General features: G+C 61.1%; 113 protein-coding genes, 2 tRNA genes and 5 pseudogenes (1 of these 120 cut by a window edge). 58 read left to right on the forward strand and 62 right to left on the reverse strand.

The features are described 5' to 3' along the window. The first annotated feature begins 445 nt into the window (after positions 1-445). A complete protein-coding gene (locus tag AC066Y_RS28575) occupies positions 446-1,444 on the forward strand; it encodes a helix-turn-helix transcriptional regulator (protein ID WP_478276776.1) in 999 nt (332 codons plus the stop codon). Between the two features lie 33 nt (positions 1,445-1,477). Here the strand turns inward: AC066Y_RS28575 and AC066Y_RS28580 are convergent, their stop codons facing one another. The 8 genes from AC066Y_RS28580 to deoC all read right to left on the reverse strand — a co-directional run bounded on the left by AC066Y_RS28580 (position 1,478) and on the right by deoC (position 10,839). Continuing rightward, positions 1,478-2,569, reverse strand: a complete 1,092-nt coding sequence (locus AC066Y_RS28580) for an ABC transporter ATP-binding protein (RefSeq protein ID WP_478276777.1) — start codon at positions 2,567-2,569, stop codon at positions 1,478-1,480. An 83-nt stretch (positions 2,570-2,652) separates the two neighbouring features. Continuing rightward, entirely contained in the window at positions 2,653-4,092 is a 1,440-nt protein-coding gene (locus AC066Y_RS28585; RefSeq protein WP_312000884.1) for an extracellular solute-binding protein, read from the reverse strand. 49 nt (positions 4,093-4,141) lie between these two features. Continuing rightward, the gene (locus AC066Y_RS28590) at positions 4,142-5,179 is read right to left on the reverse strand and encodes a carbohydrate ABC transporter permease (protein WP_478276778.1); all 1,038 of its coding nucleotides are present in this window, start codon (positions 5,177-5,179) and stop codon (positions 4,142-4,144) included. Continuing rightward, positions 5,176-6,051 carry a carbohydrate ABC transporter permease gene (locus AC066Y_RS28595; RefSeq protein WP_478276779.1) on the reverse strand — a complete coding sequence of 292 codons (876 nt, stop codon included), beginning with the start codon at positions 6,049-6,051 and terminating at the stop codon, positions 5,176-5,178. The genes AC066Y_RS28590 and AC066Y_RS28595 overlap by 4 nt, the downstream gene beginning before the upstream one ends. Positions 6,052-6,058: 7 nt before the next feature. Beyond that, on the reverse strand, positions 6,059-6,982 hold the full coding sequence (locus AC066Y_RS28600; RefSeq protein WP_478276780.1) for a ribokinase: 924 nt from the start codon (positions 6,980-6,982) through the stop codon (positions 6,059-6,061). Positions 6,983-6,986: 4 nt separating this feature from the next. Further along, positions 6,987-7,442, reverse strand: coding sequence for an RbsD/FucU family protein (locus tag AC066Y_RS28605; protein ID WP_478276781.1), 456 nt, complete (start codon positions 7,440-7,442; stop codon positions 6,987-6,989). A gap of 81 nt (positions 7,443-7,523) precedes the next feature. Continuing rightward, the gene (locus tag AC066Y_RS28610; RefSeq protein ID WP_478276782.1) at positions 7,524-9,911 is read right to left on the reverse strand and encodes an aldehyde dehydrogenase family protein; all 2,388 of its coding nucleotides are present in this window, start codon (positions 9,909-9,911) and stop codon (positions 7,524-7,526) included. A gap of 10 nt (positions 9,912-9,921) precedes the next feature. Further along, on the reverse strand, positions 9,922-10,839 hold the full coding sequence (gene deoC / locus AC066Y_RS28615) for a deoxyribose-phosphate aldolase (protein ID WP_478276895.1): 918 nt from the start codon (positions 10,837-10,839) through the stop codon (positions 9,922-9,924). A 349-nt stretch (positions 10,840-11,188) separates the two neighbouring features. Here deoC and AC066Y_RS28620 point away from each other — a divergent pair, with 349 nt between their 5' ends. Next, the gene (locus AC066Y_RS28620) at positions 11,189-11,983 is read left to right on the forward strand and encodes a DeoR/GlpR family DNA-binding transcription regulator (RefSeq protein WP_478276783.1); all 795 of its coding nucleotides are present in this window, start codon (positions 11,189-11,191) and stop codon (positions 11,981-11,983) included. Positions 11,984-12,063: 80 nt separating this feature from the next. On the opposite strand, the gene AC066Y_RS28625 is transcribed toward AC066Y_RS28620, so the two are convergent. The 3 genes from AC066Y_RS28625 to AC066Y_RS28635 form a co-directional block, all read right to left on the reverse strand. Beyond that, a complete protein-coding gene (locus AC066Y_RS28625; protein ID WP_478276784.1) occupies positions 12,064-13,215 on the reverse strand; it encodes a substrate-binding domain-containing protein in 1,152 nt (383 codons plus the stop codon). 74 nt (positions 13,216-13,289) lie between these two features. Beyond that, positions 13,290-14,282, reverse strand: a complete 993-nt coding sequence (locus tag AC066Y_RS28630; protein WP_478276785.1) for an ABC transporter permease — start codon at positions 14,280-14,282, stop codon at positions 13,290-13,292. After that, the gene (locus tag AC066Y_RS28635) at positions 14,279-15,853 is read right to left on the reverse strand and encodes a sugar ABC transporter ATP-binding protein (protein ID WP_478276786.1); all 1,575 of its coding nucleotides are present in this window, start codon (positions 15,851-15,853) and stop codon (positions 14,279-14,281) included. The genes AC066Y_RS28630 and AC066Y_RS28635 overlap by 4 nt, the downstream gene beginning before the upstream one ends. Before the next feature lie 269 nt (positions 15,854-16,122). On the opposite strand from AC066Y_RS28635, the gene AC066Y_RS28640 reads away from it, so the two are divergent. Continuing rightward, on the forward strand, positions 16,123-17,955 hold the full coding sequence (locus AC066Y_RS28640; RefSeq protein ID WP_478276787.1) for an outer membrane protein assembly factor BamB family protein: 1,833 nt from the start codon (positions 16,123-16,125) through the stop codon (positions 17,953-17,955). A 110-nt stretch (positions 17,956-18,065) separates the two neighbouring features. Beyond that, the gene (locus tag AC066Y_RS28645) at positions 18,066-18,299 is read left to right on the forward strand and encodes a hypothetical protein (protein WP_478276788.1); all 234 of its coding nucleotides are present in this window, start codon (positions 18,066-18,068) and stop codon (positions 18,297-18,299) included. Positions 18,300-18,364: 65 nt separating this feature from the next. Here the strand turns inward: AC066Y_RS28645 and AC066Y_RS28650 are convergent, their stop codons facing one another. Next, on the reverse strand, positions 18,365-19,075 hold the full coding sequence (locus AC066Y_RS28650; RefSeq protein ID WP_478276896.1) for a tyrosine-type recombinase/integrase: 711 nt from the start codon (positions 19,073-19,075) through the stop codon (positions 18,365-18,367). A 217-nt stretch (positions 19,076-19,292) separates the two neighbouring features. Here AC066Y_RS28650 and AC066Y_RS28655 point away from each other — a divergent pair, with 217 nt between their 5' ends. The 3 genes and pseudogenes from AC066Y_RS28655 (at position 19,293) to AC066Y_RS28665 (ending at position 20,622) form a co-directional block, all read left to right on the forward strand. Next, positions 19,293-19,493, forward strand: coding sequence for a hypothetical protein (locus AC066Y_RS28655; RefSeq protein WP_478276789.1), 201 nt, complete (start codon positions 19,293-19,295; stop codon positions 19,491-19,493). Next, positions 19,483-19,584, forward strand: a pseudogene (locus tag AC066Y_RS28660) (SOS response-associated peptidase); the annotation flags it as partial. The gene AC066Y_RS28655 and the pseudogene AC066Y_RS28660, both read left to right, overlap by 11 nt. 783 nt (positions 19,585-20,367) lie before the next feature. Continuing rightward, positions 20,368-20,622, forward strand: a complete 255-nt coding sequence (locus AC066Y_RS28665) for a hypothetical protein (protein ID WP_478276790.1) — start codon at positions 20,368-20,370, stop codon at positions 20,620-20,622. 107 nt (positions 20,623-20,729) lie between these two features. On the opposite strand, the gene AC066Y_RS28670 is transcribed toward AC066Y_RS28665, so the two are convergent. Continuing rightward, positions 20,730-21,074 carry a hypothetical protein gene (locus tag AC066Y_RS28670; protein ID WP_478276791.1) on the reverse strand — a complete coding sequence of 115 codons (345 nt, stop codon included), beginning with the start codon at positions 21,072-21,074 and terminating at the stop codon, positions 20,730-20,732. A 473-nt stretch (positions 21,075-21,547) separates the two neighbouring features. Here AC066Y_RS28670 and AC066Y_RS28675 point away from each other — a divergent pair, with 473 nt between their 5' ends. Then, positions 21,548-21,772 carry a hypothetical protein gene (locus AC066Y_RS28675; protein WP_478276792.1) on the forward strand — a complete coding sequence of 75 codons (225 nt, stop codon included), beginning with the start codon at positions 21,548-21,550 and terminating at the stop codon, positions 21,770-21,772. A 703-nt stretch (positions 21,773-22,475) separates the two neighbouring features. Here the strand turns inward: AC066Y_RS28675 and AC066Y_RS28680 are convergent. Further along, entirely contained in the window at positions 22,476-23,153 is a 678-nt protein-coding gene (locus AC066Y_RS28680) for a TenA family protein (RefSeq protein ID WP_478276793.1), read from the reverse strand. A gap of 309 nt (positions 23,154-23,462) precedes the next feature. Beyond that, positions 23,463-24,431: a c-type cytochrome gene (locus AC066Y_RS28685; RefSeq protein WP_478276794.1), complete on the reverse strand. Its 969-nt coding sequence runs from the start codon at positions 24,429-24,431 to the stop codon at positions 23,463-23,465. A gap of 703 nt (positions 24,432-25,134) precedes the next feature. Between AC066Y_RS28685 and AC066Y_RS28690 the strand changes: the two genes are divergently transcribed. After that, positions 25,135-25,641 carry a universal stress protein gene (locus tag AC066Y_RS28690; RefSeq protein WP_478276795.1) on the forward strand — a complete coding sequence of 169 codons (507 nt, stop codon included), beginning with the start codon at positions 25,135-25,137 and terminating at the stop codon, positions 25,639-25,641. A gap of 239 nt (positions 25,642-25,880) precedes the next feature. Here AC066Y_RS28690 and AC066Y_RS28695 read toward each other — a convergent pair whose 3' ends face one another. After that, entirely contained in the window at positions 25,881-26,210 is a 330-nt protein-coding gene (locus tag AC066Y_RS28695) for a hypothetical protein (protein ID WP_478276796.1), read from the reverse strand. Positions 26,211-26,318: 108 nt separating this feature from the next. On the opposite strand from AC066Y_RS28695, the gene AC066Y_RS28700 reads away from it, so the two are divergent. From AC066Y_RS28700 to AC066Y_RS28710, 3 genes are all read left to right on the forward strand, one after another. After that, positions 26,319-26,735: a hypothetical protein gene (locus tag AC066Y_RS28700; protein ID WP_478276797.1), complete on the forward strand. Its 417-nt coding sequence runs from the start codon at positions 26,319-26,321 to the stop codon at positions 26,733-26,735. Positions 26,736-27,013: 278 nt separating this feature from the next. After that, positions 27,014-27,319, forward strand: coding sequence for a hypothetical protein (locus AC066Y_RS28705; RefSeq protein WP_478276798.1), 306 nt, complete (start codon positions 27,014-27,016; stop codon positions 27,317-27,319). Between the two features lie 167 nt (positions 27,320-27,486). Further along, positions 27,487-27,684, forward strand: a complete 198-nt coding sequence (locus AC066Y_RS28710; protein WP_478276799.1) for a hypothetical protein — start codon at positions 27,487-27,489, stop codon at positions 27,682-27,684. A gap of 70 nt (positions 27,685-27,754) precedes the next feature. Here the strand turns inward: AC066Y_RS28710 and AC066Y_RS28715 are convergent, their stop codons facing one another. Beyond that, positions 27,755-27,973: a hypothetical protein gene (locus AC066Y_RS28715; protein WP_478276800.1), complete on the reverse strand. Its 219-nt coding sequence runs from the start codon at positions 27,971-27,973 to the stop codon at positions 27,755-27,757. Positions 27,974-28,048: 75 nt separating this feature from the next. Here AC066Y_RS28715 and AC066Y_RS28720 point away from each other — a divergent pair, with 75 nt between their 5' ends. From AC066Y_RS28720 to AC066Y_RS28730, 3 genes and pseudogenes are all read left to right on the forward strand, one after another. Continuing rightward, positions 28,049-28,198, forward strand: a complete 150-nt coding sequence (locus AC066Y_RS28720; RefSeq protein WP_478276801.1) for a hypothetical protein — start codon at positions 28,049-28,051, stop codon at positions 28,196-28,198. 3 nt (positions 28,199-28,201) lie between these two features. Continuing rightward, entirely contained in the window at positions 28,202-28,405 is a 204-nt protein-coding gene (locus AC066Y_RS28725; RefSeq protein WP_478276802.1) for a hypothetical protein, read from the forward strand. Positions 28,406-29,008: 603 nt separating this feature from the next. Continuing rightward, positions 29,009-29,153: pseudogene (locus AC066Y_RS28730) on the forward strand (SOS response-associated peptidase); the annotation flags it as partial. 545 nt (positions 29,154-29,698) lie between these two features. Here the strand turns inward: AC066Y_RS28730 and AC066Y_RS28735 are convergent. Then, entirely contained in the window at positions 29,699-29,893 is a 195-nt protein-coding gene (locus AC066Y_RS28735; RefSeq protein WP_478276803.1) for a hypothetical protein, read from the reverse strand. Positions 29,894-30,286: 393 nt separating this feature from the next. Here AC066Y_RS28735 and AC066Y_RS28740 point away from each other — a divergent pair, with 393 nt between their 5' ends. The 5 genes from AC066Y_RS28740 (at position 30,287) to AC066Y_RS28760 (ending at position 32,976) form a co-directional block, all read left to right on the forward strand. Next, on the forward strand, positions 30,287-30,502 hold the full coding sequence (locus AC066Y_RS28740) for a dodecin family protein (protein ID WP_092126770.1): 216 nt from the start codon (positions 30,287-30,289) through the stop codon (positions 30,500-30,502). 275 nt (positions 30,503-30,777) lie between these two features. Further along, a complete protein-coding gene (locus AC066Y_RS28745) occupies positions 30,778-31,368 on the forward strand; it encodes a hypothetical protein (RefSeq protein ID WP_478276804.1) in 591 nt (196 codons plus the stop codon). Positions 31,369-31,402: 34 nt separating this feature from the next. After that, a complete protein-coding gene (locus AC066Y_RS28750) occupies positions 31,403-31,615 on the forward strand; it encodes a hypothetical protein (protein ID WP_478276805.1) in 213 nt (70 codons plus the stop codon). A 386-nt stretch (positions 31,616-32,001) separates the two neighbouring features. Beyond that, positions 32,002-32,460 carry a DUF4760 domain-containing protein gene (locus tag AC066Y_RS28755; protein ID WP_478276806.1) on the forward strand — a complete coding sequence of 153 codons (459 nt, stop codon included), beginning with the start codon at positions 32,002-32,004 and terminating at the stop codon, positions 32,458-32,460. 96 nt (positions 32,461-32,556) lie between these two features. Beyond that, positions 32,557-32,976 (forward strand): TSUP family transporter, encoded by a 420-nt coding sequence (locus AC066Y_RS28760; RefSeq protein WP_478276897.1) that lies wholly within the window; start codon positions 32,557-32,559, stop codon positions 32,974-32,976. A gap of 118 nt (positions 32,977-33,094) precedes the next feature. Here the strand turns inward: AC066Y_RS28760 and AC066Y_RS28765 are convergent, their stop codons facing one another. After that, on the reverse strand, positions 33,095-33,355 hold the full coding sequence (locus AC066Y_RS28765) for a YjiS-like domain-containing protein (RefSeq protein ID WP_478276807.1): 261 nt from the start codon (positions 33,353-33,355) through the stop codon (positions 33,095-33,097). A gap of 320 nt (positions 33,356-33,675) precedes the next feature. Then, positions 33,676-34,353, reverse strand: a complete 678-nt coding sequence (locus AC066Y_RS28770) for a molybdate ABC transporter substrate-binding protein (protein ID WP_478276808.1) — start codon at positions 34,351-34,353, stop codon at positions 33,676-33,678. A gap of 461 nt (positions 34,354-34,814) precedes the next feature. On the opposite strand from AC066Y_RS28770, the gene AC066Y_RS28775 reads away from it, so the two are divergent. Continuing rightward, positions 34,815-35,321 carry a YybH family protein gene (locus AC066Y_RS28775; RefSeq protein ID WP_478276809.1) on the forward strand — a complete coding sequence of 169 codons (507 nt, stop codon included), beginning with the start codon at positions 34,815-34,817 and terminating at the stop codon, positions 35,319-35,321. A gap of 260 nt (positions 35,322-35,581) precedes the next feature. Here AC066Y_RS28775 and AC066Y_RS28780 read toward each other — a convergent pair whose 3' ends face one another. Next, positions 35,582-35,770: a hypothetical protein gene (locus tag AC066Y_RS28780; protein WP_478276810.1), complete on the reverse strand. Its 189-nt coding sequence runs from the start codon at positions 35,768-35,770 to the stop codon at positions 35,582-35,584. A gap of 411 nt (positions 35,771-36,181) precedes the next feature. Here AC066Y_RS28780 and AC066Y_RS28785 point away from each other — a divergent pair, with 411 nt between their 5' ends. From AC066Y_RS28785 to AC066Y_RS28810, 6 genes are all read left to right on the forward strand, one after another. Next, a complete protein-coding gene (locus AC066Y_RS28785) occupies positions 36,182-36,394 on the forward strand; it encodes an SUMF1/EgtB/PvdO family nonheme iron enzyme (RefSeq protein ID WP_478276898.1) in 213 nt (70 codons plus the stop codon). Then, positions 36,327-36,872, forward strand: coding sequence for a formylglycine-generating enzyme family protein (locus tag AC066Y_RS28790; RefSeq protein ID WP_478276899.1), 546 nt, complete (start codon positions 36,327-36,329; stop codon positions 36,870-36,872). The genes AC066Y_RS28785 and AC066Y_RS28790 overlap by 68 nt, the downstream gene beginning before the upstream one ends. A 416-nt stretch (positions 36,873-37,288) precedes the next feature. After that, positions 37,289-37,735, forward strand: a complete 447-nt coding sequence (locus AC066Y_RS28795) for a MaoC family dehydratase (RefSeq protein ID WP_478276811.1) — start codon at positions 37,289-37,291, stop codon at positions 37,733-37,735. A 1,099-nt stretch (positions 37,736-38,834) separates the two neighbouring features. Then, positions 38,835-40,931 carry a hypothetical protein gene (locus tag AC066Y_RS28800; protein ID WP_478276812.1) on the forward strand — a complete coding sequence of 699 codons (2,097 nt, stop codon included), beginning with the start codon at positions 38,835-38,837 and terminating at the stop codon, positions 40,929-40,931. Positions 40,932-40,940: 9 nt separating this feature from the next. After that, complete coding sequence (locus AC066Y_RS28805) at positions 40,941-43,895, forward strand: hypothetical protein (RefSeq protein WP_478276813.1); 2,955 nt, start codon at positions 40,941-40,943, stop codon at positions 43,893-43,895. 13 nt (positions 43,896-43,908) lie between these two features. Then, a complete protein-coding gene (locus tag AC066Y_RS28810) occupies positions 43,909-45,288 on the forward strand; it encodes a caspase family protein (protein WP_478276814.1) in 1,380 nt (459 codons plus the stop codon). A gap of 795 nt (positions 45,289-46,083) precedes the next feature. On the opposite strand, the gene AC066Y_RS28815 is transcribed toward AC066Y_RS28810, so the two are convergent. From AC066Y_RS28815 to AC066Y_RS28840, 6 genes are all read right to left on the reverse strand, one after another. Beyond that, positions 46,084-47,967: a toll/interleukin-1 receptor domain-containing protein gene (locus tag AC066Y_RS28815; protein WP_478276815.1), complete on the reverse strand. Its 1,884-nt coding sequence runs from the start codon at positions 47,965-47,967 to the stop codon at positions 46,084-46,086. Positions 47,968-48,306: 339 nt separating this feature from the next. Next, on the reverse strand, positions 48,307-48,669 hold the full coding sequence (locus AC066Y_RS28820) for a hypothetical protein (protein ID WP_478276816.1): 363 nt from the start codon (positions 48,667-48,669) through the stop codon (positions 48,307-48,309). Between the two features lie 52 nt (positions 48,670-48,721). After that, positions 48,722-49,276, reverse strand: coding sequence for a winged helix-turn-helix transcriptional regulator (locus AC066Y_RS28825; protein ID WP_478276817.1), 555 nt, complete (start codon positions 49,274-49,276; stop codon positions 48,722-48,724). An 83-nt stretch (positions 49,277-49,359) separates the two neighbouring features. Further along, positions 49,360-50,625 (reverse strand): CaiB/BaiF CoA transferase family protein, encoded by a 1,266-nt coding sequence (locus AC066Y_RS28830; RefSeq protein WP_478276818.1) that lies wholly within the window; start codon positions 50,623-50,625, stop codon positions 49,360-49,362. 2 nt (positions 50,626-50,627) lie between these two features. Then, positions 50,628-51,425: an enoyl-CoA hydratase/isomerase family protein gene (locus tag AC066Y_RS28835; RefSeq protein ID WP_478276819.1), complete on the reverse strand. Its 798-nt coding sequence runs from the start codon at positions 51,423-51,425 to the stop codon at positions 50,628-50,630. A 166-nt stretch (positions 51,426-51,591) separates the two neighbouring features. After that, positions 51,592-52,083, reverse strand: coding sequence for a winged helix-turn-helix transcriptional regulator (locus AC066Y_RS28840; RefSeq protein WP_478276820.1), 492 nt, complete (start codon positions 52,081-52,083; stop codon positions 51,592-51,594). Between the two features lie 114 nt (positions 52,084-52,197). Between AC066Y_RS28840 and AC066Y_RS28845 the strand changes: the two genes are divergently transcribed. The 4 genes from AC066Y_RS28845 to AC066Y_RS28860 are packed head-to-tail and all read left to right on the forward strand — an operon-like array spanning position 52,198 to position 56,657. Then, positions 52,198-52,923, forward strand: coding sequence for a hypothetical protein (locus tag AC066Y_RS28845; protein ID WP_478276821.1), 726 nt, complete (start codon positions 52,198-52,200; stop codon positions 52,921-52,923). A 20-nt stretch (positions 52,924-52,943) separates the two neighbouring features. Next, positions 52,944-53,441 carry a (2Fe-2S)-binding protein gene (locus tag AC066Y_RS28850; RefSeq protein ID WP_478276822.1) on the forward strand — a complete coding sequence of 166 codons (498 nt, stop codon included), beginning with the start codon at positions 52,944-52,946 and terminating at the stop codon, positions 53,439-53,441. Further along, positions 53,434-55,806: a xanthine dehydrogenase family protein molybdopterin-binding subunit gene (locus tag AC066Y_RS28855; RefSeq protein ID WP_478276823.1), complete on the forward strand. Its 2,373-nt coding sequence runs from the start codon at positions 53,434-53,436 to the stop codon at positions 55,804-55,806. The genes AC066Y_RS28850 and AC066Y_RS28855 overlap by 8 nt, the downstream gene beginning before the upstream one ends. Beyond that, a complete protein-coding gene (locus AC066Y_RS28860; RefSeq protein ID WP_478276824.1) occupies positions 55,803-56,657 on the forward strand; it encodes an FAD binding domain-containing protein in 855 nt (284 codons plus the stop codon). The genes AC066Y_RS28855 and AC066Y_RS28860 overlap by 4 nt, the downstream gene beginning before the upstream one ends. 126 nt (positions 56,658-56,783) lie before the next feature. On the opposite strand, the gene AC066Y_RS28865 is transcribed toward AC066Y_RS28860, so the two are convergent. Then, positions 56,784-56,879 carry a hypothetical protein gene (locus AC066Y_RS28865; protein ID WP_478276900.1) on the reverse strand — a complete coding sequence of 32 codons (96 nt, stop codon included), beginning with the start codon at positions 56,877-56,879 and terminating at the stop codon, positions 56,784-56,786. Positions 56,880-57,313: 434 nt separating this feature from the next. On the opposite strand from AC066Y_RS28865, the gene AC066Y_RS28870 reads away from it, so the two are divergent. Together AC066Y_RS28870 and AC066Y_RS28875 are read left to right on the forward strand one after the other, a co-directional pair. After that, positions 57,314-57,451, forward strand: a complete 138-nt coding sequence (locus AC066Y_RS28870; RefSeq protein ID WP_478276825.1) for a hypothetical protein — start codon at positions 57,314-57,316, stop codon at positions 57,449-57,451. Continuing rightward, positions 57,435-57,842, forward strand: coding sequence for a hypothetical protein (locus AC066Y_RS28875; protein ID WP_478276826.1), 408 nt, complete (start codon positions 57,435-57,437; stop codon positions 57,840-57,842). Before AC066Y_RS28870 ends, AC066Y_RS28875 begins: the two co-directional genes overlap by 17 nt. A gap of 48 nt (positions 57,843-57,890) precedes the next feature. Here AC066Y_RS28875 and AC066Y_RS28880 read toward each other — a convergent pair. Next, positions 57,891-58,214 (reverse strand): annotated as a pseudogene (locus tag AC066Y_RS28880) (thiaminase II/PqqC family protein); the annotation flags it as partial. A 1,213-nt stretch (positions 58,215-59,427) separates the two neighbouring features. On the opposite strand from AC066Y_RS28880, the gene AC066Y_RS28885 reads away from it, so the two are divergent. The 4 genes from AC066Y_RS28885 to AC066Y_RS28900 all read left to right on the forward strand — a co-directional run bounded on the left by AC066Y_RS28885 (position 59,428) and on the right by AC066Y_RS28900 (position 61,066). After that, positions 59,428-59,595 carry a hypothetical protein gene (locus AC066Y_RS28885; RefSeq protein WP_478276827.1) on the forward strand — a complete coding sequence of 56 codons (168 nt, stop codon included), beginning with the start codon at positions 59,428-59,430 and terminating at the stop codon, positions 59,593-59,595. 399 nt (positions 59,596-59,994) lie between these two features. Next, on the forward strand, positions 59,995-60,342 hold the full coding sequence (locus AC066Y_RS28890) for a hypothetical protein (RefSeq protein WP_478276828.1): 348 nt from the start codon (positions 59,995-59,997) through the stop codon (positions 60,340-60,342). Positions 60,343-60,616: 274 nt separating this feature from the next. Continuing rightward, entirely contained in the window at positions 60,617-60,820 is a 204-nt protein-coding gene (locus AC066Y_RS28895) for a hypothetical protein (protein WP_478276829.1), read from the forward strand. A 48-nt stretch (positions 60,821-60,868) separates the two neighbouring features. Further along, positions 60,869-61,066, forward strand: a complete 198-nt coding sequence (locus tag AC066Y_RS28900; protein ID WP_478276830.1) for a hypothetical protein — start codon at positions 60,869-60,871, stop codon at positions 61,064-61,066. Positions 61,067-61,746: 680 nt separating this feature from the next. On the opposite strand, the gene AC066Y_RS28905 is transcribed toward AC066Y_RS28900, so the two are convergent. After that, positions 61,747-61,875 (reverse strand): hypothetical protein, encoded by a 129-nt coding sequence (locus AC066Y_RS28905; RefSeq protein ID WP_478276904.1) that lies wholly within the window; start codon positions 61,873-61,875, stop codon positions 61,747-61,749. 19 nt (positions 61,876-61,894) lie between these two features. After that, positions 61,895-61,960 (reverse strand) — tRNA-Met (locus AC066Y_RS28910). A gap of 4 nt (positions 61,961-61,964) precedes the next feature. Between AC066Y_RS28910 and AC066Y_RS28915 the strand changes: the two genes are divergently transcribed. Further along, positions 61,965-62,041 (forward strand) — tRNA-Arg (locus AC066Y_RS28915). An 850-nt stretch (positions 62,042-62,891) separates the two neighbouring features. Here AC066Y_RS28915 and AC066Y_RS28920 read toward each other — a convergent pair. After that, the gene (locus tag AC066Y_RS28920) at positions 62,892-63,461 is read right to left on the reverse strand and encodes a peptidase S14 (protein WP_478276831.1); all 570 of its coding nucleotides are present in this window, start codon (positions 63,459-63,461) and stop codon (positions 62,892-62,894) included. Between the two features lie 950 nt (positions 63,462-64,411). Here AC066Y_RS28920 and AC066Y_RS28925 point away from each other — a divergent pair. Then, the gene (locus AC066Y_RS28925; protein WP_478276832.1) at positions 64,412-64,771 is read left to right on the forward strand and encodes a PRC-barrel domain-containing protein; all 360 of its coding nucleotides are present in this window, start codon (positions 64,412-64,414) and stop codon (positions 64,769-64,771) included. Between the two features lie 764 nt (positions 64,772-65,535). On the opposite strand, the gene AC066Y_RS28930 is transcribed toward AC066Y_RS28925, so the two are convergent. Both AC066Y_RS28930 and AC066Y_RS28935 read right to left on the reverse strand, forming a co-directional pair. Next, positions 65,536-65,727 (reverse strand): hypothetical protein, encoded by a 192-nt coding sequence (locus AC066Y_RS28930; protein WP_478276833.1) that lies wholly within the window; start codon positions 65,725-65,727, stop codon positions 65,536-65,538. 17 nt (positions 65,728-65,744) lie between these two features. Beyond that, positions 65,745-66,251, reverse strand: coding sequence for a hypothetical protein (locus AC066Y_RS28935; protein WP_478276834.1), 507 nt, complete (start codon positions 66,249-66,251; stop codon positions 65,745-65,747). 866 nt (positions 66,252-67,117) lie between these two features. Between AC066Y_RS28935 and AC066Y_RS28940 the strand changes: the two genes are divergently transcribed. The 3 genes and pseudogenes from AC066Y_RS28940 (at position 67,118) to AC066Y_RS28950 (ending at position 69,342) form a co-directional block, all read left to right on the forward strand. Next, a complete protein-coding gene (locus tag AC066Y_RS28940; RefSeq protein ID WP_456657168.1) occupies positions 67,118-67,366 on the forward strand; it encodes a DUF6894 family protein in 249 nt (82 codons plus the stop codon). A gap of 171 nt (positions 67,367-67,537) precedes the next feature. Further along, positions 67,538-68,005: pseudogene (gene ku, locus AC066Y_RS28945) on the forward strand (non-homologous end joining protein Ku); the annotation flags it as partial. A 311-nt stretch (positions 68,006-68,316) separates the two neighbouring features. Next, positions 68,317-69,342 (forward strand): ATP-dependent DNA ligase, encoded by a 1,026-nt coding sequence (locus AC066Y_RS28950; protein ID WP_478276901.1) that lies wholly within the window; start codon positions 68,317-68,319, stop codon positions 69,340-69,342. Between the two features lie 469 nt (positions 69,343-69,811). Here AC066Y_RS28950 and AC066Y_RS28955 read toward each other — a convergent pair whose 3' ends face one another. Together AC066Y_RS28955 and AC066Y_RS28960 are read right to left on the reverse strand one after the other, a co-directional pair. After that, complete coding sequence (locus AC066Y_RS28955; RefSeq protein WP_478276835.1) at positions 69,812-71,164, reverse strand: NAD(P)/FAD-dependent oxidoreductase; 1,353 nt, start codon at positions 71,162-71,164, stop codon at positions 69,812-69,814. After that, positions 71,083-72,588 carry an FAD-dependent oxidoreductase gene (locus AC066Y_RS28960; RefSeq protein WP_478276836.1) on the reverse strand — a complete coding sequence of 502 codons (1,506 nt, stop codon included), beginning with the start codon at positions 72,586-72,588 and terminating at the stop codon, positions 71,083-71,085. Before AC066Y_RS28960 ends, AC066Y_RS28955 begins: the two co-directional genes overlap by 82 nt. A gap of 192 nt (positions 72,589-72,780) precedes the next feature. Between AC066Y_RS28960 and AC066Y_RS28965 the strand changes: the two genes are divergently transcribed. Both AC066Y_RS28965 and AC066Y_RS28970 read left to right on the forward strand, forming a co-directional pair. Continuing rightward, positions 72,781-73,296, forward strand: a complete 516-nt coding sequence (locus AC066Y_RS28965) for a YciE/YciF ferroxidase family protein (RefSeq protein WP_478276902.1) — start codon at positions 72,781-72,783, stop codon at positions 73,294-73,296. A 77-nt stretch (positions 73,297-73,373) separates the two neighbouring features. Beyond that, the gene (locus tag AC066Y_RS28970) at positions 73,374-73,889 is read left to right on the forward strand and encodes an inorganic diphosphatase (RefSeq protein WP_478276837.1); all 516 of its coding nucleotides are present in this window, start codon (positions 73,374-73,376) and stop codon (positions 73,887-73,889) included. A 276-nt stretch (positions 73,890-74,165) separates the two neighbouring features. Here the strand turns inward: AC066Y_RS28970 and AC066Y_RS28975 are convergent, their stop codons facing one another. The 3 genes from AC066Y_RS28975 to uvrA all read right to left on the reverse strand — a co-directional run bounded on the left by AC066Y_RS28975 (position 74,166) and on the right by uvrA (position 78,415). Further along, positions 74,166-74,774, reverse strand: a complete 609-nt coding sequence (locus tag AC066Y_RS28975) for a cysteine hydrolase family protein (RefSeq protein ID WP_478276838.1) — start codon at positions 74,772-74,774, stop codon at positions 74,166-74,168. 2 nt (positions 74,775-74,776) lie between these two features. Continuing rightward, positions 74,777-75,289, reverse strand: a complete 513-nt coding sequence (locus AC066Y_RS28980) for a hypothetical protein (protein ID WP_478276839.1) — start codon at positions 75,287-75,289, stop codon at positions 74,777-74,779. A gap of 582 nt (positions 75,290-75,871) precedes the next feature. Continuing rightward, positions 75,872-78,415, reverse strand: a complete 2,544-nt coding sequence (gene uvrA / locus AC066Y_RS28985) for an excinuclease ABC subunit UvrA (RefSeq protein WP_478276840.1) — start codon at positions 78,413-78,415, stop codon at positions 75,872-75,874. A gap of 173 nt (positions 78,416-78,588) precedes the next feature. Between uvrA and AC066Y_RS28990 the strand changes: the two genes are divergently transcribed. Further along, positions 78,589-79,377: a thioredoxin domain-containing protein gene (locus tag AC066Y_RS28990; RefSeq protein WP_478276841.1), complete on the forward strand. Its 789-nt coding sequence runs from the start codon at positions 78,589-78,591 to the stop codon at positions 79,375-79,377. Here AC066Y_RS28990 and AC066Y_RS28995 read toward each other — a convergent pair. Genes AC066Y_RS28995 through AC066Y_RS29020 form a run of 6 tightly spaced genes read right to left on the reverse strand, consistent with a single transcriptional unit; the run spans position 79,319 to position 86,386 of the window. Beyond that, the gene (locus tag AC066Y_RS28995; RefSeq protein ID WP_478276842.1) at positions 79,319-80,398 is read right to left on the reverse strand and encodes a hypothetical protein; all 1,080 of its coding nucleotides are present in this window, start codon (positions 80,396-80,398) and stop codon (positions 79,319-79,321) included. The two genes, AC066Y_RS28990 and AC066Y_RS28995, sit on opposite strands and share 59 nt — an antisense overlap. Before the next feature lie 26 nt (positions 80,399-80,424). Continuing rightward, the gene (locus AC066Y_RS29000) at positions 80,425-80,955 is read right to left on the reverse strand and encodes a c-type cytochrome (RefSeq protein ID WP_478276843.1); all 531 of its coding nucleotides are present in this window, start codon (positions 80,953-80,955) and stop codon (positions 80,425-80,427) included. Further along, entirely contained in the window at positions 80,952-81,482 is a 531-nt protein-coding gene (locus AC066Y_RS29005) for a DUF3341 domain-containing protein (protein ID WP_478276844.1), read from the reverse strand. Before AC066Y_RS29005 ends, AC066Y_RS29000 begins: the two co-directional genes overlap by 4 nt. Continuing rightward, positions 81,475-82,830, reverse strand: a complete 1,356-nt coding sequence (nrfD, locus tag AC066Y_RS29010) for an NrfD/PsrC family molybdoenzyme membrane anchor subunit (RefSeq protein WP_478276845.1) — start codon at positions 82,828-82,830, stop codon at positions 81,475-81,477. Before nrfD ends, AC066Y_RS29005 begins: the two co-directional genes overlap by 8 nt. After that, complete coding sequence (locus AC066Y_RS29015) at positions 82,827-85,733, reverse strand: TAT-variant-translocated molybdopterin oxidoreductase (RefSeq protein ID WP_478276846.1); 2,907 nt, start codon at positions 85,731-85,733, stop codon at positions 82,827-82,829. Before AC066Y_RS29015 ends, nrfD begins: the two co-directional genes overlap by 4 nt. Beyond that, positions 85,730-86,386, reverse strand: coding sequence for a cytochrome c3 family protein (locus AC066Y_RS29020; protein ID WP_478276847.1), 657 nt, complete (start codon positions 86,384-86,386; stop codon positions 85,730-85,732). Before AC066Y_RS29020 ends, AC066Y_RS29015 begins: the two co-directional genes overlap by 4 nt. A gap of 120 nt (positions 86,387-86,506) precedes the next feature. Here AC066Y_RS29020 and AC066Y_RS29025 point away from each other — a divergent pair, with 120 nt between their 5' ends. Genes AC066Y_RS29025 through AC066Y_RS29045 form a run of 5 tightly spaced genes read left to right on the forward strand, consistent with a single transcriptional unit; the run spans position 86,507 to position 90,358 of the window. After that, positions 86,507-86,860 carry a hypothetical protein gene (locus AC066Y_RS29025; RefSeq protein ID WP_478276848.1) on the forward strand — a complete coding sequence of 118 codons (354 nt, stop codon included), beginning with the start codon at positions 86,507-86,509 and terminating at the stop codon, positions 86,858-86,860. 1 nt (position 86,861) lies between these two features. Continuing rightward, a complete protein-coding gene (gene coxB, locus AC066Y_RS29030; protein ID WP_478276849.1) occupies positions 86,862-87,836 on the forward strand; it encodes a cytochrome c oxidase subunit II in 975 nt (324 codons plus the stop codon). Between the two features lie 2 nt (positions 87,837-87,838). Continuing rightward, positions 87,839-89,446: a cytochrome c oxidase subunit I gene (gene ctaD / locus AC066Y_RS29035; RefSeq protein WP_478276850.1), complete on the forward strand. Its 1,608-nt coding sequence runs from the start codon at positions 87,839-87,841 to the stop codon at positions 89,444-89,446. Continuing rightward, positions 89,439-90,083, forward strand: a complete 645-nt coding sequence (locus AC066Y_RS29040; protein ID WP_478276851.1) for a cytochrome c oxidase subunit 3 — start codon at positions 89,439-89,441, stop codon at positions 90,081-90,083. The genes ctaD and AC066Y_RS29040 overlap by 8 nt, the downstream gene beginning before the upstream one ends. After that, positions 90,080-90,358, forward strand: coding sequence for a cytochrome C oxidase subunit IV family protein (locus AC066Y_RS29045; RefSeq protein ID WP_478276852.1), 279 nt, complete (start codon positions 90,080-90,082; stop codon positions 90,356-90,358). Before AC066Y_RS29040 ends, AC066Y_RS29045 begins: the two co-directional genes overlap by 4 nt. 89 nt (positions 90,359-90,447) lie before the next feature. Here AC066Y_RS29045 and AC066Y_RS29050 read toward each other — a convergent pair. Then, positions 90,448-91,182, reverse strand: a pseudogene (locus tag AC066Y_RS29050) (c-type cytochrome); the annotation flags it as partial. A gap of 106 nt (positions 91,183-91,288) precedes the next feature. Next, complete coding sequence (locus AC066Y_RS29055; protein WP_478276853.1) at positions 91,289-91,492, reverse strand: CsbD family protein; 204 nt, start codon at positions 91,490-91,492, stop codon at positions 91,289-91,291. A 176-nt stretch (positions 91,493-91,668) separates the two neighbouring features. Between AC066Y_RS29055 and AC066Y_RS29060 the strand changes: the two genes are divergently transcribed. The 5 genes from AC066Y_RS29060 to AC066Y_RS29080 all read left to right on the forward strand — a co-directional run bounded on the left by AC066Y_RS29060 (position 91,669) and on the right by AC066Y_RS29080 (position 96,764). Next, complete coding sequence (locus tag AC066Y_RS29060; RefSeq protein WP_478276854.1) at positions 91,669-92,157, forward strand: YciE/YciF ferroxidase family protein; 489 nt, start codon at positions 91,669-91,671, stop codon at positions 92,155-92,157. Between the two features lie 11 nt (positions 92,158-92,168). Next, positions 92,169-92,705 carry a DUF4142 domain-containing protein gene (locus AC066Y_RS29065; RefSeq protein ID WP_478276855.1) on the forward strand — a complete coding sequence of 179 codons (537 nt, stop codon included), beginning with the start codon at positions 92,169-92,171 and terminating at the stop codon, positions 92,703-92,705. Between the two features lie 105 nt (positions 92,706-92,810). Continuing rightward, positions 92,811-94,016 (forward strand): MFS transporter, encoded by a 1,206-nt coding sequence (locus tag AC066Y_RS29070; RefSeq protein ID WP_478276856.1) that lies wholly within the window; start codon positions 92,811-92,813, stop codon positions 94,014-94,016. Positions 94,017-94,091: 75 nt separating this feature from the next. Further along, positions 94,092-95,879, forward strand: coding sequence for a thiamine pyrophosphate-requiring protein (locus AC066Y_RS29075; protein ID WP_478276857.1), 1,788 nt, complete (start codon positions 94,092-94,094; stop codon positions 95,877-95,879). Positions 95,880-96,014: 135 nt separating this feature from the next. Beyond that, entirely contained in the window at positions 96,015-96,764 is a 750-nt protein-coding gene (locus AC066Y_RS29080) for a DUF72 domain-containing protein (RefSeq protein WP_478276858.1), read from the forward strand. A 267-nt stretch (positions 96,765-97,031) separates the two neighbouring features. Here AC066Y_RS29080 and AC066Y_RS29085 read toward each other — a convergent pair whose 3' ends face one another. The 13 genes from AC066Y_RS29085 to AC066Y_RS29145 all read right to left on the reverse strand — a co-directional run bounded on the left by AC066Y_RS29085 (position 97,032) and on the right by AC066Y_RS29145 (position 105,388). Then, positions 97,032-97,244: a hypothetical protein gene (locus AC066Y_RS29085; RefSeq protein ID WP_478276859.1), complete on the reverse strand. Its 213-nt coding sequence runs from the start codon at positions 97,242-97,244 to the stop codon at positions 97,032-97,034. 37 nt (positions 97,245-97,281) lie between these two features. Beyond that, positions 97,282-97,425, reverse strand: coding sequence for a hypothetical protein (locus AC066Y_RS29090; protein WP_478276860.1), 144 nt, complete (start codon positions 97,423-97,425; stop codon positions 97,282-97,284). A 91-nt stretch (positions 97,426-97,516) separates the two neighbouring features. Beyond that, positions 97,517-97,675: a hypothetical protein gene (locus AC066Y_RS29095; RefSeq protein ID WP_478276861.1), complete on the reverse strand. Its 159-nt coding sequence runs from the start codon at positions 97,673-97,675 to the stop codon at positions 97,517-97,519. 261 nt (positions 97,676-97,936) lie between these two features. Beyond that, positions 97,937-99,280 (reverse strand): PQQ-dependent sugar dehydrogenase, encoded by a 1,344-nt coding sequence (locus AC066Y_RS29100; RefSeq protein ID WP_478276862.1) that lies wholly within the window; start codon positions 99,278-99,280, stop codon positions 97,937-97,939. Then, positions 99,280-99,753 (reverse strand): DUF2231 domain-containing protein, encoded by a 474-nt coding sequence (locus AC066Y_RS29105; protein ID WP_478276863.1) that lies wholly within the window; start codon positions 99,751-99,753, stop codon positions 99,280-99,282. The genes AC066Y_RS29100 and AC066Y_RS29105 overlap by 1 nt, the downstream gene beginning before the upstream one ends. A gap of 331 nt (positions 99,754-100,084) precedes the next feature. Further along, positions 100,085-100,645, reverse strand: coding sequence for a type 1 glutamine amidotransferase domain-containing protein (locus AC066Y_RS29110; RefSeq protein WP_478276864.1), 561 nt, complete (start codon positions 100,643-100,645; stop codon positions 100,085-100,087). Positions 100,646-100,699: 54 nt separating this feature from the next. Further along, entirely contained in the window at positions 100,700-100,930 is a 231-nt protein-coding gene (locus AC066Y_RS29115) for a hypothetical protein (RefSeq protein WP_478276865.1), read from the reverse strand. A gap of 343 nt (positions 100,931-101,273) precedes the next feature. Then, positions 101,274-102,359, reverse strand: a complete 1,086-nt coding sequence (locus AC066Y_RS29120) for a YihY/virulence factor BrkB family protein (protein ID WP_478276866.1) — start codon at positions 102,357-102,359, stop codon at positions 101,274-101,276. Positions 102,360-102,367: 8 nt separating this feature from the next. Continuing rightward, entirely contained in the window at positions 102,368-102,865 is a 498-nt protein-coding gene (locus tag AC066Y_RS29125) for a hypothetical protein (protein WP_478276867.1), read from the reverse strand. A gap of 650 nt (positions 102,866-103,515) precedes the next feature. Beyond that, on the reverse strand, positions 103,516-103,737 hold the full coding sequence (locus AC066Y_RS29130) for a hypothetical protein (RefSeq protein WP_456657176.1): 222 nt from the start codon (positions 103,735-103,737) through the stop codon (positions 103,516-103,518). A gap of 33 nt (positions 103,738-103,770) precedes the next feature. Beyond that, positions 103,771-104,619 (reverse strand): hypothetical protein, encoded by an 849-nt coding sequence (locus AC066Y_RS29135; RefSeq protein WP_478276868.1) that lies wholly within the window; start codon positions 104,617-104,619, stop codon positions 103,771-103,773. A 479-nt stretch (positions 104,620-105,098) separates the two neighbouring features. Continuing rightward, positions 105,099-105,206 (reverse strand): DUF2934 domain-containing protein, encoded by a 108-nt coding sequence (locus AC066Y_RS29140; RefSeq protein WP_478276869.1) that lies wholly within the window; start codon positions 105,204-105,206, stop codon positions 105,099-105,101. 2 nt (positions 105,207-105,208) lie between these two features. Next, on the reverse strand, positions 105,209-105,388 hold the full coding sequence (locus AC066Y_RS29145; protein ID WP_092117711.1) for a DUF3606 domain-containing protein: 180 nt from the start codon (positions 105,386-105,388) through the stop codon (positions 105,209-105,211). 573 nt (positions 105,389-105,961) lie between these two features. Here AC066Y_RS29145 and katE point away from each other — a divergent pair. Next, positions 105,962-108,085 carry a catalase gene (gene katE / locus AC066Y_RS29150; RefSeq protein ID WP_478276870.1) on the forward strand — a complete coding sequence of 708 codons (2,124 nt, stop codon included), beginning with the start codon at positions 105,962-105,964 and terminating at the stop codon, positions 108,083-108,085. Between the two features lie 199 nt (positions 108,086-108,284). Here the strand turns inward: katE and AC066Y_RS29155 are convergent, their stop codons facing one another. Continuing rightward, the gene (locus AC066Y_RS29155; RefSeq protein ID WP_478276871.1) at positions 108,285-108,959 is read right to left on the reverse strand and encodes an HAD family hydrolase; all 675 of its coding nucleotides are present in this window, start codon (positions 108,957-108,959) and stop codon (positions 108,285-108,287) included. A gap of 254 nt (positions 108,960-109,213) precedes the next feature. Continuing rightward, positions 109,214-110,725 (reverse strand): CYTH and CHAD domain-containing protein, encoded by a 1,512-nt coding sequence (locus tag AC066Y_RS29160; RefSeq protein ID WP_478276872.1) that lies wholly within the window; start codon positions 110,723-110,725, stop codon positions 109,214-109,216. Positions 110,726-110,903: 178 nt separating this feature from the next. Here AC066Y_RS29160 and AC066Y_RS29165 point away from each other — a divergent pair, with 178 nt between their 5' ends. Both AC066Y_RS29165 and AC066Y_RS29170 read left to right on the forward strand, forming a co-directional pair. Continuing rightward, a complete protein-coding gene (locus AC066Y_RS29165; protein ID WP_478276873.1) occupies positions 110,904-111,206 on the forward strand; it encodes a plasmid stabilization protein in 303 nt (100 codons plus the stop codon). Between the two features lie 71 nt (positions 111,207-111,277). Further along, positions 111,278-111,610, forward strand: partial view of an SDR family oxidoreductase gene (locus AC066Y_RS29170; RefSeq protein ID WP_478276874.1) — the 5' portion only. 225 nt of this gene lie beyond the right edge of the window; 333 of the gene's 558 nt are visible here — the first part of the coding sequence; it begins with the start codon at positions 111,278-111,280; the stop codon falls past the right edge of the window.

The following is a 111,610-nucleotide window of genomic DNA, read 5'->3' on the forward strand; positions in this document are numbered from 1 at the left end:
CATGGCGAGTGTGGCGGCCCGGATGCGCGGAGGGTGGGTGTCAGCAACCGAATCCTACGCCACCTCAGCGGCTTACGCCACGCTCGCCAGCCTCTCAACAAGCCGCTGATGAATAAGACGGGCTAGCACGATCGGTCGCGAACGTTGCGCATTCGCGCGTGCTCTCAAACGTCAGCGTGGCGCAACCAAATCGGAACTTTCGCGCGATCCAGGCGTGCGAATGAGATCAAATGTTACCTTCCGCACCTCTGCTGCGTAATCTGGATAGTTCGTTCGAAAATCGGATATTGAAGGGATCAAGAAGGAGAGCGGGCCGAACCCAGCAAAGCTGTGCTAGTGTGGTGATGCGGCCTATGCGTGTGGCGGACGCCCTGAACGATCGATACCCGATCCCGATGGATCGGGGCATCTCGCGGACGGCAAACATCCGATGGTTAGGAATTTGATGGTCGAAGACATACTCGTTGCACCTCCGACGCGATCGGGATCATCGTTTGAAGAGCTGCTGGAAATGCTCCAGCCGCACGGGATCAATGCGCGCTCCTCGCCCCAGCCTGACGAATCGTTTCGCTGGCATGCGGATATTGCAATTGGGGCGGAAATCGACGTCGTGCGGGCGGAACTGTCTGCGGGTTGGGATTGGCACTATTCGTACGAGAGTACGTCGGGTGAGCTCGCGATAAGCCTGCTGAATGCCGGCAAGGCCGAGATGCGCATTGCAGGAAAGAGCGTGCAACGAACCCCCGCCGAGATTGCGATCGTTCCGCTTCCGACGATGCAGGCGCAGCGGGTCGAAGCGGTCGATGGACGATACGCGAGCGTCACGCTCACCTTGCATACGGGCATGGTGACAAAGGTGCTGTCCGCGACGTTCGGGAGCACAGCGCTGGAAGACCTCAATCTGACACCGATCGTCGATCTGTCGACCGGCGCCGGGCAGACCCTTCTTCAGCTTGTTCGTGCCAGCGCGACCGGCTTGTATGACGGCATCTTGGCACGCTCACCGAAAGCCAGCGCGCTGCTCTCCGAAGCTGCGATCCAGCTCATCCTAGAGAACGTCCCGCATCGGCTGAGCGACCGGTTGAACCGCTATCCGCCGGATGCGCCGCCGCGTTACATTCGGCGGGCTGTCGAGTATATGCGGGCCAATCCTCATCTGCCGCTGACGATATCGGATCTTGCTGCAACGGTTGGTGTCAGCAGCCGGCTGCTGCAATTGGGCTTCCGCAAAATTCACGGCACGACGCCTGTCGCCTATCTGCGGAAGATTCGACTTGAAGCGATCCACGATGAGCTGTCGCGACCGGAGAACATGCTCCCGATCAGCGAAGTTGCACTGAAGTGGGGCTTTACGCATCTGGGCCGTTTCGCAGCGGTGTACCGCTCCACATTTGGCCTGTATCCGTCCGATACGGTGCGACGAGCCCGAGGGTTCTGCAGCTAAGAGAGCTTAGGTTGCACTCAACGCCGCGGCAAATCAGGAAATGGCCATCCCTGACACCTTGTCGAACAAATGCGTTCGCTCGAGATCGAGCGCGACGTCGATGACATGATCCGGCTCCGCGGCAACGCCGACCGGCATTTGCGCCGTAAACGCAAAGCCGGCGACGGTCCCGATCACCAGCGTGTGCGGCCCCAGCGGCTCCACGTCTTTCACGAGCAGCCGGACGGAAGATCCGTCCGGCGCGCCTTGCCGCAACACATGATCTGGCCGCACGCCGAGCACCACCGGCTTGCCGACGCTGCCCGCATAGGCCGCCTCACGCGACTTCGGCACGCGCAACGCCGTGCCCGATGGCGCGGTGAAGGTGAGCGCGCCGTCGCGGGCGATGATCTCGCCATCGATGAAGTTCATGCTGGGCGCGCCCATGAAGCCTGCGACGAACCGATTGCTGGGCTTCTCGTAGATCGTGATCGGATCGGCCGCCTGCTCGATCCGGCCTCTGTTCATCACCACGACACGATCGGCCATCGTCATGGCTTCGACCTGGTCGTGGGTGACATAGACGATGGTCTTGGCGAGACGGCGATGCAGCGCCTTGATCTCGGTCCGCATCTCGATGCGGAGCTTGGCGTCGAGATTGGACAGCGGCTCGTCGAACAGAAACACGTCCGGGCTGCGCACGATGGCACGGCCGATCGCCACGCGCTGGCGCTGCCCGCCGGACAGCTGCTTGGGCCGCCGCTGCAAATATTGCTCCAGATCGAGGACGCGCGCCACGTCATTGACGGCCTTCTCGATGCTGGCGCGCGATTCACCGCGCACCTTCATGCCGTAGCCGATGTTCTCGCCGACCGTCATGTGCGGATAGAGCGCGTAATTCTGGAACACCATCGCGCAGTTGCGCAAACCGGGGCGCAACTGCGTCACGTCGCGGTTGCCGATGCGGATGGCTCCGCTGGTGACGGCCTCCAGTCCCGCAATCATTCGCAATGTCGTGGTCTTGCCGCAGCCGGACGGGCCGACCAGCACGACAAACTCCTCGTCGGCCACGTTGAGGTCGAGCCCTTCGATGATCTTGTAGGGCCCGTATGCCTTGCTGACGTTCTCGATCTCGACGTGCGCCATGGAATCCTTTTCCGTCCTTTCGTCGACGGCTGGTCAAGCCCCGGATGACGCTCGCGCATCATCCGGGAGGTCTCACTGGAAGGCTAGTTCTTGGGCGGGAGGCCCATCGCGGCGCGATAGGCGGCAAGCTGCTTGGCCCGGCCGAATTCGTCGGTCAGGCGATTCCACTCCTTCGCCATCGCGTCGAGCGCCGCCTGCGGCGTGGTCTGGCCGGCCAGCGCCTTGCCGAGCTCGATCTCCACCACCTCGGTATAGGAGAAATAGCCGGGCAGACGCATGTCGAGCGCGACGTTCTTGGCGTTGATGGAGTCCGATTGCGCGCCGAGATATTCCTTGGCCTCTTCCGGCGAGAAGATCTTGCTCCACAGTTGCAGATTGGCGGTGTGCGATTTGCGATAGGGATTGACGCCGCTGCCGCCGGTGATCGCCGCCTGGCCCGACACTTCGGGGCTCGTCAGCGTCTTGACGAAATCCCACGCCGCCTGCTGGTTCTTGCCGGCCTTCGGCACCGCGATCTGCCAGCCGCCGAATGCCATGAACGGGCCCGGAAGCACGCTCGGGAACTTGTCCCACTTCTTGGTCTTGGCGTTCCAGATCTCGTCCGAACCGGGCAGCATCGCCGAGCCGACCTTGCCCGAGATCTTCGACTGCTTCGGATCGGCCGCGATGACACCGGTGTCGCCCCAGCCGATCGATTCCGCCACCTGGCCGCCGGCCACGGCAGCGTTCACCTCGCCGAACGAGAAGTTCAGCGCGTTGGGGGGCCCGAGCTTCGATGCGCGGATGTATTCCTCGAGCCCCTTCACCCAGCCCGGGTTGTTGATCTGCGCGTCCATCGTCTCGGGGTCGAAGAACATCGCACCCGGATAGTTCGGATTGTTGGCGTAGGCCGCCGCATGGCTGAAGAAGAACCAGAACTGCTGACCGCCGCGACGGAACGCTTCCGCGGTTCCCCACAGGCCCTTGTCCGGCCGCTGGAAGAACTCCGCAATGTCGAGATACTGCTTCCAGGTCTTCGGCGGCGCGAGGTCGTAGCCGTACTTGGCCTTGAAGGCGTCCTTCTCCTTGGGATCGCTGAACAGGTCGGTGCGGTAGGTGTAGGTGTGGACGTCGCCGTCCATCGATTGCGAGTAGATCTTGCCTTCCCATACCATCAGGCGTTCGCGATAGGCCGGCTCGATGTCGTCCCAGTCCTTGCCGGACTGCATCTCCTTCGGCATCTCGCTGAGATAGGGGACGAAATCCGGCAGCCAGGCCGGCGCGAAGCTGACCAGGTCGAACGTCGCGTCGGACGCCGTGAGCGATGTCGCGATCTTCGGATAGAGCTCGGACCAGGGAAACTCGACGACATTGACCTTGCCGCAGGTCTTCTTGGCCCATTCGTCTGCGCCGAGCTTGAGCGCGGATGCGATATAAGGTCCGGTCTGCGACGCCACCGTCAGGGTGACGCCGGTGTAATCCGGACTGCAGGCAGCATTCGCCTGGCTTGCGGCACAGGCCATCGCCAGCGAGGTGGTCAACATCAGGAACGTCCGTCGCAACATCGTCTAGTCCTCCCTACAAGGTTTTTTGCTATTTGATGGCCCCGAGCAGCAGGCCCGACCGCATCATCCGGCTGAGCAGGCCCGCCATGATCATCATGGGAACGATTGCGACGAGCGCCGCAGCTGATATCGCCCACCATTCGTCGCCGCGCTGGCTGTTCTGTCCTGCCACCAGGATGGGCAGCGTCTGCCATCTGGAATTGGTCAGGAACAGCGCGAACAGAAACTCATTCCAGACGAAGGCCAGCGTGATCATGAATGTCGCCAGCAGCCCGTTCATCGACATCGGCACGACGATGCCGAAGAAGATGCGCCAGCTCGGCACGTTGTCGACCATCGCGGCCTCTTCGACCTCGATCGGCACCGCCTCGAAGAAGTCGCGCATCAGCCAGACGACAATCGGCAGCGAGAAGGCGACGTAGCACAGCGTCAGGCCGACGAAGCTGTCGATGAGCTGGAAACCCAGCCGGCCGATCTCGCTGTAGAGCAGATACAGCGCAAAGGCCGTCACGATCGGCGGAAACATGCGCTGGCTGACGAACCAGAACAGGATGTCCTCATTGCCGAGGATCGGTCCGGGCAACGGCAGGCGGTTGGCGACGACGGCAGCGATCAGCGCGATCGGAAAGGCGAGTAGCAGCGCCTGCGGCCGGGTAAATCCGAACGTCGCGTTGAAGAGCAGATAGCCGCCGAGCGCGAGCAGGAAGAACACGAGGCCCGCACCAAGGCGTACCCTGAATTCGAACCGCACCAGCGCATAGGCCGCCATCGCGCCGATCGCGGTAGCGATGGCCGCGGCCGACAGGCCGACGATGGTCGAATTCAGGAAGGTGTGGAAGAACTCGCCGCGGATCCCCTGATAGAGATCGATGAAGGGCTGCAAGGTCGGTGTGAAATCGATGAACGGCAGATAGGTCGGCCCGCCGACCACGCCCGGCGGCGTCTTGAACGCGGTCACCACCACCCAGTAGAGCGGAAACACCGTGATCAGGCACCAGACGAGGACGCCAACCGCGACCAGGCGGCGGCTCCATGGCGACAATCCCGTCAAGCCCTGTCCGCTCATCGGCGCTTCTCCAGATGCGGCCGCAGCAGCGCCAGATAGGTGACGCCGATGATCGTGATCGCGATCAGGAACAGGAAGCTGAGCGCCGACGTATAGCCAAGATTGAACTTCTTGAAGCCTTCCTGATAGGCGAACAGCGTCAGCGTCTCGGTGTCGACGCCCGGCCCGCCGCCTGTCATCACGAACACCGTGTCCATGATCTTGTAGCTCTCGATGAGGCGGATGAAGACGATCGCGGCCGAGATCGGCAGCAGCATCGGAAAGGTGATGCCCCAGAACTGCTGCCAGGCGCTGGCATTCTCGAGCTCGGCGGCCTCATAGACATCTTCGGGAAGCGTTTGCAGGCCGGCCAGCATCATCAGAATGACGAACGGGGTCCACTGCCAGACCTCGACCGCGATGATGCAGGCGAGCGCCCAATGTCCATTGGTGAGGAACGGCAGGTTGACCAGGCCGAACTTCGACAGGAACTGGTTGAGCGGCCCCATCGTCGGGTTGAACATCATGCGCGCGACCAGCGCGACCGCGACCGGCGCGAGCAGCATGGGCAGCAGCAAGGCGACGCGAAACAGCCGCTCGCCCGGCACCCGCGCGTTCAGCGCCAGCGCAACGCCGAAACCGATCGCGTATTGCAGGGCGACGGCGATGAAGGCAATCAGCGTCGTCGTGAAGATCGCATTCCAGAACCGCGGCTCCTGCAACAGCGTGGCATAATTGCCGAGCCAGACCACCCGCGGCGGGATCGGCGGAATCAGGCGATAGCTCAGGAAGCTCGTGGTGAGCGAATAGATCAGCGGAAAGATCGAGATCGCCAGCACGACGAGCACCGCCGGCCAGATGAAGACATGCTTGATCGGATCATTCCGCAACATCGCGCGATCATCCCTTCAGCAGCGCGTCGATCTCCGCGCGCCGCGGCATCGCGGGCGCGGTGCCCGGTCGCGTCACCGCGATTCCGGCCGTGGCCGAACCGAAGCGCGCAGCCTCCAGCGGATCGGCGCCGTCGGCGAGCGCCGCCGCAAAGCCGCCGACGAAGGCGTCGCCTGCGCCGGTGGTTTCGACCACCTTGCCTGCGGCGAAGGGCGGCACGTGCACCGAGCGATCCCGCGCATGAAACAAGGCGCCGCGCTCGCCGAGCGTGATCAGCGCCGTTCCTGCGCCTTTCGCCAGCAAGGCATCGCCGGCGCGGCGGGCACCGGCGAGATCGCCGACCGCGATCCCGGTCAGCGCTTCGGCCTCGGTCTCGTTGGGGACGACATAATCGCAGAGCGCAAACAGGCCAGAGTCGAACTTGATCGCCGGCGCCGGATTGAACACGGTGATGCTGCCGGCGGCACGCGCGATCTCGAGCCCGCGCCGCGCCGCATCGACCGGCTGCTCGAGCTGCGTCACGAACACGCGGCTGTCGCGGATGGCGTCGGCCACCGCGTCGACATCGGCCGGACCGATCCCGCCTGCTGCGCCCGGCACCACGATGATCGCGTTATCGCCGCGCGTCTCGTGGACGTAGATGAACGCAGCTCCAGTCGGCGCGTCCGCCGTCCTGGCCACGCGCGGCCGGATTCCCTCGGCCTCCCAGGTCTTGATCGCGAGCTCGCCGAAGGCATCGCTGCCGATCCGGGAGATGAAGCTCACGCTGGCGCCGGCCCGCGCGGCCGCGACAGCCTGGTTGGACCCCTTGCCGCCGGGTCCCATGGCGAATCCCGATCCGGCAATCGTCTCGCCGATCGCCGGCATGTTGCCGGCGCGGAACGCGAGGTCGACGACGAACACGCCGAGGACGGCGACGCCCTGCTTGCTCATGTCGTCACTCCCCGTCCGGCGCAATGACGCCCTTGCTGAACAGGAAGCAGCCGTAGAAACGCCGCTCGCCGGTCGCGATCACGCAATAGGCCGTCTTGGCCTTCTCGTAGAACGCATGGCGCTCGACGCCGACCAGCGGCCAGGATCGTCCCTCGGCGCGATCGATCGCGGCCTGCACCTCGCGCTGCACGGGAGGCACTTCCTGGGCCTGGCCGACGATCTCCATGCGGATCGCGGCATCGTCGACGAAGGTATCGAGCGGCATCACCGAGAGAACGGCTTCGACCGCCTGGGCGGCACTCACATTGTCGATACGCAGCAGCCGGCCAAGCACGCTCTGGCGCGCGATCGAGTCGGCCGGAAAATTGGTGTCGCACACCACCAGGCGATCGCCGTGCCCCATCGCCCGCAGGGCATAGAGCACGTCGGCATTGAGCAGTGGATTGATGCCCTTGAGCATGTTGCGTTCCCTCCTTTGTCGTCCAAATCGCCGAACTCTCGTGGTTCGGGCCCCAATCGATATCACCGCAAAGTGACGTCCCTAGTCGCCATACGGAATCCAGATGTTCTTCACCTGCACGGCATGGCGGAGCAGGATCGGGCCCTCGCTCGCGGCCCTGTCGTACCAGTCGATCGCGAGGCCTTGATCGACCAGCGTGCGCTTGAGATTACCGATCGAGTACCGTTCGGCCGCCGTCGAGGCGTTCTGCGACCCGAACGCCCAGAGCGCGTCGACATCGTCATGCTCGGCAAGGACCTTGACCAGATCGTCGCGATCGCCGGTGACGATGTTGACCACGCCGCCCGGGACGTCCGAGGTCTCGAGCACCTGGTAGAAGTCGGTCGCGGCGAGCGGATGCCGCTCGCTCGGCACCGCGACGACCCGGTTGCCCATTGCGATCAATGGCGCCACGAGACTGATGAAGGCAAGCAGCGGCGCCTCGTCCGGACAGGCGACACCGACCACGCCGATCGGCTCGTGCATCGCGAGCGCCACGCCGCGCAGCGGCGGCGCGTGGATGGATCCCTCGAATTTATCCGCCCAGGCGCCGTAGCTGAACAGCCGCTCGATGCTGGCATCGACCTCGGTGCGCGCCTTTGCTGCCGACACGCCGGTCATGTCGGCGATGCGCCGGGCGAACTCGTCGCCGCGCGCGGACAGATTCTCGGCCAGGTAATAAAGGATCTGAGCGCGATTATGCGCCGACGCCCGCGCCCATCCCTCGGCGGAGCGCGCCGCGGCGACCGCATTGCGGATATCCTTGCGATTGCCCTCGCCTGCCTCGCCGAGGCGCCGGCCCTTCGGCGAGAGCACCGCGCGCGAATAATTGCCGTCCGGACGGACCTGCTTGCCGCCGACGAACAGCTTGGCCGTTCGATCGATCGGCGGCACGTCGAAGCCGGCGCTGGCGCCGGACGCCGTCGGCAGCGGCGATGGCTTGGCCCGCGCCTTGCGTCCGCTCCAGGCCTTCGGCTTGAGATACTCATACATGCCTTCACGGCCGCCCTCGCGGCCGAAGCCGGATTCGCGATAGCCGCCGAAGCCGACGCTGGCGTCGAACAGATTGGTCGCATTGACCCAGACCACGCCGGCCAGGAGTTTCGGCGCGATGTCGAGCGCCAGCCCGATCGTCTCGCTCCACACGCTGGCGGCAAGGCCGTAGCGCGTGTTGTTGGCGAGCATCACCGCCTCGTCGGGCGTACGGAACGTCATCGCCACCAGGACCGGACCGAAGATCTCTTCAGTCGCAACCGTCGAGGACGGATGCACGTTCCAGAGCAGGGTCGGCGGATAGAAGCAGCCTTCCGTCGGCGTCGCGCCGGACGCCTGATATTTCTCGGCGCCTTCCTTCACCCCGATCTCGACCAGCGACTTGATCCGCTCGAGTTGCACCGGCGCGACGACAGCGCCCATATCGATCGCCTTGTCGAGCGGCATGCCGACGCGAAGCGTCTCCATGCGGCGGATCAGGCGCCTGCGGAAGGTCTCCGCAATTCCCTCCTGCAAAAGCAGCCGTGAGCCGGCGCAGCAGACCTGGCCCTGGTTGAACCAGATGGCATCGACCACGCCTTCCACCGCGCCATCGAGATCGGCATCGTCGAACACGATGAACGGCGATTTGCCGCCGAGCTCCAGCGTCAGCGATTTTCCGGTCCCTGCAGTCGACTGGCGGATCAGCCGCCCGACCTCGGTCGAACCCGTGAAGGCGATCTTGTCGACACCGGGACTTTCGACGAGCAACGCGCCGGTGGCACCGTCACCGGTGACGACATTCAATACGCCCGGCGGCAGGCCGGCCTCGGCCGAAAGTTCGGCGAACAACAGCGCGGTGAGCGAGGTGAACTCCGCCGGCTTCAGCACCACCGTGTTGCCCGCGGCCAATGCCGGCGCGATCTTCCAGGCCAGCATCAGCAGCGGGAAATTCCATGGGATGATCTGCCCGATCACGCCAATCGGCACCTGATCGGCGAACTCCCGGTCCTGCAACTGCGCCCAGCCGGCGTGATAGAGGAAATGGCGCGCCGCAAGCGGCACGTCGAGATCGCGGGTTTCCCGGATCGGCTTGCCATTGTCGATCGCCTCCAGCACGGCGAACAGCCGGGCGTGACGCTGCAGCATGCGCGCCAACGCGTAGAGATGACGCGCGCGGCCATGGCCGCCGAGCTTTGCCCACGCGACTTGCGCGGTGCGCGCGGCGTTGACCGCCGCCTCGACATCGGCAGCGTCGCCCAGCGCGATGCGCGCCAGCGCCTTGCCGGTGGCAGGCTCGCTTGTCGTGAGGTGCTTGCCCCCATGCGGCGCTGTGAACTTCCCGGCGATGAAATGCCCGAACGTGGCGCCATGCCGCGCCAGCCAGGCGCGCGCCTCGCCGTCCGCCTCGGGCGCGGGGCCATACTCCATGCTCTCGAAATAGTTGGCGACGCTCATCGCTGGAGTCTCATCCCACGGGGTGGCGGTTGAAAGCCGAGTAGTGGCCGGTCACGTGATGCTCGAGCTGCCGCTCGATGTCGGCGAGCAGGCTGGAGGCGCCGATGCGGAACAGATCCGGCTCGAGCCAGTCGCGTCCGAGTTCCTCCTTCATCAGGAACTGGTAGTTGAGCACGTCTTTTGCCGTCGAGATGCCACCAGCCGGCTTGAAGCCGATCTTGTAGCCGGTGCGCTCCTGATAGAGGCGGATCATCCGCAGCATCGCCAGCGTCACCGGCAGCGTCGCGTTCACGCCTTCCTTGCCGGTGGAGGTCTTGATGAAATCGGCACCGGCCATCATGCAGACCATCGAGGCCTTCGCGACATTGCGCAGCGTCTTGAGGTCGCCGGTGGCCAGGATCGTCTTCAGATGCGCGTTGTCGCAGACCGCGCGGAAATCCCGGACCTCGGCGTAAAGCGCCCGCCAATCGCCGGTCAGCACGTGCTCACGCGTGATGACGATGTCGATTTCCTGCGCGCCATTCCGGACCGACGCCTCGATCTCCTTCAGCTTCAGCTCATGCGGCACGAGGCCTGCGGGAAAGCCGGTCGAGACCGCGGCGACAGGGATGCCGGATCCATCGAGCGCTTCGACGGCGGTGCCGACGAACCGATCGTAGACACAGACCGCTCCGGTATGCAGCGCGCGCCCGGCAAAGCCAAGCTGCTCGAGAAGGTCGCCGCGCACGGGCGCCTTGGCCTTGGCGCAGAGCCGCTTGACCCGTTCGGCCGTGTCGTCGCCGTTCAGCGTCGTCAGGTCGATGCAGGTGATCGCCTTGAGCAGCCACCCCGCCTGTGCGTCCTTCTTGACCGTGCGCCGGCCCGGCAGGCTCGCGACCCGCCGTTCGGCGGCCGACAGATTGATCCTGATGTCGTCGACCCAATCCATCTCGAGCGCGCGGCCGCTGTTGCGCGGCAGCGGATGCAAATGCTCGCCGCCCGGGGAAGGCGACTGCACGGCCAACGGGGACGGATTCTGGATGAAGACGCTCTGCGTCATGGAAACGCCTTGCGGTCCTAGCGAATCGACGAGGTGGCCAGATAGATTGAATGTGTCGATCGCAACATGTGATCCTCCCCTGACCTCGCCGCCGGGTTTGCCGCCTGCCGAGGACGATATCGTCTCGACACCGGATTAGCCCGCCGGACCGGATGTTATTATTGTAACAAATCTACGTTGATAAACTCACAACATTGTAAGATCATTGTCAATCGGATAAGCAAGCTCGGCGATCAAAATGGCTGAAACCTCCAACGCACGACCAAGCGAGACACGCGTCCAGCGCCTGCAGAGGCTGCGCCGCGCCGTCGAATCGAGTGGTGCGCTGCATCTGAAGGACGCCGCCGAGCTCCTCAAGGTTTCCGAAATGACGGTGCGGCGCGACCTCGCTGGTCCGGAGGCTGCCCTCGCTTTGCTCGGCGGCTACGTCGTCAATGCGGCGTCGCCGACCGGCATCAAGTACACGCTCGAGCAGGAAATCGACCAGCACACCCAGGACAAGCGCCTCGCCTGCCGGGCTGCTGCCGCCTCCATCAGGGAAGGCGACACGATCTTCATCGACTGCGGCACCACGATGCAGTCGCTGGCGGACTGCCTGCCCGAGGATCTGCCGCTCTCGGTGATCTGCTATTCGATGAACGTGGCGTCGATCGTGACCCGGCGGCCCGGCACGCAGGTGATGCTGATGGGCGGGCTCTATCATCCCTCGTCGCAGTCCTTTGCGTCGGACGACGGCCTGTCCTATCTGCGGCGGCTCGGGATCAACAAGGCCTTCATCTCCGCCGGCGGGGTGCACTGGACCCGCGGCGCGAGCTGCTCCAACTTTCACGAAGTCGCCGTCAAGCAGGCCGTCATCGAGACCGCGATGGAGAGCACCCTGGTGATCGACGCGAGCAAGCTCGGCAGTCTCAAGTCGGCATTCTTCTCCGATATCGCCGCGTTCACGCGGATCATCGTCGGCGGCACGGCGTCATCGGAGATGCGCAAGCACTTCCGCAGCCTTCCTGTCGAGTACGTGACCAGCGCAACCTGATCCGAGCGGGGGCTGGCACGCCCGGATCAGGCTGCTCACGATGCGCGGGCTCGCGGGACCGCGCATCGAACTCGTGCGGCTCAGTTGCAGGCGGGCTTCGCCTTGTTGCAGGCGTCGGTCAGTTCCGGCGGCGGCTCCTTCTTGAACACCGTCTTGTAGGATTCCAGCACGTTGGACTGCGTCACCGGCAGCGACTGCACGCCGACCCAGCCGGGCGTTTCCTTGCCGAGCAACGCGTTCATCATCGCCATCGCTTCCGCGACGCCCTGATCATACGGGCGCTGCGAGCCGGTCGCCTTCAACGGACCGCCCTTGGCGATCTCGATCGCCGATTGCAGACCGAGGTCGACGGTCGTGACCGGAATGTCGATGCCCTGCGCGCGCATCGAGCTCAGCGTATCGAGCGCCGGCTGATCCCAGACCGCGAACAAGCCCTTGATGTCAGGATTGCCGGTGAGGAAGTCACCGGCGATCTGCGACACCTTCGGCGGATCGGTGAAGTCGACCTGCTTCATCTTGATGTCGGGACGGTTCTTCTGCATCCACTCGCGGACACCCTTGGTGCGCTCGTTGGTGCTGAAATAGTCGACGCCGAAATTGACGAGGCCGATGGTGCCGCCCTGCGGCATACAGGAGGCCAGGATCTGGGCCGCGATCTGGCCATTGCCCTGGCTGTCCGCCGAGATCATCGAGGCATATTCCTCCGGATGCTTGAGGCCGGTCGGAATGCTGTCCATCAACACGAGCTTGATGCCGGCCTTCGCGATCTTCTTGTAGGTCGGCGCGGTCGCCGTGAAATCCACCGGGATCGAGATGATGCCGTCCGGATGCTGCTGGATGGTGTTCTCGATGTCGGCGATCTGCTTGTCGACCTGATATTCGGCGGATGCGACACCGGTCACCGTCACGCCGTACTTCTTGAGCGTGTCGGTGATGCCCTGGATCTGCAGTTGTGCCCAGTCGAGGTTGACGGTCTGCATGGAGATGCCGACCTTGAAGTGCTTCTCCTTGATCTTGGCGGCGTCGGCGTCCGACAGCGCGAGCACCTCCGGCGACGCGGCCTTCTCGCCGTGCGGCCCCTGACCGACGATCGATTTCGGTCCAAGCGTCCCGAGATCGACGCCTTTGACGCAGCTTGCCGGCACTTCGGCGCGGGCCGAGGGGGCGATCGAAATGGCCGTCGCCGCGATCAGCGCGGTCAGCGGCAGGGTTTGTCGCAAGATTGGCTTCATTGTTTCCTCCCTTTTTTGGTCGCCGATTGACCGGAGGCCGGCGACCTTGCCCCTACACTTTTCCGGATCGTGCTCTAGCGTTTCGTAAAGGCGACCGCGGCCACGATGATCGCCCCCTTGATGACGAGCTGCATCGGCGAGCTGACGCCGAGCAGCACGAGGCCGTTGTTGAGCGTGCCAATGATGAGGCTGCCGAACAGCGTTCCCAGGATGTAGCCGCGCCCGCCGAACAGGCTGCAGCCACCGAGGATCACGGCGGCAATGACGTCGAGCTCCATCCCCTGCACGACGTCGGGCCGCGCGGCATGTGAGCGCGCGGACAGCACCAGCGCCGCAAGCCCGGCCAGCGCGCCGGTCAGTACAAAGGCCGCCGTCGTCACCCATTTGGTGTTGATCCCGGAATAGAGCGCCGCGGTCGGATTGCCGCCGACCGCATAGATGCGACGGCCGAACACGTTGTAGTGCAGCAGCAGGATGCCGACGATCATCGCCACCAGCGTCCAGGCAATGGGAACGGGTATGCCCAGGAACGTGCCTTCGCCGAAGATCGCAAAATAGGTCTCGTTGGTGATGATGACCGGCTTGGTATTGGTCACCATCATCGCCAGCCCCCGCGCCATGCTCAGCGATCCCAGCGTCACCAGGAAGGACGGGATCGAGAGCTGCGTGGTCAGGATGCCGTTGAGCAGCGCGACCAGCGCGCCAGTCCCGAGGCCAGCAACGGCCCCGACGATCCAGCTGTTGCTGATCTGGCTCATGGCGAGCGCAGCCGCCATGCCCGACAGCGCCAATGTTGATGCGACCGACAGATCGATCTGACGTGCGATGATCACGAAGGTCATGCCGACCGCGATGATCGACACCAGGGTCGTCTGGCGTCCGATATTCAGGAAATTGTCGAGCGACAGGAACCAGGGCGAGGACAGGCTGAACACGACCAACAGCACAACGAAGGCGATGTACAGCATGTAGGGCCGCTCACCGCGCAGCAGGTTCTGCAGCAGCTTGCGGCGACGATCGGTTCGGGTCGACGAGGCGACGACATTGGGCGCGGTCAGTTCGGTCATGCGGGCAGCTCTTGCAATAGGCCTTGTCCGGAAGCCTGGTACATTTGCAGCAGATGATGGAGCTCTTCGGCATCATCGATCTCGCCGCGCGCCAGCGTTCGCGCCACGCGTCCGTCGACGATCACGGAGATGCGGTCGCAGAGCTCGATCAGCTCGACGAGATCCGAGGAGACGATCAGGACGCCGCTGCCGTCGCGGGCGGCATTGCGGATCACGCCATAGATTTCCTCGCGTGCGCCGACGTCGACGCCGACCGTCGGTTCGTCCAGCAGCAGCACGCGCGGCCGCGGATCATTCCATTTTCCGAACACGACCTTCTGCTGGTTGCCGCCGGACAGTGTCCTGACCAGGCTGGAAGCGCCCTGCGCCTTCACCGAAAGCCGCGCGACCGCAGCGTCCGCACGCCGGGCGGCGGCGCGTTGCTGCATAAAACCCCAGCGCGAGAAATGCGGAATCCGCGGCAGAGTGATGTTGCGTTCGATCGAATGGTCGAGCACCAGGCCTTGCACGTGCCGATCCTCCGGCACCAGGGCGACACCCTGATCGATTGCATCCGCCGCGCTCTTCGGCAGCCATGGCCGGCCCTCGATCTCGAGGGTGCCGCTTTCGGCCGGCCGAAGTCCGAAGATGGTCTCCAGAATCTCGGTGCGCCCGCTGCCGATCAATCCGGCAAGGCCGTGGATCTCCCCCTTCATCACCGTCAAGTCGACGGCCGACAGCCGGTCATTCGACACACCCGACAGCGACAGAACCGGCGATGAATCGAACGAACGCGTTGCCGCGGGCGCGGCGCGCGATGCTGCCGGCGCCAATCGATCGGTGCCGATGATGGCGTTCACCAGCCGCTTCATGTCGGTATCGGCGGTGACGAACGTGCCCGCATTGGCGCCATCGCGCAGCACGGTGACACGCTGCGAGATCTCGAACACCTCGTTGAGCCGATGGGTCACGTAGATCACGCCGACGCCGCGGCGCGTCGCCTTGCCGATCGCATCGAACAGGATGCGGACCTCATCCGACGTCAACGAGGATGTCGGCTCGTCGAGAATCAGGAGCCGCACCTCGCCCATCAGCGCCTTGGCGATCTCCGTCATCTGTCGGTAGGCGAACGGCAGCGAGCCGACCGTCGCGCGTGTATCAAGGGGAATGCCGAGCTCCCCCAGGAATGCTTCGGCTTTGGCCATCAGCTCGCGCTTCCGGACAAAGCCGAGCCGCGCGCGCGGCTCGCGGCCGAGCAACAGATTGTCGGCGACGCTCAGCGATTCGACGAGGCTGAGGTCCTGATAGACGACGGCGATCCCCGCTTCGCGCGATCTTGCCGGGCTGTCGAACATCACTGGCCTGCCGGCGATCTCGATCGTGCCGCTGTCGGCGGCATGAACGCCGCTGAGGATCTTGATCAGTGTGGATTTTCCGGCGCCGTTCTCGCCCAGCAGCGCATGTACCTCGCCAGAGACGACCTCGAGGTTGACGTCGCGCAGCGCGCGCACGCCGCCAAACCGCTTGTTGATGCCACCGACCGTCAAAAGCGACGCCGACGGCCGAGGCTCTGCCGCGATCGAACCGGACAATTCCATTTTCCTCCCATCGCCGCGCGGAACGCTGATGCGATGATGACATCTTGTTATTTTTGCAACTTATTGTGTTATAATTCTATCACATCAGGCGGCCTGTCAATGGGAGATCACGCCGTCCGGGGCTCGAATTGGGGGCGGCCGGTCGCGATCGGGTCGGGCACCGCCCGGCGCACGGGGCCGGCCTCCCCACGCACAATGGAAGCCGGCAGGTTGTGCTACGCTTCAGTCGCTCATCTCATCAAAGCCAACGCCGGTGAACCGCGATGAAACTGAGTGCTGCGATCGCCATCGTCCTGATCTGGTCGTGCCTTCCTGCGACTGCGCAGCAAGGCGGAGCCGCCCTCTACGCGCAACGCTGTGCGCAGTGTCACGACAGCAGCAACACCGATATTCGCGCGCCGAGCCGCACCGCGCTGCAATCAAGGTCGTTCGATGAAGTTCTGGGTGCGATCACCACCGGCCCGATGGCTTCGTTCGCACAGGGGCTGAGCAATGACGAGCGGGCGGCGATCGCCTCACTCGTCACCGGCAAGGCCGCCTCGCATGCGTCGGCCGACAGTGCAGGCCAATGCGCGCAGAGCGAGACCGGCTTCCCGCAACCGATCGATGGGCCACGGTGGAACGGCTGGGGCGCTGATCTCCACAACAGCCGGTTTCAGCCGGCGGCCATGGCCGGCCTCGCGCCAGACCAGGTCCCGCGGCTGCGCTTGAAGTGGGCCTACGGGTTTCCTGGCATGTCCACCGCTAACGCCCAGCCGACTGTCATCGGCGGCTTGCTGTTCGTCGGCGGCGGCGACCGCAATATCCACGCCCTCGACGCCAAGTCCGGATGCACCCGCTGGGTGTTTCCGACCGATGCGCCGGTCAGGGCGGCCATCAGTCTTGTCCCGATGGAAAATGGCCAGTCCGCCATCGTCTTTGGCGATGTGCTCGCCAACGTCTACGCCGTGAATGCGACGACCGGCGCGCTGATCTGGAAAAGCAGGGTTGAGGATCATCTGGCCGCGCGGATTACCGGCGCGCCAACCTTCCATTCCGGCGTTGTCTATGTCGGGGTGTCATCGATCGAGGAAGCCACGGGATCCCGGCCCACCTACCAATGCTGCACGTTTCGCGGCAGCGTCGTTGCGCTGAAGGCCGAAACCGGCGCGCAGATCTGGAAGAGCTACACCATCCCTGAAGCGCCGCATCCCACCCGGACCAACGCCATCGGGACTCAGCTGTTCGGGCCGGCCGGCGCATCGGTCTGGTCCGCACCGACGATCGATGTTCAGCGCCAGGCGCTCTATGTCGCGACATCGAACAGCTATGCCGACCCGGCAACCGACACCAGCGATGCCATCCTCGCGTTCGATCTCGCGACCGGGCGAATGCTTTGGCATCAGCAGGCGACGCCGAAGGACAGCTTCGTCGTCGCATGCTTCGGCACCGACCAGAGCAACTGTCCGCAGGACCGCGGCCCCGACCACGACTTCGGACAATCGCCCATCCTGGTGACCTTGCATAACGGACAACGTGAGCTGGTGATCGGCCAGAAATCCGGCGTGGTGCATGCGCTCGATCCCGACCATGAGGGCAAGATCCTCTGGCAGACGCGGATCGGCCAGGGTGGCCCGTTGGGAGGAACCGAATGGGGCTCCGCCGCGGACCTGGAGCGAATCTATGTCGCCAATTCCGACGTGCGGTTTCTGAGGGACGGCACGATGCGCCTCAACTCAAGCGAGGGCGGCGGCCTGTTCGGACTTGATCTTGCGACCGGGAAAATCGCGATGCAGGTGGCGCCGGTTGCCTGTGGCGATCGTCCCCAATGCAGTCCCGCCCTCTCCGCAGCGGTCACCCTCATTCCGGGCGTCGTCTTCTCGGGTGGCGTGAGCGGTTTCTTGCGCGCCTACGCCACCGATGACGCGCGGCTGCTTTGGGAGATCGACACCGCGCGCGACTACACCACGGTGAATGGTGTTCCGGCCCGTGGCGGCGCCATGGACGGCCCCGGCGCGGTCGTCGTCGACGGCATGCTGTATGTCAATTCCGGCTACGCGCAATGGGGCGGCCTGCCCGGCAACGTCCTGCTGGCCTTCGAGGTCGGCAACCCCTGACAAACGCGATGTCAGCATTTGCGACGGCACGTTGAGCACTACTCGCCACGGGCTATTCGTGCTTTGATGTCGGCCAGGATCGGCTGACAGGTCCGACGGGAGGCCTTCTGGTGCTTGGTGACGTGCTACGCAACATCACGTCAGGCGGCTTTTCCCTCGCGCCCAACAATCGTCGCGCGTCAGGTTCCGAGCGGCGTCGAATCGAATCGACCGACATGGCTGCCGCGCCCGAAATCGATGCGCATGTCGTTGCGCACAAAAAACACAGAAACTATAAGTGCTTGAAAGAATGGTCGGAGTGGCAGGATTCGAACCTGCGACCCCTGCGTCCCGAACGTAAGTAGCAATCGAAAATAACAACGAAAACAATGAAGTTCGGTTGCGATTAACCACCTTTATCGCCCCTTGTTCACGGTGTTTCGGTGGTCAATCGGTGGTTGGCCTGATTCCTGACCTGAGTAGCGGCGGCATTCTTTCGGTCTGCGCTGCGGGTGTAACGTTCAGCCTCGCTATCTGTCCTCCACCCGAACCACGCCTTGAGTTCTGTTGTGGTGGTGCCGCGATCTGCGAGTCGCGTTGCAGCGGCCTTACGGAGACCATGGATGGCATCGCAAACTTCCCGAAACCAATTCCCGAAACCTGCCGCGCTGAAAGGCTTGCCTTGGGCAGTCATCAAGAAATTGAGGTGATCATTTGCAAGCATTGCGTCAATTGCCTGCTGCTGCTCCGGCATCACCGGCACGTCGGACGGCACGCCGGTCTTTTGACGTTTGAGGGACAGCGTTCCGTTCCGAACATGCTGCTTGCCTATCCTTACGACGTCGCAACGTGACTGCCCAACCTGCAACAGGAGTTCATATGCTAACCGTTCGCGCGTGCCGATCGGATGGTGGCTCTCGAACTTGCCGCACTCCTCCTGCTCCCACGGATGATGCCCGTCGGATCTAATCGGGACCAATTTCACGCCTGCAAGCGGATCCACCGCAAGCATATCGAGCGAGAGGCAATGGTCGATCAAGCCGCGAAGGGCCTTCCGCCAGTTTGAGGCCGCCGCCGGGATTTCTTGCTCAAAATCGCCTGAAGTGCCTTTCTGGGCATAAATGCGATTCGCTTTTCCCATGCGCTTCACGGAAACGCTTCAAGATTGCTAGGCGCATCTGTTGTGAGCTTTTGGCGAGACCGTCGCGGAAGGCACTGGACTGGTAGTAGGCGACAATTGCAGCGTTTACGGTCCCGGGGCGCGTGCGGCTTGGCACAGGCGCTCTTCGCGCGCGCGGCCCTCCCACCGACGGTCGAGCGGCTGCCGGCCCGATAGGTTTCGGCTCCGGTAGTGGCCGTTGGAAGCCGACCAAGAAGTTCGCAGCGGCCAGGCGCCGCAATCCGATCCGAAAGAACAATCCGTGAGCAACAACTGGAAGTACGATCGCGCGAAAGAGGCCATCGACAAGCGCATCGAGGAGGTCGAGACCGTCGAGATCGCCGACTACAAGCGCGACATGTCCCTGGAGTCGATTCCGACCACTAAGGCCTTGGGATGAGGCAAAGGCGGTGCAGCGGCCATTGCCTGACGACGCTCTCAAGATCGTCGCCCGCGGCGCGACGAAGGAAGACGTCTCGGTATCGTTATGAGGGCAACCGGAAGATGTTCAGCCAAGCGCAGCTTTAAGATCGAGCGATCCTACGACAGCAAGTTGACCGCCCTTGGCTTCGGCGGTGCGAGCTTTGCGACGGCAACGGGCGAAAGGTCTGATCGGTACTGATCCGACGAGGGTGTAACGCCCGCATGAGCCCTGATACGGCGCCGTGCTAAACGATACAACCGATGCAACACCGCCGGAATTGCAGAATTGATCGTCGTATAAGACTTTATTAGGGCATCAGAAATACCGTTAGGTCGTCTGGACCCCTATTGCGCGGCCCTGACTTTGTTGTGACGTGACCCCGCCACGTTCTCAGCGCGGCGGGTCACGGAGCCGCAGAGCTGCCTTGCGGTCACGGCCAACGACGCCCAAAGCGAACGGCGCACCATTTTTCAAGTACCAACGCATTATCGAAACAACTGACGACCAACATGCCGCTCGCTGTTTGTCTTATCTGTCAGGTAGAACGGAAGTTGATCGGGCTTTCGCCTATTGCGGAACGCTATCAGCTTAGGTCGTTCGAGTGTCCGATCTGCAAGAACGTGCTTGACCTCGTTGAGCACGAAAATAAGCGCGTCCCGGTATACGGCGTTCCGCGAGCGCTGCAGCCAACCTCATGATCCGAACACTTCTCATTGCGGCAATTTTGGCCACGGGCTTGCACGTTGCAGATCAGCATTTCGCAGGAGCCAAATACACCGACGCGATCGGCCGGATGACGGCTCAGATGCGTCATTCTTTTAGGATTTAATCAGACACAGGCGCTAAATCGATGGATGACAAAGTCAAAATTCGTTGCCCAGCCTGCACGCGCGTCTTCAGAGAGAAGGCCAATCGAATTCGCGACGGCCTGCAAGTCAACTGTCACAATTGCAATAAGCTGATAACTTTGACGAAGGAGACTGAAGACCCGTTTCTACGTCGGGCACTGAAGACCGCTCGTGAAATCAGAGCGGCGCAGGACGCGGCCGCCTTCGCGAAGACCTACAGCACTGCGGCGACTGCTCCGAAGCGTGAACCGTCCTAGTCTTTGCTCTTCGAACGATGCGGTCGCGCCGGGGTGACTTCGAATAGTTCATAGTCAATGGCGGCGCCCGTTCCTTGGGCGGCGGCCGAAGCCGCCGCCGGTGAGGGTTACGCCGTTGCACACGCGACGCGGAGCACCGCATCGGCAAGCTCTCGGCTGAGGAGCAGACCCCGCCCCTGTTCGCCGCCGTCATAGTTGCCCCGGTGTGCCTCTTCGAAGAGCGTCACCGCGCGCGCAAGGATCAGAACGCCGGTCATCGTTTGCGGTGGATGCTTCCGAATTTTTGATAACAGCGAGTGGATTTCGCGCGCCCGCTCTTGCGCTGCATCCTTTGCGGCGGCGATGCCTGATGCATCGATCGCGTTCACGCAGTCGACCTCGTATCCCTGCGCCGGGGCGATGCGCCCGGTCAGGTCCGCTTCCAGCCGTTGCCGAGCCTTCTTCCCCCCCAATCCTCGGGGTCTTTACGGACCGCGGCAAGGAGCGGTCGGAGGCAATCGGACCTGAGCACGTTGAACGTGGGTTGCCCAAAGCCGTCCGCCTGCTCGAAGCAGCCATAGGGCGCGCCGATCGGCCGCGGACGTGATCACGATCGACGCCGGTGGCTTGGGCCAGAGTTCGGCAGCGACCGCCCTAGCCTCCTCCGGACGCGCCAGAGCGGCCCGGTAGGCAGCCTGCTTCGCGTCCAGTTCGACGCCCAGGGTCAGCAACTCCGGGCGCTCGGCGGCGGCCGCGGACGCTGTGGTGGCCGATGGCAGTGCGGTCGCGCCTGCCGCGGCCACCGGCTCGACCAACGCCGCCCCCGCGGCCGGTGCGAGGCCCGCCAGCATTGTCGGAGCGGCCCGAAGAGCGCTGGCCGCCGTGACTGCCGTTGCCGCCCTACTCCCGACATGACAGGTTGTCCTCATTGGTGATTGGGGGGCAGATGAAGCGGCTTCAGAAATTCGTTGAGCGCGGCGCCTACGGCGAAGGACCCGGCCGAACTGCCTATGCGCTAGATCCTGCAAAGCTGCCCGACCCGACCGCCGGCTTTAAATGGCGGGTCGTTGACGACTTCAAGCCGGGTGAAGCGATCCTAGCCAATCAAGGCTTGAAATCCGTCTTCCAGCGAGCGCTTGAATATGGCGTTGCACTGGTCTCAAGCGACTGAATGCCCGTCGTTCTGCCCCGGGCGTTGATTTCGATCGCGTCGCCTGACGGGGCGACGCAACGGACGTCCTCGCATTAATCTCAGAAATCGCTGTCTCGCAATCAAGCGCTTCAGGCAAACGCTTACACCGCTCGCCAGTGATCAGGCTTCTTCTTGTCGTTCAAGTGCCGCACCCTCGCGACATGAGGCGAATGGCCATCTTTCTTTGCCCAGTCGATCGCCTCACGCTGCGTGCGGAAGGCTGCCAACACGTGATCGGCGTGGTCTTCGTCGACATAATATTCAATAGCACTTCCTTCTGGCCCTGCCCTTGGGACGAGCCTCAATGAATACAACAGCCATTTTTTCTCCTAACGCCGGGGTTGTTTATGCCGGCGAGCGCTACCCAGCGGCCTCTGGATCATTCGATCATTCCAACGCAACGCCGGGTCATAGTTAGCGACCTCTTCGATTGACTTCGGAGGACTATTGCATCGGACCGCCTGGAGATCAGGACCCAAATCACTGTTAACAGCAAGGCCGGGATACCGAAGAAGAAGAAGAAGAAGAAGTACCAGGGCGCAGTGTACAGTGTACATAATGAGTGGTCCGGATCAGCGCGACGAATAAGATGGCCATTTGATTTCGCAGGCTTATTCGGATCGGTTACGCAGGGGTTTTTGGTATGCGCACAAAGGGATCAAAGTGGACGCCCCGCTCTGCGCTAATGAACGGACGTCGCACCAGTGCGCCATGCCATTTCCCAGAAATCGGCTTCGAGCCGGGTGGCCTCCTTGAAGATCACGATCAGCTCTGCCTCGCGGGCCGGCGTGGCGTAGAGATGGGCAAGGCCTTCGAGGTGCGCCCGCGCTTTTGCCGCGACCTCCTGGTATGGTGCACCGGCATACTCGGCGATCCAAACGCGATAGGGGTTCGTTGCAGCGTGCGCATCGGGTCGCGAGGCGAGCCGCGTCGCGATCTCTGCGTAGCCGATCACGCAGGGGGCAAGCGCGACCTTGAGTGCCAGCAGATCACCGCGCATTCCCGCGTCGAGCACGTAGCGGGTATAGGCCAGCGTCTCGATCGCCGGAGGGGTTTGTTCAAGATCGCTGGGTGACAGGCCCCAGCCAGCGCAGAGCTTCACATGCAGGTTCATCTCGATGTCGAGAATAGCCGAGAGGCCGGCAGCCGCCTCGCGCATGTCAACCAGCTTTGGCGACTTATAGACGGAGAGCGCGTAGGCGCGAGCAAACTCGATGAGGAACAGATAGTCCTGAACGAGGTAGTTGCGAAACCCCGCTTCGGCGAGCGAACCGTCTGCCAACCCTTCCGTGAAGGGATGCTCGGTGTAGGCCCGCCACTCGGCTGATGCTGCTTCCTTGAGTCGCTCGAAGAAGGTCATGATCTTTCGCAGGGTTTGCTTCTCAATAAGGGTCTTTGGCTCGCTACCCCGTCATAAGCAGACCTCTCAGGTCAAGACAATGTCCGCTCTTCACCTCAACATGGGACATTCTTCTAGGCAGCGGTTACGTCAGGTTTGTGCCGAACCGGACCTCATACGTCCTTCTATGAAGAGAGCGATGCGACACGAGCCTCAGGCTCGCCTACGGCCGGCGCCTCCTATGCCTGCTCAAAGCACATTCAGGGAGTTGGGCCCGACGCTCCTGAGCATGACCTTGTCCCGGATGGCGTGGCGCGGTTTCGTGCCCGCTCACGGATCGCGAGATGCGAGGTACGCGACAATCGCGAGAAGGTCCTGCTCGTCGAGATTGGCCACAACCTGAGCCATCAACGGGCTCCATTCTCCCGTTCGAGCGCCATGCTGGAAGTCATAGAGCTGCCTGAACATGTAGCTCGGTGAACGACCAGCAATGCTTGGCAACGGTCCAAGCCCTTTTAGGTCCGCGCCATGGCACAACACGCATTGGATCGTTTTGCCCGCCCCACCTTTCATGACTAGCGCCTCGCCTTTGGCGAGGCTTCCGATTGGTGCATACGCTGTGAAGGTCGATCGAGGGTCGCGGCTTTCGAAGCGGAGCAGATCGTCGGGAACCTCCACGATCCGCGCTCCGATCGGCTCGCGTTCGCCGGTTTCCACCGCAGCCCAAAGCAGACCCGCCACATAGGTCTTTGGCGCGGTGTCGCTCTCGACCACCTTGATGCGTTTGCGCGGCTGTAAGGCCGAAAAGTAGGCTGCCGCGGCTTCGATTTCGGCGTCAGTGATCGGCTTAGAAAGCTCGATCATTAGCTTTGGCGGAATTCGCCCGGGGAGGGTTGTACCACGCGCCCCGCTCTTGTAGTCGGCCATCTGCTGGATGATGTAGCTCTTCGGCAGCCCTGCAAGGTCCGCGTTTTCCGGACCACCAGGCCCGGTGGCACGGTGACAATATCCGCATGCGAACACACCGGGTTTGCGGCCATTCGCGACGATGTCTGGCAGCGCGCCATGGTCGTCGGGGTGCCAAACCGGCGCAATGAAACGATCACGCAACTGGCTCCAGGTATAGCCGGCCGTGCTGTCTGGCACGCGAACTGGCTTTCCGTCATCGACGGGAGGCTTGTAGTCGGGATTGTTCGGCGTATAGGCCCAACCGGGAGGAACGTCTGCGGCGGTTGCCATCCGTATCGCGAGCAAGCCATAAACGATCACAGACGAGAGCAGCGCGGGAACAATCCTCATTTTCAGTTCCCCGAGTGTCCGAGCCGGCAGCTATGGGGAGCTTGCCTCACCCATGAACTCCGGGCAAGTGCCCACGACTGTCAACGAACTCAAAATAGCTGAAGCCGCCCAAGCAAACCCTGGCCGCCGCGTGTGCCCCGCCGAAGCCATTCAGCCGCGACGTTTGATCTCGGCGTTGCTGTGACGGCCCCCGGTTCGACGCGACCAGGGTCATTCATGTCGCGAAAGTGGGTACCGTCTACTACCCCCTATTTGTCGCGCGCCGCGCGGGCTGACCGGAGCGCATGGATCCACGGACCCGTGCGTCTGCGGCTTGAGCGCGCGCGACAATCGCTTCGGTGGCCTGGAGCGCATCAGCACGCAGGTCCTGTTGGATATCCTGGAGGTACCGTAGCGGGAGTGTACCGCCGGCGCATACCGGCACCTTGCCAAAGTGATGGCTGAACTCGGCTGGACCGCAGTGCGCGTTCGCGACTTCAGCGGGGCGGCTACAAGAGCAGGTTCGGGGCTATGTCCGGGACGGTCGCGCCGTTTCATAAGTTGGCCAAGCACGGCGACCAAGGTGTACCCTACTGGGGTCACCCTCCACGCGCTTCTTACCTCGGACTGTCGCCACGCAGCCCGGTCAATATTGTGATCAGTCTTAGTCGATTAATGCTAGTCTTCACCGGCTGATCTTCGCGGCAAACGATGGGAGCGCCTCATGTATAGGAAGGTTCTTCTCGCTTATGACGGTTCAATCGAAGGACGGCGGGCGTTGCGAGAGGGAGCCAAGCTCGCGCAGCTCTGCCGAGCCGAGGTTTTTCTGCTTGCTGTTGTAGAGCTACCTTCCATCGTGACTCCTGACGCTGGGCTTACCATTCCGATAGACGAACAAACGGCAAATTACAGAGCCATCCTTGCGGAGGGCGTGGAGCGTCTCAAAGCGTTGGGTTTTTCACCTACCGCAAGATTGGAAACGGGAGATCCCGGGCATACAATTGCAGATGTCGCTGAGGAAATGGGAGCGCAACTCGTCGTCGTTGGACATCGCCCGCAAGGGCCACTGGCCCGATGGTGGTTCGGGTCTGTGGGCAGTTACCTGGTCAAGCGTCTCCGCTGCAGTGTCCTGGTCGGTCAAACGGACATCAGCGACGATGAATTTGAGCGGCTGAAGCACCCGGGTGAAAAGCGCACCTCAGATACCGCGTCGATACTACCAAGCGAGTAAGGTGTTCCACACTGCGCCGAAACCAAAGCCGTCAAGCGCGATCGCGGCACGAATTGTAGCAAGGTGGAACGGTTTCGTCGCGCGACAACTTCCTGTTCATTCGGTCCGCCTTTCAGAAGGAGGCCCACTGTTTTCTCTAACCTCTGGCAGAACGACGGGGATAGCTCTTCATCATAGAGAAAGTCCACTTGGATGTGCTGGACGCCAAGCGCGGATGAGTTTCCGATAGCATGCTCGCCTTACAAGGCCCGGTACAGCCGATCGCCTGCGCTTAGCGACGCGTCAGGCCCGCGGCCCGCGAAACCGTTTTCACCACCTGGCGAAACCGCCCGGAAACACTCGTTGATAACACCCCCAAAATGATAAGGGGAAGTTTCATGATGGAAATCGCGATCATCAGTCTGCTGTTTGTAAGCACCGTCATCTTTGGCGCTCACGCTTACGACGCGATCCACACCCATTGAAGGCTCGTGAGAGCCCCGGCGACGACGTTGCCGGACGACATCACCAAGGCTCATCACGCGGATCGCCCTAGATGGCTCGCTCAGCTTGCGGGCGGTTTCGGCCAAACTTAGCCGCCTCGATCCACAGCCGCGATGCGTAGTAGGGCCGCCCCGTTCCGCACCTCAACCAATTGACAATTTGCTGCGCAGTTTAGAGTCCTGCTTTCTGATCGCATGGGCTCGAAATCTCGGGAGTACACGTTCAGCGTCACCGTCCGGCATCTGGCCGAGCGGGCCAAGGAAGCGCGTCTGGATGCCGACGCCGTAACCTGCCAGGCGTGGAACGCCCGCATGCTTGCGTTCCAAGGGCCAGCCCATCCCTCACCTGCACTCGGGCACGCCTTAAACGCCGGCTATCGCTGCCCCGAGGTGAAGTGCCTCGGCTGCGAGACCCATCAGACGGTCGCACTGGATATCGTGCGGCGTCCAAAGTGGACGCCGATCCACGAGCCCGAGCGCTACATGCGATGCCAGGAATGCTCGTGCCGGCAAGGCCATCCGTTCAAGTGCAGTCCCCACCTGGTGGCATTGCGAACCAACAGGATTTCGGCCATCCACCTGCCGTCGACTTGGTCGCCGGGAGAGCGATGACGGCTCTAACGCTCGTCCCGCATATATGGACTTCGCTGGGAGACGAATCTCAAGTCTCGATCCGCCGCCATCGTCTGGAGCCCGTGCATATGCGGCACGTTCACCGGATTGCCCCAAAAGGTCCAAGCGATAGCGCCGGTCACGAGTATTCCGCCGCAGATAGCCAAAAGGTCCCGCCTCATTGCGCTTCCTCCATGTCGGCTATCTCGAAGCATAAATCAGGCCAAGACCGGCGAGCACGGTAGTGCCCGACCTCCGGCCTGAACGCTCAGTGCCGGATGGAAGAGGTGCCGAATGCGCGCGAAACCCGCGACGATTATCAACAGGTCGAATGCGAAGGCTGCGGCCTAAGCCACTTTGTCAACTGCAAGACCGGTAAAGTGCTGGGTCAGAAGCAAGGCCCGCCTCAGTTGTCCTCTGTGATCCTGCCCTTGCCATCACAGGTCTTGCATTCGAGCTGGATAGATTTTGTGGCCCGGCTTTGCCTGCTGCGTAACCGGTTGGGAGCCCGTTCCATTGCAGTCCGGGCAGATACGCTGCTGGCAGCCTCTTTCAAAAGAATAGTGCTGCTACAATTAATTTAGTTGCGGAGCCTCTATCGGCTGCATTACTGTTTTCGTGAAAATCCCCGATGTACACATACTCCGAATTTGACGGTCGCCGCGAGGTGACAGTCATCGTGGTGTCGATTCTTACATGTAAGTGATCACGGTACCGGCGCGAAAGCGCCTCCAAGACACAGGGGGCGTATATGGAAGACCGAAAGATTGCAATGTTGCGCGTGCACGAGCAAAACATTGAGCGTTACCAAGGCTTGCTGCGCACCAAACTTAGCGACGTCGAGACACACTTCATCGAACGGCGCTTATCAGAAGAGCGTTTCGCGATCGGGATGTTGAAATTTATGAGTCGTGGGGAAGAACCCGTGACAGATCATCTGTTCGCATAAGCTGCCTCCGCATACTCCGACGGTAGTAATCCGTTTGAGACATGAACGATGGCACGCTTCGTGCTGACTCCTACATGTCGGGATTTTGTCCCGGGGCGAGACCAGCGCCGCCAGCGAGTATTTTAAGCTTGGCGGCGTTGTTGTGCGTTAGCTTTGGGCCATGCGCATCACGCGAAAGCCGATCGATATTCCACCAGGAGTCGCGCGCCAGTTTGCCGCGGACCTGCGCGCGTGTCACGCCGAGCAGGATGGCAGCCGGCGCGACTGGATCGCCGTCGGCACCAGGCATAGGCTGCCTCGAGCATATGCCGGCGGGCATCAAGTTACGGTTAAGCGAGGTCAAAGAACTCTTCGAGCTGATGCGATGAACACTGTTTGGATCCACACAGACACCGCTAAGAAGGTCGGCGACGAGGACCACATCAAGGTCTTCGCGACAATCGAGGCCGCTGAAAAATGGTTCGAAGAAAACGACCCCGAGGGCGTGGCATTCGAGTACGACGTCCTGGAGTGAAAGATGGCAAAGGACTTGTTGCTGTCATTGCAATTGCCGCATTGGCTGCTGATCGCCGGGGCACTGCTAGTGATCGTCGGCTGCACAGGACTTTTGATCCGACGCAAAGCATCTGCGGAAGTTTCGACAATCCGGACAAAAAGCCGCGACCTCACTTCATCCCAACAGAAGAGCGCCCAGGCCGACGGCGAAGGCAATTATCGCTGAACTTATGGGGCTGTACTCGACGCTGTCCATCTTACTTGAAAATGCGGCTGTAAGTGACATAGCAAGCCCTAGCTCAGGGGGAGCTGGGGCTCCCGGGGCTTTGGAGGCTGTACCGGCGGCAAGCCTCCATCCTCAACGTTACGACCTTTCCGAAGTTCGTCTACTGAGATACTCAATTGCTGCCGGCACGCTACTACCTTTGCCCATGCGGCGCCGCTTGCGGCTCCCATACTATTTCGATTCTGTAGAAAGTAATTGCAGGGAACACGAAGCATGGTGCGCTCAATGCTTGGTATCAGTGTGAGTTTAGTTGCCTTCACTGTCGCGGCTACCGCTCGTGCTCAGGGGATATGCGGCGAGTACGATCGATGGAGCCGCCACTCGACAGCATGCATTCGGCGTTGAGTCTCGGGGCTTTATTTTGTCGAAGGAACAGTTCGCCCGAGACGCCGCAGAAATATTCCGACTGCTGGGAGCATATCGCTCGATCAAAGAAAGAGAGGCGCGTCGACGAGTCGTCGAGGCCGTGCAAGCATTGGCCGAAGGCCGCACAGCCGACAAAGTACTCGACGACAAAGCGGAAAGCCGCATGTTTGAGCGAAGATGTGCAATCTATACAGGGTCACGACGAACCAAGCCGCGATCCTGAACCTGTTTCGGGTCGTCAACCGGTACGTCGGCAATCTGGCGCCCATGCCGGGCGCCTTTCCCTGATTACTCTGCGCTCGTTGTTCGCAATGCCGGTGACGAGTGGAGGATCGAGCGCGTCCGACTTAGATCAATCGTGTCATGGCAACTCGTGGAGCACCCTTGAGATGTTACATATGGCCGTTCTGATCGGAGCACTTTTGGAGGCGTTGTCGACGCAGGTTCGAACGGCGTACCTACAACGCTACTCTGCTGGCGCAGGCCTATGACTGGCTTCGATTGGCGGTCGGTCGCCGGGCTTTAGCGCGGCTGACAACGTGGTGAATGATCCCAAGACTGCTTTTCAAATCGCGATCAAGCGAGGATTCGCGATCGCGTCACGTGATTGAGCACCCGTACGCTTCACGACGCCGTCCGTCGATTTGATCGGCCCTTGCCGCGGCGGCGCCGCGTTTGTTGACGACGTTTTCGACAAGGATCAGGCAATCTCGTCGCAGCCGACGAAACAGAAACGTAAATGAGCCTACCCCAGCTTCGCGCTGCAACGCAGCCATTCGTTTGCGTCTGACCCATTTGAGTCAGGGTCGCATCTGTTCGTCCGCGGCCGAGAAGGTAATGGTCTCCAGAATTCCGGGAGCCAGCGTCTCAGCCCTCTTTACCCGGCCAATATTTCGCCTTGGTGGCGATCCAACGCTCCGCATCGGCTTCCGTATCGAAGTCTCCGATGCGAGAATCCGGTCCATTGCCAGTACCGCCACAAACCAGCGACCATTCCTTGTCTTTTCGGGCTGAAAGTGAGGCGTCTTGATCGTCATGCCGCTGAATATGCGATGTTGACACTCAACATTCCAGAGCGCGGCGACAGCACGAAAGCATAGCCCATTCGGAGCATGCTCTTGTGGCACATGTGACGAACTATCGGGATCGCAAGGCTGTCGTTATTCGACTTGCAATAGGCTGCGCAAGCCCTGCGATATCGAGGCACTCAGAGACTTCATCATATTGCGCCTCCGAGAGAGACGAAAACATCCGGTGTGCCTCTGGCGTCAAGCACGATCGACGCCTCGTACGGACGTTGATCGGACGTTCTCGACAGGCCGGTGTCCGCCCCTTCTCGGCTCCGGACGACGTCCCTGAAGTCATGTGGGTCGTATCGTCGCCGATATCTTGATGCTAGGCTCGACAACGGCAGGGTGCACCTGCTCCCTGCTTCACACTGAACGGGAGGACGACATGCCTGAGAGCGTCTACAAGGTCATAGAGCTGATCGGTACCAGCAACGACTCCTGGGAAAAGGCCGCCACGAATGCGGTCGAGCAAGCTGCAAAATCTCTGCGAGATCTCCGCGTTGCCGAGGTCGTCAAACTCGATATGCAACTGGATGAAAAGGGAAAAGTAGAAGCCTATCGCGCCAAGCTCAACGTATCGTTCAAGTTCGAGGGCACCTGAGCCTCACCACCTCGCCCCGCTTGCGGGGCGAGGTTTGGCTCATTGGAGAAAGATGTCAGGCGCGGTCGCCGGATTTTCATACCTTTATTCAGACCAGATGGCTTGGAGACGCGCACTACCACGGCAGGGAGACAGAATGCCCAGCCGCCTCGCGCGCTAGGCCTTTCCCTGGAGAGCGGCGGCGTAAGTGCTCCACGCGTTCGTCTCCTTCGTGCGACGCAAACCCGGATCCGCGCAGACAATGGCGCGCCGCCCAGGAGAGCATATTGCGATCGATGGATCCTGATTGCCTCGTTGTCTTAGATTTCCCGGTGTTAGTCTTTCGAAAAACGCCAAGGGAGGGAGCCATGGCAGATCGATCGACACAACCACCGACTTGGAACCCCCTCGTCATCGCAGGCCAATTGCACGCGATAGCGAAGCAGAGCCAATCGCTCATGCAGCGCTTTGCCGTGAGCCAGACCGACGCCGCCAGGATCGGCAGGGGAGACACCTCGACGCTCGGATTCGACTTCATCGACCTCATGACGAGCATGATGTCCGACCCTACCCCGGCCGCGAAGGCCCAGATCGACCGCTTCAACGAGAGCGTCGCGCTTTGGCAGAAAACCGCGGAGCGCATATGGACAACTCGTCCTTCCGAACCCGAAAAGCCGTCGGACAAGCGATTCAAACACCCGGATTGGACCGAGAACGCGGTCTTCAACTACGTCAAGGAGAGCTATCTCGTTGCCGCCAAGTCGATCCTTTCGACTGTCAGGGACATCAAGGGCATGGATGAAGGCACGGCTCGCAAGGTCGATTTCTACACGCGTCAGTTCGTCGATGCCATCTCTCCCTCGAACTTCGTCGCAACGGCGCTTTGATCTAACCACCATACTTCAGGCATTGGGGAACTATATGGTCGAAGTGTATTTGAACGTCAGGCGTGATCTGCTCGTTGTGAAAAGGGGATTTCCGATGCCGGTCATTGGTGCCCAAGGCAAATGGCGCAAGAGCAAGAAGAGGGTCATCAGGGTCAGCGATGAGATCAGGCAGGCGGTTCAGAGCCAACGCTATTACATTCGCAAACTGAGCGATCCCAAGAGGGATGGCAGACTTGCTGGCCTCTAAGACCGGCGCGCTTTCTCCTCTGCCGCTTGTGCAAGTTTTCTCCACTCCTCGGCTGCCTGCAACCAGGCTTCTTTCGCGCTCGGAGTCGTGGCCTTGGCCGCCTCGCTGTCACATTCAGCGGCTTTCTGACAGTAATGTTCAGCGTCCTGCTTAGGCACGCGCTTTGGAGACCACCTTGGCGGAAGGAGGTGACGAGGTTAGCGCCACAGCATGCCGTCGCGCAGCCGTATGACTACGGTGCTGTCGCTCCGTTCATCATCGTTGCCGAAACCCGGTAGGCGTGCGGGCCAGATACGCCACACCTTGTGCGATCCCTTCGTCTGCGCAATGAAGGGGTCGGACTGGAGTGCACAGTTTGAGGTGCTGCCAGAAATATTGGAGGTATGATGGCTCTAGACTACGGAAGCGTTCCGCAGTGGGTGACCGCGTTCATTGCGGCGGCCGCCGGACTATTAGCGTTTCACTCAATTCAATCCCAGCGAAGCATCGCACGTCGTCGCGCGGCGTTCGATCTGTTTCTCAAAACGGAAACAGACGAAAAGATGCTGACAGCGTATGACTACTTCCACAATGGCATCGCGGCGCTGAAGGCGGCGTCTAATGCAGAAACCTTCTGCACCAGCTCAGACGAGCAGACGCGCAAGCACTATCTCTCAATACGAAAGTATCTGAACGTTCACGAACTGGTCGCCGTCGGCATTCGTGAAGAAGTCTTGGACCCGGAGGTCTGCTATTCATATTGGGGTGATACGCTCACCAATAATTACAGTGACGCAAAGCCGGTGCTCGAATTCCTCGCAAAGCGGACAGGAACAAGTATACGTATTCCGACTTGCATGAGCTGAACGCAAAATGGGTGAAGAGCAAACGGGAGGCGTCTGACTAGGGCGTGTATCGCCAATTCCGCTTCATTGCGCCGTTAGGATTCCGAGTGGGGCATAATCGGCGCCTTCCTCGTCGCATACAGTCTTTACGCGTGGTTTCGCCCCACGATCGCCCCTGTGAAGGGCGCCGCTGCAGCCGACGCCGGCGCTGGTTTTCTCAACGGCGTGCTGGGCGGCATAACAGGATTGGCGGGAATCCTAGTCACCATCTGGTGCGGCCTGCGTGGTTGGTCGAAGGACGCGCAACGCACGGTCTTCCAGCCGGTCGCGGTGACGGTTTTCCTGATGACCACTCTGTGGATCGGCGCGAAAGGGGCTGTCGCGCGGGACACTTTCAAACTGTTTTTGATCGGGCTGCCTGCGCTGTTTGCAGGAACGTGGCTCGGCCCCAAGCTCTACGGTCGGATCAACGAGGCCACGTTCCGCAAAATCGTGCTGGCGTTACTGCTGGTTTCGGGTGCTGTCCTGATCTTTTAGCCGCTCTGGGGAAGATTTCGACTTCTACCGTGACGTGGCTGAGACCGCGCAGGCCGCCCTCAGTGGATGGGCCGCGCGCCGGTTTCTTCCGCGGCCAACCAATGAGGATGATGGACACTCATCGGCTATCGCGCCAAGCGTCTAAATACCAGGACGACCTTCGTGCTTCTTCAGCGTCCGTCCTTGATACGCCAATGTCTTTGAGCAGCCGATCGTCTAATTCGAGAAGCTCGCTGTATTGGTGGCGTCGCTCTAACCACAGTGCTATTCGGGCCAACTGCGCGAGCGGAAATTGCCAGAACCATCTAATATCCGGAAAAGCGGGTAAAGCTGCGTGGGACGTATCGGATGAAGCTCGCGCTATGTTGCTGCAAGACATGTTTCACCTCCGTAGTGGAGCGAAACAACGCTTGGCTCGAGAGCTTGTCGGGCGGTTGTCGAAGGCCCGAGCTGCGAGGGTTATCATATTCCCCTTCTGCTCACAAGCTGAGGCTGAGGATCGCTTGTGGCCCTCTTGAGACGTGCCGACCGGCGCGGAAGATGTCGGCTCACCAGGGTTGACCGGAAGTCATCGCGGCGGGGCTGAACCGACGCGGGATGACCCCATTCCGGACCTGCGGCAGTCGTCGTAGTCTCGGACTGTCGGGTTACCGTGAAGCGGTTCTGTTCTCGTTGACCCCAAGCGAAGCGAGAACGGGTCTAGGCCGGATCCATGCCCTTGGACTTGAGCACCGCAGCGCTGGTCGGACTGGTGAGGCGCTCGATCAGCGATTTGGCCGCTGCCGGATCCTTGCTCTCGGCTCCGATGCCGACCGCGAAGACTATCGCACTGTTCAAATCACCGGGCAGAGGGCCGACCACCTGAGCCCCCGGCACCGCGGCAATTTCCGAGGCCTGTGCGATCCCCATTTCGACCTCGCCCTTCGCGACGAGTTCGCCCGCTTGAGCACCCGGCACCAGGACGGTCTTCGATTTCACCTGATCGGCGATGCCGAGACGATCGATGACCTTGGCGAAATAGACGCCACTAGCACCGCCCTTCGCTGGATCAGCGTAGGAGATCGATTGGGCGGCAAGAAGCGCACTCTTCAGTTTCTCCGCCGTGCTGATATCCGGCTTGGGCGCACCCGTACGTACCCCGATGGCGACATAAGAGCTCCCCACGTTGACGATGCTACCCGGGGCAACCTTGCCCTGACTCTGCAGACCCTCGAGGACAGGGCGCGACAGGATCATCACATCTGCGGTTTCGCCCGCCTCGATCCGCTTCTTCAGATCCGCAATCGTGCTGTAGACGACCATTAGCTTGTTGCTGCTGCTGCTCCCGTACCTCGGCGTGAGCTCGTCGAGTGTAGGGGTGAGCGCGACCGTGCTCATAACCTTGACTTCGGCGGCATGGGCGGGGGGTGCTGCAGCTCCAAGAACTAACAGGAACGAACACTCTATTACCGCCGCAAGCGTGGCCCGTCGCGAGAGAAACCGTCGCATCATGGCTTTCTTACCTCCCGGTTGGCTTGATCCCGAGCATAACCGAAACGCGGTCGGCCTAGTAGGGGTCGGTAGAAAGTGGCGTGCGGACGACTGATCTTGGCCCATCGCGTCGGTTGGCGCAGTGGAGCGGTATGTCTGAAGTTGGGGACAGATCGGACGTGGCTTGCCATTGGAAAGAATGTCGAGATTGCCCCAACTGAGACATCGCGGGCCAATTCTTCTCAACTTCCCCAGCCAGCTTCCCTCGCTGGCAGGATTGGAAGCACGGCCGAACCACCCTGTGAGTGGCTTCAAGTCAATGATACTATTTCTATCCAGATCATCGGCAAGTCTATGGGAGGATCCTCGTGACAAACCGTTATGTGATAGCAGTATCAATGCTCGCGGGCGCTGTATTTAGTGCCGCTCCACTTGGTGGAATAAATGCGCAAGAAGTCGATAGTGCGATCCAACAAAGCCACGCGGCTTTAGGAGCAATTTTGAAGGGCGACCCCAGCTTGTACAAAGCTCTGTTCTCTAATCAGGATGACGTAACTCTGGGCAATCCTTTTGGACCGTTCGTTCGCGGCCGAAGCAAGGTTGAGGAAACAGTAACAGCCGCCGCTTCGAATTACCGTGATGGAGAGGTCACAGGTCTTGAACTCGTAGCGAAGTACGTGTCTGGTGATCTTGCGTGCGTGGTCGAAGTGGAGCGGGGGCGCGCCAAAGTCGGCGGCGCGAGTGAAACCGTCCCTCTTGCACTCCGTGTGACCAGTCTGTTTCGCTTGGAGAGCGGCGCCTGGAAGCTTGTCCATCGGCACGCTGATCCGATTACATCAGCGCGTCCCGCAGCGTCAGTGATCAACAAACAATGAGGTGTTAAAATCTAGTCCGGATATATATCCGCAGACCACAAAATAAAGACCCTGTTGCCAGGGCGAGCAGAGCCAGCGCGGTCCAGGCGCTTAAGATCCTTAGGCCGAGGCCCCCTCAGTCGGTGGGCCTCTTTCATTTCTCTCACCCGCCGATGTCGCTTATTGGCCCAAACAGACATTTACTCAGGCATATTTGATGTCTGCGTTTGAGGGCAATGCGGACCTCCCAGAGCTTGCCTAGGCAAATCGACAAACCCCGATCAGCGGCGCCCGTTTTCAGAAACACGTTGCTTGCCTATGAACACAGGCGTCACAGGCTTGGCCGCAGCCGGCCCCTCATAGCGAGCAACAAGCGCCAGCAGCCGCTGCTTGATGAAGGGATCATCCGCGCGATCAGCGAGGTCGCGGACCAAAATTGCCCGCTGTTTATTAAATTCATCGTCCAGCATAAGACCACCTAAATAAGGCTGACTATACGGACCTTAATTTGCTTTAGCTATTTTCGAGTTGCGTATGGTTAAGCGTGCGAACTCCCCAGAAATGCCGGGCTTCATCAAGCCACAGCTCGCCGCGCTCCGGAGCAAAGCTCCCAAAGCCGGCTATCAAGTACGATCATGTTCGGAGCTGAACTTTCCTCGCAAGCTGTCCATAGCCTGGCTTCGAGAACGAGCATCCAGAAGGCGTCTTCTTGCGTCCTGTCCGTTCTCCTCTGCTTTGAGACCTACAGCTCGGTCGAGACGGAGGCTTCGGCGGAAGCAGGAAGGGGGCGACCGTTGGCTTCGTTGCTCACCGTGGCGAAGGAGCGCGCAGCCGACCCCCGCGGTTCTGAGTTCAGAGAGTGCCAAGTTACTTGTCCCCTTATGGTGGCAGTCCCCACGGGCCAATTCACGATGGGCTCGTCGGAGACTGACGTAGATCGGACTGCTGGCGAAGGTACTCAGCACGAAGTCTCGATCGCCGAGCGGTTTGCAGTTTCCAAGTATGAGATAACCTTTGATCAATGGGATGCTTGCGTGCAGCTGCAGCGTGCTCACGAGCCCAGGACGCGTGGGGCCGAGGAAGCATGCCCGTGATCAACGTGAGTTGGAACGATGCCAAGCTGTACGTGGCTTGGCTCTCGAGTGTCACAAGAAAGAGTATCGCCTTTTAACAGAAGCCGAATGGGAGTACGCGGCGCGCGCCGGTTCAAATACGCGCTGCGCATGGGGAGATCAGCCCGGAACTGGGAACGCCAACTGCAACGGATGCGGCGGCGGTTGGTCACTGCAAGCCGCCGTAGTTGGATCATTTCGACCGAACGCCTTTGGCATCCACGACATGGAAGGCAATGTCTGGGAATGGGTGGAAGATATTTGGCACGACAGTTACGGCGGCGCGCCGGCGGATGGCTCAGCATGGCTCGAAGGCGGTGACGCGACCTACCGCGTCATTCGAGGAGGGTCTTGGCACAACGAGATCGAACTCATCCGCGCACCTATCCGGTTCAAACGTCGCAGGAAGGTTCAGTTCGATACACTTGGGTTCAGAGTGGCGAGGACAATGCGGCCATAGCAACAACAGGCGCGGTCCTGTTCCGATCGATTTCCTCCGTAAGCGATCCGATCGGCAACTATGAGTTGGCAAGTGCCTTCGACGAGGTCCCGTCTGGGCAGCGATCAGTTTTGAGAGAGGAATTAGGGTACGATCGTCCGCTAATTTCCTTCACCGGAATGAAGGCGCTGGGAATATATTCGAGAGATAGACGATTTGCTTTCGAAGAGATTTGGACGCGCGGTTCGGAAGAATAGCAGACATTCCAGTGCGTCTCGGAGGTACCTCGAAAGGCGCCGTCTGGGCAGCACATCAGGTAAGTCGTGCATTGGATGTGCAAGCGGATGAATCGAAACTGCCGCGTTACGCTCGTGCAACGTTCGCCCGACATGCGCGGGAGCGGCCAAGGTCGGCAATTGGAAGGAGGAGGCTCAACCATGATCGAATGGTTTGACGATCTCGCTGTCGGGATGCAATTCAAGACTGGCGAGGCCCAGATCACCGCGCCAGACATCAAGCGCTTTGCAGCAGAATTCGATCCACAACCGATGCATCTGGATGAAGAAGCCGCCGCCAAGACCTTCTTCAAGGGCCTTGCGGCATCCGGATGGCACACCGCCGCAATTGCGATGCGGTTGTTGGTCGAAAGTCGCCCGTTCGGCGATCATCCAATCATCGGGATCGGAGGTGGGGTACGTTGGCTGGCCCCGGTGCGTCCCGGCGATGTCCTGCATCTGGAAGGTGAGGTCGAAAGCCTCGCGCCGTCGAAGAGCAAGCCGCAGGGCACAGTGAATATGAAATGGACGATGTACAACCAGGATGGCCATGCGGTTTACGCGTTCACGCCGACAACGATCGTTCAACGTCGCCCAGGCGCGTGCTGACACTGGTCGGTCCAGCCGGCGGTTGGCATCCGCATACTCCGCAGCACTTTCGCAACGATCGATCTTAGTGGGTACGCCTATCAACTTGATAACCACGGCTCTGCAGGCGCTCCGTGTACGCCCCGACTCATCTGCCGCCTTGGGATCTGCTGCCCAATATCGAGCTTCTCGTGAGACTGATAAGGTATGTGCAATTCTCTTATCAGTCTCCGAACCGATTTCGTTTTCTTCCTTCCCTTGTCAGGAACGAACGGGCTCAATTCGACCTGACAACGAATGTTTGCAGCCCAACAGCAGAGTTCAGGTTCGTCTCCAGAAAATGTCTGAGCTGGATCAGAAGTCGCCATTGATCGAAACCGTCGTGATGATCCAGCGGCCGGCCAACTTGCGTTTCTCGCTCAGCAGATTTAGCTCAAGAGAAAATTCAAATGTAAGTACCATGCTTGGCGAAGTGAAACGAATAGAAGCAGGAACTGTTTACCAGTTCCTCAGATCGTCGCCAAATCGGTGAATGATATCACAACTGAACGACCACAGCGGGTCTAGCATGCTGGGGCAAGGATCAAGAACTTGTAAAAAGTCTCATCCATTCCGAAAGCCAGTATTGGCTTGAGGGAGATATGCAAGACTAACAACTCAATCAATACTTCTATTGTTTCCGTTGCTTGTTGATGATGGCGCCAAGCTGCGCATCGCAATTGTCGACCCTAAGAACTTCTTGAACGTTCTCGTGGTGCTTACTGCAATTTCGACCGGACTGTCGCGTCTTCGCAGCGCTGAGAGACCAAGCGTAAACCACATCTCATAAGTACTGCCCTTCTGGGAAGCACCAGGCACATTCCATACGGCGAGGCGGTTTAGACACCTCTCTCTGGTAGCCGTCGCTCGCCGCAACCAAGCGGAGCATATTATGGTAACGCCAGTTGGACCACTTTTCGCAGTCGGCAATCAGGTCGTGACGAAATCTGGGTGGCGTATCAGCTATTGGGTTGATGCGCACAACCAGCAGCTGCAGGCAGCCGGACAAGCGCCTGTGTATTACTGGCTACCCGAGCAGGTCAATCTCGCGCGAAAGCCCAACGGAGACTACAAGTTCAGCATGATCCACTTCGCCGGCGTGCGATCGAGCGGCACAACTGTGGGCGAAACCAGCTCCGACAACGAGGTGGCAGGCGGGCTGATCAATTTTGCGACGACCGCTGCACCGCCGGACAACGTGTTGGCCGATGCCCATGCGGCGCTGATCGATCAGGTTCGCGGTCACGACAATCCGTTGTGGCGATACACCTCGAATCAAAAGCCTTGGTTCACTTTCATTCCCATCGTCAGCAATCAGTGCGTGCTCTCCAATACCTTGCCGGGCGACAGCCGCGGCATTCCGGCCGTGATGTCGAGCAAGAGCCCAATCGCAGGAGCGCCACCGACGATCGGGCTCAGCCGCTCCTATCTACCAGCGGGAGCTATGCCCCGCACGGTGCCGCAGAGCTATCGTGGCACCAACATTGACCCGATGTTCGTGAAGCTGTCAGGGCAAGGCCCCGGCACCATCGATCCGGGCGCAGAGAAGGCTTACAGCGCCCTGCTCGGCAGTATTCCGGCGGCAGTCGCTTATAGCGGCTTTCATAATCTCGGCACCGGCGTGATGAACGTGACGCAGAACATGATGGTCCGGGTGGTCAGTCCGTTGATGACGATCGATATCACCGGTCATTGGTCAAGAATTCAGGATCACTTCTCGGGCGCCGCGCACGCCGGCGGTCTGTTCTGGAGTGCTGACATTCAAGCCCAATACGACAGCCTCCGCGAATCCGGCGACATCGAGGTCCATACATTCGTCGACCAGTCACTGCCTGGAGCGGATAAGCTGCAGGAATACATGGACAAGCGAAGCGACCTTATCTTCCAGAAGTTTATGGATCTGGCGAAGCAGGTGATCTTTGACCCGGCGCCGTTCAACGAACAGCCGGCACAAGCCAGCGGCGGCTTTCTCGGCTTCGGCGGCGGCGCCGCGTTCAAATTGCGCGAGCAGCGCACCAACCTCGACTTAGAGTATCACGAGACCAAGGAGATCGCCTACCTGCAGAATTATCAAGTCGGCGGCACGCTCGACGGCGTGGCGGACGAAATCCGGGCCAATCCCGCCAAGGACAAAGTATATTTCCTTACGGTCGATATCGGCGACTGGGACCGCAAGGTCGCGCGCGTCTTCAAGCCGGTGGTGAACTGGCCGGACCCGACGCAGAAATGGGTGGGCGAGCCCATCGCATTCCTGTCCTGTCAAGTTGGTTACCCCAACGCTGACGGCGCCCTGCAATGGGATGGACACGTCTTCAGTCCGTCCGACGGGCCGGACGCTCATTTCGATACCGCGACATTCATGAAGCAGAAGAGCGACGTTGCCCATCCGCCGGCGGGCTGGGAGCCGGACAAGATGTTCCTGAAGCGGCAGATTCACTTTACCGAGCCGCCGAGCGAATTCGAGAATCCCTACGCACGCGTGCAGGTCGAGAAAGACATCGTCGACCTCGATCCAAACCCCCTCGGAACGCCCGACAACACAATCGCCGTCGAAATCCGCGTCGAAGAGGCTGGCACACTCTCGGTCGGGCCGATCCTGCTTGGCGCCAATCTGACCGACGACACCCAATACGTCGAAGTGACGATGCAGGCGCTCGGCAAGCGCGACGACGGCAATGACCGCGACCCGGTCAAGTTCACCTTCAAGTTCGCGGATCAGAATGTGCCGCGCTATTGGCTGGTTTACACCGGGCAGAAGAACTTCGTGCCGAAGTTCCAGTATTCGGTTCGGGTCGTGGTCAAGGGTACGCTGTTCACCCACGGACAGGAATGGTCGACGACCACTCCCATCTCCACCGGCGGCAGCGGCGGCCTGATGGTGACAGTACCGACACCTGACGATCCCAACGTCACAAAGAAGGATGTCCCATTGTCTGCGATCGCCTCAACGACAAATGGGCAGGGTGCGCCCGCAACGCCGCCGCCCTCGACCGATCATGTCGTACCTCCGCCCAGTACGTTGAAACCGACGGCACCGCCGGCCGGCAAGGGAGCGCCCGCTTCCGGCGGCTATGGCGAAGTGGGCGGCTGGGCAGGGGCACCCGGAGATGGCGGCGCATCGAAGGGCACGCCGGCTCCAAAGGACGAGGTTGTGTTTTCGAGCTTCGAACCGGCGTAGGCGGGCACCATGTCTGCCCTTGGATCACGCGTCGCGCCGAGCACGACATCCGGCTGGAGCAGGCTTGATCTGCCTGGTCCAGCATCGGTCCTGGTCCGGCGCACGAGAGATGGTTACGACCATCTCTCGGGCAATCCGCGAGTCGCGCGCGACACCGCCGGCCGCCCGCGGGTCGCGTTGACGCTGGTGCTGTCGCGGATGCCGACGGTCGACGACGCTTCCATCGCACCGCTGGTGACATGCGGTTCACTGTCGCTGGTAATTGCGTTCGATACCCCCGAACAGGATATCGCCGCCCTCGCCTCGCGGCTCGACGCACCCTGCCGGAAGCTGTTCGTGCGTGCCGGCCGGTGCTCCCTGCGCGACAGTCGCGCACGCTATGCCGGAACCGATCTGTTCGGGACGCGGGTCGAGGGCATCATCGCCACGTCCCTGCCGCCGGAGGCTGCGCTGGACGTGCTCTATGCGTTCGACCGACGGCCGTCGCGGCTTCGACTTGCGACCGAGATCGTCGACGGCCCGCCGATTGACGACTTGTCGCTCGACCTGGTGCTTGGCGGGATTCTCGATGGCCTGGATCGCAGCCTTTATTTGTCCCTGGTGGTCGTGAATGCCGACGGCACCGCGGACCGGGTGCCGGAGTTGCGCAAGAACCTGCCGGGCGGCGAAACGGCATTGCGGGCGGCGCCGGCGGCGGTGCCACTTGTTGCAATGAACAACCGGCTTACCTCCCTGCCGTTCGCGATGACCCCAAGCCACGTCGCGCAGCCCTCGGCAGCCGCACTGATCGCGGGCGGCGCCACGAGCCAAGGCATCGTTCTCAATGCGCACGCGCATACGTTCATCGGCAACGATATGCACGTGCTGCCGCTACATCTCGATGATACCCAGACGCCCACCCAGAACTACCCGCTGGTGTCCGATGTCGCCGCGTATTGGTGGCCCGATGCGCTCGACCCGAAGGCCGGCTGGTATGCGCCGACCTTTACGTTGGTGAAGCCCGCGGCCAGCGACAATGCCGCGAGCGCGGCGTTTTCCTTTGTGCTGGCTAAAACCGGCTCGGTGCTTGGCTCGGACGGCACCGCAAGAACCGGACTGACAGCCACCGTGCGGCTCACCGTCAAGGCTGCGATGACGCCAGAGACGGTCGCCGCCGCCGCGGCCAATCCGGATCGCAGGCTGCAACCGGTTCCGTTGCAGAATCTGTCATGTGCACTGCAGATCCCGTATCGCCGGGCGGGTAGCAACGAGAGTCAATCCCAGCGATTTCCCGGGACGGTGTCCCAGGCCGGCGACCAGATCACGATCACCGTCGCGTTGCTCGACGATTGGGTGCGGCTGACCTATGCGTCGCTGGCATTTCCGGGGACCGGCGAGCCGCCGCGCGTCGTCGTCTCCTACGCTTTCACCTCCTACCAGTACATCTTTGACAGCTTCCAGGCATTGCACGTGATCGGAGGCGGCCTCGTCCACCAGATTGCCAGGGTGGCCACCGTCAACGATCTTCCGGCGCAGGTGCGCGGGCCAACGCTGGTCAGGCAGGACCTGAAGATCGTGAGTCCGTCGGGTTCAGTGCAGTTCGACCGCGAGAGCCCTTCGATTGGTGGACGAGCGCCAGCGACGCCGGCCGTTCCACACCTTGGCGTCACGCTAATACCGCCTGCGGACATTCAGCCGCATCTCATCCCGGCAACAACCAGCCCGCACCGAACGCTGGTGACCCGTTCGGTGGTCCGCGAGGAGACCACCGACGCTTCGCTGCCGTGCAGCAGCTACGGGAACTTCTATCTCCAGCGCAATGACGCCGGGGTTGTCACGGCGATCGGCTGCCAGGATTCCCTGAAGCTTGGCGAAACCGCGCTGAAAGCGTTCGACGAAGTCACCACGTTGCGTGATCCGGCGTTTCGCGTGTTTCGCTCGCTGCAACAGCCAGGGCGGTTCATGGTCGCGCCGACAGCGTACCGGGTCGGGCGTTTCGGCGACGGAAGCGGCAGCAAAGCCTTCCGGCCGATGATCATGCTGTATGGCCTGCTCGATGTCGATCCGGCGAACAATCGGTACGCCTTGACCACGACACTGATTCCCGACGTCACTCCCGGGGCGTTGGTGCGGCTCGGCGCGAAACTTGTCGCCTTGACGCCGTCCGGCAGCACTCCAACGATCGTCTATCCAACGGACCCGTTCGTTGCGGCCACGGCCGGCTATTCGTGGGCGTTGCCAGCCGAATTGGGCACGCCGCAAGCACTCACCGTACTCGACGCCATCACCATTACCCTCAGCCTGCCGTTGGCGAATGCCGCGCTTCTTACCGCCGTGCTCGATCGCAGCGGCATTCAGGGCGGCGTTACCTTCACGCTGCCGGACGGCAGCAGCGTCAACGCTGCGTTGATCGTCGACAGCAATGTGGTCGGCCCTCCCGAATCCGGTCCGGTGACGGTGACGCTGCAAGGTGACACCGCGACACTCACGAATCGCACACAGCAGGCCATGAACGTCACCGACCTGGTGATGTCGACACCAAGCGGAACAAACAGTGTGGTCGCCGTCAACACCACGCTCGCGCCAGGGACAACCGTTACCGCGAAGGTCGATCCGGCGACCACACGGGCGTTTGCCGACGCCACCGCGGTCGCCGCGACCTCGATCGAGGAGCTTGACGTGTTCGTCGAAGACGTCACCAGCACCGTGACGTTCATCAATCAGCTCAACTTTTCCAACCATCAATTGACTGCGCTTGCCGTCCGGGCACGCCTCGAGGGAAGCAGCCACATCGAGACTGTCAGTCTGGCCGAAGCCAGCACTGCCGACGCTTCATTCACGCTGCCGATCAACGAGTATCTGGCGCATCAGACGCTGCAGTTTGCGCTGGTCGAGACCCGCGCAAGCGGCACGGTCACGACCGGCTGGCGCAGTTGGGACCTCAACAAGGGCAGCGTTATCGGGATTACCGCTGATCTTCTGTAGGAAGGAGAATGTTATGAGTCAGGGCTTTTCTCTACATATTGGTTTGAACGGCGTCGATGCATCGAAGTACAACGGCTGGGCTGGTACACTGGCTGGCTGCATCAACGATGCCAATGCGATGGAGACGATTTGCCAGTCGCAGGGTTTCACGACGCAAAAGCTTCTTGATGGTGAGGCCACCGCCGACGCCATTCTCGGAGCCATCGGACAGGCTGCGTACAATTTGCAGTCCGGAGATACCTGCGTCATTTCCTATTCCGGTCACGGCGGCCAGGTCCCGGACACGACCGGAGACTCGCCCAACGGTCTTGACGACACCTGGGTGGCTTACGACCGCATGGTACTCGGACACGAACTCTACAATCTGTGGGGCCAGTTTGCGGCTAACGTGCGCATCGAGGTCTATTCGGATAGTTGCCACAGCGGCACTGTCATTCGTGAGCTGTTCATCCCGACCGGCATCCGATGGCCGCAGTCGAAACGTAAGGCAATTCCAATTTTCCCACAGGGCCGGGGATTACAGAATCTCAAGTCCGTCTACGGGCGCGCGGCCAACACGCGTGCGCGCGGCCCCGCACCCGACGTTGCAGCGATACGAAAGCGGTCAATTCCTCCGGCCATCGCGCTCGATGTCTTCGAGCGCGACATGCCGATGTACGAAGCTGCGCAATGGACCCGCAAGCGTGGCGAGATCAGCGCTTCGGTGATCTTGATCTCCGGCTGTCAAGACAATCAGGAATCGCAAGACGGCCAGAGCAACGGGCTCTTTACCGAGAAGCTTCTGTCAATCTGGGACGGCGGCAATTTCACGGGGTCGCTGCCGCAGTTCCATCAAGCGATCCTGGCGTTGATGCCGCCAGAACAGACACCGAATTATTTTACGGTCGGAGCCGACGATGACGTCTTCACCAACTCGAAGCCACTGACGATCGTGGTCGATGAACGAACCTCGGCGACGGGCCAACCGGCGAAGCCGCCGACCGCCCAGCAAGGACCCGCGGTAACCGGCCCCAACACCTATGATCGTTCGAGAAACAACGGTCCCGCGTTCAACGTGAAGCCCGGCACCAACGCGTATTATGCATTCGAGATTACGAGCGATCCGAACTGTTTTGGCTATCCGGCACAACGAACCGCCAGCAATTTCTACGCCTCCTGGAACGATTCGAAAGTCAAGTCGCGCTTCACCGGCGCTACGTATAACCTGCCATCCTATGCTTGGGAGGCATTGCGCAATAACAGCGCACTCTATTTCCGAATTCTCACTGCGAGCACGTTTGATCTGACCCGATGGGACAATTACGCAACCTCCACGGCTGATTCAGATGCGACATCCGCGCCCGTGATCTCCGTGAGTGGCGCAATGGCGTCACCGCCACTTGTACCAGTGTAGCAGCGGGCGCGGCTGTTCGCGGTTGAACGGACTGCCGCCGATGTTTCTGGCAGCACAGATCGATTGATAAGGTATTGTTAGAAACCTTATCAGTCGTTCAACTGACTCCATTTGCGACCAAACCTTATCAGTCAATCGACTTGCCCCATTTCAGCAATTCGGTCATCGGGGTTGGCCGCCACTGAGAAACCAGTAGCGTGCTGCTTTGACTGCTGCATTGCACGAGGCAGCTATTGCACCTACGAGCCACGCGCTCATAACGGTCTGGTTGCAGGTTCGCGTCCTGCCGGGCCCACCAAGAAGATCAACATCTTACTGGATCCTGCTTGCCCCCAGCGCAACGACCGCACCAGATATGTGCTCTTTTCGTTCGTGCGCAAGTTCGCGCACCTCAACCCGCTCGATGGCGCTAGGCCGTCTTGGGTGACGGTGAATATTATCGTCGCCCACTCATCGGATGCACCGACAAAGCCGCTGATTAAGAATCAGCTCCTTTGTGGGTTATTGCAGATACTTAGCTGTAAAAACCCCTCTCGGCGCGGCCAAATAGATCAATGGGTTACAGCCCGATTGTAAAATCGCAGGTCCGCCTAGTCCGATTGGGTGATGAACCTCTCGGCCGTCTGTGCTGACTCCTAGTTTGCCAGGGATTTTGCATTTCCTCCTTGGGGCTAGAGCCAGCGCCGACCACATGAATTATAAGCGGGCGGCGTTGCGCTGTTGGGACGCGTTGGGTCCCACAAAGTATCCTAAGTTAGCCTTGTAGCGTTTGCGCTATGATGCCGTAGAAAAGCGCTACTGTCCCCAGGCCGCGAATGCCTCGGTGAAGGCCCGTTCGCCGGTGTCGCCTTTTTCGATCGCGATGATGGCGCGGCGCTGGTTGGTGTAGACCAGCGGCACGTCAAACCAGGAGCGCTCCTTCAGGAGTTGCAGGTTACGCGAACGGTCGTCGTCGACGTTGGAGAGGCCGACCAGGAAGAAGCCTTCGGTTACCTTAACCGCAAGTCCAGCCAACGGTGTGCCGCGGGCCTGCTCTTGGGACTTCATAAGGATGCCTGGTACGTTGCTGATACCGCCACCGGCGAAGTCCTGCGGTAGGATGAAAGTCAATTCCGCGGTATGACTCGCTGGCAGCGATGAATCGGTGTTGCGGCGGAACGCCATCGTCATCTTGAACTTGCGATCAGGGATATCGATGTCGGCGCGCACGGCGATGTCGGGCTTCTGGTTGCCCGAGGCCTTCACCGGTTCGGTACGCCATATCACCGAGCCGACATATCGCTTGCCGGCTGGATCCGACGGGTCTTCGTCATAGAGCACCACGCGCTGGGCGACGGGCGAGATTTGGTCTGACGGTTGACCGAGGCGATCTGGAATTTTTGGCCGCCCCCCGGGTGAAGTGGCGGGCACCGTCTGCTCGCTCGACGATGGCTTGCTTTCGTCAACTTTAGGCCGTTCTGCTTCCTGGGCTGTCGCTTTCGCTGTTCTTTCCAGCTTCGCCTTTAATTCGGCTTCGTGCAGTAAGCCCTGCGTATACTGCATCAAAACGTAGCTGAGCCCGCCAATCAATAGCAGCACTAATACGATTGCCACACCGATTGCTGGCAGACGCCAACGCGGGCCAGGCTGGAATGCCAGCCCTCTAGTTTTTGCTCGTTTCTCCGATTCACCTGCGAGTGGTTTGGCTTTTGCTCGCCATGCCTCGCCTTCCACCCGCCGCTGCTTATCGTCCGCGGGCCGCTTTGTTTCCGCCGTCTGGCGTCTTTGCTCTTCTTGAGAGCGTTCCCAGGCTATGGCCTGCGCTAGCTCGTCGGTAACTCGCTTGGCTTTCTCTTTGCGCTTGCGCTCTTCCTCGGTGCGCTCCCGATCTTTGACTTCTTCGAGTTGGCGTTGACGCTCCGCCTCCTGCTGCCTTGCCTCCTCATCAGCTTGCTGCCGAGCTTTGGCTTCTTCGAGTTGGCGTTGGCGTTCCGCCTCCGCCTCCGCCTCTTGCCGCCTTGCCTCTTCCTCAGCCTGCCGCCGAGCTTCGGCTTCTTCGAGTTGGCGTTGGTGCTCCGCCTCCGCCTCCTGCCGCCTTGCCTCCTCCTCAGCCTGCCGCCGAGCTTCAGCCTCTTCCATTCGTCGGCGCTCTTCAGGCGACACCCAAGGCTCATTCAGCGCTTCGACGATTTTTTGACAGAGGTGCTCGATCTGCTCTCGAACAAAAGTCGTGTGAGGATCGAGATGGCGCAATGATCGCCAATCTACATACTGACGATTGCCGATGGTTGAGAGGACAACGTCGTTCCGCCACTTGGTTTCGTTCTCGAGCGCGGGAACTGAAATGTAAAGAATTGGAAAAACCAGGTCGTTCCGACCGATAGCCTTCTCGCGCGCGAGAAACGATTGGAATTCAAATTGACAGTGTTTGCTGTTGACCGACCTGGGGGAAATAATGGGAATGAAGAAGAACGAGCCATCGATGGCGGCCTTGAGTTCTGCTTCCCAGTGCTTGCCTGGGGCAATCGCCGCAACATCCTGCCACAGCCGGAGCGTCGTCTTGCTGCGGCCCAGTTGGGCGCTCAGTTCGCGCTGTATCCCCTCTCGCAGGCCAGACAGTCCACCTCTAAACGCTTCGTCATCTTCGCGCGAATAGCTGAAGAAACCGACTAGTTCCGGCAGTTCCGCTAACGAGGGCATAACGCTATCCAGCTTTCGCCGATCCCCAGAAGAGCTCAAATTCAAAACAACATGTCGCCATTGCGTTCCGCGCCGACCAGGACGCAAGTTGCACGTCAGTGTAGCACTCAACCCGTAAAAGTTGGACCTGAGATCAATCACTTGCCAACAAGAGGCGCAGCAGGGGCTAACTTCCATTTCAAGACGTCAATACACCAGCATACGACCTGCTATATCCTCGCGCGTTGAACGTTCGGTAAGATCTACGTCGCACTTTATGATAAACCTTTGATTGCAAAACAAAATCCCTAGGTACAATGCTACGTTGGTGCGCAATGCGCGCCACTTGCTCATGGTCAATCAAGAAGGCCCGCTTGTAGCCAATGGATAACCACTAGAATCATTTTTTTGGTCAGCACCGCTTGGATCAATGGCAGCGTGCGGACCATCGTGAGCGAGGTTTCCGGCCGCGATCGGCACGCCGTTCGGCGCATATGGTACGACGCCGCCAACGCCCCAGGTCGCGCCCACCGCCGGGGCACTAAGCACAATCTGATCCTGCGCGGATCCGGCACCGCCCGTCAGCACCGTCTCGGTGCCGGCAACGTCCGTGAAGATCACCTCGATAAAAGCGGCATTCACGCCGACGAAGGAGAAATTGAACTTGGTCGTGACACCGTCGCCGAGCGCAATTGTGCTATTCACCGGTGTATTGGAAGTCACGTGAATGACGCTGTTCCGGAGAAAGCTGCTCGCTGCCAGTTCGCTGGTTACGCTATTTGTCTTTATCGGTTGCGGCTTTGCGCAGAACTTGGCTGATACGTCGTGGTTTGACCTTTCCATGCGGTAGTGGCCCACCAAATCGCTTTTGATTGAAAGGCACGGCGCCAGAACCCGCAACGATCTCGACGTCTTCAAGCTGCAACGGCTCGCCGCGCGCTGACAGCAAGGCGGGATATTCGATCTTCTGCCCGCTCGTGCGATCCCTGAAAACCACCTGCGGTCCGGCCGGCTCCGCCAGCCAGTCGTCGCCCCATTTCTTGAGCGCGAGATAAGTCGGGAAAAAATCGCGGCCCTTCTCGGTCAACACATATTCGTATCGTCCGCCATGCTCCGGCAGCGGCCCGCGCGTCATCATGCCGAGATCGACGAATTTTTTCAGCCGCGCGCTAAGAATGTTCGGCGCGACGCCGAGATAATGTTGAAACTCGTCGAACCGCTTGGTGCCATAATAGGCTTCCCGCAGCAATAGGATCGACCAGCGGTCGCCGACCACCTCCATGGCGCGGGCGATCGAGCATTCCTTGTTGGTGGAACGAGAGCGCTTCACGATGTATCTCGCAGTCTTGCTCCAGTGATTCCCGATCACTTATAGCAGGAGGGAAGTGCGGTCCGCCTCCCCTTCTTCGATCGTCAGGCCGCCTGCCCAGCCGGCTGCGTGGGTTTGGCCGCAACTTCCGGCTCGAGGGCGCGACGGTGCGTCACGAGTACCCCGGTCTCAGAGAGCCTTTGCAGTTCCGCCTCGCTCACGCCGAGTTCGCGGAATACCTCCTTGTTGTGTTCGCCCTGGAAAGCCGGCGTGCCGATCGGCGTCAGTTCGTCCCCAGAGAAGCGCCAGGGCCGGCCGGGCAATCTGTATTCGCCGCCGCTGCGATCCGGAACGAGCTGGACTGCTCCCCAGTAGTCGCTCCAGTCCGATTTCGTCAGCTCCTTGATCGAGCGGATTTCACCCATCGCGATCTTCGCCTCGTCGAACTGTGCGTCGAGCGTCGCCATATCCGGGAATGTCAGCATCCAGGACTGGATGATCTGATGCAACGCGCCGAAATTCAGCCGCCGGGCCGCGGCGCTCGAAAACCGTGGGTCGTCCATCAGATCGGCGCGCCGCATCGCACGCAGCCAGGACGGAAACGTACGGCTGCCGATAATGCTGGTGGCGACGGTGAAATGCTCACCCCGCGGCCCCGTGAAGAAGGAGCAATCAGTGGCACCGAGCACCGCAGGCTCTGCACCGATGTCCTCATCCGACAGGTCGACATGCGCACGTTCATTGACCGCAAGCAAGGTCGCAGCCATCGCCACGTCAATATACTGGCCCTGCCCGGTTGTCTGCCGACTGTGGAGTGCCGCGAGGATGGCGATCACCGCCTCCAATCCAGCATAGACGTCAGCATGCGACAGACTGTCCGTGCGCGGCTCTGTCAAGGCCTCGCCATAGTGCCGAACGCTATTCTCGGTAAAGCCGGCCTCGGCCTGCACGGTCGGAGCATAAGCCATCCGGCTGCGCCAGGGGCCACCCTGGCCGTAACCAGTGATCGACGCGTAGATCAACCGCGGATTTCGCTTCGACAGGGTCGCGTAGTCAAGGCCGAAGAAGCCGAGCGTTCCCGCACGAAAATTCTCCACCACGATATCGGCGCTATCGCAGAGCTTCAGCGCCAGATCATAGGCGCCGGGTACGTTCAGATTGATGCTGACGTTGCGCTTGCCGGCGTTCTGCTGCGCATAATAGCCCGACATGCCGTCGGTGGATGGAAACGCAAAGCGCGACACGTCCGGGCTTGGTGGCTCCACCTTGACGACCTCGGCGCCGAGGTCCTGCAAGGTCCGCGCGCACAGCGGACCTGCGAGCACGCGGGAAAAGTCGACGACGCGAATTCCGCTGAGAGGACCACCCATGATCAGCGCCCCGCGAATTTGGCGAGGCCGGGACCGTTCTTACGGAACGAGGCAAGGCCGGCTTTCAGATCTTCCGACGCCCAGATCGGCGCCTGCACTCTTGCCATAGCTTCGTCGGCCGCGGCCACCCCGTCATTGACAGCGATGTAGGCCAGCTCCTTGGTCGCCGCGTGGGCCAGCGTCGGCCCTTGCGCGAATTCCTCGGCCACCGCCATGGTCGCCTTCTCCAGCGATTCTTCCGGAACGGTAAGATTGATCAGACCCCACTTTTCCAGGGTCGGCGCATCATAGCGACGCGCCAGCATCGACATCTCCTTGGCGCGCAGTGCACCGATCCGCTGCACCTGGCGCTGGATGCCGCCCAGCAATGGATGCAGTCCAAGCGTAGCCTCCACCGAACCGATCTTCGCCGACGACGCCGCGATGATGTAGTCGCAAGACAGCGCCAGCTCGAGGCCACCGCCGAGACAGACGCCATGGATGCTCGCGATCAACGGGATCGGCAGCAATTCCATGAAGCGGAGAAACTCGACGCCGTTCAGGCGGCGATTCTCGCTGCTTGATTCGCCACTGCCCTGCTCCACGCGCTTGTCGAAAATATCGAGATCGGCGCCGGCGGAAAAATGTCGAAGCCCGCTCCGAAGGACGATCGCCCGGCTACCGGCTTTTTGCGCCTCCTCGACCTGCTCGACGACGGCATTGATGAGCTTCGGTCCAAGCAAATTGTAGGGCCGATAGACCATGGTCAATACGGCAATATTGCCGCGCTGCTCGCGCGCAATCAGTGCATCCTCGGACACCACACACCTCCCTGGTTGAACGCTGCGATGCGCGTTGCTCTTTCGTTGCAGCGAGCTTACATCATGACTTGCAATTTGCAAGTCATGATGGCGAATTAAATGATACCAATCATTTCACCACGACTGTGCCGCGCGGTTTGCAGACCAGAGGCAGGCGCGCCGGCTCTTATTTCCGGAAATGGGTAAGGCGCCACCGCACCAGTTCATCGGCGCCAGGGCCTGCTTGCGGCTGCACGTCCTGAAGCCTGACGCCTTGCCCGGTCTCGCTGTCGACCCTCGCGAGCTTCACCGGGTGCCCGGTTTTTCGATCGATGAATTTGAGTGGCGGCCCCGCGTCTCCGGAAACCGCCCATTTGTCTCCCACCTGCAAGAGCGCCTGCAGCACAAGGATGGTGTCCCGGCCCTTCGCGGTCAAACGGTACTCGTATCGCTCGGGATTCGTCTGGTATTGGCGCCGCTCGACCAATTCGTGTCCCTCAAGGTGCTTTAGCCGATCGGACAAGGTCGCGTTGGTTACGCCGGTCGAGCGGCGCAGGTCCTCGTACCGCCTGAGCCCGAGCGACAGGTCGCGCAGGATCAAGACGGCCCAGCGATCCCCGATCGCGTCCATGACGCCGGCGATCGAGCACGCCATCCCATCAAAGCTCTTTGACTTCATAAAGCGCTTGCCTCTTAGTCACTCTTATCATTAGAGTGAATACTTGTCGACGGCTATCTTCGCTTCCGCAGGCCCCCCGTCTATGGGGGCCACCAATTTCGACGGAATGGGACCATGATCATGCGCGAGCTTCGCGACCTTGTCATCGATGCCCACGGCGGCATCGAACGCTGGAATAATGTGAAAGCCATCGAAGGCGACATGTCCATCAGCGGCGGCCTTTGGACACGAAAGGGGTGGCCGGCGGCGCTGAAGAACGTCCGTGTCACGGCCGCCGCCGGCAAACAATGGATCAGCTACCACCCCTTCCTCGGCGAAGGCATGCGCAGTTCATGCACCCCCGACCATACCGTCATCGAAACGCTCGACGGCAAATCAGTCAAGGATCGCAAAAATCCCCGCGCCGCGTTTGACGGCCATACCGTCGAGACCCGGTGGGACGAATTGCATCTTGCTTATTTCAGCGGCTACGCGATGTGGAATTACCTCAATACGCCCTTCATCTTCGCGCTGCCCGGATTTCGCGCTGAAGAAATCGAGCCCTGGGATGAGAGCGGCGAAACACGCAGGCGGCTCAAGGTCACCTTTCCGGATCATATCGCGACGCATTGCGCCGAGCAGGTTTTCCACGTTAATGGTGAAGGGTTGATCTGCCGGATGGACTACAGCGCGGCCGTCGCCGGTGGCGTACCCACGGCGCATTACCTCGACGACCATCGTGATTTTTCCGGAATCAAGGTGGCGACGAAGCGGCGAGCGGTCCGCCGGAATGCAGACGGCACCGCGATTCCCGATCCGGTGTTCGTGGCGATCGATATCGCCGACGTCAGATTCTCATGATTGGACCGTCGGAGAAAACAATGACTGACCTCGGCGAAAAGCTTCACGTTGTGACAGTCGACGTGAATGGCATACGCCGGACCGCTTCGGTTGAAGCCCGCAAGCTTCTGGTTTACTTGCTCCGCGACGATCTCGGCCTCACGGGAACCCATGTCGGTTGCGACACGTCGCAATGCGGTGCATGCACGGTCGTTATCGACGGACAGGCCGTCAAATCCTGCACGGTTCTGGCTGTGATGGCCAACGGCTCGTCGATCACGACAATCGAAGGGCTCGCGCCCGGCGGCGGGGCGTTGCATCCGGTGCAGGCAGCTTTCCATGAGCACCACGCCCTGCAATGCGGTTTTTGCACGCCGGGGATGATCATGAGCGTCCGCCAGATGCTTAGGCAAAATCCGAATCCGACGGAAAGCGAAATCCGTCATGGCCTCGCCGGCAACATCTGCCGCTGTACCGGCTACAACAACATCGTTCGCGCGGTTCAGTCCCTTGCCTCGGAGGCGCCTCGCCATGACTGACACAACCGCGATCAGATATGTCGGCCAGCCCTTGCGACGGCGCGAAGACTTCAAGTTTGTTACCGGCAAGGGACGTTACAGCGACGACATCAAGGCGCCGGGCATGCTGCATATTGCCGTGCTGCGATCGCCGCATGCGCATGCAATCATCAAGCAGGTCGATCTAGTGGCGGCAAAAGCGGCGCCGGGCGTCCGCCTCGCTTTGTCGGGCGCCGACCTCGCCGGCAAGATCGGCTCGATCGTTCCCAACTGGATCATACCGGGCACGAAGGTGCCGGACCGGCCCGTCGTCGCCATCGACCGGGTTCGTTTCGTCGGCGAATGCGTCGCACTCGTCGTCGCCGAAACCCAGGCGATGGCGCACGATGCCATCGGGCTGATCGATGTCGACTACGAAACGCTTCCCTGCGTCGTCGACGAGGAAGCGGCGATCCGCGACGGCGCGCCGCAACTCCACGACAACGTGCCCAACAACGTCACCACGATCTACAAGATCGGCGGTGGCGACTATGGCAAGGCTGCGCGGGAGGCCGACCAGGTCATCACGCTTCGCGTCGCCAACAACCGCCTGATCCCGACCTGCATGGAGACGCGCTCCATTCTGGCCGAGCCAAATGTTGACGGCAGCCTGACGGTCTACCTCCAGAGCCAGGTGCCGCACATGCATCGCCGCTGGATCGCCGACACCGTTGGCATTTCCGAACATCAATTGCGGATCGTGTCACCCGACATCGGTGGCGGTTTCGGCGCAAAAATGCACCTCTATCCGGAGGAACTGCTCTGCCCGTACCTGGCGCGGCTCCTCGGCATGCCCGTCAAATGGTGGGAATCGCGCTCCGAAAGCCATCAATCCACCAACCATGGCCGGGCGCATACCGAGGCGCTGGAGATCGCCTTCCGCAACGACGGCAAGATCCTCGGTCTGAAGGTCGAGACACTGGGCAATGTCGGCGCCTATCTGTCGAACATGGCATCAGGCGGCCCCACCGTGAACACAATCAATTTCGGGACCGGCGCCTACAAGATCGAGCACTACGCGGCGCGCTCCAGGGTGGTTGTGACAAACACCGTACCGGTCGATGCCTATCGCGGATATGGCCGGCCCGAGGGGGCCTACATCGCCGAACGCGCGATCGATGCGGTCGCACGCCATCTCAATCTCGATCAGGCGGAGGTGCGCCGGCTTAATTTCATTCAGCCTGCCGACTTTCCGTATCGGCCCTATAACGGACCCGCCACGATCTACGACAGCGGCAATTATGAAGGCTGCCTCGCCAAGGCGATGGAAGCCTTCAACTACGAGGCCCGCAGCACTGAACGCGATCAACTGCGCGCCAAGGGCCGTTATCGCGGCATTGGCGTTGCGGCCTACACCCACATGTGCGGTATGGCGCCGTCACGCCGGCTCTCGCTGATGGGCTTCAACCGTGGCGGCTGGGAAAGCGCCCGGGTCAGCGTGGATTCAAGCGGCCGGGTGACGATCTTCTCGGGATCCATGAGTCAGGGCCACGGCCATGTCACGTCACTGGCGCAGATTGCCGCCGACGTCCTGCAGATTCCGATTGAAGACATCGACGTGGTGCAGGGCGACACGCGGCAAGTCCAGGCCGGTCATGGCACTTTCAACTCGCGGTCGATGGCGGTGGGCGGATCCGGCGTTCACGTCTCCTCTATCCGCGTCGTCGCCAAGGCGAAGAAGATTGCCGCGGGCATGCTCGAAGTCGATGAAGCGGATGTTTCCTATCAGGCCGGCAAGTTCAGTGTCCCCGGCACCGACATCGCGCCTTTGAAGTTCGGCACAGTGGCGAGGATGGCGTATGTCGGCCACAAGCTTCCGGATGGAATGGAGCCGGGTCTCGACGAGACCGTGTTTTACGATCCGAAGGGCATGGGCGCGCCTTCGGGCGTCCACATGGCCTATGTCGACGTCGATCCAGAGACCGGAATCGTCGACATTCTCGATTATGTCGCCGTTGATGATGCCGGCACCATCATCAATCCGTTGCTTGCCGCCGGACAGATTCATGGCGGCGTCGTGCAAGGCATCGCGCAGGCGCTCTATGAAGAAGTCAGCTACGATCCTGATACCGGGCAATTGATGACGGGATCGCTGTTGGACTATGCAGTCCCTCGCGCGGAGCATGTTCCCAGCATACGATCGCTGTTTCAGGAGACGCCATCGCCGACCAACCCGATCGGCGTCAAGGGCATCGGCGAGAGCGGATCGATCGCCGCACCCCCATGCATGGTTCACGCCGTGCTCGATGCGCTTTCACCGTTCGGGATTAAACATCTGGACATGCCGATGACGCCGCCGCGCGTCTGGTCGACGATCCAGAAGGCACGCGCCGGAGCAGACCGATGATCCCGGCCTCATTCGACTATGTTCGCGCAACGTCTCTCACCCACGCCATCGGCCTGCTGCAAGACGACCCCGACGGAAACAAGCTCGTGGCCGGCGGCCATACGCTGATCCCGACGATGAAATTGCGGTTGGCATCGCCCGCACTGTTGATCGATATCAGCGGCATCGATGAGTTAAAGGGAATCGAAGTTGCCGACCGCATTAGGATCGGCGCCCTGACCACGCATGCCGAACTGCTAGCTTCAAAACCTCTGCGAGAGGTGCTGCCGATCGTCCATCAAGCCGCCGACATGATCGCCGACCCGCAAGTGCGCAATCGCGGCACCATTGGCGGTTCACTGGCAAACGCCGACCCTGCGGCCGACTGGCCGGCGGTCGTCATCGCGCTGAAGGGCGAACTGGAGCTCGCCGGCCTGACCGGACGCAGGCGTATCGCGGCAAGGGACTTCTTCGTCGACATCATGACCACGGCACTCGAGCCAGGAGAAGTGCTTGTTGCGATCCATATGCCGCGTCCGAACCCCGGCGCGAAATTCCGGTATCGCAAGATACGCCATCCGGCGAGCGGCTATGCCGTGGTCGGTGTCGCCGCCACGCTGTGCTTGCGCGACGACATCGTTTCAGAAGCCATGATCGCCATCACCGGCGCGACCGGCCGGGCCTTTGCGGCCGATTCCGCGAGCACGCACCTGATCGGCAAGTCGCTATCGACTGAAAACATCGAAATGGCCGCATCGCTTACCAGCGAACAGGCTGAGTGCCTGTCGGACCATTACGCCTCGGCGGGTTATCGCAAGCATCTGGTTAAGACCGAGGTCAGCAGGGCGTTGGCATCGCTGAATGGTGCCTGAGCGGGCCGGCCAGCTGCGCCGTTGAAGTTGACGCAAGCGCAACTTGTCGGCTGAACGACGGTGTTACGTGCGTGCTCTTCGTGCTGCGTGAGACGCAGTGAGACTAAACACCGTCCGGGGATTCGCCTATCCTTCACGACACAAGATCACGTCATTGAATGATCCCGTGACACCGCAGACCCTCAATATGTCGGCGCGCGCCACCTCAGGTGAGGTCTCGATTTCACTTCACAATTTGTCAAAATGCTATCGCCCACTTTTCGTTGTAACCTGCTCGATAGGATATATTGGTGGCTCTGTAGCGGCTCGGCTCATCGCAGAAGGCTCAGATGTGCGAGGCCTTCGCTCCGGTTACAAATATCGTCATCGCCCGCCCTCTTTGACCGCTAAGGTGGTTCCGTTGGCTTGTCGTGCCCTTAGGGCGCGACATCCGTCGAGAGAGACAAGTCGCGCCAGCGCCACTTCGTCGGCTACAAACCGCAATTTGTCAGTTACGACCTTTAACGCGTCGGCACCGGCGATGAAGCGTAGTGGGGGCTCGGCCTCTCCAGCGATCCTGACAAGCGCCTGGCCGAGCTTATCTGGATCGCCAACCTGGTTGTGGTTGCGGGCGGCAAAGACTGCCTGGGCTTTCGCCCGATATGATAGCGCCGGAGATGGCCGCCGAGGCGATGCGCGCTTACGCCGAGGAAACGAACCGGCTCAACCGCGAACGCCGCGCCAGCGGCGAAGGCCACCGCTCAGAGTTGGCTAAGATCCACCCGCACCTTGAAGCAAATGCTGAGTGCGATTGAAGAAGGCGGACACACCCGCGGCGTGACCGAAAGCATGCGCGAATTGGAGGCGCGCGAGGACATGCTCAAGGCGCTTCTAGCCGAAGAACCAGCGGATATTCCGGACATCCGTCCGAACGTGTCCGGCATCTATCGGAAGATGGTCGAGCGGCTGACGGAAGCGCACAACGCCCCCGAGGATCGGAATGAGGCGGCGGAAGCGATCCGGGCACTGGTTGAGAAGATTACGCTGCGCCCCGGCCGAACCGCGGCGAGATCGACGCCACCTTACACGGCAAATTGGGCACGATCCTCGGATGGATCGCAGCGCAAGCCGTTGAAAAGAATCGGAAATGCGAAACTGCCGCAGCTTTCGCTACGGGAGTGTCGGTATCGGTGGTTGCGGGGGTAGGATTTCAACCAATGACCTTCACGTTATGAGCCAGACGATTGCCGAATGCTAACGCTGGCCGGCGCGCCAGCCCATCTCCCAGAAGTCTGCCTCGAGTCGGATGGCTTCCTTGAAGATCGCAATCAGCTCTGCCTCGCGGGCCGGCGTGGCGTACAGAACTGCGAGATGCTCCAGTTGCGCCTGCGCTTTCGCCGCGACCTCCTGGTATGGCAAGCTGGCATACTCGTCGATCCAAACGCGATAGGGATTAGTCGCAGCGACCGCGTCGGGTCGCGAGGCGAGCCGCGTTGCGATCTCCGCGTACCCAATCACACAGGGGGCAAGTGCCACCTTGAGCGCCAGCAGATCGCCACGCATTCCGGCGTCCAGCACGGCCGGTCGAGGCTGGACATTCGCTGCAACGAATTAGGACATGCTAGCTGACCTTCATATTTTAATGCAAAGGTCCGAGCGGAATACATAATGGCATCATGTCTGGATCGGATCACACGGACAGAGTGGAGTACGGCTTCCTCGGCGTTGCCGCGGCGTCGTTCCTTGCACTTGTCGTCAGCGTCGGCTGGTTGCTGATTGGGTGACCGATCCACCGTCATGGATGATCGTACCTGGGCCTCAGCGTCCCTAGCTGGGGCCATTCTTTTGGGATAGTGAAGCCCGCATAAGACTGGTGGAAGGTATCATCGCAGTCGTAAGACTGATCAACGCGGCTGCTGCGGTTGGGACCGGATAATTGGTACGTCACCTCCACGATCTGATTGCGAACGCCAGTAAGTTCCACCGGGAACACCGAAAGAGCCTATTCCTTCGCGCTAGTCGTCATGACCCGCCTCCTCCGCCACCTTCCGGCGGTCCAAACACAAAAGCCTACTGCCGTCCGTCCGGAATTTTCATGCCCAGCCAATTTTCGAGACTGAGACCGGCAACGCGCCGCGCGTGAAGCGGCGCCTTTCGATTCCATCTGTTCCAAAAGATAAGTCCCAGCGCTCTGGGGAGGAGCGCCGGGACTTTTGGGGCACTAGATGAATGCGCCAACTTGGGGGCCGGAAAATGCATCCACGATTACATAATTTTCCCGGTCTGCGTTCGTTCCTTAATCAGTGGCCTGTTTCGAAATGGCGAGGGGCCTATTTCGACCAGTGCGGCTCCTCGCCAGTAGCGATACCAATGATTCGTTTAGCGAGCTGGTTGGGGGCTTTTGGGGGTTATTCTATTGGCCTCACGGGACCAGCCACCAAACGGTAGCTTGGCACGCATTCCGAGTTCCAAGTTTCCATGACGGCACCACAGATCGGGCAATTGAAGCTGCCGCTTTCGCGGTCGGCCACCCCAGCCTCAATGCGCCGATAAACCGCTCCGCACTTACAGGCTCTGTGAAAAGATTCCATGCCTGGAATATGCGCCGTTGACCGTCAACATTCCAGTGCAGAACCCTGCCACAATTAAACTGACCGACTGCCCACAGCCGGCGCCCCATTGACCAAGTCGTTGTAGGCGGGTGCAGGCCGCCCGATAGTTCTAGGGGCTTTCCCACCCTTGCGGATCGGCGCGATGATTGGGAATGGGATCCAAGTCTCGAGAGCACATCATGTTCGGGTCGACGGTCAGGCATCTGGCCGAGCGTGCTGCCGATGCTCGACGGATGCCGACATATTGGCCTGCCAGGCAGTACGCGATCGGCCAGGTCTGGCTTGAGCACCATGAGAGCGGGACGTTCGAGCGGATGCTGCAGGCTGGCGCGGACCTGTTCGCCTGAAGGAAGATCGGTCGACCAGGCGGCACAAAGACCGGCCCCAGCGCCCCGGGGAGAGCGCTGAGGCCGATGGGCATCCCACTCCTCATCAGTGCGACACCATATAAGCGCGCTGGTCGCCCCTCGTTCCCGAAAAAGAAACGGCCCAGCGAGGGGACTATGCTGGGGCCTACCTAGCCTAGTCACCGGAGCCGCTGGTAGCGTCGAGGTCAGCGGATCCACGGCGCTCATCCTGCTTCTCATGCAGCGCGAGCTGCAATTTGCCCGCGTCTGCGACCTAGGTGAAGCCGGCGCCGGGCCAAAGTCCAGGACGAAGCCGCCAGCGAGCCAAGATAGTCCGCAACTAAACCGGACGTGAGGTGTTTCCAAATCGGGCGATTTTCTAAAAGCTGGGAGAGTCCGATGCTTAGGAAAACCCTGATCACATTAATCGCAGTGATGGCCGTGGGCGCGTTGGCACCGACTGCTGCTTCTGCGCGCGGAGGCTTCGGCGGCGGCTTTCATGGCGGCGGTTTCCACGGCGGCTTTGGTGGCGGCGGCGGCTGGCGGGGAAGCGGGTTTGGAGCGGCCGCTCTTGGACTTGGGATAGGTCTCGGCTTGGCCGGTACCTACGGTTACCCTTACGGCTACCCCTACGACTTCGGCTATAGCTATGGCTATGGTGACTCCTATGGCTACGGCTACCCGTACCGAGCCAGTTATGGCTATTGCGTCGCAACAGCTAGCCAGCATGAATATACTTGCTATTAGCGGTGAGGCGGCAGCTTGGGGGCGCACTACCGCCAACAAGCCTGCGACATGCGATGGCGCTTAATTCCACGCCTTGAGCCGATCTCTTGCTGAGCCCGCCGTCAGCCACCGCGATCACTAGCGGCTTCTCTCTCTCGATCGGCGCGATCATGGGCGCATGCCATGGCGCCGCAAGCCCCGCTCAACTTTCTTCTTCCGCTGCTGGTCCAGCCAATAGGATCAAAAGCCAGCTCTATGCGTTGACTATTATTGAGCCCGTGGAGGAGGTTCAGCAATGGTCGACTTTCGAGAGCGGAGGACCGCACCGGCAGGCGCCGAAAGAGAAGCCCGTAAGGTATTCAGGCAGGCGAAAGTGAAAGAAGCTCTGAGCGAATACGCAAAAGCGCAAAAGGCATTCCACGAGAATCGTGAAAGGTTAAAGGCCGAGCGCTTGGCTCGAGAGGCCAAGAGCCGCGAGCCAACCGGAAAGGCGCATTAGGAAACCCAGCAGCGCGCGACTAGTAACCCGATGTACAAAGACGCGATCATGGACGAGCTGAGACAGATCGAGCTCGATATGGTCGAAGGCGAAAGGCGGCTCGCAGAGATTGAGGCCCGTTTAGTTGAATTGAAGAGGTTGAACGAAGACACCACCAAGGTTCGAGCCGAGCTCGATGTGATGCGTAAAAATCAGCTCGACCGGGATCAAAACCGCCAACGCCTGCTTTCGCTTCTCCATCCCTAACGGAAGGCAATTGCCGATGAGTCCTAGAGAACGCCATGACATGCCTTGGATAATCGGAGCTGCCGCTTTGGCCTTCGTCCTAGCGATCGTGGCGGGAGGATTGACCTACTTCCATTAACCCGCAGGTCCCCATTCTTGGCGGCGCGTCTACCGAACGCATGATCGAGCTCTTGCAACAGACTGTGCAGCAGATCGGCGGCTCGCATTTCGTCTGGGCCATCGTGACGTGTCCACCTGGACATTGTGGGAGTACTGATAGTCCTTGCAGAAAACAACGATACGCGCCGCGCCGGTTTCACGCATCTGACCGAACGTGATCTTGGTGAGATAGTCCTTCGTGAACGCGATTACAGCGTCACTGGAGGGAGCCGCAACCCACGAGCACTAGGGTAGCGCCGCTGCCTAGGCCCAAGACGTCGGTCAAGAGAGCGTCTCGGCCCCGTGAATAAAGAGCCGCCCAGTCTCAGATCATGGCGCCGTACCAAATCACGAGAGCGAAGATCACCAGAAGCGCGATGGTGATGATCGTGTTCACCGATAGGTATCGCTTGTTTGTCCATGACCCGCGTTGAATCGAAACGCCCCCGGATGGGCCTGAGGAACACGAGGCTGGGCGCGCCTTTCCGGTCCGGAGGAGCTGCCACGCACGGTACCGGGAAACAGTAGCAATCAGTACTGCGCTAGCGGGTCCAGGGAGACCCCTTAACCACCGCTTTGACCGCATCTTCCCTGTTGAACAGGGACAGCGGGAAATAGCTGAGCGGCTGGAAGTCCGCGTTGAGCACCAGCGCGGGGCAGTTCTGGAACATGGTCACCTCCTCGCGTTGATGGTGGGCACTGCCGGACTTTCACCGACAACCTCTCCGTTATGAGCGAATGGCTCTGGATTGAGCTTCACGCGCTCGTGGGCCAACTAGAGGGCCAGCGGGATTTCTACTCCGACGCATGTGGGTTCCAGTCCTGCCGAGCGCGCCAGGTATCAATCATCGGTCTTCTCGATGAACTGCTTCTTCAACTGGAATTGGCCGATGCCCTGTCTACCGGTACCAACCACCATCGACCTCGGCCTCGAAGGTGTAGCTCGCCTCGGCTGACACTTCGCTGGCTGGGTAGTCAATGTATCCGTGTCGGCGAGGACGTGGCAGTCGAAGTCGACACCGCAGGGGCATCGCATCCGCGAGCACGGAATTTGAGAAGGCAGCTTTTCGCCCCGCCCACATTGCATATTTCCGCTCGATCCGGTCGCGCTGATCGCGCCATTCCTGCAGATTGTCCTCGATGAGGACTGCAGCCAGATCGCGCCAGGCGGACTCGAAGCGAGCACGGTTTGGAATGCTGGCGGCTATCCTAGTTCATCCAGCTACCTGAAGGGAGGCAACTGGTCGGCGTAATCTTACCGCCGCCCCTGAAGAAGATGCCGGCACTAACCGGCTCTCCGCCGCGTCGCCTCCTCGCACCCGCTCCGGATTGGCACTGCCAGCGGGACTCGAACCGCTCGAGCCCTTTGGACGCGGAAACTCCCGAGCGCCAATTGCCAAGGGAACACTGCCGCACTACTCTTCCAGTCCCGTGTCATCCTGTAGAGCGCGTGACGAGGCAAGCTGTTGGCGCTTGGCAACAATGAAGCTGTTAACCGAGTATATTGAGCACGCCTTGCAATTTGAACGCCTTGCCGCCGAGGAGCGATCCCGCGCTCAAGGCGCAGTTCGCTCAGCAAGCGAAGGAGTATCGGAAGTTGGCCGCCGCTCGCGCCGAGCGTTACGGGCTACCCCCACCAAGCCCTTCGTCTGAGGCTGAGTAAGCGTTGTCGCGTCGCTTCGGAGCGTTACAGAACCGTCTCGATCAGACCCAACGTCTTCGCCTCCTGGGCCTCCAAATACCAGTTTGACGGCGCCTTCTGCATGACCTCGTCGATCGTCACGTTCGATCCCAGGATGAGATTTGCAAAGCCCTCGTTCTGCATAACGATCGAGCATTCGATTTCGTTGAGCGTAGCCCTTACGACCGCGATGCATGCCGTTAAAGGACCATCAATCACTAAGCTCTTCGAAAGCTTGCGTTCATGGATCATCAGTCGCGTGCCGCGCGCGAGGTATCGGTTCGGCCGCGCGAAGAAGCTCATGAACGTAACGCCGGCCGAATAAATTACAGCCTTACCAAGGAATACGAAGCGCCGTTGCGGCTCCGTCTCGCTCGCGAACCGCACGTCCTCCCCCATCATTCGGGCGACCTCCGGATCGCCACCTAAGGTCGACAATTCGATGACGACTAGGTCTTTATCGGCCGCGTTGTCGAACTGCGTTCGAAAAGCGGTGTACATATTGTAATCGACGACGCCTGAAAGGCTGATCGCCGGCGACTTGAAGGCAGTGGCAGGCAGCGTAGCAAGTTCCATTGGATCAATCCTACTTTGGAAAACATGTCCCTGACGGCATGCAGATGCCGTGCCGAGTTTCCGGCCCGAATGGCGTCCCCTTACGGCCTCTGGTCGCTCCGGAAGATGACCCGCGCGATGAATGCGAATAGCGAGGGCTAAGCGCAGGGCAGAATAAGCAGCGCGACGCGGAGCCAGATGAAACCGCCGATTTCCCGAAAGACAAACTCGATCCCATGGAGGAGGGATAGCATCACCAACGGCCTCGATCCCACGTTGAAGGGCGCGCTGGGCGCCGGTTGGCAATTCCGCCTTTTCGTAGAACGCGGCGAAGATTAACACACCCTCGAGTATCACGGGGACCGCTCGAAACGAGTGGACTTTTACGTGATAGCCAAAGCCAGGGCGGCGGCGATCGTCCTCGTTGCGCTGCAGTACCACCGGTCGATGCCCCTCAGATGAGCACGATCGGCTCAGTGGGTACGAAACTTGCCGAGAGATCGACGGTTCCAAGCACCCGTGAAGTCAGCGGAGGAAGCGTAGGAACTTGAAAGCCGCCGGAACGTCGGTTTATCGCTCGTCGGCGAAGCTCCGAAAAACGTCCCGTTGCCGGCGAGAACACCTTAGCGCCGCTCGGTCGGGCGGCTTGGCTTCGGTCGGAGCTGTGCAGGAAGCACCAGCCATGACCACGACGGATACAAGAATAGCGATCCTCACGGAGTGGGACCGTTGGATTGGGACGCAGCCAGGTCTAACAAGCCCAACGGGGCGTGACGCCTTCAGATTTTTCCTAGAGCTTCGATCATCGAATTCGGCCTTGCTCGATTTCGGCTCTGACGACGACAAATGGCAAGTTGTTCACGGTTGGCTGCTGAGCGCTGGCCGCGTGACAGACTGAAGCGCCTCCGGATAGGAACGCTTAGCGATCGCGATGATTGCTTTGCGAAACAGTTGTTTGTGGAGGATTTATCATGGCATTGGAAGCGAACGAGGCCGGCAACCTGATCGGAAGCGATAAGGTCGAAGGCACTGCGGTATACGGAGCGGACAGCCAGAAGATCGGCAGCATCGAACGGCTGATGATCGACAAGATGAGCGGGAAAGTGTCGTATGCGGTTCTCAGCTTCGGCGGGTTTCTCGGCATCGGCGACGACCACTATCCACTCCCATGGCAATCACTGAAGTATGACACCAATCTTGGAGGCTATGTCACTGGCATCACCGAGAGCCAGCTTCAGGGCGCGCCGAAGTATCGTGAGGAGACAGGCTGGAACTGGAGTGATCCGGCAGCTGGCCGGTCGGTGAACGAATACTACGGCGTCCCATTCTGACAGCATCAGCTCCACAGGGCGCGCTCGTTTCCGGGCGCGCTTAACTGTATTTGCCCATGTCCGGTCAACGCGAACTCTACCATAGCTCTAACGGGGATCGCTGGACGCTCTGCAGCGAGGATGACGGACGCGTATTTGTGCTGCACGAGGCCCATCTACCCTCGGGCGGTGCCTTTAAGAGGATAGAGATTTCGGACTTTCTTTCTCACGGAAACGGTGGACCCGAGCAGCAAGCTCTCCTTAAATTAATCGCTGCACTCGTTCATATGAATTGAGCGGCGGCTCGCCGCCCATGATGGCGGATACACACTCACCCTTGCGAACCCACCGGTCTCTGGAACCTAAGCGATCCGCTCAGCGTTCCTAGCGTTTGGAGGCTCGACAATGTCAATCAAAGAGACAGATGTAGGCGTTCGAGAAACGCTGAGTGAGTTTTCTCAGCGGCTTCCCAGCGAGCGAGCGAGCCCGATATGGATCGATCGTCTCAGCGCAGCAACCCGTGAAGCTCCGCTTGAGATGCTTGCCGCGGCCTTTCTCATCGGAGCACTTCTGGGCCGTCGTCGACGCTAGCAAAACGCCGGCCAAAGCAGAAGCGCCGCGCGATGATCAGCATCCACAGTTATCTCTCACCTACAAAAGGTTCGGCGGCCGAAGCCGCCGCCTGTCGATACTACGCCGTTGCCGCCGCGACGCGAAGCATCGCCTCGGCAAGGTCGTAGCCGAGAAGCACTCCCCCGACCCTGCTCTCCGTAGCAATGACCGCCTCACTGTGCCTCTTCGAAAATGGTCATAGCGCGCGCGAAGATCAGCACGCCGGCGACCGTTCGCGGACGATGCTTCCGAATTTTGGACAACAGCAAGTGGATTTCGGGCGCCCGCTCGCGCGCAGCGTTCTTTGTGGCGGCGAAGCCCGACGCCTCGATTGCATTCGCGCAGTCGGCCTCGTACCCCTTCACTGCGACGATGCGGCTGATCAGGTCCGCTTCCAGCCGTTGCAGAGCCCTCTTCCCACCCCAATCGTTGGGCTCTTTACGGCCGTGTGGAGGAGCGACCGGAGGCGATCGGACCCGAGCACGTTAAACGTGGGCTGCCTAAAGCCGCCGGCCTGCTCAAAGCAGTCTTGGAAGGCGCGCCGGTCGGCCGCAGATGCGATCACGATCGACGCCGGCAGTTCGGGCCATAGTTCGGCAGCGAGCGCCTTGGTTTGCTCCACGCGCGCAAGAGCAAGCCGGCAGGCAGCCTGCTTCGCGTCCAGTTCGTCGCCCAGGGTCAGCAATTCGCAGATCCGCCACCAGATACCTAGGCGCGCTACGGAGGGACTGGTAAGAATTTGCACTTCCGAGGAAAGGCAATGGTGATAGTTCATTTTTCGTGCCGCGGCTGCGGCGCTGTTTATTCTGCGGTTCAAAAGCGGAGCCCCGCTCACGTAATCAGTTCCGGACTTTTTAGCTGCGAACGTTGCGGGGCCATCGTGCATCATTGGTCGGGACTCTATGGTTACGCCGACTGGAAGCGCATCGGGCACGGTGGCGATGGAAAAGAGGCGCCTCCGTAGAACGGCCCCAGCTCCAGGATAAGCACTGAGGCCGATCCATGATGACGTCACGCACACGCTCTTTCGGTGGGCGGCTCAGACCTTGAGGCGGCTCACTTCTAGCTCGATGCTCGCAATCCCTGCGGCGTTAGCCATTCGCTAATATGGGCCGCCTCTTCGTGCTGCTGTGCCCTCCTAAGCAGCGATTCCCGCTCCTGACCTGGCGAAAGCCCCTTCGCCCGGCGGCGCAAGCTCTTGGACTTCTTGTGCAAAGGCGCTCTTCAAAGGAATGAGTCTGCTTAGCCCGGCGTCGCTTCTACATGGTCACTCGCTCCGCTGAAAAATTCCCAGCGAAATGGAATCAAATAAGCGCAGCACTCCCAAAAGTTCCTTGAATCGGAACCTACGGGCTGGAGCGAACGTCGCTTATGGCCCGCTCGACTTCACCTGCCAGGGTCCGGTATGCGTGGCCAGCTTCGCGAACAGCTCTTTCTTGGTCGCGTTGGTCGCGAGCTTACTGATTAGCTCGCACTCCTCAGCTTCAATCCGAAGCTTCTCCAAGTGCGCTCGCATGTCCTGCATGGGAAAATCCCCCTCGGGATAGACATCATCCCATGCGGAACCTGTCGCAAATAGTGGCCTTTGGGGGAACGGATGGCGTTCGCTTAATCGGAATTAGGACATTCCCAAAATCCACTTAGGACACTGGCACAGACAGCTGCCGTTGGGCCGGTACTGGCCGGAATACCCGTAGGAACGCTGCGGTTTGGTTTGGTTTGGTTGGGATATCGGAGATCTGAAATGAGCGCCCGATGCCTCGATACTACTTCGACCTGAAAGACAGGAACGGAACTGCCGTTGATGAGGAAGGCCTTGACCTACGGGATTTGGTAGCGGCGCAGAGCGAAGCCGCGCTATCCTTAGGAGGCATGGCTCGGGATGCAGTCGTCAGCGCCAATCAGAACGGGATCGAGCATATGGAGATCGCGGTCCGGGATGAGGATGGACCGGTGATGGTCGTTCGCTTTTTCTTTGAGATCTGCTCGAAAAAGAAGAGCTAGCCAAGGCAGGCCACGGTCGATCGAAACAGCCCAGCGCCAGGCGGCCTGTTAAGAGGTGCCTCGATGAATTCTGACTGGTCGCCCTGGTTTCCAAAAGGATGGCTCCAGGGAGGAGCTGGAGCCCAAAAATGTCGCCGGACTCCGCCGGGTGTCGAGGTCAGCGGACCCGTACTCGATGCCGACACCGGCGAAGAAGTCGCGTCCGACGACATCATCAAGGGCTACAAGGTCGACACCGATCAATATCCTGAAGTGACCAAGGACGAGCTCGAGAACATCGCGCTGGAGTCGGCGCGCACCATCGAGATCGACGAGTTCGTGCCGAGAAGCGAGATCGACGATCTTTATCTCGTGCGACCCTACTACATCGTTCCCGATGGCAAGATAGAACACGACGCTTATGCGGTCATTCACGAAACCATCCGCTCGCTCGATAAGGTCGCCCTCGCCCGTGTAGTCTTGACCAATCGCGAGCACGTCATCGCCCTCGAGGCGCGCGACAGGAGCCTGATGGGCATGCTGCTTCGCTATCCCTATGAAGTTCGCAACGCCGCGGAATACTTCGACGACATCCAGGATGTGAAGATCACAAAGGATATGCCGGAGCTCGCCAAGCATATCGTCGGGCGGCGACAAGGCTAAGCCAGTGACGAAACCCACGAAGGCGAAGAAGGCATCGGCCAAGTCGTCTCACCGAGATAAACCGTTCTGTCCATGGACGCCGGCGCCGCGGCCTTTCTTCGGCTTCTAGGTCGGCTTCTTCTGGCCTTGCACTTGGCCTCGGCCGCGGCGCCGCCGACGCTCTACCGCAGTCCATCAGATCGACGACGAACGGGTTCGACACCGTGTATAAGGAACGCTTCTGGGCAGATTCAATTACTGCCTTGGGGACTTTGCTGGTCCGCATGAGTTGCACCGGCGTTCAGCTCGCTTCGGAGGTCAAATCAAGTATGAATCTGATGGAAGCCGAATCCGTTGCTCGATTGCCGCGCGGGGCAGAGTGGCAATATGAGCCGAAGTGGGACGGATTCCGTTGTCTTTTGATCCGCGAGGGCAGCCGAATTCGCATGCAATCCAAAGGTGGCCGCGACCTTGTTCGCTACTTTCCGGAGATTGCTGCGGCCGCGGCGACCTTACCGCAGAAAACGCTCACGCTGGATGGCGAATTGATCATCGAGCTTGAGGCCGGGTATTCGTTCGACGCGTTGCTCCAGCGCATCCACCCGGCCGTGAGCCGGGTTAAGCGCCTTGCCGAGGAGACGCCCGCGACCTTCATGGTTTTTGACCTGCTGCAATCGGGCACGAGAGACCTTGCGGTGCTTTCGCTTACGAAGCGTCGTGCCGCTCTTGAAAAACTTTCGCGACACACTTTCGAGGTAGGCGGCATCTTTCGTCTGTCACCGGCAAGCCGCAACTATGCGGATGCCGAGGCCTGGCTCAACACCGTGAATGAAGATCATGATGGCGTCGTCGCCAAACGCCTTGATCTTCCCTATCGAGCCGGCGCCAGGGATGGTATGCAGAAGATCAAGCTCCTTCGGTCGGCCGATTGCGTTATCGGAGGGTTTCGTTACGCCGAGAAGAAGCTGGCCAATCGTAAAGTGGTCGGCTCCTTATTGCTCGGACTTTACAGCAAGGACGGCCTTCTGCACCATGTCGGCTTCACCTCCGGCATCCGATCGTCGGATCGACCGGCTCTCACCGACCGACTGGAGAAAATTGTAACGCCGCAGAGCTTTACCGGCAACACGCCCGGCGGCCCAAGCCGGTGGACGACAAAGCGATCCGGCGAATGGAGAGCCGTTCGACCGACGTACGTCGTCGAAGTGTCCTACGATCACGTATCGGGCGACCGTTTTCGGCACGGCACGAAGATAATCCGATGGCGTCCCGATAAGAAGCCGTCGCAGTGCCGCCTGGATCAGCTTCGGCAAGCGGCAACCAAGCGGCCTTTGAAAACTGTTAGCGGGGCTTGAGAAAGGCTGATGTGGACGGCAATGGTCGCGGGCGCTTTTCATAGATGTCGTGGCCGGGACATTGTGGCGACGTCACGGCCTTGCCTCGTTCACAATTGGAAGTTTTCAAGATTGTCCGCCCCTACGCCCGGCTTCGCTGGCTTTTCGCGGTCATGGCGAAGTTGCCCGGATTGCCCGACGAACTTCCGCCCTGCTGGCCGGGCTTGCTTTGCGCGTTGCGCCTGCTGCCCCGACTGCCCGTGGCTGTGCTCGCCGCCCCCTTTCTTGCCCTTTCCGATGCGCGCGGCGGATCATTCGCGAAATCTCCAGCACCACCGAAGACGCCACGGCGAAAGTGAAAAGAAGTGTCGGAAGCGTGCGGTAGATTTTCGAAGAGAGTCAGCCCCGGGCCAAGCGCTCGGCTTTCTCCGCAAGGCTCCGGTTGCCTCATTGCTCTCGCTTTCATGCTTGGCTGCCTTGTCGCCCGCCGCTAGTCGGAAATATCACGGTCGATTGCAAAGTCATCGAGCAGGGGCGACGATCCTCCCGAGAGAAGCGAGCCGATCAGCTCCGCGGCTAGGAAGCTGAAGGTAATTCCGTTACCGCCATAGCCGAAGGCCGCAATGATATTCTTGCAGCCGGGCACTGCGCCGACGAGGGGCAGCCCGTCGAGGGTGGCGTCGAAGGCTCCTGACCAGGCGAATGCTACGCGGCTGGAGGCGCGCGGCCAGAGAGCTCTCAGGCGTTCCTTCAGTACCCTCGCCTTTGCCGGGGTCGCAGCATCGCGGGCGCCAGATTGAATCAGCCCATGATCATCCTCACCGCCAAAGATGATGCGGCCATCGAATGTGGTGCGGGCATAATGGTAGTTCTGGATTGCTTCCCAGATGAGCGCCTGCTCCGGCCAAAGATTATCCCTCTGCGGGGCAGTTGCGATCGCCCAACTGGAGGCCGGTTGTTGGACCGTGGATCGCACGATATCCGGCATGACATAACCTGTCGCCAGCACCACATGGTGCGCTTCGATCGAAAACCCGTCTTCAAGGCCGACGGTCACGGTAGAGGCGGTGTCGTCATATGCGACCGCGTTGGCCCTCAGAAGGCGGGCGCCGCGCTTGAGTGACAGGTCGAGCAGGCCGCGCGTGAGCAGAACGGGATCTGCGTCGGCTGCGTCACTTGACAGGATGGCGCCGGGCCGGACAAGCGCGAAGCGTTGCAGAAGCTCGGCATGGTTCAGTAGGAGGGACGGCAGATCAGTGCGGCTTCTGAGGCCATATTCGTCCTGAATGAGCTTCGGGCTCTCATCGGCCGCAAGATAGAGCGAGAGACGCGGCCGCATGTGACACGCGATTCCATAGTGCGCAATCAACGCCCGCAATCCCCGAGCGGCCCGGTGACTGGCGCGATAGCAGCGGACTGCCTTCTCGAAATCGTAAAGCTGTGTGAGTTGGAAAAGCGGACGGTCGATTTCCCAAAGCAGCATTGCAGTGCTGGCGACCGTGCTGCCGAGGCTTGGAATCTCGCGATCGATGATGACGACCTGCCGACCCTGCCGGGTCAGGCGCTGAGCCACCAGGGCACCGGTGATACCGGCGCCTATGACCAGGACTTCGCAGCGAAAGCTGTCGGCAATCGGCTCGATGGACGGTGGCGGGAGAACCGCCCATGGTGTGCGGGCGCTGCGCAGGTCGTCCTGTTCGATATCGTCTTTGAAGATGGAAAAGCTCCCGAAAATAGGTGAAGTGATCTCGTCACGCAGGCTTATCGTTGAACGGGTCGCAAGGCCGAAACGGCCGGCGCATTGATCGGCTGGCCATTGGGCGCGAAGATCGAGCCGTGGCATGGACAGTCCCAGCAGGTCTCGAAGCTGTTCCAGTGCAGATGGCAGCCGATATGGGTGCAGCTTGCCGAATGCAAATGCAGCTCGCCCGATTTGTCCCTGTAGGCAGCGATCTTCTCAAGACCACGACGCAGGATGGCGCCCTCACCCGGCCTAAGCTCCTCAAGCGAGGCGATTTCACCCGGCGCCACATACTCGGCGAGGTTTTGCAGGATCGTCATGTTCTCGCGCAGAAAATTCCGTGCCGCTGCGAGAGGTTTGCGATCCGGCGCGTAGACAGACCTCCAGGGGTGATCCTCGCCGAGAATGAGGGATGAGTTCAGCACCGCGCCCATCACACCATGGGTGAGCCCCTGACCGGAGTCGCCCATTGCGAGGTATATGCGCTCGCTGCCGGGCTCGCGGCCGATGAAGCCCGCATAATCGATGGTATCGAGTACCTGTCCCGACCAGCGGTGCGTGACGCTGCCAAGGGCCGGGATCAATTCACGCGCCCAGCTCTCCAGCCGGGCAAAGCGCTGGTCGGCGTCATTTGCCTCGCCGCTTTTGTGGTCTTCGCCGCCGACAAGAACGAAATCATGATCGTCCGGACCCGCTTGCAGCCGCACATAGTGGTAGGGATCCTCGGTGTCCCAATAGAGCCCGTCCGGAAGTTCACCCCGCGCGATCGCAAAAGCGACAACGTAAGTGCGATAGGGAGCAACCTTGGAATGCAGCTGGAAACGGTCGGCAATCGAGGCGTTGGTCGCGATCACGGCGTGACCCGCGGTGATCTGCGCGTGTGAGGTTCGCAGCTTAACGCAGCCGTCCCGTTCGGCAACTTCTTCGACCGGACTGTTGGCGAAGAAGCGAACACCGTTCGTTTCGCAGACTGCGGCAATTCCGGCAAGATATTTGAGGGGATGGATTTTTGCCTGGCGCGGATAGTGAAGCACGTGGCGTTTCTCACAGCCTTTGAGCGGCACGCCGACCAGCCGATGGACCGGCGCGCCGACTTCCTGCACCGCTTCCAGTTCCTGGTCGATGATGTCGGCCGGCATGCCATTGCCCTGAAACAGGTACCCATCCAGTCGCATAAAATCGCAGGCAATCTTCTCGCTTGCCTGAATCTCCTCGATCCGATCGACCGCGGCGGCCTGACTTTCGTAGAATAGCTTGGCGATTTCAGCGCCGCGCAGTTTCTTGAATTCGGCCATCAGATCGTCGCAGAGCGGCGCAAGGTGCGCCGAAGTCCGCGCTGTCATGCCGCGGCCGATACCCTTGCGATCGATGACGATGACCGACTGGCCGCGCTTGGAGAGTTCATAGGCGGTCGAAAGCCCGGCGATTCCGGAGCCGACGACGGCTACATCGCAATGCGCATCGCCTTTGAGCTCAGCCGCCTCTGGGAGTATCTCCGTGTCCATCCATAGCGAGGTACTGACCATCATGATCTCCGCGCAATAAGGCAAAACGCCCGCTCGGTGCCGCAGTTCCTCCTGCGACGGGAGACGGCCTCCGCGCGCCTTCGCAGGGATGGTCAGAACGGCGACCCGACAGTTGCGGCCGCTGCGGCAAGGGCTGCGAGGAACAAAGTCCAATCCGCGCCGTTCCATCGGTTTGAATCAAGGAGTGAGGTCATGGGACTATTCACAAAAGACATCAAGACGATGGATGATCTTCTGCTGCACGGTTTGCAGGACATCTATTATGCCGAGCAGCAGATCCTCAAGGCGCTACCGAAAATGATCGACAAGGCCACCAACCGGGATTTGGTCGCGGGCCTCAAGGGCCATCTCGAAGAAACGAACAAGCAGGTCGAGCGTCTCGAGAAGGCCTTTCAGAAGCTGGGCAAGTCGGCGAGCGGCACGCAATGTCCTGCCATCGACGGCATCATCAACGAAGCGGATGAGACGGCCGGCGAGATCGAAGACAAGACGGTACTCGATGCGGCGATCGTCGCCAATGCGCAGGCTGTCGAACATTACGAGATATGCCGCTACGGCACGCTGATCGCTTGGGCGGAAGAGCTCGGCCACGACGATATCGTGCGTTTCCTGACCACGAACCTGAACGAGGAGAAGGCGGCCAACACCAAGCTCAACACGGTTGCGCTGCGGAAGGGCGTCAACAAGAAGGCCTCCACCGCCGCCTGATCGCCGCCCACCGGGTCTGGCGCATGAACTCGCGAGGCCCGTACCCATTTGTCGACGCCGAGATCGACGGTCACGCCATGAGCAATCTGACAAAACTGCCAAGCTGGGCCGACGACGACAACATCTTCGCCGTTGTCGAGACACCGCGCGGAAGCTCGTGCAAGCTCGATTTCGATCCAAAGCTTGGTGTTTTTGCCCTGGCGAAGCCGCTAATGGCGGGTCTGACCTATCCTTACGACTGGGGCTTCATCCCCTCAACCAAGGCCGAGGACGGCGATCCGCTGGATGTGCTGATCCTGCATGACGCGCAGACCTATCCAGGCGTCGTGCTGCGCTGTCGCCCGGTCGGAATTCTCGAAGTCGAACAAAGGCGCAAGGGCAAGAAGGAGCGAAACGACCGTGGGTTTGCCGTGCCTGACCGGTCACCGCTCGAAACGGATATCAAGGATATCCGAAATCTGCCCTCCCGTGCGCGGGACGATCTCGAACAGTTCTTTCGAGCGACGAATGCGCTGGGAAATAAGGAACTGAAATTTCTCGGGTGGCATGGCCCGAACCGTGCGGCCAAGACCATCAAGCGTCTGGCCCGCTAGTCCGCCCGGTCTTAATGCACATGGCCTCACGGTTTAGGGTTCGTCTGCACCCTTTGCCGGCTTTACCTCTTCGGAACCGCCGCCCGCTGCTCATAGCCGGCAGCCAGCGCCTCCATTTTCGAAGCGGCTTCTCAATCATTGATGGAGGCAGCCAAACGTCGACACCGCGACGCTTCCGCAATCAAGCGGTATATTCGTTCGGCATTTCTTCCTAACAGTCGGGCAGCGGCATGAGTTTCCCGACGGACGCTACGCCGGAAAGAACTTGACCGGCTGTCAATCGTCGCCGCTCCAGCTCGCAAGGATGCTGGCAACTGGAGCCACCTCGATCTGCAAGCTGAATCGCTTGGTGTAGAGATTGATGAGCGCATCATGACTTTCATCGGACGAGCTGCAGAGCGCGTCCTCAGCGAGGATGACACGGTAGCCGATATCGACCGCAGCCAGGACCGTTGCGAGCACACAGACATCGGTCTCACCGCCGGACACGATCAGCGCGTCCACCTGATGCTCATCCAGAAAGGCCTGCAGCCGCCCATTGGTGAACGCGCAGTAAGTCTGGCGGTCGAATACTGTGGCAGGCGGCACAAAGCGTGTCAGGGCCGGCATCAGCTCAAGCAACGCCGGATCGACCTTGTCGCGCGTAACGCATTCCCATTTCTCATAATAGGCTTTCCAGACGCCGCGCGCCTCGGACTTGTTGCGGACCGGAATGAAGCGCGTGAAGACAGTACGTTGCGGCGCGTGCGCGATCAGCCTGACTGCCTCGGGTAGCGCACGCTCCAACCAGGGCGTTGCCCATGGGGCACATGGCGCGAACAACCCTTGCATGTCGATACAGAGATGGACGGCACGCGGACCGGGGGGTGCAAGTAGTTGCCCCATGACTAGCCCGATCTTTCCTGACGACCAAATCGCGTCAGCCGTCTTATGACCCGATCCAGAGCGGCTCCGATCGCCAGACCCGCAAGCACATCATTTGCCCGGCGAACCAGCCGGAGCACGCGTGTTGATACAAGAACGGCAATGATGGCCCACGCAAGATTGTGGTTGGCGGGCGGCAGGACCGCGCCGGCGGATGCGGGGGTACCGACATGCACGGCGTGCCCCGAGGGGAACGCATCCAGCGCGCGGCCGGAGAGCGGGATCCCGCGCAGATGGCCGCGCAAGGTGCGCCGGACCGGCCGCATCTCCGCTCCCCAGGTCAGCGCGCCCGAAATCCGCTCCGGCAGCGGACGGCTGTGACGCGCGATCGCACGCGCGAGTTCGATATCGGTGGACAAAGGATACATTCGTATCGTCATCGATCGCTTTGGTCTCCTTCGCAAACGGCCGTTACCCTGCAGCAATCGTCGTAAGAATGCGACTGGGAAGCGGAGCAGGTCATCCTGGTCTTTCAATCACCCGTCTTGAAAACCGTTCCCGGCGAGGAACTGTGCGTCGGACAGACGCGTTGGAAGTGAGGGACAGATACTGAAGGAGAGAGTCATGGGCTTTGGACGAGGCGCATTGTTGTGGTTGCTGGGCGTACCGCTGCCGATCATTCTGCTGCTCGCGATCTTTTGGCACCACTAAACCGGCGACAGGTCAGACTCTGACGCCGAAAGGAATGTCGAAGTGCCCTGAGCAGCCGACTGGTGCGAATATCCAAGCCTTACGTAACGTGGGTGTCCAGCATCGCGCATTGAACCTGACCGGGAAGCCCTCATTGCTTCTTGGCGTTCCAATGGGACGTGCGGCGGCAGTTCAACCCCGAGGAGCGCATCGCAACGGCCGACGCCTCCAGTGCCGCCGGCATAGCGAAACGCGTAAAGATGGTGCTCGCCTGAAAGCGCGATACGACCGGCACGACCATCGGCAAAACCCGCTCCATCCAGGACGTTTGCCAGACGCCGCCTGGCGCAAAGATATTCTGCACGTTATGCACAGGTGCAAAGCATCTTGAACTTCGGCAACCCCGAACTCGCTGCTTCTCATCCTCCCTACCGATATTCTTCCAGCACCCGCGCCAGATAGGGCGCCGTGCGGCTCGACTCGTGCCGCGCGATCTCCGCCGGCAGTCCCGCTGCGACGACCTGCCCTCCCTCATCGCCTGCACCAGGCCCAATATCAACCACCCAATCGCCTGCGGCGACGACGCTCATGTCGTGCTCCACGACAATCACGGTGCTCCCCGCCTGCACCAGCCCGTCGAGTTGAACGATCAGCTTCTCGACGTCGGACGGATGCAGGCCCGTCGTCGGCTCATCAAGGATGTAGATACTTCCGGACCGCTGGGTGCGCTGAAGTTCTGTGGCGAGCTTCACCCGTTGCGCCTCGCCGCCGGACAGCTCCGTCGCCGGCTGACCAAGACGGATGTAACCGAGGCCGACTTGCCGGATCACATCGAGCGATCTCGCAATCGGGGCACTCTCGACGAAGAATGCATGGGCCTCATCGACCGTCATTCCCAAAACGTCGGCGATCGACTTGCCCTTAAGCTTGATCTGGAGGGTCTCCCGATTGTAGCGCGCACCCTGGCATTCCGTACAAGGCGCATAAACGCTCGGCAGGAAAAGCAGCTCGACACAGACGAAACCCTCTCCCTGGCAGGTGGGGCAGCGCCCCTTCGGCAGGTTGAAGGAGAACCGCCCGGCATCGAACCGGCATCGGCGTGCCTCGTTCGTCTGCGCGAACAGCTTTCGCACGTCGTCGAAGAGACCTGTGTAGGTCGCCAGATTGGAGCGCGGAGTTCGACCGATCGGCTTCTGGTCCACGACGACCAGCCGTTTCAGGTGATCGATCCCTTCAACGATTTTGCCGATCGATGGCTCGACCGGGGCGCGTTCAAGGGCGTTTTCGTCGTCATCGTCCGGCACATGAGACTGACCAAAATGCCCCCTCAGCGCCTCGACGAGAAACTGGCTGACGAGGCTCGATTTGCCCGAGCCCGATACGCCGGTGACTGTCGTCAATACGCCCAGCGGGAATGCGACATTGATAGCTCTGAGATTGTTGCGCGTGACGCCGCTCAGCTTAAGCCACCCCTGCGGCGCGCGCACCTTTTGTTGAGGTGGAATAGCCTGACCAAACAGATATTTCGCGGTGCGCGATCTCTCTACGGATTTCAGTCCATCGATTGGGCCGCTGTAAAGGACTTCGCCGCCACGCCTGCCCGCATCGGGTCCGACGTCGACTATCCAGTCCGCATGGCGCACGACATCCAGCTCGTGCTCGACGACAAAGAGTGAATTTCCCACCGTCTTCAGCCTGTCGAGCGCACGCAGGAGTGCCTCGGTGTCGGAGGGATGGAGCCCCGCCGACGGCTCGTCGAGCACATAGACCACGCCGAACAAGTTGGAGCGTACCTGCGTCGCCAGACGCAGGCGCTGGAGTTCGCCCGGAGACAGGGTGGGCGTGCTCCGCTCCAGGGTAAGATAGCCAAGACCGAGATCGAGCAGCACGCCAAGCCGCGCGCTCAGATCCTGCGCGATCCGCTGCACGACAATCGTCTTTTCCGGGTGAGCGTCCCGTCGGCCAAGAGTGCCATTACAATAAGGCCCCATCAGCTCCGCCAGTTGCTTCAGCGGAACGCGCGCCATGTCGGCGATATCCATGCGGGCAAACTTGACGGAAAGCGCCTCTGGCTTCAGCCGCTTGCCGTGGCAGGCGGAACATTCGGCGCTCAGCATGAATTGCGCGACCCGCTTCTTCATCATCGCGCTGGTCGTATTGGCGAACGTCTCCATAACGTAGCGCCGGGCGCCGGTGAAAGTGCCCTGGTAGCTCGGCTCCTCCTTGCGCCGCAGCGCTCGCTGGACCTCCTTGAGGTCATAACCTGCATAAACCGGAACCGTGCGCTGCTCGTCCGTGAACAGGATCCAGTTTCGCGCCTTCTTGGGAAGCTCGCGCCAGGGCGTATCAATGTCGTAGCCAAGCGTCGTCAGAATATCGCGCAGGTTCTGGCCGTGCCATGCCGTCGGCCACGCCGCGACAGCACGTTCGCGGATGGTGAGGGTATCGTCAGGCACCATCGATCGCTCGGTCACGTCATAGACGCGGCCAAGACCATGACACTTCGGACAGGCTCCCTCCGCCGAATTGGGCGAGAAAGCCTCGGCATAGAGCAGCGGTTGCGACTTCGGGTAGTCCCCAGCGCGCGAATAGAGCATCCGAAGCAGGTTCGACAGCGTCGTGACGCTGCCGACGCTGGATCGTGTGGTCGGCGATCCCCGCTGCTGCTGGAGCGCCACAGCCGGCGGCAGGCCCTCGACCTCGTCGACTTCAGGCACGGCCATCTGATGGAACAGGCGGCGGGCGTAGGGCGAAACGGACTCGAGATACCGTCGTTGCGCCTCCGCGTACAGCGTCCCGAATGCCAGCGACGACTTTCCCGAGCCGGAGACGCCGGTAAACACCACCAAAGCGTCGCGCGGGATGTTCACGTCGACGTTCTTCAGATTGTGCTCGCGCGCACCGCGCACCCTGACAAACCCGCGAGCGGGTCGCCCGGCGCCCTGCTCTAGCTTGTAAACCTTGTCGTCCATCACGCGCCGCCAATGCTGTTAGGGCAGATAACAGGCCCGGAATCCCGATGATCCACTCGCGCCCTTCTCCTGGAACCATTGCCCATCCCGCTGGTTCGTTCCAACGATGGCCGGATATGAGGCGCATTTTGCTGTTCCCATGCTGGGTCGACAAATCTAGGAGCCATCTCCGTGTGCAACTCGCGGCATGGATGGTGGCGCTTGTCGCGTGGACCACGATGACACTGCCGGCGCAAGCAGCCCTCTCCAGTTCGCAGCTCGAGCAGGTCACCCTCGTGCCTCGCGCGAATGCACAATTGCCCCTGCAAACCCGACTGAACGACGTACGCGACCGCAGCGCGCCGCTGCAATATTGGCTTGGTGGCGTCCCGACCGTCTGGGTCCTGGCGGACTACACCTGCGAAACACTCTGCGGGCCGGCGGTATCGATCGTGTCGAACGCGCTGGCCGACGCTGGCTTGAGCGCTGGTCGGGACTTTCGGCTGGTCGTTGTCGGCATTGATCCCAAGGACACCTCCGCTCAGGCACTGGCCATGAAGAATGCGCAGGTCAGCCCGAGAAGCGGGCTCACCGAGCACAGCGTATTTCTGCGGGCGGCCGCGCCGGATATCGGCGCTTTGACCGACGCATTCGGCGTACGGCAAGTCTACGATCGCGAGCACGACCAGTTCGCCCATCCCGCCGCCGCCTTCGTGGTGACGCCGGACGGGCGGATTTCGCGCGCGCTCTCGGCCCTTGCGGTCGATGCCGCGAGCCTCCGTCTTGCCGTGGTCGAAGCCGGCCAGGGGCGTATTGGGCGCTGGAGCGACCAGATCCACCTGCTCTGCTATGGCTTCGATCCGACCAGCGGCACATACACGTTCGCCGCGCGGCGGTTGCTCGTCGCGGCTTCCTCCGTCAGCGTCATCGCCCTTGCCCTGCTGATCGGGTTGCTGCTCCGGCGCGAGCGCGCCACCAGATAGCGCCCAAAGGCTCCCTTTCTTGCGATCGCGTTAGAACCGTGTCGAATGCCAGCCAGAACACTGTGCCGAGGAAGAGGCCGGCCGCAATCAACATTGCGCCAGTGACCATCACGGATAGCCCGTGAATGACCGGCAGGATGAGGATTGCGGCTTCGAGCCAGCGCATCGCCAGCGCTAACCCGCACAGCGCCAGCAGCCAATGCGGGTCCGATCGTACGCGGCGGCTGAGCAATGCGCAAAAAGGAAACACAAACTGCCCGAATGAGAGCGCCGCCAGGACGAACTGCCAGCCATTCTCCGACCGTGCCAGATACCAGGTGACCTCCTTGGGGATGTTGCCCGACCAGATCACGATGTACTGCATGGCATGAAGGTAGCACCACAGCAGCAGGACCGAGAGCAGCAGCCCGCTGTAGCCACGACTAGGACCGATCTGTCCTGCCGACAGCAAGCCGGCCGCGATGACGAAGGCCGTTCCGTTCACCAGCAGGAAGCTGAGAAAGATAAGGCCATAGATCGAGGAATGAAATTCCGGCTCCAGCGATTCCAGCCAGTCGATCCCGGCAAACGACACGGTCAGCGTCCACACGATCGATCCGACCGATGCGGCACGCATCATCGTCTCGTCATTGCGCCAAGAGCGCCGGAGCCATTCGGCGAGTGCGATCCAGATCAGGAAATAGAGCACTGTCCGCAGCACGAAGAACCAAGGCGCGAACCAGTGCGCCTTGAACTGCGGCAATAGGGATCCATCCGCGATAGCGGGATAGATCTCCTTCATGAAGAGCAGGATGGGAATGAACGTCAGCGCGGCAACGGGTAGAATGCCAGATGTCGCGACAAAGGTCGGATGCAACGCCTCGGTCCAGCGGCGCCGCACCAGATAGCTTGTCATGAAGACAATCAGCGCGCCAACCGGAATGGCACCGCATGCGCTCCAGGCGACGAGATAGGCTGCAACGGTCGAGCGGGCATCGATCACAAATCCAGCGATCAGCACCAGGCTCGACACTGCCGCCACCGCGCTTCTTGTGATCCTGGGAACTCTCATGGCTGGCTCTCCAGCCTGGCGCGCTCGTCCGCCGGCACGTCGTCGAGCGAGGCATGACGACTGAGCTGCAGAACGCGAATATAGGCGACGATCGCCCAACGATCCGCGGGCGGCACGCGGGCCGCATACGAATACATCGCGCCATGGCCGTTGGTGATGACGTCGAAGAAATATTCGTCTTCCGCGCTGCGCAGCCGGTCGTCGTGATAGCTCGTCGGCCGCGGCATGCCACGCTGAACGACAATACCGGTCCCGTCGCCACCGGCACCGTGGCACGGCGAACAGAAAATGCCGAAGCGTTCCCGCCCCCGGGCTAGCAGCTCCGCCGACAACGCAGGCTTGGTGCTGGCCGCCTTTTCCCGGTCCAGATCATCGCGGGCCACCGTGTTCGCCGGAGGCGGCCGCAGCGCGCTGCCGCGAAACAGCGGGGCGCGCGAATATTCGCTGTAGCGCGGCTGCTCGTCCATGTTCTGATCACACCCGGCGAGCAGACCGGCAAACGCAACGATGCCCAGCAATCTGTTCATTCCGGCACCAGTTCCACCGACATGGCGCCGATTTTGCTGAGGAAGGTCAGCGTCTCGCCCGTGTCGAACTTGGCGTCGTCAGCGCCGACGCAAAGGAAGAACCGGTCCTTGCTCGCCCGCTGAAATCGCTCGCCGTTGAACACGGGATAGCTGAGCCGGGGCAGCCCATTCTGCCATAGCATCCCGATCAGCATGGCAAGCGCGGAGAACAGAATCGTGAGCTCGAAGGTCACGACCGCAAAGGCCGAGACCGGATAGATCGGCCGTCCCCCGACATTGAGCGGGTAGTCGTAATTGATGAAGAACTGCATGGCGAGCGCAGTGCTGGCACCGGCGATCGCTCCGCCGAGACCGACGAGAGAGATGTTTGGCCGCGGAAACCGCAGGGTGCGATCCAATCCCTCGACCGGAAACGGAGTGAAGGCATCGAGGCTGCGATAGCCGGCCTCCCTCGCCTTGCGTGTCGCCGCCAGCAGGTCTTCCGGACTCTTGAATTCAGCCAATGCGCCGTAGGGCTGCTTAGCCATGTTGCTGCTCCTCCTTCTCCTCGTGGAGCAACTCCTTGCTCTCGAAGATCGAGATCATGGGAATGAGCCGGATAGCGATGAGGAACGGCACCAGAAACAGCCCGATCGTGCCGAAATAAGTCGACCAGTCCCAGAAGCTTGGCGTGAAGTGGCCCCATGACGACACCAGGAAATCGCGATAGAGGCTGGTGACCAGGATCATGTAGCGTTCGAGCCACATTCCGACCACGACGGACGCGGAGATCAAGAGCAGCATCCTCCCGCTCCGCCGGACCGTGCGCAACCACAGTGCCTGGAGCGGAATGAAGTTGAAGATGACCGCGCCCCAATAAGTCCAGGCGTAGGCGCCGGCAAAACGGTCGGCCAACGTTTGGATCTCGTGCGCCTCGCCGGAATAGACCGTGTCGAAAACCTCGAATACATAGCCGTACGCCGTCATCAGGCCGGTCGCGAGCAGGACCGTTCCAAGGAGATCGAGATGATCATCGGTCACGAGGTTCTTGAGCCCGAACCAGGAGCGCAGCGAGACCGCGATGATGGAGACGACGGCGAAGCCGGAGAAGGCTGCGCCCAGTACGAAGTAAGGCGGGAAGATTGTCGAGTGCCAGCCCGGAATCTGTCCGGCCGCGAACAGCAGTGACACCTCGCTGTGAACCGAGACGACCAACGGCACGGCGAGCCCCGCGGTCAGCCGGTATGCCTGCTGCCAGCGCTGCCAATGCCTTGCCGAACCACGCCATCCGAGCGCCGTGATGCCGAAGAAGATCTGCCAGCCACGCCCGGTCGCACGATCGCGTGCCGCGGCCAGATCAGGGATCAGGCCGGTGTACCAGAAGGCCAACGAGACCGCTAAATAGGTGAGCACCGCCCAAATGTCCCATTCCAGCGGGCTACGAAACTGCGGCCACACGCCCGTGGTCGCGGGATAGGGGAACATCCAGTAGACGTACCAGGGGCGGCCGAGATGCAAAATCGGATAGATGCCGGCACAGACCACGGCGAACAGCGTCATGGTCTCGGCGAAGCGATTGAGCGAGTTGCGCCACTCGCTTCCGGTCAGCAACAGCAGCGCCGAGATCAGCGTCCCGGCATGGCCGATGCCGAGCCACCAGACGTAATTGTGGATGGCGAAGGCCCAGTTGACGGGGATGTTGATGCCCCAGATGCCAACGCCGCGCGTAAAGAGCTCGACCACCGAGATCACCAGCAACAGCAGCAACGCGCTCGCAAGCGCCATCGCAATCAGCCAGCGCCGTTCTGCCGGAAAATGCAGCGGGATGCCGGTGAGCTGATCGGCGATGCCGCCCATGCTCTGGCGTGTCGGCAGGATGTCTGATCGCTCGCTCATCCCTGCCTCGATTCCGTGTCACCGTCGCGCCAGCGCGCCAGATAGGTGGTGCGCGGTCGCGTCCCCAGCTCCTCGAGCAGCACGTAGTGCCGACCGTTGCGCTTCAACCGCGACACCTCCGAACTCGGATCATTGATGTCACCGAAGACAATTGCCTTGGTGGGACAGGCCTGCTGGCAGGCGGTCACGACCTCGCCGTCGCGCAGCGGACGGCTCTCCTTGTCCGCAGCGACATGAGCCGTCTCGATGCGCTGGACGCAATAGGTGCATTTCTCCATCACGCCGCGCGAACGCACCGTCACCTCGGGATTGTGCGCAGCCTGTGTGGGAGAATCGGCCGGGACGCGGTAGTCGAAGAAATTGAAGCGCCGTACCTTGTAGGGGCAGTAGCTCGAGCAGGTTCGGGTGCCGATGCAGCGATTGTAGACCATCTGATTGAGCCCTTCCGGGCTGTGCGTGGTCGCGTGCACTGGGCATCCCATTTCGCAGGGAGCGTCCTCGCAATGCATGCAGGGCACCGGGTGAAAATAACTCGTGGGCTCCTCGACGCTGCCCGTGTAGTAGCGGGCGATCCTCAGCCAGTGCATCTCGCGGCCGACCTTGACCTGCTCGGCTCCGACGACAGGAACGTTGTTCTCGGCCGTGCAGGCCGCGACGCAGGCGTTGCAGCCGATACAGGCATCGAGGTCTATCACCATGCCCCAAGCGTTCCGCGATGACGTCCATTTCGGATAGAAGCTCGCTTGCCCGGACGACGGCGGCTTTCCGGTCTCGCCCGGGCTCGCCTCGCGGACGAAGTCAAAGCCCTCCATCCGGTGATGCGATTGCGTGACGGCGAGCGTTTCGGTCCCGTCAAGCTTGCGCAGGCCGCCCTTGGCGAGCCATGGCTGATCGGGCGGCCGCACCTGGTAGGCATTGTAGCCGAGACCATCGCCGACACGCCCTGCCCTCGTCCGGCCATAGCCAAGATAGAGCGCGACCGTATTACCGGCCTGTCCAGGCATGATCCAGACCGGACCTGTGACGCTGCGGTCGCCGATCCGTACCTCGGCATGATCGCCATTTGCGGCCGACAACCGATCGGCCAGCTCAGGGCCGATGGTGATGACGTTGCTCCAGGTGACCGTCGTCAGCGGCTTCGGCAATTCCTGCAACCAGCCGACATTGGCGAATTGCCCATCCCAAATGGTAGGATCGGGCCAAAATACGATGTCGAGCCCGTCGTCCGACACAGCCTCAGCAGTATTTCCGTCGACCGGCCTCGCATCCACGAAGGCTGCGGAGCCCTCAACGAAGCCATCATGCAGCGCCTGCTTCCAACGCGCCGAAAACGTATCACCGAAGGCGGTATGCCAGGTCGCCCGCACGGCGGCATCGGAAGCTGGATCGATTTCGCCGAGCAGCATCCCGAGGATCTGGTGCACGGTCCTCACGTCATAGAACGGGACGATGACCGGCTGGATGATGGTTGCCGTACCGTCGACGGCTCGCGCGTCGCTCCAGCTCTCTAGAGCATGCGCAAGCGGGAGTTGCCACTCGCAGAGGATGCCGGTTTCGTCGCGCTGCCGGCCAACATGAAGTGATGTCCGAACTCGCCGTAGCGCTTCCGCTACGTTGAGCTCCCCGGGAGCGCTGTAAGCGACATTGCAATCGATCACGACGAGCGAGGAAACCTTTCCGGCGGTGATGTCGGACACCAGTTCTGCGAGTGTCGCTGCATTCGCCGGGCCCACGATCGGATCGGTGAACTTCAACGTCTGCCCGGGATTGCCAAGCGCATCGTTAATCCGCGCGGCCCAGATGGCCGTCGCCTCGCCCCCGACCGGACCGGCCGCGACCAGCGACTTGCCGCGTGCCTTACTGCAGGCGCCAGCTGCGCGTCTAATCCAGTTGCGCTCACGCTCGGTCACTTCACTCGCGCCAGCACCTTCGACGCCAAGCGCATTTGCCAGAGCTTCCGCAAGATGCGGCATGCGCCACGCATCCGCGATCAGGCGATCGCCCGCCATCGCGCCGGTCGCCGACGGCACGCTCTCCGCCATGAACAGGCGATTCCCCGGACGATCGGCGTACCGATGCCGGGAGGCGGCCCAGCCCCGCGCGTTGCGCACCTGGTAGGGCCCGGGGCCGAGGATGTCATCGTCGAGGCTCACAATAACGTCGCATCGCTCCAGCACGTAATGCAAGTCCAATGGCTTGCCATATGCCGCCGCCGCCAACGGCCGCTGCAGAACGGCGCCGGCAGGCGCGTGGAGGTGAACATGCGCCTTGGGAAACTGCCGGCGCAGCGCATCGAGCTGTCGCAGCATGGTCGGAGACGTGGTCGGCCCCACCAACAGCCGCAGTCCATCGCCCTGGTCCTTCGTCCATCCCTCGCGGAGAAGGCTGATTGCCGCAATTATGTCCTTCCAGCTAACCGGTTCACCGTGACGCGTCGGTGCGCCGGCACGATCGGGATCGTAGAGCTGGAGCACCGCGCTTTGCATGAAGACGTCGCTACGGCCGCCAGTGACAGGGTGCTCAGGATTGCCGTCCAGCTTGGTCGGACGTCCCGAATAGGTCGTGGCGATCACCGGCTGCGCGTATCCATCAAGGACAACGGCCGTGGCATAGGCGCGCGGCGCACCGATCGTCGCATCGTCGGGCTGGTTGACGTAAGGCACTGCCGCGACGAATGGGCTCTTTTCGCAGCCAGCGAGCCCGGCGAGCGCGAAGGATGCGCCCATCAGCTTGAGGAATTCGCGGCGAGCGGTCGGCGAAAACTGTTGCGCGGCAGGGTATTCCGCGTCGACGAAGGCCTGGAACGCTGGATCTCCTGACAGTTCCTCGATGGTCGACCACTGGTGCTGGCCGCCTTCCGGCGGCAAGCGCCGATCGCGCAGCTGTCGGACGTCGCGCTTCATCGGTGACACACGGTGCAATGGGCAAGTTCGCCAACGCGGATCTTTTCATGCGCCGCTATCGCCTCGCCTTTGGCCCGTGCGTCCGCCGGAGGCGTCCACGCCATGTCGGTGGCGTGTTCCGGCGGCCGCAGCCTCGGCGCGGGATCGCGATGACAATCCAGGCAGAACTCCATGGTAAAAGACTGGGCGCGATAGGTGAGCGCCATTTGATCGATGCGGCCGTGGCATGTTGCGCATCCGACGCCTTTTGCGACGTGGATGTCATGGCGGAAATAGACATAGTCCGGCAGCTTCGCGACACGCGTCCACTGGATGGGCGTGTGACGAACAAAGCTTTCCCTGACCGGTTCCAGCATCGCGGCGTCGGTCCAGATTTGCGAGTGGCAGGTCATGCACGTTTCCGTCGGCGGCAGGCCGGCTTGAGGACCGCTTTCGACACTGCTGTGGCAATATCGGCAATCGATCCCGAGTTCACCCGCGTGGTGACGGTGGCTGAACGGTACCGGCTGCTTTGGACGAATATCGGTCGAGGTCATGTAGGCGGACCGCGCAAAGCCGATGATCCCAACGGTGCCGCCGGCGATCAGCGAGAGGCTTCCAACGAGAAACAGCCGCATCCACGTATCGGCGGCGGGTGAGAAGATTTGAGCCATCCGGAGCCGACCAGCGGGCGGAGTACCTGATCGTCGTCAATCTCGTCTTCGCCGATTGGTTCCAAACCGAGGAACACTGGGGCCTGCTCCGCATTGTCCGTGGGCGCAAGGGCTCAAACCATGGCTGAAACGGGCGGCTTCGACTACGAACGGTCGGACATCGAGACAAACGCCGTCGCCTGCATCGCAGCCGGCCTCGGCACGTTCGTGCTGATCGTCCCACTCGTGATGCCACTGATCTTTCCGCAATCGATGCGCCACGCCCGCCCCGCCGCGCGACCGACGCTCAGCGCGGACGCTCCTCCGCTCGAAGTTGCGCCATCCGACGAGCTTGAGCTTGTACGCCGTGAGGACGCCGAGATTGCTGATACCTACGTGTGGGTCGATCGCGACCACGGCATCGTGCGTGTCCCGGTCAAGCGCGCTGCCGAACTGTTGCTGCGAAGGGGCCTGCCCGGATGGCCCACGCAATGAGATGCCGTATGTCGCCAGCTCGGTCGCCGAAGGTGGCCTGAGCATGTGGCGCCAATGGATCCCGTTCTGGCACCCGGGCGTGTCTCCAGAGGGAGGCGACGTCGACCTGCTGTTCGTCGGCCTCCTGATCACCAGCGCCCTCGTGCTCGGCCTGCTGTTCTTCCTGATGGCCCTGTTTTGCGTCCGCTACCGCGCCGGCAACGAGGTGGACCGCGAGAATCACGAGGCCAAGAGCTGGCGCTGGGAGGTCAGCTGGACCACACTGTCTCTGCTCTGCTTCCTTGGCCTCTTCGTCTGGGGAGCCAGCGTCTACTTCGAAATCCACCGAAGGCCGCCCGACGAACTAACGACTTTCGTGGTCGCCACGCAGTGGATGTGGAAGGTTCAGCATCCCGGCGGACAGTCCGAGATCAACGCGTTGCACATGCCGGTCAATCGTCCGGTCCGGCTGGTGATGGCCTCACAGGACGTCATTCACAGCTTTTTCATTCCTGCCCTCCGGCTGAAGCACGACGTGGTTCCCGGACGATATCAGGACCTCGACATCACAGCGCAGAGAATCGGGCAGTATCACCTGTTCTGCGCCGAATATTGCGGCACTGACCATTCCGGAATGATCGGCGACATCGTGGTCATGGCGGAAGCCGATTTCGCCGCGTGGCTCTCGCAACAGGCGCCCGCGAGCCCGCTGGCGGACGAAGGCGCCGCGCTGTTCCGCCAACTCGGGTGCAGCGGCTGCCATAGCCCGGGCAGCAAGATCCATGCGCCGCAACTTGAGGGAGTCTACGGCAGCCCAGTGCCGCTGTCCGACGGAAGCACTGTGATCGCCGACGACAAATACATCCGCGACTCCATCCTGCTACCGCGCAGCCAGATCGCCGCGGGTTACGAGCCGCTAATGCCGTCCTTTGAGGGCAAGATAACGGAGGATCAGCTGCTCCGCCTGGTCCTCTACATTAAATCGCTAGGTCGATAGCCATGGCCGAAACCAATTACCTCACCGCTAACTATACGCTCCATTCGTGGTTCTTCACCATCGACCACAAGCGCATCGCGATCCTCTATTTCGCAAGTCTCACCCTGTTCTTTTTCATCGGCGGCGCGGCGGCGACCGCAATGCGGATCGAACTCGCCACGCCGCAGGCCGATCTCGTCAGCTCCGACATCTATAATCGGCTGTTCACCATGCATGGCATCATCATGGTGTGGTTCTTCCTGATCCCGTCGATCCCCAACACGCTCGGCAACTTCATCGTGCCGTTGATGATCGGCGCGCGCGACCTCGCCTTCCCGCGGCTCAACCTGTTGAGCTGGTACATCTTCATGCTTGGCGGCAGCGTGACGCTGTTTGCGATCCTGGCCGGCGGCATCGATACCGGCTGGACCTTCTACACCCCGTTCTCGACGCTCTATTCCAACAGCTATGTCATGGTCGCCGCCGCCGGCGTCTTCATCGCTGGCTTCTCGTCGATCCTGACCGGGCTGAACTTCATCGTCACCATTCACCGGCTGCGCGCCCCCGGACTGACCTGGTACCGGCTGCCGTTGTTTATTTGGTCGCTCTACGCGACATCGGTGATCCTCGTGCTCGCGACGCCGGTGCTGGCGATCACGCTGGTGCTGATCGCGGTCGAGCGCTACTTCGGCGTTGGTTTCTTCGACCCGCGGATCGGCGGTGATCCGCTGCTGTTCCAGCATTTGTTCTGGTTCTACTCGCATCCGGCGGTCTACATCATGATCCTGCCCGGCATGGGCGTAATCAACGAACTGATCTCCTGCTTTTCGCGCAAGCCGGTGTTCGGCTACAAGTTCGTGGCCTGGGCGAGCCTCGCGATCGCCGCGCTCGGCTTCCTGGTCTGGGGCCACCACATGTTCGTGGCTGGGCAATCCCTGATCGCGAGTCTCGTGTTCTCCTTCATGAGCTTCGTGGTTGCGGTGCCCTCCGCGATCAAGGTGTTCAACTGGACCGCTACCCTGCACAAGGGGTCACTGCGGTTCGACGCGCCGATGCTGTACGCACTGGCCTTCATCGGGCTGTTCACGATCGGCGGCCTGACCGGCCTGTTCCTCGCCTGCCTGGCCTTCGACGTACACGCCACCGATACCTATTTCGTGGTCGCGCATTTCCACTACATCATGGTTGGCGGCATGGTGACCGCCTATTTCGGCGGGATGCATTACTGGTGGCCGAAGATCACGGGCCGGCTTTATTCGGAATCCTGGGCGCGGGCCGCGGCGATCCTGATCTTCCTCGGGTTCAATCTGACATTCTTCCCGCAATTCGTGCTCGGCGCCGAGGGCATGCCGCGGCGCTACCACGTCTATCCGCCCGAATTCCAGGTCTGGAATGTGCTGTCGTCGGGCGGTGCCACCGTCCTCGCCGCGGCCTACCTGCTGCCGCTGTTCTACCTCGGCTATTCCGTGTTCTTCGGCGCCCGCGCGCCCGCCAATCCCTGGAACGCGCCGGGGCTCGAGTGGCAGACATCTTCGCCGCCGCCCGAGCACAATTTCGACATCCAGCCCGTCGTGACCCGCGCGCCCTACCAATACTCGCCCGAATTCGAGGCGGAGCCGCAGAATGCCTGACAGTCCCACCGTCGCCCCGCAATTCACCTCGGTCGCCCATCGCGATGAGACTGCCGAGCTCGGCATGTGGGTCTTCATCGCCACTGAGGTGCTGCTGTTCGGCGCTCTGCTGCTCGCCTATTTCGTCTATCGGCACGCCTACCTGCAGGGCTTTGCGACCGGCAGCCGGCACACCGAGATCGTGATCGGAACGGCGAACACCGCGATCCTGCTCACCTCCAGTTTCCTGGTTGCCTGGGCGGTCGAGATCTTTTCGGCAGAAACACGGAGATTGACGGCTCGGCTTCTCGCTGGAGCAACTTGCCTCGGGCTCGCCTTCATCGTGCTGAAGGGCATCGAGTATCACGGGGAGTACGAGGAGCACCTCGTGCCGGGACTCGATTTCCGGTTCACGGGCGAACTGGCCAACGGCGTCCAGCTGTTCTTCATCTTCTACTTCGTCGCGACCGCAATCCATGCCTTCCACATGATCATCGGCATCGGGCTGCTGACGATACTCGCGATCCTTTGCCGCAACGCCCCTTCGACCCGGCACCGCGCCGCGCTGCGCAGCGCGGCGCTATACTGGCACTTCGTTGATATCGTCTGGATATTCCTGTTTGCGCTGATCTATTTGCCGGGAAGGTCCGCCATATGATGACGCAATGGCGCCCCTCGCTTCCGCTGATTGCCGCCTGGCTTGGCCTGCTGGGTCTGCTCGCGCTGACCGTGACGATGGCCTATGTGCCGCTCGGCGCGGCGAATGCCGTGGTCGCGCTTGGCATCGGCATCATCAAGGCCGCACTGGTCGCCGCCATCTTCATGGAGCTGCGGCATCGGAATGCACTGACCCTGCTGTTTGCCAGCGCCGGATTGTTCTGGCTCGGCATCCTGCTCTGGCTCGGGCTGATGGATTTCCTGACCCGAACGTGAGGCCAGTTCGTTCTGGCGTGGAGCGCCGCACGTTCCGTCTTGACCTGCTCCTCGCTGACGGCTGGGCCTTTGCCCCAATAATTGCGAACGTAGCTGGCGACGGCAGCGACCTGCGCATCGTTGAGCTGCCAGCCGAACGCCGGCATGGCAGGTCCCGTCGGCACCCGGTCGGTCGCCACGCTCTGCGCGCCCTGCAGGATCACCCGCAACACCGTCGTCGGGTCGCCGGTGGCGGCGTGCGATAGGTCGGGAATCAGGTTCGGGACGCCGGTGCCGTCGGATTTGTGACACGCCGAGCAGAGGTCCTGGTAGGTCGCGCCACTGGCGGTGAGCTCCTCTTGAGATACTGCGCGAGATTGTCCATGGACCAGGATGCCAGCGGCCCCTCCCCGCTGGTGATGTCGGGCGCCACCCAGCGCTGCAGTATGTAGCCCCTGCAAGGTTCCCGTCGCGCCACGTGCGGCAACGTCAGAAACTTCCCCGGGTTCCTTGTTGGCCGTTCGCCATTTCGACGAGAGGCTCTCAATCGGTTCGCAGCTGCCTCGATCATTGACAGCCCAGACACGTACGATATCGGCCGTCGAAGCCCACAGCGCGTCCTCGGCAATAATGACGCGGTAGCCGACATTGATCGGCTGCCAGCACCGTGGCGAGTATGCAAGCATCGGTCTCGCCGCCCGAGACGATGAGCCACAGTTGGTGAACACGGCACATTCGGGTGCACAGTTCATCCGGGCGTCGCCCACGGCACCCCTGTTCCGAACAACTTTTGCATGTCCAGAGGTGCGGCGCACGCGAACCGGTGGGCTGAGAAGCTGTCCCATCGCTCAAACCTGCTCGCGACAGCGTCCTCCAACGCGGCGCATCGCCTTGCGTTCCAGTTCACGAAGGACGCAAGAAGGCCCGCCGAAGCGGAGCGTGAGAATGTGTTCACCACTTCTGACGGTCGTACCAGTCGTGCACCTCTTTTGTCGCCTGGTCCTTGGCGTAGCCATAGCGTTGCTGCAGGCGACCTTCGAGCTGGTCTTGCTTGCCGGCGATGACATCGAGGTCGTCGTCGGTGAGCTTGCCCCACTGCTCCTTGACCTTGCCCTTGACCTGCTTCCAGTTGCCTTCGACCCGATTCCAATCCATGCCGTTCTCCTTTGGGTATGTGTCCCCTCCAACTGACGCGTCGACACTTCGTTCCTTGACAGCCTTGCGGCAAAGCCACGCAAGTCCTGGTTTCGGCCGCCAGCCGTCACGGATAGGAACGAGGTTGTAGGACGCATGTTATGCGTACCGTCAACCCGCAATCACGGAGCTAATCCATGCCAGAGAAGGATCTCAGCGCACTCTTCCTCGATACCCTCAAGGACATCTACTACGCCGAAAAGCAGATCCTCAAGGCATTGCCGCGCATGGCCAAGGCCGCCGAGTCCGAGGATCTGCGTGCGGCATTCGAGAAGCATCATGACGAGACCGAAGGACAGATCGAACGGCTTGAGCAGATCTTCGATCTGATGGACAAGCCGGCACGCGGCAAGAAGTGCGATGCCATCGAGGGGATTCTCGACGAAGGCAAGGAGATCATGGCGGAGTACGCCGACACTCCGGCGCTCGATCCGGGCCTGGTTTCCGCAGCCCAGGCGGTCGAGCATTACGAGATTGCACGTTACGGCACATTGAAGGCTTGGGCGGACAAGCTCAGCATGAAGGACGCCGTCAAGCTCATCGACCAGACCCTGGCCGAGGAAAGGAAAACCGACGAAACGCTCACCAAGCTGGCCACCAGCGCAATCAACGCCGAAGCGGCCTGAGGAGGCGAGCGATGAAGCGAACCATTCTGGCGATTGCCATCGGCTGCGGGTTGACCTTACCCGTGCTGGCCCAATCGGTGGGTGAGAAAACCGGCGTCAACTCCGTCCTCGGCGTCGCGCCGAAGACGGAGGATTTCATCAAGGAAGCCGCCACGAGTGACATGCTGGAGATCGAGGCGGCGAAGATTGCCCAGCAGAAGGGAAATGCAGCGGAAAAGAAATTCGCCGGTCAGATGATCACTGACCATACCAAGACGAGCACGGAGTTGAAGGAGATGGTCAGCGGCGAGATGAAGTCGGCTTTGCCGACCGGCCTCGACGACAGCGCCGAGAAGAAGCTCGGGCGGCTGCGCGATGCGAAGGCGGACGATTTCGCCAGTGAGTACGACCCGATGCAGGTCAGCGCCCACAAGGATGCCGTCTCGCTGTTCGAACGCTACGCCAAGGGCGGCGATGATCCGAAGCTAAAGGATTGGGCCGGCAAGACCCTGCCCGCGCTCCAGCACCATCTCGCGATGGCACAGGACTTGGACAAGAACCGAAAGTAGTTGCCGATCGCCGATAGCCGCGGATCTCGCTGCCGGCGGTCTCGCCTGGAACGAACGCCCCGAGCGCGGATTGCCCCGCTATTCCGGCTTCATGAGGCAATTCGAATGGCGCAGCTTGACGGCATGCGCACCCGACGGGTGGAACTTCGACATACGGCGGCATTCGCTGCGGTTGGGATGCTGCTTGCCACAGCCTTCGGCCTCAGCACCCTGATCACGCCGCTGTACATGATTTATCAGAAGGCCTTTGGCTTCTCGCAGATTACCCTGACGCTGATCTATGCGGCCTATGTGATCGGCAATATAGCCGCACTGCTGTTGTTTGGCCGTGCATCCGACCGTGCCGGCCGGCGGGTGACGGCATTGTCGGCGATTGTGCTCCTGCTCCTCGCCGCTCTGGTCTTCCTTTTCGCCCGTGGCATCGCCTGGCTCTACATCGGCCGCATCCTCAGTGGCCTTGGGATTGGGCTTGCCAGCGGCACCGGCAATGCATGGCTCGCTGAGCTCGTCGGCGGGGCCGACAAAGGGCGCGCGGCCATCATAGGCACCAGCACCAATTTTCTCGGCCTCGGTGTAGCGGCGCTGCTGTCTGGGCTGCTCGCTCAATATGCACCGTGGCCGTTGCAGCTGTCGTTCGTTGTTTATCTCGTCGTCGCGTGCGCGGTCGCCGCGCTGATCTGGTTCACACCGGAAACCGTGCAGCATCCAGACCCTGGGCAGATCGAAATTCGCCCGAAACTGGCGTCGCCAAGAAAGGTCCAGGCTCAATTCGTGGCCCCGGCGATCACTGGCTTCGGCCTGATGGCGCTGGTCGGCTTTTATGCCTCCTTGATGCCCGCGATCCTGGCGCACGACCTTCACATCGAGAACCGTGCCGCCGCGGGTGCACTGCTGTTCGAACTTGCCATCGTCGTCGCGCTGGTCATCGTGGCAACGCGGACACTTGCCAGCCGGACCTCGATGCTGTGGTCGCTCGCGCTGATGATCCCCGCAGCCGCAGCGATCGTCATCGCGCAGGTTTTCGCATCGGCATGGGTCATGCTCGCGGCCACCACAGTTGTCGCTATATCCGCGGGGCTCGGCTACCGCGGCAGCCTTCAGGTGGTCAACCAAATCGCGCCCGACGACGAGCGCGCCGCCGTGGTTTCGACCTATTTCGTGTGCGGCTTCAGCGGCAATGCGCTGCCGGTGATCGGCGTCGGCGTGCTGTCGAGCCTTACCGATATGACCGTCGCCGACATCGCATTTTCGAGCATGATCGCGGCGTTCTCGGTGGTCGCGCTGATCTTCGGTCTGCTCCACCGGCACTGATCGCGGAACCCCTTGGATAGGAACGGCCGGCCGATCGAATCGTTCAACCCCAACGTCAGCCCGAGGTGGCCTCCCATGTCCAAAACTGTCAGCGACTTCATCGTCCACCGCCTGCACGATTGGGGCGTGCGGCACATCTTCGGCTACCCCGGCGACGGCATCAATGGCGTCTTCGGCGCACTCAATCGCGCAGGCGGCCGTATCGAATTCATCCAAGCGCGTCACGAGGAAATGGCCGCGTTCATGGCGTCGGCTTACGCAAAGTTCTCCGGGCGTCTCGGCGTATGCATTGCGACATCGGGGCCGGGAGCCTCTCATCTCACAACCGGGCTTTATGACGCGCTGCTGGACCATCAGCCGGTGCTCGCCCTCGTCGGCCAGCAGGCGCGCAATGCGCTTGGCGGCCAGTACCAGCAGGAACTCGACCTCGTCTCGATGTTCAAGGATGTAGCCAGCGCCTATGTCGCCCAGGCGTCTACGCCTGCGCAGGTCCGCCATTTAATCGACCGCGCGGCGCGCATCGCGCTGGCCCGCCGCACCGTGACCGCGGTGATCCTTCCAAACGACCTGCAGGAAGAGGCCTACCAGGACCCGCCGCGCGCCCATGGCACGCTGCGCTCCAGCATCGGATACACCCCGCCCCGCGTCGTCCCGCATGAAGCTGACCTCGACCACGCCGCGGACATTCTTAATGCGGGCAAGAAAGTTGCCATGCTGATTGGAGCCGGGGCGCTTGGTGCGACCGAAGAGGTCATCGCTGTCTCGGACCGGCTGTCCGCCGGCTGTGCGAAGGCGTTGCTTGGAAAGGCCGTCCTGCCCGACGACCTTTCTTGGGTCACCGGCTCGATCGGACTGCTCGGCACCGAGCCGAGTTACGACCTGATGATGGAGTGCGACACGTTATTGATGGTCGGCTCCGCCTTCCCCTATTCCAAATTTCTGCCCAAGGAAGGCAGCGCCCGCGGCGTGCAGATCGACATCGATGCCAGCATGCTGTCGATCCGCTTTCCGATGGAGGTCGGCCTCGTCGGCGACGCCGCCGAGACACTGCGCGCCTTGCTGCCGCGGCTGAAGCAGAAGAGCCCGGACGGCTGGCGAAAGTCGATCGAGGGCAAGGTCCGCGAGTGGTGGACGACACTGGAGGATCGCGCGCGGCAGCCCGCCAAGCCGGTCAATCCGCAGCGCGTCACCTGGGAGCTGTCGCCCCGCATTCCCGACCGCGCCATCATCACCAGCGATTCCGGCTCCTGCGCTAACTGGTTTGCCCGTGACCTCAAGATGCGGCACGGCATGAACGCCTCGCTTTCGGGCGGCTTAGCCTCGATGGGAGCAGCGGTCCCCTACGCGATCGCGGCCAAATATGCTGCCCCCGACCGTCCCGTGATTGCCCTCGTCGGCGACGGCGCCATGCAAATGAACAATATGGCGGAGCTGATCACGGTCGCGAAATACTGGCGGCAGTGGAAAGACCATCGTTGGATCGTCTGCGTGTTCAACAATGAGGACCTCAATCAGGTCACTTGGGAGCAACGGATCATCAATGCCGACCCGAAGTTCGAAGCGTCGCAGCGGATCCCAAATGTCTCGTATTCACGCTTTGCTGAGATGATCGGACTGCGCGGCATCTATGTCGATCGATCCGATCTCGTCGGGCCGGCCTGGGATCAGGCCCTCGCAAGCGACGTCCCAGTGGTGCTCGAGGTGAAGACCGATCCGGAGGTGCCGCCACTTCCGCCGCACATCACGCTGGAGCAGGCCAAGAACTTCTCCATTGCCTTGGCCAAGGGCGATCCCAACGAGGTTGGCGTGATCCGTGGTGCCGCACGGCAGGTACTGGAGACGATCCTTCCGGGGAAGGAGTGAAAGGACCGCGGAGGCATGATTGCGACCGAACGAGCCCCTTCCCTGCGGTCGCTCGGTGCTCGGGCGGAAAGCCGACGTTTGCCGACCGCAGCGGGATCACCAAAGACGACTTCGTTAACTAGCCCGGACCGTGGCATGACGCGCATCCTGATTGGGACCTCCGGCTGGCACTATTCGTCTTGGCGCGGGTCATTCTTTCCGAAGGGGATGCCGCTCAATCAGCAGCTCGACTATTACGCGACCCAGTTCCGGACCACGGAGCTGAACGGCGTGTTCTACCGCACGCCGACGGCAAAGACAGTCACCGGTTGGCACGATGCGACGGGTGCGGATTTCGTCTTCGCCTGGAAGGCCTCAAAGTTCATCACGCACTGGAAGCGCCTCTCCGCGAACTCGGTCAACAGCCTTGAATTGCTCGAAGACCGTCTATTCCTGCTGCGCAACAAGGTGGGTCCGATCCTGTTTCAGCTTCCGGCCAATTTCACGATCGACGCCGATCGGCTGGCGTCGTTTCTGAAATTACTGAAGCGGCGACGGCGCTACGCCTTCGAATTCCGTCACCCGAGCTGGTACGCGCCGCGCATCCTGAAGCTCCTGGCGACCCGCAACATCGCACTCTGCATTTCCGATCATCACGACGCGCCGGCGCCTTGGAAGCGGACAGCCGACTTTGTCTATGTTCGCGGCCATGGTCCAGGGGGCCGATACAGCGGCCACTACAAGCGGGCGGTGCTGTCCGACTGGGCGGAGCGCATCCGCGGCTGGAAACGGCGGGGATGCGACGTTTATGTCTATTTCGACAACGACCAAAAAGGCGCGGCGCCGACCGACGCCAGACGGCTTTGCGAACTGCTTGGGCCGGCGCCTCCGCGATCAACGCGCTAAACTGAGCGAGCCGCTGCACTGCAGGGGCCGATTTCAGGAGCAGCGACGCCATGACGGCGCCGCTTGCGTCGACTATCTCTTTGATGTCGCTTTCCGCTCCGCGGCCATTGATCGCGGGGCGGAGTGTGCTTAGAGGCTCGTCGATGGCCAGTTACCTTCCGTGGATTTTGATCACCGGAGGTTCGTGACGCTGGTCATGGCGCTGCTTTGGCGAGCCAATTCTGTCGGCTCCGACTGGTCAGCCGGCTCACCGAGCGCGCCGGACTATTAGCTTGGCCGCTTGGTCAGGGCCGCCTCGCCCTCCTCGCGACCGGGCACGCTGAGATGGACCTCGTGCCCCATCCTGATCGCCAGCGCCGCGGCGGCTGCTGCCGACTCGAACGCCGCCTCTTTGGTGGCGTATCCGCCGTTGACATTGCCATCATGCAGGACGCCCCATTCTTCACCGGCGGCGACCACCGCATATTGAGCCAATCCCATCATGTCCTCCTAAGTCAGGAAAGCGCTGTGTCATGTCTCATTCCAATCTCTCGCGGACAACCTCGTCGCCGGCCTGGACCGACCGCCTGTTGCGGAAATGATGCTGCAGCACTGCGAAAATCAGCGCGGTGAGCAGCACAAGCGCTGCGATGCCGCAGATGATTTCCAGACCCATATCCATAGATCACTCCGGAGATTGCCGAACGTCCGGCTGAGGGGTCGCCTGTTCGAACGCCGCGATTCATAGGCCGGTGACCGTTGGTTCGCCCCTGTCATTGCGTGTTCGATTCATGCCATTTTTCAAGGTCCGGGGTCTCGTCTTTGGAGCGTTGCTCCTTCTCGGGATTGCCTTTCCACGGCTTATCGGTTTGCGCATGCGAACCCCAGTCGCTCGAGCGCCCGGACTCCTCCGTCACGGGTTTCTTGCTCATGACGATCTCCTCAAGATTCATGACGATCTCTCAAGAGGAGAAAGCCCCGACATTCGGATGCGTTCCTAAACCTTCCGTTCAGGGCCTCCCACGACCAGGCCGGCGATCATCATTACGAATACGTCCAGGTCGATCCTGACGTTGATCGACAGTTCCCCGCCTTCTGTATTTTCGCTTCCATCGACTCTTCGTCGAGCGGATCGAGACTGTCAGCCGATACGAATCCCCAATCGGGGTTCGTCGCGGCCGTTGAGCGAGCCCTCAGGGTTGACCCGAGCCGGTCACGCGCCACACGGTGTTGCCGACGTCGTCGGCAATCAACAGGGCGCCGGATTTGTCGATCGCCAATCCCACCGGCCGGCCGCGGGACTTCTCATCTTCATTGAGAAAGCCTGTTACGACGTCCAGGGCCGGTCCGTTCGGATGGCCATCTGCGAACGGCACATAGACAACCTTGTAGCCATTGAGTTGCGGTCGGTTCCAGCTGCCGTGCTCGCCGATGAAGGCACCGCCGCGATAGGCCGATGGCAGGCTGGCTCCGGCGGAGAAAGCAAGCCCGAGCGGCGCGACATGCGAGCTCAATGCATAATCCGGCGCAATTGCCTTCAATAGGAGATCCGGTCGCTGCGGCTCTACCCTCGGATCGACATTCTGACCGAAATAGCTATAGGGCCACCCGTAAAAGCCACCGTCCTTCACCGACGTCAGGTAGTCCGGCACGAGATTCGGACCGATCTCGTCGCGCTCGTTGACAACAGCCCACAGCTGGTGGCTTTGCGGCTCGAATGTCAGACCATTCGGATTTCGGAGCCCGCTGGCGAATATCCGCCACCGACCCGTGGTGCGCTCGACCTCGAGGATCGCCGCACGGTTCTTCTCCGCCTCGATACCATTCTCGGTGATGTTGCTGTTGGAGCCAACACCGACATAGAGCAGCGCGCCGTCCGGGCTTGCCACCAGGCTCTTCGTCCAATGATGGTCGATCGGTCCGCCCGGCAGCTGAATCAGAGTCTGACCGGGCCCGGTGATCTTGGTATCGCCCTCGTGATACGGATAACGGACGATCGCGTCGGTATTAGCGATATAGAGATCATTGCCGACCAAAGCGACGCCGAACGGCGAGTGCAGGTGATCGAGGAAAACGCTCTGCATCTCCGGCTTGCCGTCACCATTGGCGTCGCGCAGCAGCGTGATGCGATTGCTTTCCCCGGTGTCACCGCCGGACGTCGCCCATGACTCCACCCATTTCATGATGAAGTCCTTCGGCCGCTTGATCGGTTCGGTCCCTGGTGCCTTGGATTCGACCACCAGGATGTCGCCGTTGGGGAGGACGAAGAGCGAGCGGGGATGTTGCAGGCCGGTAGCGAGTGCGTTGATCTGCAGGTCGTCCGGCACTTTGGGCTTCTCGCCCTGCTTCCAGCCAACAACCGAAGCGACATGCATCGGCGGCACCAGATATTGCTGCAGCGCCGGCAGATCGGGCCGCGCACCGATCTGGGTTTTCGGGTCGGGGGCCGTCTCCCTGCTGCAGCCAGCAAGTCCCAGCCCGGCCGTCAGCGCTCCGACCAGTGCGATGCGAGTTACGTTTGTCGGATCAAATCGCATCAGTCCGCCACTCCGACCCGATACCGATAGACCATGGCCCAGCCGAGCCAGCCCGTGAACAGCATGACGAGGACCGTCAGCGCCGACAGCACCAGACCGGTCGGCACCACCGACGTCCAAGCGTCGCGACTGTGGATTAACGCGTTAAACAGCGCGAGCAGCATAACGACGACGTTGCCGACCATGTGCAACCAGGCATAAGGCAGCCCGCGGATCAGGCGATTACCCAGGAAATCAATCAGGCCGGCGATTGCGGCAAAACCGCCCATGATCAGTCCCGCGAACAACAACCAGGCCGAGAAATCCGCCCACATCATTTCGGCCGTGCGCCAGTAAGTAATGTCGGTCACCAACGTGCCGACGAAGCAGGCGATCGGAAATGGCACCAGCATGGGATGGAGGGGATGGATGCCAATTTTTGCCGTAGAGGCGGGATTGATAGAGCGCGTGGTGACAGTCACGACCTCGTGCATTTGCGCACCTCCGAAAAAAGCCCAACGGCGCGCTCAGAGCGATGTTCCTAAGGTGTGTGCGGCCTCGTCCCGGCACACATTCTCGTCTACGTTTTCATAGGATAGATGCGAACCACGCTTCGGCTGTCCGAAGCGGGCTGTCAAGCCGCCGTCCGGCACATCTCCGCGCCTGCCATCATCAAGCGGAAATGTATCAAGCGGAAATGTGCAGGCCCAACGTGCTTGCCACCGGTGACGGGGCAATGGTTCATCGCCGCGGCAAGGCAGGCCTTGGAATAGGCGAGCCTCGGCGCATCGGGTCATCTCATCCGAGAACGCTATGACTGCCGCCTCACGCGGCGCTGCGTTGTGTATGCCGGCCTTCTCTCACCTCCTCGATGATCTTAGCGCTGAAGGCCTCAAGATCTCCAGGATTTCGAGAAGTCACGAGGCCCTGGTCGACGACTACCTCGGCGTCCTCCCAGATTGCGCCGGCATTCGCCACGTCGGTCTTGATCGACTTGTAGGAGGTCATCTTGCGGCCCCTGGCGATCCCGGTCTCGATCAACAGCCAGGGCGCATGACAGACCGCTGCGACGATCTTCTTCGCGTCGAACATATCCTTGATGAACTTCAGCGCCTTGGGTTCGACACGCAGCAGGTCTGGATTGATCTGTCCGCCCGGCAGGACGACCGCGTCGTAATCTGAAGCTGCCGCTTGATCCAGCGTTTTGTCGACGTTGACCGGACGTCCCCAATCCTTCTTGTCCCATCCCCTGATCTCGCCCGCGGCGATCGACACGATTTCGACCGTGGCGCCGGCCTTTTTCAGGCGATCGCGCGGCACCTCGAGCTCCGACTGTTCAAAGCCATGCGTTGCGAGGATAGCAATTTTCTTGCCATTCAGATTCATGAGTTGCTCCGTTGGCGTTCTTCACCGGTCCATGATCAAGGCGAAGCGGCACAGCTATCTGACGTCCTGCGATGGCGAGCGTAATGCCTCCGTCAGCAACCGTCGCAAGTAGCGCAGCCCGTCAACGGTCAGCCTGGTTTCTCTCACCTCGCCCTTCGCGACCTCCGCCTCGAGAAACGTCTCAAGCTCGGGAAGCGCACAATCGAACTTGTCTGCGATGCCCATTAGCTCGCAGGTTTCCTTGATGCGCTCGATCGGTCTTTCCAGCACGTTGACCTGAACCATTTGGCTCAAGCGCGGGTGCTGTTATTGGTTCCTATGTACATCGCAACTTACGCGGTTGCGAAAAATAGCAACCACCTCGGCATCATGCGGCGGTCACGTGCGTTTATGGAACATGCGCCATCGCCAGGCAAAAGCGTCCGCCGCGCTTCCGGAATGGTTGCGCGGTCGCTGAACGGAACAAGGCGTTGGGCGTTCGCTCAGCTCCGCACTCGGCGGCCGGATCGCACAATGGATCGGCTACGGCCCAGCCTTCTTGGTGCGCGGTGGATTGGGACTCCTGTCGGTTGCGATCTGGATCGCTTTCCGGTCAATCGTGCGGCGGTACTAGACAGTGAGCGTCTTGCTATGACGCCCTGCCAACCGTATCCGCCATCCTTGCGCCCCGCGCCCCGAGGGGCTTGCCGCGACCCTCGGTCGAATCGATAGCGGTCTGATGCTCGATCTCCGAATTCAATTCTGCGCCACACAGCACGATGATAGCGGACATCCACATCCAGGTCATCAGGCCAATGGCCGCGCCGAGCGAGCCATAGGTTGCGCCGTAATTTCCAAAGTTTGCAAGATACCAGGAGAGCAGCCCGGAACCGATCAGCCATAGGAGAGCCGCCGCGAGGGCACCGACGCTGAGCCATTGCCAGCGCGGCTTGGCTCGGCTGGGGCCATAGCGGTAAAGCACCGCAAGCGCCGTTAGGAGTAGGAGCAGCAAGATCGGCCACCGTCCGAACCGGACGATAAGCTCGGCCCGTGTGCCCAGGCCAAACTGCTGCAGCAGAAGGGGCACGACGACCACAGCTCCGACCATCAGCATGATCGAGATCAGAGCTGCGACGGTGAATGAGAGGGATATCAGATTGAGCTTGAAGAAGCCACGCTTCTCCTTCTCGTCGTAGACGACGTTAAGCGCGTCGAAGATCGCTTTCATGCCGGCATTGGCGCTCCAGATCGCAACCAGCAGACCGACCACAAAGGTCAGGCCGAGCGTCGAGGTGCCCTTCGCCAGCACGCGGGCGATCTGGTCCTGGACGATCGCAAACGAACCTTCCGGAAGCATCAGGGCGAGGCTTTGCAGATTGGACGAGATCGTCGACGGATCGGCGAACAGGCCGTAACTCGACACCAACGCGGTGATGGCCGGGAAGACCGCCAGCAGGCCGTAGAACACGACGCCGGCGGCGGTCGCCAGCAGCCGGTCCTCGTCGATCTGCTGATAGGTTCGCAGCAGAATATCTTTCCACCCCGCGGCCGGAATCTGAAGCGGCGTCTCAGCCAGCCGTCCACGATCCTGTGCTTCGGCCAATGCGGGCTCGACGCATTGCTCGCGTTCGACCGGCGCCTCCCGCCGCGAGATATGTCGATAAATCGCGAGGGTTGCCAGAGCCGTCGCACCGGCAAGCATCAGGTCGTTTGGCCAACTGGAGCGCTGTGCCATCGCTAGTCCTAAATGCCGTCGTGCCGCCGCTTGAAGCGCGATGCGGCGAACCAGCCGACGAGCATGATTGCAGCCCCGGCGGCCAGCACCTGGGTCTTCGGGTCGACGGCTGCCCCCGATCCCGACCGGGAGGTAGCGATCAGCCGCGCCGCGACGGGCACTGCGATGGCACGCTTGAGCATGTCGGACTGCCGGCTGGGGCGCGGCACCGCCGGCGCTGGGCGGGCGAGCAGAATACGACCCGCCAGCAGCCCAACAAGCCCGAGCAACAGAAAGGCGCCTCCGACCACCGCGTATGCGATCCAGATGTCGTAGCGCATCTCAAGGGCGTCAAAAGCCGCGCCAATCCCGATCCCGATCGCAATCAAGAGCGAGACCGCGCCGAACAGCATGACTCCGCACGCCACCGCGTAGCCGGTCACCAGGCGTCCGATCCAATGTCGCAAGTCCCCGAGATAGGAGCGGAAGATCAGGCTCAGCGAAGGCGATCGGGTATTGGCGCCCATGGCGATATCCAATGCAAGTCGGCATCCGACAACCCGGCAGGATCATCGACGTTCCCCACCCCGCCGCTCGAGACGGCTCCGGCCGGGCGGCGCCGGAATCGGTGAGCATGGCAGTGACGAGGTCCCATGAGCCGCTGCTTGACGGCGTCGGCGTCGGCCGGCTACCACGTTCCCGCCACGTGGCCGGTCGCCAACCGAGTGCCTAGCTGATCGGAGCGAGATGCGTGCGCGGCGGCAGGGAACTTGAGAACGGCCTAGCAACCATGAGGGCCGCGCGCTCGTCGGTTTCGAGCGCGATCTTCTGGGCAAGCATCACATCGCCCGGCACCAGGCAACCGACCGGCCGAAAGCACCAGCCGACCACAATGCGGCCTGTGTCGTCCTATTTCATAGACGTTGGTCGATGTCCCGTAGCAAATTCGATATCGGCTGCCCGACTCCGAGCCAACGACGTCGAAGCGGTTGCATTTTTCGAACTGCGAGCGCTGCTCGGGCGACAACCATGCGGACATCAGCGCCAGCCCGCGCGCCTCGTTTCGTTCGTGGGCTTGCCAGCGCTCCCAAATCGCGGATAGCGTCGCACGCAGCGTACCGACGGCGCGCCGCAAGCGGACAGTAGAGGCACGGTGCGCAGACGGGCCATCATGGCCTTATCCGCCGACCAGCCTTGGATAGAACAAGGTTTCCTCGGCGGTCGGATCCAGCGCCCGGACGAGCGCGGCTTCGCCGTGCGATCTCCGCACTGCGGCGGTGTAGCCATCCGACGTCAGTTCGGCAAAGCGCGCGTTCGCCCAGGCGAGTTGCTCGCTGTCACTCGGATCGAAATAATGGCGAGTGTCGCCGGTGTGGTCCATGATCAAGATCGTTGCCATCTCTGTCTTCCTCGGGCACGTGCAATCAACGATTCAAACGCTCGGTACGGCCGTGGTTGGCCTACTATCTATCCACTCCGGCAGTGGTGCGCCATCGCGGTGGCGACCTCCGGCGCAGGCCGCAACCCAAGCTGCGACCGCGCCGCACAGCAGCGCCGCCGCAGCCGAGAATGCCAGGATCACCGAGCTGCGCCGCGACCGCTGGATGGCGGTTCTGGCATCACCCATGACGCTGTCGACGCGCCTTTCGGCGTCGGCAGCCGGCAACCCCGTCGCCGCCGCAACCTGCTGGATCAGATAGCTGTGATCTTCGGTGCTCACGCCGCTATGGCCGGAGCTAGTCAATAGAATGCGGCCCGCCTCAGCCCGTTCGTAACCGATGTCAATATTGGCCGGACGTCGTGGCGACCGGTACAGCCGGTCAAGCTCGGCACTCAGCAACGGCTCCGCCGCCGTGGCCGACGGCCGATTCTGGATCGTCGGACGCGCGGCCGATAGTCCGACCAGCGCAACAACCGCCGCCCCGACGATGACCGCGAGCGCCCAGGCGGTCAGACCATGAAGCCCGTCGCTGCTTTCGATCACGTCGGCCGGCGTCGCGCCGATCGCCTGCTGCGCGCGGCCGGCAATATAGCCGCCGACGCCGAAGCTCACCAGCGCCTGCAGGACCAAGTACAGCCCGGACAGCAACGCGAGCGCAGACGATGCATCGCGCCATGAAGGTGAACTCGAGCTAACGCCCAAGCCGATTGCAGCGCCGAAGCTGATCAAGATCAGCGACAGAGCAGCTGCGGCGAGCGCACCCGCGAAGACCGGGCTCCATTGCAGGCGCAAGCCGCCCTTGTTGTCGACGACGTCGGCAACACTTTGGTGACTGTCCATGATGTACCTACCGCAATCCAAAGAACGACAGTACCGCAAGGATGACCACGATCAGTCCCACCAGGTAAATCAGCTGGTTCATGCAAGCCTCCTCCGCTCAAATCGTCCTGACAATCTGGCCGGGAAACCAAAAGTTCCTATGCGGGCCAACAAGCCCGATGCGCGGATGAACACTCGCGAGCGGATAGTAACTCCGCAGAAGTTGAAACTGGCGCGTGGTACAGCTGTTGGTGGAGAACGATCCTGCTGTTGACGAGGAAGACGGCCAGATTCCTCATAAGGGCTATCGAGTCGCGAGCCTTCGCGAATGCGAACCTCAGACCAATTGGAAACTGGCCATCGCGCCTGAAGCGCCATGACGGTTCGCTACCCAACCCAAGCGGTTCAAAATTGGACGGGTGAATTGATCACCCCGGAAGCGTGGTCCTGTTGGGTTGGTCGATCTCCGTCGGCGCGTCAGGGCTCTCGCGTTCTGCATTTTACTCGACTTCCGCCGCGTGCCAGAATTCGGTGTCCCGGCCTTCTGGCTTCCCAGCTCTCTCCCAGAGCAGGTGCGCGTAGTCTCGTATCTGCTGTTCGGTCGCCATGCCTACTCCTTGATGCCCAACTCTTTGCGCACCGTCGCTGCAGAATTCCCGACCTTGTCGACGGCCTTCTGAAGCTCTTCCTTCGACACGCCAAGCGCATGAGTCCAGTATTTGACCTCAAACGGCTCGTGCATGTTGATCTTCGACCGGTCCGGCTGTTCTTTTTTCGTCAGATTGTCCATCGGCCCTTCGTTATTTCACACGGCGCATTCGGGACGGCTTTGGTCCACGCAAATACCTCACTGCCTCGACCGCGACGACGTTTTCTTCGCCGGCTTTTCCGGCGATGAACTCGGTGACAGGATGCCTAACCGACTTCGCTTCTCCGCGGTCAAATCAGTCATCCTTCTCCGGCTTCTCCTTCGGGAAGACCGATCAACGCGGCCTAGAAACCTTCGTTCCTCGCGTTCGATTGGGGGCCGGAAAAATGAGGATCGATCGGTTCGGAGACGGAGTGTCCGTGTTACCTTCAGCGGCTCAAGCCCATGATGTCTCTGGACCAGCGCGCCAACCTGATCCGCCTACGCTGCGGGTAGGTTGAGCAACGATCGGACAACAATATCAGGTCATGGGCCAGACGATCGAGATTCCCAGGGTCCGGTAAGCGACAGGACGGCACGCGCGGAAGCAAGCGTCCAGCGATCGGCACCCGAAGCGCTTGCAAGCGCTGCTGACCAGGGTTGGCGCCCGAATAGGAACGTAGTGCGTCTGGCGGGACTTAGGACTCGCTAGTTCGTCCTCCAGGAAACCAAGCAATGGCGAAGGCAACGAAACCAACCCGCGAATTGCGCGGGACGGCACACATTCACGACCAAAAACTTGAACGTGGTGAAGCAGGCGAACTTCATCAAATTGCATCAGGTAAGGTGCCTATGCTCACGACGGCGCAGGGTGGTCCGGTTTCCGACGACCAGAACTCCCTGAAAATCGGTCCGCGTGGCCCGACGCTGCTGGAGGATTTCCATTTTCGGGAAAAGATTTTCCACTTCGATCACGAACGGATCCCCGAGCGGGTCGTGCATGCACGTGGCTACGCGGCGCACGGCTTCTTCGAGAACTACAAGCCCTTGTCGAAGTATACCAGGGCCGACCTGTTCCAGCGCACCGGTGAAAAGACACCAGCCTTCGTCCGATTTTCAACCGTGGCCGGCAGCAAGGGCTCTTTCGACCTCGCCCGGGATGTCCGTGGCTTCGCCGTAAAGCTCTACACACAGGAAGGCAATTGGGACATCGTTGGCAACAACATCCCGGTTTTCTTCATCCAGGACGCCATCAAGTTTCCCGACATGGTCCACGCTGTGAAGGAGGAACCTGATTGCGCCTTTCCGCAGGCACAATCGGCCCACGACAATTTCTGGGATTTCATCAGTCTCACCCCCGAGAGCATGCACATGATCATGTGGGTGATGTCCGATCGTGCTATCCCGCGATCGTTCCGCTTCATGGAAGGCTTCGGTGTGCACACCTTCCGGTTTGTGAACGCGAAGAACGAGTCCACCTTCGTGAAATTTCACTGGAAGCCAAAATTGGGCATGCAGTCGGTGGTCTGGAACGAAGCCGTCAAAATCAACGGTGCCGATCCTGACTTCCATCGCCGGGATCTTTGGATCGCCATCAAAACCGGCAACTTCCCCGAATGGGAACTTCAACTGCAGCTTTTCGATCAGGATTTCGCCGATTCCTTCGACTTCGACGTGCTTGATCCGACGAAGCTCATACCGGAGGAAGTACTGCCGCCCATCCCCGCTGGTCGGTTGGTGCTCGATCGCATGCCCGACAATTTCTTTGCGGAAACCGAACAGGTCGCCTTCATGACTCAGAACGTTCCGCCGGGGGTCGACTTCTCGAACGATCCGCTGCTGCAGGGACGCAACTTCTCGTACCTCGACACCCAGCTCAAGCGGCTCGGAAGCCCAAACTTCACGCACATCCCGATCAATGCGCCCAAATGCCCGTTCTCTCATTTTCAGCAGGACGGCCACATGGCCCTGCGCAATCCAGTCGGGCGCGCCAACTACCAACCGAACTCCTTCGGCGAAGGCCCCAGAGAGTCGCCACAGCGCGGCTTCGCGTCATTCGCCGACGTCGAACAAGGCCCCAAACGTCGTCTGCGCGCCGAGAGCTTCGCAGACCATTATAGCCAGGCGCGTCAGTTCTTTATCAGTCAAACCATGGGAGAGCAGGCGCATATCGCTGCCGCCTTGACGTTCGAACTCAGCAAAGTTCAAACGCCTGCGATCCGGGAACGGATGGTCTCGCATCTCCTGAACATCGATGAGACGCTGGCCAACAACGTCGCCGGCAAACTTGGTCTGCAGAAGATGCCAAAGCCGGCAGACGCTGCCGTGCCGACACGTCTGGATCTCAATCCCTCCCCGGCGCTGAGCATCGTCGAGAATGGACCCGAGCGCTTCGAGGGCCGCAAGTTGGGTATCCTGGTTTCCGACGGAACCGATGCCGGTCTCCTTCAGGGACTCAAGGCCGCGCTCGACAAGGCCGGAGCGACGTACGAGATCATTGCGCCGACGGTCACCGGAGCCAGGGCGAACGACGGCAGCTGGATCCACGCTGATCAAATGATCGATGGCGGGCCCTCGGTGTTGTACGATGCCGTTGCCCTGCTACCGACACAGGCGGCCATGGACGATTTGCTGCAGGAGTCATCGGCACGGGATTTTGTCGCCGACGCCTTTGCCCACTGCAAGTTCATCGGCTACGTTGGCTCTGCGCTACCGCTGTTCGCGAAAGCCGGCATCGCCGCCGATGATTTGGACGAGAGTTGTGTCACCTTGGAAAGCGCCGGGGACGCCAAATCATTTGTCGACCGCCTCGGGAAGCTCCGCGTCTGGGAACGCGAGCCCAATGTCAAGATTATCTAGAAGGAGAGACGGTCTTGACCGGCCGGAAGGGCAGGCTTCGACGACGCGCCTGCGCTTTGCGAGCGACGCGGCCAGACCGACGGTCCGAAAATAGATTTCTGACCGCAAGGGGAGCGCGAAATCGGCGCGGGGCGCGCCTGACCGCCGCAATAACAACGCCGCCGCTGCTTTTCATTCAACTTATGAAGACAAGAATCGATCAGCGCCGTCCTCCAACCTCGTCAATCCGGCGCAACAGGTCGGCTGGGTCGTCATAGACGCGAAACGCCCCGGATTGCCTGAGTTCGTCCGGTCCATACCCGCCGCTCAGGAGACCTACTCCCAGTGCACGGCAACGAACGGCCGCCAGCATGTCCCAGACACTGTCGCCGACCACGATGGCAGTTTCGATTGGCGCGTTGAGCCGCGCGGCCGCGGCAAGAAACAAATCCGGATCCGGTTTGGCATACTTGACCTGATCGCGCGTCACGACCGAGGCTCGTTCCGGATCGACGCCCAACGAAGCAAGATTGACGGCAGCGGTTTCCATTCGACCACTGGTCGCGATCGCCCACGGAATTCCAGCTTCCGACAACCACCGCAAAAGGTCGCGCGCGCCCGGCAGGGGGCGGACCTGGCTTGCCTGTTGCTGGTAAGAGGCCGCATGCGCGCGCCGTAGGCGGTCGATGCGCTCCGCGCTGATCTCGATGCCGATCTCCCGGAGGAGTTGATTGGTGAAGAGGCCACCGCTCATGCCGATCTTGCGATGGATGCGCCAGACCGATAGTTCGATTCCTTCGGAATCGAGTGCATGCTTCCAGGCCAGCACGTGCTGATAGACGCTGTCGACCAGCGTACCGTCGAGATCGAACAAGAAGACTGGCTCGATGCGCATGCGAACTCTCCGTCACAGGTGGCCTTGCACCCTTCCCCAGGGACGACATAGCACTCATCGATACGCAATCAAGGTGCTGGCCCTTGGCCGACTGGAATGTGGGCTTCAGTCCTCGCCTTGCCGTTGCAATCAAGCGCACTTTTCCGACACAGGCCGGGACGCTTCTTAGGGGACCGCAAATGTCGTCGGATCAACTTCGCTCGCGCTGTATGAAACATCTGCGAGAGGCCGCACAGGTTCCCGGTCGACTGCGCTTAACGAGGCTCACTGCGCAAACGGCGCAGCCGGCCGATTTCTCTGGACGCCGCCTTCATCAAACCGGTTGCCGCCTCGCGCTCGCGACCAACCACAAATCCGGACACGAATGCCTGAGCCCTCCGATTGGCGCGAGGGGCGTTCAGCGCAGCATTAGTCCCCATCTCGCGATGCGCCATAAAGTCATTCAAGGAGCCAAGGGCCGATTGAATTCTCTTGAGCCGGTCGGAGAGCCCTGCGAGTTCCTTGTGATCGCTATGGGCGTAAAGGCTCTTAAAGAACTCGACTGCATAACGGATCTTCTTGATTCTTATGCGTAGTTTGTGGCGTTGCGTCGGATCGAGTTCTTGCAAGCGCTTGCCTTGCTTGCGTGCCTTCCTGATGCGCCGGTCGAGCAGTGCTGCCGCATAGGGACCAATCAATCGCTTGTCGTGGGCTGACGCGCTGTTGGTCGCGATCCATTCGATCACATCGAGCAAAAGACGACGAAACCGGGCCGACGCCACCGCCCGTCCAGCGCGCCTGAAGGCCGCAAGCCGTTGAGCGGCAAACTTCTTCTCGATAGCGCGAGAGCCGCGTTTTGGCACGTTCTCATGCGCGACGGGATGAACGCGCTCTTTCAAGAATACATCGATCTCGCGAGCTGGCGCGAGCTCACGGGTGAGCCATCTAAGCTCAGCCTTAATCCGCGCGGTATTCGTTCGCGGAAGGACGTCGCTGAAGAGCGAGATGGCGGCGCGCGTTCGCCGCAAGCCTACGCGCATCTGATGGATTGCCTCCGAATCCAGTGCACGCACCGCATCCGCATTGCATGCAAAATGCCGGAGCGTCGCAGACGCAACAATGCGGAAGGCTCCGTTTGGCGCCAACTCACGATCAAGCCGAATAGGTGCCGCATGCATCGCTCTTGCGCCGTTATCTTCGAGGAGCCGATAGCCCTTCTCTGCCTTCGATCGCAAGTCGAGTTCGGCGGCGGTCTTGCGGTCGAACTTTCGCGCCAACGAAAACAGATCTGACGGACGTCCGGATTTTAGTTCGAGCTCGAGTTCGGCAATCGGTTGCGAGCGGCCGCCGGCCGAAATCTTGCCGCGGTCGATCGCGAGCTCAATCTCGCTGCGGCGGGTTCGAATTGTCTGTACGGCACGACGAATCGAGGTGCGAAAGACCGGCTTCAGCTTCCGGGACAAGTTCTTGGCGCTGAAATCATCGAGCGGCGTACCTTCCGCCTTGGCAATGTCCGGCTTGAGGCGATCGACCTCGGCCTCCCATTCGCCACGCGTGAGGTTTCCTGAAGCAGTAGACTTTACCGTTTGCACAAACTTGTTGTCGACCTGGCGCACCCTCAGCGTGAGGCCACTCCGCTTGAGCTCGCGCTTGTTCGTATCAAAATACGTCGAAACAAGATCTTGCTGGGACCAATCGGCGCGTCGCACACCGGGGACGCCGCCCTTCGTCATGGCCGATAGCCCGCGGGGCGAAGCTTGGAACTTCAATTCAGTCTCGACGCTCATTACCGATTCAAAAAGACGCAATCACGGAAAGGTTCCCGTCGTCGCGGCGTGAGGTCGTTTGGCTGTGACTGCGCAGTTGGGATTTGGCTCGGCGACCGCGCCACAAACTTGTCGTCATGACTGGAACAGACAAGCCTTCCCGGTTTTGAACCGAATATTTCAATCGAGGGAGGACCCCATGCCTCGCGGCGACAAGTCCAGCTATACTGAAAAGCAAAAGCGCCAGGCAGAGCACATCGAGGAAGGCTACGAGCACCGCGGCGTTCCGGAGAAGGAGGCCGAGCGGCGCGCTTGGGCGACCGTGAACAAGGAGACGCACGGCGGCAAGAAAAGCGGCTCCGGCCGCGGAACGGAAGAAGACCATTCGCCGTCGAAGAAAGGCGGCCGTCTCGGCGGCGCCGCCTCGGCCAACCGGCCCGCTGCGGATCGGTCGCGATCAGCCAAGAAGGCGGCGCGGACCAGAAAGCGGCGCGCTGCCTGAAGGCGCGTAATCGGCTGCCGGTTCTCGGCGCGAGAATGGCTGTCCTTGCCACGGATCAACGGGACCCCTCTGTGGACGAAAGGTTCCAGGAAAAGGTCATCATCACTACCGGCGCGGCGTCCGGCATCGGCGAAGCAACAGCTCGCCGGTTCGCGGCCGAGGGCGCCAAGGTCGCGTTGGTCGACCGCAACAAGGACGCCCTCGAAAAGGTCGCCAAGAGCCTGCCGGCCGACCGGACGATGGCCCATGCCGCCGACGTGTCGGATTCCAGGGCTGTCGACGCAATGGTCACCGCAGTAGTCGGCCACTTCGGCCGGCTAGACGTCATCGTGAACAACGCGGGCGTCCATGTAGGCGGCGACCCGGCGTCCATTAGCGACGATAGATGGCGAAAAGTCCTGTCG

The sequence above is a fragment of the Bradyrhizobium sp. USDA3010 genome (assembly GCF_056429065.1).

Bases quoted from the DNA above. Each gene is read 5' to 3' on its own strand.
- AC066Y_RS29000 (WP_478276843.1), bottom strand. From the start codon at position 80,955: ATGAACAGATTGCTGGGCATCGTTGCGTTTGCCGGTCTGCTCGCCGGG.
- AC066Y_RS29120 (WP_478276866.1), bottom strand. From the start codon at position 102,359: ATGGCACAGCGCTCCAGTTGGCCAAACGACCTGATGCTTGCCGGTGCG.
- AC066Y_RS29110 (WP_478276864.1), bottom strand. From the start codon at position 100,645: ATGAATCTGAATGGCAAGAAAATTGCTATCCTCGCAACGCATGGCTTT.
- AC066Y_RS29080 (WP_478276858.1), top strand. From the start codon at position 96,015: ATGACGCGCATCCTGATTGGGACCTCCGGCTGGCACTATTCGTCTTGG.
- AC066Y_RS28935 (WP_478276834.1), bottom strand. From the start codon at position 66,251: ATGATGCACGATGGCCCCGCAACGTTCGCAGCTAAAAAGTCCGGAACT.
- AC066Y_RS28720 (WP_478276801.1), top strand. From the start codon at position 28,049: ATGAACACTGTTTGGATCCACACAGACACCGCTAAGAAGGTCGGCGAC.
- AC066Y_RS28900 (WP_478276830.1), top strand. From the start codon at position 60,869: ATGGACGAGCTGAGACAGATCGAGCTCGATATGGTCGAAGGCGAAAGG.
- AC066Y_RS28970 (WP_478276837.1), top strand. From the start codon at position 73,374: ATGAGCAATCTGACAAAACTGCCAAGCTGGGCCGACGACGACAACATC.
- AC066Y_RS28795 (WP_478276811.1), top strand. From the start codon at position 37,289: ATGATCGAATGGTTTGACGATCTCGCTGTCGGGATGCAATTCAAGACT.
- AC066Y_RS28925 (WP_478276832.1), top strand. From the start codon at position 64,412: ATGGCATTGGAAGCGAACGAGGCCGGCAACCTGATCGGAAGCGATAAG.
- AC066Y_RS28905 (WP_478276904.1), bottom strand. From the start codon at position 61,875: ATGTTCCAGAACTGCCCCGCGCTGGTGCTCAACGCGGACTTCCAGCCG.
- AC066Y_RS28740 (WP_092126770.1), top strand. From the start codon at position 30,287: ATGCCTGAGAGCGTCTACAAGGTCATAGAGCTGATCGGTACCAGCAAC.
- AC066Y_RS28675 (WP_478276792.1), top strand. From the start codon at position 21,548: ATGAAGCGGCTTCAGAAATTCGTTGAGCGCGGCGCCTACGGCGAAGGA.
- AC066Y_RS29045 (WP_478276852.1), top strand. From the start codon at position 90,080: ATGATGACGCAATGGCGCCCCTCGCTTCCGCTGATTGCCGCCTGGCTT.
- AC066Y_RS28800 (WP_478276812.1), top strand. From the start codon at position 38,835: ATGATCCACTTCGCCGGCGTGCGATCGAGCGGCACAACTGTGGGCGAA.
- AC066Y_RS28710 (WP_478276799.1), top strand. From the start codon at position 27,487: ATGGAAGACCGAAAGATTGCAATGTTGCGCGTGCACGAGCAAAACATT.
- AC066Y_RS29005 (WP_478276844.1), bottom strand. From the start codon at position 81,482: ATGGCTAAGCAGCCCTACGGCGCATTGGCTGAATTCAAGAGTCCGGAA.
- AC066Y_RS28725 (WP_478276802.1), top strand. From the start codon at position 28,202: ATGGCAAAGGACTTGTTGCTGTCATTGCAATTGCCGCATTGGCTGCTG.
- AC066Y_RS28595 (WP_478276779.1), bottom strand. From the start codon at position 6,051: ATGTTGCGGAATGATCCGATCAAGCATGTCTTCATCTGGCCGGCGGTG.
- AC066Y_RS28875 (WP_478276826.1), top strand. From the start codon at position 57,435: ATGCTGAGTGCGATTGAAGAAGGCGGACACACCCGCGGCGTGACCGAA.
- AC066Y_RS28975 (WP_478276838.1), bottom strand. From the start codon at position 74,774: ATGGGGCAACTACTTGCACCCCCCGGTCCGCGTGCCGTCCATCTCTGT.
- AC066Y_RS29155 (WP_478276871.1), bottom strand. From the start codon at position 108,959: ATGCGCATCGAGCCAGTCTTCTTGTTCGATCTCGACGGTACGCTGGTC.
- ctaD (WP_478276850.1), top strand. From the start codon at position 87,839: ATGGCCGAAACCAATTACCTCACCGCTAACTATACGCTCCATTCGTGG.
- AC066Y_RS29055 (WP_478276853.1), bottom strand. From the start codon at position 91,492: ATGGATTGGAATCGGGTCGAAGGCAACTGGAAGCAGGTCAAGGGCAAG.
- AC066Y_RS29020 (WP_478276847.1), bottom strand. From the start codon at position 86,386: ATGGCTCAAATCTTCTCACCCGCCGCCGATACGTGGATGCGGCTGTTT.
- AC066Y_RS28580 (WP_478276777.1), bottom strand. From the start codon at position 2,569: ATGGCGCACGTCGAGATCGAGAACGTCAGCAAGGCATACGGGCCCTAC.
- AC066Y_RS28785 (WP_478276898.1), top strand. From the start codon at position 36,182: ATGGTGGCAGTCCCCACGGGCCAATTCACGATGGGCTCGTCGGAGACT.
- AC066Y_RS28845 (WP_478276821.1), top strand. From the start codon at position 52,198: ATGATCATGCGCGAGCTTCGCGACCTTGTCATCGATGCCCACGGCGGC.
- AC066Y_RS28620 (WP_478276783.1), top strand. From the start codon at position 11,189: ATGGCTGAAACCTCCAACGCACGACCAAGCGAGACACGCGTCCAGCGC.
- AC066Y_RS28705 (WP_478276798.1), top strand. From the start codon at position 27,014: ATGGAAGAGGTGCCGAATGCGCGCGAAACCCGCGACGATTATCAACAG.
- AC066Y_RS28690 (WP_478276795.1), top strand. From the start codon at position 25,135: ATGTATAGGAAGGTTCTTCTCGCTTATGACGGTTCAATCGAAGGACGG.
- AC066Y_RS29095 (WP_478276861.1), bottom strand. From the start codon at position 97,675: ATGAGCAAGAAACCCGTGACGGAGGAGTCCGGGCGCTCGAGCGACTGG.
- AC066Y_RS28755 (WP_478276806.1), top strand. From the start codon at position 32,002: ATGGCTCTAGACTACGGAAGCGTTCCGCAGTGGGTGACCGCGTTCATT.
- AC066Y_RS29135 (WP_478276868.1), bottom strand. From the start codon at position 104,619: ATGGACAGTCACCAAAGTGTTGCCGACGTCGTCGACAACAAGGGCGGC.
- AC066Y_RS29100 (WP_478276862.1), bottom strand. From the start codon at position 99,280: ATGCGATTTGATCCGACAAACGTAACTCGCATCGCACTGGTCGGAGCG.
- AC066Y_RS28950 (WP_478276901.1), top strand. From the start codon at position 68,317: ATGAATCTGATGGAAGCCGAATCCGTTGCTCGATTGCCGCGCGGGGCA.
- AC066Y_RS28585 (WP_312000884.1), bottom strand. From the start codon at position 4,092: ATGTTGACCACCTCGCTGGCGATGGCCTGTGCCGCAAGCCAGGCGAAT.
- AC066Y_RS28815 (WP_478276815.1), bottom strand. From the start codon at position 47,967: ATGCCCTCGTTAGCGGAACTGCCGGAACTAGTCGGTTTCTTCAGCTAT.
- AC066Y_RS28920 (WP_478276831.1), bottom strand. From the start codon at position 63,461: ATGGAACTTGCTACGCTGCCTGCCACTGCCTTCAAGTCGCCGGCGATC.
- AC066Y_RS28955 (WP_478276835.1), bottom strand. From the start codon at position 71,164: ATGCCACGGCTCGATCTTCGCGCCCAATGGCCAGCCGATCAATGCGCC.
- AC066Y_RS28965 (WP_478276902.1), top strand. From the start codon at position 72,781: ATGGGACTATTCACAAAAGACATCAAGACGATGGATGATCTTCTGCTG.
- AC066Y_RS28610 (WP_478276782.1), bottom strand. From the start codon at position 9,911: ATGAGCGTCGCCAACTATTTCGAGAGCATGGAGTATGGCCCCGCGCCC.
- AC066Y_RS29060 (WP_478276854.1), top strand. From the start codon at position 91,669: ATGCCAGAGAAGGATCTCAGCGCACTCTTCCTCGATACCCTCAAGGAC.
- coxB (WP_478276849.1), top strand. From the start codon at position 86,862: ATGCCGTATGTCGCCAGCTCGGTCGCCGAAGGTGGCCTGAGCATGTGG.
- AC066Y_RS29160 (WP_478276872.1), bottom strand. From the start codon at position 110,725: ATGAGCGTCGAGACTGAATTGAAGTTCCAAGCTTCGCCCCGCGGGCTA.
- AC066Y_RS28870 (WP_478276825.1), top strand. From the start codon at position 57,314: ATGGCCGCCGAGGCGATGCGCGCTTACGCCGAGGAAACGAACCGGCTC.
- uvrA (WP_478276840.1), bottom strand. From the start codon at position 78,415: ATGGACGACAAGGTTTACAAGCTAGAGCAGGGCGCCGGGCGACCCGCT.
- AC066Y_RS29125 (WP_478276867.1), bottom strand. From the start codon at position 102,865: ATGGGCGCCAATACCCGATCGCCTTCGCTGAGCCTGATCTTCCGCTCC.
- AC066Y_RS28625 (WP_478276784.1), bottom strand. From the start codon at position 13,215: ATGAAGCCAATCTTGCGACAAACCCTGCCGCTGACCGCGCTGATCGCG.
- AC066Y_RS28940 (WP_456657168.1), top strand. From the start codon at position 67,118: ATGCCTCGATACTACTTCGACCTGAAAGACAGGAACGGAACTGCCGTT.
- AC066Y_RS28700 (WP_478276797.1), top strand. From the start codon at position 26,319: ATGGGCTCGAAATCTCGGGAGTACACGTTCAGCGTCACCGTCCGGCAT.
- AC066Y_RS28575 (WP_478276776.1), top strand. From the start codon at position 446: ATGGTCGAAGACATACTCGTTGCACCTCCGACGCGATCGGGATCATCG.
- AC066Y_RS29165 (WP_478276873.1), top strand. From the start codon at position 110,904: ATGCCTCGCGGCGACAAGTCCAGCTATACTGAAAAGCAAAAGCGCCAG.
- AC066Y_RS28805 (WP_478276813.1), top strand. From the start codon at position 40,941: ATGTCTGCCCTTGGATCACGCGTCGCGCCGAGCACGACATCCGGCTGG.
- AC066Y_RS28830 (WP_478276818.1), bottom strand. From the start codon at position 50,625: ATGGGTGGTCCTCTCAGCGGAATTCGCGTCGTCGACTTTTCCCGCGTG.
- AC066Y_RS29025 (WP_478276848.1), top strand. From the start codon at position 86,507: ATGGCTGAAACGGGCGGCTTCGACTACGAACGGTCGGACATCGAGACA.
- AC066Y_RS28590 (WP_478276778.1), bottom strand. From the start codon at position 5,179: ATGAGCGGACAGGGCTTGACGGGATTGTCGCCATGGAGCCGCCGCCTG.
- AC066Y_RS29040 (WP_478276851.1), top strand. From the start codon at position 89,439: ATGCCTGACAGTCCCACCGTCGCCCCGCAATTCACCTCGGTCGCCCAT.
- deoC (WP_478276895.1), bottom strand. From the start codon at position 10,839: ATGGATTGGGTCGACGACATCAGGATCAATCTGTCGGCCGCCGAACGG.
- AC066Y_RS28630 (WP_478276785.1), bottom strand. From the start codon at position 14,282: ATGACCGAACTGACCGCGCCCAATGTCGTCGCCTCGTCGACCCGAACC.
- AC066Y_RS28605 (WP_478276781.1), bottom strand. From the start codon at position 7,442: ATGCTCAAGGGCATCAATCCACTGCTCAATGCCGACGTGCTCTATGCC.
- AC066Y_RS28960 (WP_478276836.1), bottom strand. From the start codon at position 72,588: ATGGTCAGTACCTCGCTATGGATGGACACGGAGATACTCCCAGAGGCG.
- AC066Y_RS28770 (WP_478276808.1), bottom strand. From the start codon at position 34,353: ATGAGCACGGTCGCGCTCACCCCTACACTCGACGAGCTCACGCCGAGG.
- AC066Y_RS29105 (WP_478276863.1), bottom strand. From the start codon at position 99,753: ATGCACGAGGTCGTGACTGTCACCACGCGCTCTATCAATCCCGCCTCT.
- AC066Y_RS29065 (WP_478276855.1), top strand. From the start codon at position 92,169: ATGAAGCGAACCATTCTGGCGATTGCCATCGGCTGCGGGTTGACCTTA.
- AC066Y_RS28840 (WP_478276820.1), bottom strand. From the start codon at position 52,083: ATGAAGTCAAAGAGCTTTGATGGGATGGCGTGCTCGATCGCCGGCGTC.
- AC066Y_RS28745 (WP_478276804.1), top strand. From the start codon at position 30,778: ATGGATCCTGATTGCCTCGTTGTCTTAGATTTCCCGGTGTTAGTCTTT.
- AC066Y_RS29090 (WP_478276860.1), bottom strand. From the start codon at position 97,425: ATGGATATGGGTCTGGAAATCATCTGCGGCATCGCAGCGCTTGTGCTG.
- AC066Y_RS28750 (WP_478276805.1), top strand. From the start codon at position 31,403: ATGGTCGAAGTGTATTTGAACGTCAGGCGTGATCTGCTCGTTGTGAAA.
- katE (WP_478276870.1), top strand. From the start codon at position 105,962: ATGGCGAAGGCAACGAAACCAACCCGCGAATTGCGCGGGACGGCACAC.
- AC066Y_RS28890 (WP_478276828.1), top strand. From the start codon at position 59,995: ATGCTTAGGAAAACCCTGATCACATTAATCGCAGTGATGGCCGTGGGC.
- AC066Y_RS28885 (WP_478276827.1), top strand. From the start codon at position 59,428: ATGTTCGGGTCGACGGTCAGGCATCTGGCCGAGCGTGCTGCCGATGCT.
- AC066Y_RS29140 (WP_478276869.1), bottom strand. From the start codon at position 105,206: ATGGCGACCGAACAGCAGATACGAGACTACGCGCACCTGCTCTGGGAG.
- nrfD (WP_478276845.1), bottom strand. From the start codon at position 82,830: ATGAGCGAGCGATCAGACATCCTGCCGACACGCCAGAGCATGGGCGGC.
- AC066Y_RS28780 (WP_478276810.1), bottom strand. From the start codon at position 35,770: ATGCTGGACGATGAATTTAATAAACAGCGGGCAATTTTGGTCCGCGAC.
- AC066Y_RS29085 (WP_478276859.1), bottom strand. From the start codon at position 97,244: ATGGGATTGGCTCAATATGCGGTGGTCGCCGCCGGTGAAGAATGGGGC.
- AC066Y_RS28715 (WP_478276800.1), bottom strand. From the start codon at position 27,973: ATGCCTGGTGCCGACGGCGATCCAGTCGCGCCGGCTGCCATCCTGCTC.
- AC066Y_RS28665 (WP_478276790.1), top strand. From the start codon at position 20,368: ATGGATGACAAAGTCAAAATTCGTTGCCCAGCCTGCACGCGCGTCTTC.
- AC066Y_RS29075 (WP_478276857.1), top strand. From the start codon at position 94,092: ATGTCCAAAACTGTCAGCGACTTCATCGTCCACCGCCTGCACGATTGG.
- AC066Y_RS29145 (WP_092117711.1), bottom strand. From the start codon at position 105,388: ATGGACAATCTGACGAAAAAAGAACAGCCGGACCGGTCGAAGATCAAC.
- AC066Y_RS28810 (WP_478276814.1), top strand. From the start codon at position 43,909: ATGAGTCAGGGCTTTTCTCTACATATTGGTTTGAACGGCGTCGATGCA.
- AC066Y_RS29015 (WP_478276846.1), bottom strand. From the start codon at position 85,733: ATGAAGCGCGACGTCCGACAGCTGCGCGATCGGCGCTTGCCGCCGGAA.
- AC066Y_RS28860 (WP_478276824.1), top strand. From the start codon at position 55,803: ATGATCCCGGCCTCATTCGACTATGTTCGCGCAACGTCTCTCACCCAC.
- AC066Y_RS28650 (WP_478276896.1), bottom strand. From the start codon at position 19,075: ATGGGAAAAGCGAATCGCATTTATGCCCAGAAAGGCACTTCAGGCGAT.
- AC066Y_RS28790 (WP_478276899.1), top strand. From the start codon at position 36,327: ATGCTTGCGTGCAGCTGCAGCGTGCTCACGAGCCCAGGACGCGTGGGG.
- AC066Y_RS28855 (WP_478276823.1), top strand. From the start codon at position 53,434: ATGACTGACACAACCGCGATCAGATATGTCGGCCAGCCCTTGCGACGG.
- AC066Y_RS29070 (WP_478276856.1), top strand. From the start codon at position 92,811: ATGGCGCAGCTTGACGGCATGCGCACCCGACGGGTGGAACTTCGACAT.
- AC066Y_RS28640 (WP_478276787.1), top strand. From the start codon at position 16,123: ATGAAACTGAGTGCTGCGATCGCCATCGTCCTGATCTGGTCGTGCCTT.
- AC066Y_RS29130 (WP_456657176.1), bottom strand. From the start codon at position 103,737: ATGGCAACGATCTTGATCATGGACCACACCGGCGACACTCGCCATTAT.
- AC066Y_RS28600 (WP_478276780.1), bottom strand. From the start codon at position 6,982: ATGAGCAAGCAGGGCGTCGCCGTCCTCGGCGTGTTCGTCGTCGACCTC.
- AC066Y_RS28765 (WP_478276807.1), bottom strand. From the start codon at position 33,355: ATGTCTTGCAGCAACATAGCGCGAGCTTCATCCGATACGTCCCACGCA.
- AC066Y_RS28895 (WP_478276829.1), top strand. From the start codon at position 60,617: ATGGTCGACTTTCGAGAGCGGAGGACCGCACCGGCAGGCGCCGAAAGA.
- AC066Y_RS28685 (WP_478276794.1), bottom strand. From the start codon at position 24,431: ATGAGGATTGTTCCCGCGCTGCTCTCGTCTGTGATCGTTTATGGCTTG.
- AC066Y_RS28680 (WP_478276793.1), bottom strand. From the start codon at position 23,153: ATGACCTTCTTCGAGCGACTCAAGGAAGCAGCATCAGCCGAGTGGCGG.
- AC066Y_RS29115 (WP_478276865.1), bottom strand. From the start codon at position 100,930: ATGGTTCAGGTCAACGTGCTGGAAAGACCGATCGAGCGCATCAAGGAA.
- AC066Y_RS28850 (WP_478276822.1), top strand. From the start codon at position 52,944: ATGACTGACCTCGGCGAAAAGCTTCACGTTGTGACAGTCGACGTGAAT.